Consider the following 113998-nt stretch of genomic DNA (forward strand, 5'->3'; position numbering starts at 1 on the left):
GATCGCCGACGCTTCGCATCGGGGCGCGCGCTTTGCCTACCAAAAGGACAGCGGCATTGCGGACGCGGACCGCGATCGCGATCTGGAGGCGCGCTTGCGCTCCGGGCTCGGCGATGTTGGGTTGGTAGCGAAGGACGTTCGAGCGACCGTCGCGAAGCCGCAGGGGCGGGGCGGCCGCCAGCGCGATGTTCAGGTCATTCGCCTGGCATTCGTCGGCAAGACATCCCAATGGCTTACGGCGAGCCTCTATGTGCCCAAACGCGATCCCTGGCTGGCGGTCCGGCTTGGGGCGGCTACTTTGCTGCTCTATTTGCTCGTGCTCGGGGCGACGATCTGGATCGCGATGCGGATCGCCCGCCCGCTGCGCAGCCTCACGCTGGCGGCGAGCGCCTTCGGCGGCCGGACGGTCTCGGTAGCAGTTACGCCGAGCGGACCCGCCGATCTGCGCCAGGCAATCGAGGCGTTCAATGCGATGAATCGGCGGGTCGAGGCCTTGCTTGACGAGAAGGATCGCATGCTCGGCGCGATCGGGCACGATCTGCGCACGCCGCTGGCCTCGCTGCGCATCCGCGTGGAGAGCATGGAGCCCGATGAGGAACGCGAGGCCGCGATCGCGAAGATCGCCGAGATGACGGCGATGCTGGAGGATATCCTGGTCCTCGCCCGCACCGGCCGTGCGCGCGAGGATTTGCGCCCCGTCGATGTCGCGGCTTTGGCCGATAGCGTGGTCGAGGAGTTGCGCGATCTTGGACAGCAAGTGTCGTTTATCGATAGCTCCCGCGCCATCGTCCGCGCCCAGCCCGATCTGCTGCGCCGGGCGCTACGCAACCTGATCGAGAATGCGATCGTCTATGGCGGCGGTGCCGAGGTGTCGGTCGGGCAGGGGGCAGGGGGGACGTATATCCGGGTGGTCGATCACGGCCCGGGCATTCCGCCGGATCAGTTCGATCAGGTACTCCAGCCCTTCTACCGTCTCGAAAAATCGCGCAACCGCGCTACTGGCGGGAGCGGGCTGGGCCTCGCCATTGCCGGTAGCATCGCTGCGAACCATGGCGGCCGGCTGGTATTGAGCACCACCGATCCACATGGGCTGACGGCCGAGCTACTATTGCCTTAAAAGTTCTTCTCCGCTGGAACAAACCGCGTCCATGCCCCATATGTCAGGCATGGCGATTCAGATCCGTACTTCGCTCGACGAGCCCGAGACGGGGCAGAGCTTCATCCCGCATCGGCCCGAGCGGCCGGCCAAGAGTCAACCGGGCAAGCCGTTCCGCATCGTGGCGGATTATCAACCCGCGGGCGATCAGCCGACCGCGATTGCCGAACTGGTGGATCAGGCGCGTCAAGGCGAGCGCGATCAGGTGCTGCTGGGCGTGACCGGATCGGGCAAGACCTTCACCATGGCCAAGGTGATCGAGGAGTTGCAGCGCCCGGCGCTCATCCTTGCCCCCAACAAGATCCTCGCGGCCCAGCTCTACGGCGAGTTCAAGAGCTTCTTCCCCGACAATGCGGTCGAGTTCTTCGTCAGCTATTACGATTATTACCAGCCCGAAGCCTATGTCGCCCGCTCGGATACCTACATCGAGAAGGAAAGCTCGGTGAACGAGGCGATCGACCGGATGCGCCACTCGGCCACCCGCTCGCTGCTGGAGCGCGACGATGTGCTGATCGTGGCGTCGGTCTCGTGCCTCTACGGTATCGGTTCGGTCGAAACCTATTCGGCGATGATCTTCGATCTGAAGAAAGGCGCAACCGTCGACCAGCGCGAGATCGTCCGCAAGCTGGTCGCGCTCCAGTACAAGCGCAACGATGCCGCCTTCGCGCGCGGCACCTTCCGCGTGCGCGGCGACAATCTCGAGATTTTCCCGTCGCATTATGAGGACAGCGCCTGGCGCGTCTCGTTCTTTGGCGACGAGATCGAGCAGATCACCGAATTCGATCCGCTGACCGGCAAGACATCGGCCAATCTCAACGAGATACGCGTCTATGCTAACAGCCACTATGTGACGCCGGGGCCGACTCTCAAGCAGGCGACCGAGGCGATCAAGTTCGAACTGTCCGAACGGCTCAAGGAATTGCAGGTCGAGGGAAAGTTGCTCGAGGCGCAGCGGCTGGAGCAGCGCACCCATTTCGATCTGGAGATGATCGCCGCGACCGGTAGCTGCGCGGGCATCGAGAATTACAGCCGCTTTCTCACCGGCCGCCTGCCGGGCGAGCCGCCGCCGACCTTGTTCGAATATCTGCCCGAAAACGCGTTGCTGTTCGTCGACGAGAGCCACCAGACGGTGCCGCAGATCGGCGGGATGGCGCGCGGCGACCATCGGCGGAAGATCACGCTCGCCGAATATGGCTTCCGCCTGCCGTCGTGCATCGACAATCGCCCGTTGCGCTTCAACGAGTGGGACGCGATGCGCCCGCAGACCGTCTACGTCTCGGCGACGCCCGGATCGTGGGAGATGGAGCGCACCGGTGGCGTCTTCTCCGAGCAGGTCATCCGCCCGACCGGGCTGATCGATCCGCCCGTCGAGGTGCGGCCGATCGAAAGCCAGGTCGACGATCTCGTCTACGAGGCCAAGCAGACCGCCGCCAAGGGCTATCGCTCGCTCGTCACGACTTTGACCAAGCGCATGGCCGAGGATCTGACCGAATATCTGCACGAGGCAGGCATGAAGGTCCGCTATATGCACTCCGACGTCGAGACGCTGGAGCGCATCGAACTGATCCGCGATCTGCGGCTGGGCGTCTATGACGTGCTGGTCGGCATTAACCTGTTGCGCGAGGGCCTCGACATTCCCGAATGCGGGCTGGTCGCGATCCTCGATGCCGACAAGGAAGGCTTCCTGCGCTCCGAGACCAGCCTGATCCAGACGATCGGACGCGCCGCACGTAACGTGGATGGCAAGGTCATCCTCTACGCCGATCGCGTCACCGGATCGATGGAGCGGGCAATGCTCGAAACATCGCGCCGGCGCGAGAAGCAGGCGGCATTCAACCTCGCCAATGGCATCACGCCGGAGACGATCCGCCGGTCGATCAGCGATATCGTCGGCCATCTGTCGTCTCGCGATCAGGTCACCGTCGATACAGGCCTCGACGATGCACCGCACATGGTCGGCCATAACCTCCGCGCCTACATCGAGGATCTCGAAAAGAAGATGCGCGCTGCCGCCGCCGATCTCGAATTCGAGGAAGCCGGCCGCCTTCGCGACGAGATCCGCAAGCTGGAGGCCGACGAACTCGGTCTGCCGCCGCCGGAGCATAAGGTTCCGATCCGCGGCAATTCCACGCTCGGCAAACCCGGCACGCGCCAGACGCGCTACGGCAAGTCGCAACAGGCGCGGATGGGCAAGCGTGGTGGAGGGCGGTAAAGACAGGCGAGGCTAATTTCGCAGGGGGCCGAATGACGACGATCGCTATCGGTCAGACGTCTTCAGTCAATCTCGAAATCGGCATCGTCCGCGCCCGGCCATGATAGCGGCAGCCTACCCCTGAAAGCGAAGGGAAGCGTCAGCGATTTTCCAACGTCACCGTCGCAGGGAAGTGGCGGTCGAGATGACGCTTTATGATCTTCAGGTTCATCGTGTTCGAACGGAAGAAGAAATCCGGGATAGCACCGATGAAAGGGATGGCGCCGAGCAGGGCATCGATACCCACATTGCCGAACATGCGCGCCATCTGCCATTTGGACATGCCGAGATTGCGGGCTTCCCACACCAGCCAGCAACCGAGAGCGGCGCCGACCAGATCGCCGGCGACCGGCAGCAGATCGAGTAACACATCGAGCCCGATCGGTTGCTTGATCCCCGGGATGACGAACATGCGTTCGAGCAACGCCTCCATCGTCTCGATCCGCTTGCGCACGGCCGTAGGATCGGTCCCGAGGCCGGGGAGGCGATCGGTGAGGGCGTTGAAGGGGGTGGGCTTGACGCTCATGCCTGCTTGATCGCGTGAGCGCGGCGTTGGTTCCGGTTTGGGCAAGGCGATGTCTTTCCTGTTGTCAGCGCGTGAGCAGCCGATCGAGCGGATGCGCGGCGAGATCGTTCTCGACGAACCGATCGAGCCGCCGCGCCACGAGCGACCAGCGCACCGGGGCGGCGATCGGGATATAAGGCGGGTCGATCAGCGCCAGCCGGTCGCGGGGATCGCAGCCGGCGCTCAGCGCGCAGGCCAGCGCGTGACGCGTGCCGGGCGAGGTCACGGCGTCGACGAGCGCGAGGTCGGCCGGGGCATCGGGCGCGACCCGGGTCGCAACGACGCCGATGCTGGTCCAATCCTCGGCAATCAGCCTGAACAGGATATCCGCGCCCGGCCCTGCAGGAAGCGCGATCCTGAGCGCCGGGTGCCCACCGGCGACCAGCTTGGCAGCCTCGGTGCGCCGATCGACCAGCGCCGGTTCGATCTGCGATCCGGCAAGCGTCGTCGCCTTGGCAAGCCCGGTCGCGCCGATCGCGGTGACGATGCGATCGCGATCGAGCGCGAGCGACAGAGCGCGACGCAGCGCCGGCGCGGCGGCCGCGCTGGCCGAATTGCGCAGGACGAGCCCGAACAGGCCGGCTGCGGGATCGAAGCGGAGCATGCGTTTTTTGGGCTCTGCCGCGCGCGCCACCGGCAGATCGTCGAACGTGCCCCCGAGCACGATATCGGACTGGCCCTTCATGAAGCGCGCGACCGCGCCCGGTGCCGGCTCGGCGTGGATCAGCACGGTTTGGGGGCGCGGCTCGATCCCCGGTGCGGGCCGCAACGATATCGTGCCGGCCGGGCCGGGTTGCGCCTGCATCGCGCCATGGGCGCCGACGCTATAGTCGGGCCGGGCGAGCAGCATCAGCAGATCGGGCTGCGGGACCGACAGGCGGATTTCGACGACGGTGCCCGTCACCGCCTGGATCAATTCGATCGCATCCACTAATGCGCGCTCGGGCGCGTCCTTGCGCATCCGCACCGCTGCCCGCAGCCGTCGAGCAATCTCGCGCGCAGGCACGCCGGCACCATCGTCGATGCGAAAGATATAATCGAGCCCGTCATCCAGGATCGCCCAGCGCGCGGCGGCCCCTGCGATCACCTGCCCATCGCGATCGAGCCGTACCAGCCCCATGCTGGTCGCATCGGTGAGCAAGGTCGCAAGGGGCGATTTCACGCCTGTTGTCGGCGCTGGCGCGATCACGCTCGCTTCGATCGCGCCGTTATCGCCGTCGCGATGGCAGCCACCTAGTAGGGCCATGGCCACCATCAGGCCGGTGAAAGCGGGCAAGCGCATCAAGGCTTCTTATTCAGGGATATCGCGCAAAAAGAAAGCGGGCGGCCGATTTCCCGGCCGCCCGCCATTTGGTCCCGATCGGGCGAGGAAGGGGGAAACCTCGCTTCGGATCGGGGCCGGCCGCTGCGTCCCAAGGGGGGATAAGGACGCTGCGGCAACTCGTCGGATTCAGATAGTAAGCCTTGGCTCAATCGCAATAGCGGACCCGCACATAACGGTGTGCCCATCCATCCCAGCGCCAGTCGGTCCGGCAATAAGCGGGGCCGCCATAATAATAGCCCGGGGGCGGGGCGTAATAGCCGGGACCATAGTCGTAATAACCGGCGGGGTAGCCGCGGTAATAGCCGTGGTTCGATGCGATCGCGGCACCGGCGGCAAGGCCCAGTATGCCCGCTCCGACGGCCCAGCCGGCGCCGCCGCCACCATGATAATGACCGCGATAACCGCCATAGCCGCCATGCCAGCGCTGTGCATCCGCAGGGGCGACAGCCGCGACGGTCGATGCAGCCAGCGCCAGAGCGGCGGCCGAAGCAGTGAAGATCTTACGCATAACACTCTCCATCTTGCCGCCGGGGCGGCTCTAGAAGCTGCAACGCTTTAAGCACGATTCGGATGAATGAAGCGGGAATTGGCTATTTATTCGGCGTTCAGCCGAGGCTGCGCTGCGGCAGGATGCTGTTTGGGCAAGCCGGGTGGCGGCGGACCGGCTTCTTGGGTAGAAGCGCGCACCCATGGCGACGCCGCAGCTCCGTTCCCGCCCCTTTTTCGAGGACAAGAACCGCGCGTTCTGGACTCTCCAGTCGGCGGGATGGACAGGGTATTTCGTGCTGCGCGCGCTCGGCGGTATCGCCAACGCGATGGGTTGGCTGTTTATCGTGCCGACCGCACTCACGACCGCGACCGGCTATTCGCTGACCCTGCTGATGGCGGCCGCCTATCGGCGCCTGTTCCGCATGCCGCCCGCCGTGACCTGGACGGTTTCGATCCTGATCCTGGGGCTGGCCGCTGCCGCCTTCTCCTCGATCGAGACCTGGGCGCATGCCACCTTCTACCGGACGGGGCCGATGCCAGAAGGCATCCAGTTCCTCTCCGCCATCCTGCTCGATTTCTCGCTGCTCGCGGCCTGGTCGGCACTCTATTACGGCATCAATTTCTATATCCTCGCCGAAGAACAGCGTGTGCAACTCGTGCGGCTGGAAAGTCAGGCGTCGTCGGCGCAACTGGCGATGCTGCGCTACCAGCTCAATCCGCACTTCCTGTTCAACACGTTGAACTCGATCTCGACGCTGGTGCTCCTCAAGCAGACCGAGCGTGCCAATGCGATGCTCTCGCGTCTGGCCTCGTTTCTGCGTTATACGCTGGTGAGCGAGCCCGAAGGCGAGATGACCGTCGCGCAGGAGGTGGAGACGTTGAAACTCTATCTCGATATCGAGAAAATGCGCTTCGAAGATCGTTTGCGCGTGCGTTTCGATGTCGATCCATCGGTCGCGGAAGCATGCCTGCCGGCCCTTTTGCTGCAGCCGCTGGTGGAAAATGCCGTGAAATACGCGGTCACGCCTAAGGAAGAGGGAGCGGATATAGCAGTAATCGCGCAGCGGATCGGCAACCGTGTTCACATCACGGTCAGCGACACCGGGCCAGGATCGACATCAGGCACGAACGACGGGGGGCGAGACCCAGTTCCACCGGCGTCGGCTTGGCAAACATAAGGGACAGGCTGGCGCAGGCCTATGGCTTGGATCATCGCTTTGAGACTAGCGCCAGTCCCGACGGTTTCGCCGTAACGATCGACATCCCCTATCAGGCGCGATGAATTCAAGGACACGCACATATGACGATCCGCACCATCCTCGTCGACGATGAGCCGCTCGCCATCCAGGGCCTGCAGCTTCGCCTGCAGCCGCACGAGGACGTCGAGATTATCGAAACCTGCACCAATGGCCGTGAGGCGATCCGCGCGATCAAGACCCACAAGCCCGATCTCGTCTTTCTCGATATCCAGATGCCGGGCTTCGACGGTTTCTCGGTCGTATCGGGCCTGATGGAAGTCGAGCCGCCGCTCTTCGTGTTCGTGACGGCCTATTCCGACCACGCGCTGCGCGGGTTCGAGGCGGGGGCGGTCGATTATCTGATGAAGCCGGTCGATACCGATCGTCTTGCCGACACGCTCGAGCGCGTGCGCCAGCGCTTGTCCGAAAAGCGCGCCGCCGATGAAGTGGTGCAGCTCAAGGAAGTGCTCGCCGAGCATGCGCCCGAAGCGGCGGACGCTATCCCCGAGAGCGCCGAAGCGCCGGCATCGAACCGCTACGAAAAGCTCATCAACATCAAGGATCGCGGTCAGATATTCCGCGTCGATGTCGATACGATCGAGCGCATCGACGCGGCCGGCGATTACATGTGCATCTATACCGGCGACAACACCCTCATCCTGCGCGAGACGATGAAGGACCTCGAAAAGCGCCTCGATCCGCGCCGCTTCCAGCGCATCCACCGCTCGACCATCGTCAATCTTGACCTGGTCAAGCAGGTGAAGCCGCACACCAATGGCGAGTGCTTCCTGGTGCTGGGCTCGGGCGCGCAGGTGAAGGTAAGCCGGTCGTATCGCGATGTGGTGGCCCGGTTCGTTCACTGATCGCGTCGCCCCTGCGGAGGCAGGGGCCCATCTCTATCGCGTCAAACGGCGTCTTTCGTGGCGAGACATAGGCCCCTGCCTCCGCAGGGGCGACGGCTGTTTCATTCTGTCGCCTCGACCGGAATAAGCTTGGTCAGCGGCCGGACCGTGATGTCCACCACCGGCATCGCTTCGATCGACTTGCCGCCCGTATCCACCTTGAAGGCTTCGAAGCGTTTGGCCTGGGTCAGCACTTGGCTCTCGAGCGAACCGACGAAATCATTATAGGCCCCCGTCGCCTGGCTGAGATTGCGGCCAAGCTTCTGGACGTGCCCGGCCATTGTCGACAGGCGCTTGTAGAGTTCCTTGCCGGCCTCGCCGATCTCCTTGGCCTGCTGGGTCAGGGCTTCCTCGCGCCACATGCCCGCCATCACCTTGGCGAGTGCCAGCATATTGATCGTCGAGGCGATCACCACGCCGCCGCGGAACGCCTGTTCGATCAGTTCAGGGGCCCGTTCGGCCGCCGCCGACAGGAAATGCTCGCCGGGGATGAACATGATCACGAATTCGGGCGAGGGATCGAACTGGCGCCAATAGCTCTTGCGCCCCAGATCCGCCGCGTAGCTGCGCATCGCATTGGCATGGGCGAGCAGCAACTCGGCGCGGCGCGTCTCATCCTCCTCGTCGAACGCCTGCTCGAACGCGACGAGCGGGCATTTTACATCGATGACGATGCTGCGATTGCCGGGTAGCTTGATGACGCAATCGGGGCGTAGCTGGCGCTCGCCGTCATTGACCGAGACCTCCATCTCGAAATCGACATTCTCTGCCAGGCCGGCCGAGTGGAGGATATTGCGCAACTGCTCTTCGCCCCAGCGCCCGCGATGCTTCGGGCTCGATCGCAATACGTTGGTCAGCCGCGCGGTTTCGCGCCGGACGACCTCATTACCTTGTGCGAGCTGGGTCACCGCCTCCTTGAGCGCGCCATAGCTGTCGGCGCGATCCTTCTCGACCCGGACCAGCCCTTCCTCGTAGCGCTTGAGAGTGGTCTCGACCGGGGTCAGCAACGCCTTGAGCTGCGCCTCGCCTTTCTCGTTCGCTTGGGCGAAGCGCTGGTCGGCGCGATCGAGGAACTGGCGCTGGGCATCGGCGAGCAATTTTGCGCCGACCTCGTTGAACTGGGCGGATAGAGCCTCCTTGGCCTCGCGCAATTCCTTCATGCTTCGCTCGAAGCCGGCGCCACGCTCGCTCGCGGTGGCGCGCTCGGCCGCCAGCTCGCGCTGGGCAAGATCGCGCTCGCGCGAGACCTGATCAAGCGTCTTGCGCAGCCCATCCGCCTGCGCGGCGCGCTCGTCGAGCCGGTCGCGTTCGCTTCTGATCGCGGCGGTGTTGCGCGCGGCCAGCAGCCAGCCGATCGCGAGGCCTGCGGCCAGCGCGACCAGCGCCAGCAGAATGGAAATGCCTGCGTCCATCTTGTCCTCTAACCGGAACGAAATGCGAACCTAGCCCCGCCAGCCGCACCGCTCAAGCGATTTGCGGGAACCGCGTATCGGGCCTACCGTTCGGTTCAATCACACCGGGAGAGGAACCCCATGTCGATACGCAAGATGATGGCAGCCCACCCCGCTGCCGGCGGCCATATCAACGAGCCGTTGGCCGAGGCGGCGCGCAAGGCGCTCGACTGCGCGATCACCTGCACCGTCTGTGCCGATGCCTGTTCGGGCGAGGCGATGGACATGGGCCAATGCATCCGGGTCTGCCTCGATTGCGCCGACGTCTGTACCCTGACGGCGCGTCTGGCGGTGCGTCAGACGGGCGAGAATGCGGTGGCGATGCGGGCAATCCTGCGTGCCTGCATCGAAACCTGCGAGGCCTGCGCCGCCGAATGCGAGAAGCACGACAATGCACATTGCCGCATGTGCGTCGCGGCATGCCGCGAGTGCGCGGACGATTGCCGGGAGGCGTTGGAAATGGTGGGCTGAACAACGGATCCTCCCGGGACGGGGAGGATCTTGAAACCTAAGCGGCCTTCCGGCTGCGCCGTGCTTTTTCGAGCTTCTTCAGCACCATCTCGCGTTTCAGCCGCGACAGATGGTCGATGAACAAAATGCCCTCGAGATGGTCCATCTCGTGTTGGAGGCAGGTGGCGAGCATCCCCTCGATATGCTCGTCATGGGCGACGCCGTTTTCATCGAGCCATCGGCAATACACCTCGGCCGGGCGCTCGACCTCGGCATATTGATCGGGCACCGACAGGCAGCCCTCGTTGTAGACCGACGTGTCGGCCGACGGATCGTAGAATTCGGGATTGATGAAGACGCGCGGATTGCGGACCGGCTTGCCATCCTCGCCTTCTTCCTCCTGCAGGTCGATCACCAGCACACGCTTCGGCACGCCGATCTGGATCGCGGCAAGCCCGATGCCCGGGGCGTCGTACATCGTCTCGAACATGTCGGCGATCAACGTGCGCAGATCGTCGTCGACCGTCTCGACGGGGCTGGATTTCACGCGCAGGCGGGGATCGGGCGCTTCGATGATGGGGCGGATCGACATCAGCCAAAATTAGGCGAGGCGCATCGAATCTTCAAGGTTGGGTAGCGAGCCGGGTTGCGGTCTCGCGGATCAGCGCGATCATGTTGGGAATGCCCTGCGTCCGGTTGGACGACAGCTGCCGCGTGAGATCGAACGGCGCAAGCGCGCCCTCGATGTCGGTGGCGACGATGTCCCGTGGACTCTTGTCCTGCACCGTCAGCAGCACCAATGCGATGATGCCCTTGGTGATGGCCGCGTTGGAATCGGCGAGAAAATGCAGATGCCCGCCCTCCGGCCGGGTCGGATAGACCCATACCGAGGCCGAGCATCCGCGCACCAGGGTCGCGTCGGTCTTGAGCGCATCGGGCATGGCCTCCAGCTCGCGGCCGAGATCGATCAGCAGGCGGTAGCGGTCGTCGGCATCGAGAAACTCATATTCCTCGCGGACATCGTCGATCGTGGTGGGTGCGGCCATGGCGCGGGCGGGTAGCAAAGGCTAAGCGGCGGCGGAAGGGCGGCGATCGCCCACGGACAGCGGAAAGGTGAGGGCATGGATTATCGCTATCTCGGCCGGAGCGCGCTCAAGGTCTCCCCGATCTGTCTCGGCGCGATGATGTTCGGCGGCGAGACCGACGAGGCGGTGGCCGCGCGCATCATCGCCAAGGCGGCCGATCAGGGCATCAATTTCCTCGATACCGCCGATGTCTACAATGGTGGCAGATCCGAAGAAGTGACCGGGCGCTGCATCGCCGCGCGGCGCGACCATTGGGTTGTAGCGACCAAATTCGGGTTCGGAGGCCCCGGACCGAATCATCAGGGCCAATCGCGGAAATGGATCGTCCAGTCGGCCGAAGCGAGCCTGCGCCGGCTTGGCAGCGACTATATCGACATTCTCTATTTTCACCGTGCCATCCCCAGTGCGCCGTTGGAGGAAGGGCTGCGCGCGATTGGCGACCTGATCCGGCAGGGCAAGATCCGCTATTATGGCGTCTCCAACTTCATGGGCTGGCGGATCGCGGAGATTTGCCGGCTGGCGGACCAACTCGGGATCGAGCGGCCGATCGTGAGCCAGCCGCTCTACAACATCGTCGATCGCAAGTCCGAGGTCGAGCAATTGCCGGCCGCGGCGCATTACGGGCTCGGTGTCGCCTCCTACAGCCCGCTCGCGCGCGGCGTGCTGAGTGGCAAATATGTGCCCGACACGCCACCGCCGGCGGATACGCGGGCAGGGCGGGGCGACGTGCGCATCCAGCAGACCGAATGGCAACCGGAGTCGCTCCATATCGCGCAGGCGATCGCGGCGCGGGCGGCGGCGCTTGGCACCAGTTCGATCGCGTTCGCGATTGCGTGGGTCCTGCGCAACCGGCTGATCAGCGCCTGCATCGCCGGGCCGCGGACCGAGCAGCAGTGGGATACGTACCTGGAGGCCTTGAGCGCGCAGCTTGGGCCGGAGGATGATGCGCTGGTCGATAGCCTCGTCGCGCCGGGGCATGCTTCGACGCCGGGTTACACCGATCCGCAATATCCGGTGGAGGGGCGCCGGATAGAGTGAAGGTCGCCACGCTGCTATGCGACGCGGTCCGCATTTCCCTGCCGCGGAGGATCTCCGGGTAGCCGCTCCAATATCGCCCGGCCCGCGGCCTCGAACCGCTCCGGGCCGAAGCGTTCGAACAATCGCGCCCGTGCCGCCGCGCCCATCCCCGCCAGCCGTTCGGGCGCCCGCGCTGCTTCAGCCAGCGCTTCCGCCAAAGCGCCCGCATCGCCAGGCGGCACCAGCCAGCCCGTCTGGCGGGGAAGGATCGAATGTCTGAGTTCGCCCACCGCGCTCGCGATCACCGGTAAGCCGGCTTGCATCGCCTCATGCGCCGCAACGCATAGCCCCTCCGATCGCGACGGCTGGATATAGAGATGCAGCCCGGCCAGGAAGTCGCGCGGCCGTTCAATATAGCCGGCGAGATCGAGCCGGCCTGCCAACGCCTCGCGCTCCGCCCCATCTCCGCCGATCGTCACCCGGATATCGATCCCGCGCTCGCGCAGCAGCGCAACCGCATCGGCCAGGACGTCGTAGCCCTTCACCGGGTGCAGCCGCCCGAGCGAGCCGATCCGCAACGGCTCGCCCGCCACCCATGGCCTTGCCCTGGGCGCGGCCGGATCGGCCCGGAAGATCGGCCAGAGCATCAGCCGCTCCTCCGGCACGCCCAGCCGCTCGTGCGTCATCTGCCGCACTGCTTCCGAATCCGCGACCCATATCGCCGAATGACGCTGCCGCCAGCGGAGCAGAGCCCGATTGGCGGGCTTGAGGAAGGCGGCATGTTGCCAGCTCACCACCGGTAGCTTGCGCCTTTGCCCGACGATCTGGCCGAGCAGGGTCGCACGCGTGAGCGAGGTCCACAAACAGGTCGGCTGCCAGCGGGCCATCTCGGCGTCGAGCCAGCGATAGGCCGCGAGGTGATCCTTCTCGCCGCCGGGGCGGACATGGATGTCGAGCCCTGCGGCCTCCATCGCGGGGATCGCGCGTCCGTCGCGGCGGGTGAGCGCGAAGATCGCCACCTCGGCGCCCGCGGCGCGGAACACATCAGTGATGGCGGGCACGGGCAAAGCAGCGCCGCCGCCCTCGACCGAGTTGATGATGTAGGCGATCCGCATGGTCATGGCCGGGTTGCGACGCTCAGCCCCTGGAACAGCGCGAGATAGGCGCGTGCGACCGGCCCGATACGGTGGCGTTCGACCCGGGCAGCGAGCTTGGCCGGATCGGAAACAGGAGCGTCCAACATTGCCTGCAAGGCAGCGGTCATACCCGCGCGATCGTCGACCTCGACGACCCGGCCGGCCGCGGGTGTATCGATCAGTTCGGCGGTTGCGGGCGTACATGCGGTCGCCACCGCCGGGCGTCCGGCGGCAAAGGCCTCGACCAATACGGCGGGATAGCCTTCGAACCGCGAGGGCATCGCCGCTAGTCGCGCCTTGTCCAGCCAACCGCGCGTATCGCTGACGAAACCGGGCAGGGTGACCCGTCCGGCGAGTTGATGACGGGCAATCAGTCCTTCGAGCCTTGGGCGGTCTGGCCCTTCGCCGACGATTACCAGTTCCGCGGCCGGATCGGGCAAAGCCGCAAAGGCTTCGATCAGCGTGTCGAAGCCCTTTTCCGGAACCAGCCGTCCGACCGCAAGGATGATCCGGCTGTCGTCGGGCACCGGCTTGGGGGGCACGCGCGCGTCGCCGAGCGCGGGGAGCGGGATGGTGCAGACGACCGGTCGTCCCAGGATCCGCTCGGCCTCCTCGGTCGCGGCGGCCGACAGGGTGATCACCGCTTGGGCGTCACGCAGCAGATGGCGCATGCGCCATTCGAATAATTTTTGTTGAAGTGTGCGGCGTTGCGGCTTCGACAGCGTCGCGCTCACCTGCACCGCGATTGCCGGCCGGCGATCGCGCGGCAGAGCTGCCAGTGCAGGCGCGATCGGCCAGTGGAAATTGCCCGGCAGGAAGACGACATCGACCGGCCGCTCGCTGAAATGGCGCGCCGCGGCCCGGCCCAGCGAAGTGCGGGACCCAAAGCCACGCGCGATCGGAGGCGAGGCCTCGACCACCTCGACCCGACCGCCGAGCAAGCCACGCATGTCGCCCTCGCCGGATCCGCAAAAGATGCGCACCTGGGCACCTTCCTCGGCCCAGCGCGCGGCCAGGCGGGTCGCGATACGTTCGGTCCCGCCCAGCGCGAAATCGTGCATGACGATGCCGATGGAGGGCAAGGCAGGGTCGTCTCGGCTCACCGCCCGTGCGTAGCCGGGCAGGGGGCCTGAGTCAGCCCGGCACGGAGAGGGATTTGCATTGACAGCGATCCGCGCAGGTGGAGAGGGGGCGAACCCTCCACGGAGTTGCCGCTGCATGCGTTTCGCGCCTTTTTCGTTCAGCCTGCTTCTCGCTGCCGTCGCGGTCAGCCCGCTCGCGGCGGCGCCCAAAAGACCGGCGGCCAATGCTCCGGTCGCGCCGGCCTTGCCGGTCGGCCAGATCAAGCTTCCGCCGCTCAGCTATACGATCCTGAAGTCGGGGCCGGCGACCGGTGCGCACCCCAGCCGCGGCGACATCGTCACCGTCAATTACACGCTGACCTTGCGCGATGGAAAGGTGCTCGACACCACCGAAGGCAAGGCACCCGCGACCTTTCCGCTCGGCCAGCTGATCCCGGCGTGGCAGGTCATGATCCAGCTGATGCGGCCGGGCGACGTCTGGATGCTCTATGTTCCCTCCGAATATGCCTATGGCGCGGAGGAGCAGAATGGTTTGCCCGCCAACAGCTTTCTGACCTTCAAGGTCGAGCTGATTTCGGTCGGCGATCCGCAGCAGGGGCCGATCCGGCAGGAGCAATAGATGTGTCCGGGCCGGCCTGAGGAAGGCCGGCCCGCAACCTGTTAAGCCGCCTCGGCGATGCTCGTATCCTCGGCGGGCAGCCGGATCATGTAATCGAACGCGGACAACGCTGCCTTCGATCCTTCGCCCATCGCGATCACGATCTGCTTGTACGGCACGGTCGTGCAGTCCCCCGCTGCGAAGATGCCGGGGCGCGAGGTCTCGCCGCGATGGTCGACCTCGATCTCGCCGCGTGGCGAAAGCGCGATCGTGTCCTTCAACCATTCGGTGTTCGGCACCAGCCCGATCTGGACGAAAATGCCCTCCAGTTCGACCTCGTGGACCGTATCGTGGTTGCGGTCCTTGTAGATCAGCCCGGTCAGTTTCTCGCCGTCGCCCACCACTTCGGTGGTCAGCGCCGAGGTGATGACCTTGACGTTGGGCAGGGTTGCCAGCTTGCGCTGGAGCACTGCATCGGCGCGCAGATCGCTGTCGAACTCGATCAGGGTGACGTGCGCGACGACACCGGCGAGATCGATCGCCGCCTCGACGCCCGAATTGCCGCCGCCGATCACCGCCACGCGCTTGCCCTTGAAGAGCGGGCCGTCGCAGTGCGGACAATAGGTGACGCCCTTGTTGCGATATTCATTCTCGCCGGGGACGTTCATCTGCCGCCAGCGCGCGCCGGTCGAGAGAATGATGGTGCGGCCCTTCAAGGTTGCGCCATTTTCCAGCTGGACCTCGTGCAGCCCTCCTACGTCGCGCGCCGGGATCAGCTTGGCTGCTCGCTGGTGGTTCATGATGTCCACCTCATAATCCTTGACGTGCTGCTCCAGCTGCGCGGCGAGCTTCGGCCCTTCGGTGTGTGAGACCGAGATGAAATTCTCGATCGCCATCGTGTCGAGCACCTGCCCGCCGAAGCGCTCGGCGGCGATGCCGGTGCGGATGCCCTTGCGCGCGGCATAGATCGCGGCTGCGGCACCGGCCGGGCCGCCGCCGATCACGAGCACGTCGAACGGATCCTTGGCCTTGATCTTCTCGGCCGCGCGCGCGGTGGCGCCGCTGTCGATCTTCGCGACGATCTGCTCGAGTTCCATCCGGCCCGAGGCGAAGGGCTCGCCGTTCAGGAATACGGTCGGCACCGCCATCACCTTGCGCTCGTCGACTTCGCCCTGGAACAGGCCGCCGTCGATCGCGACATGGCTGATGCGCGGGTTCAGCACTGCCATCAGGTTCAGCGCCTGCACCACATCGGGGCAATTCTGGCACGAGAGCGAAAAATAGGTCTCGAAGGCGAAATCGCCGTCGAGATTCCTGACCTGCTCGATCAGCTCCTGCGCTGCCTTGGACGGGTGGCCACCGACCTGGAGCAGGGCCAGCACGAGCGAGGTGAATTCGTGCCCCATCGGGATACCGGCGAAGCGCACGCCGATATCGGTGCCCTTGCGGCGGATCATGAAGCTGGGAACGCGCTTGTCGTCATTGGCATGGACGACATCGATCTTGTCGGACAGCGCCGCGATTTCGTTGAGCAACTCACCCAGCTCGCGCGACTTCGGCGCATCGTCCAGGCTGGCGACGAGCTCGATGGGCTCGCGGATATTGGCGAGATAGGTTTTGAGCTGCTGCGTCAGATTGGCGTCGAGCATGGGGGTTACTCCTGAGTGTCTCGTAAAAAACAAACGGCCCGGGGCGGATAGTCCACCCCGGGCCGCGATTACCCATGGGGGGCTGGGTAAGTTAGATCTTGCCGACCAGATCGAGCGAAGGGGCGAGCGTCGCGTCGCCTTCCTCCCACTTGGCCGGGCAGACTTCGCCGGGGTGGCTCGCCCAATATTGCGCGGCCTTGATTTTGCGCAAAAGCTCGGTGGCGTTGCGGCCCACGCCCTCGGGCGTGATCTCGACGAGCTGGATGATGCCCTCGGGATCGACCACGAAAGTAGCGCGGTCGGCCAGGCCGACGCCGATGCGCAGGACATCGAAATTGTTGGCCAGCGTGTGGTTCTGATCGCCCAGCATGTAGTAGTTGATCTTGCCGATCGCCGGCGAGGTATCGTGCCATGCCTTGTGGCTGAAATGGGTGTCGGTGGAGACCGAATAGACCTCGACGCCCAGCGATTGCAGGGTCGGATAGATGTCGGCCAGATCCTCGAGCTCGGTCGGGCAGACGAAGGTGAAGTCGGCGGGATAGAAGAAGAAGACGGCCCACTTGCCCTTCACGTCGGAATCGCTGACGTCGACGAACTTGCCTTCCTTGTAGGCGGTCGCGGTAAACGGCTTGAGAGCGCTGCCGATGATACCCATGCTTTCAGTCTCCATCCTGGGGTGTGGAAGTGATTTAGGCCCGATGAGGCCCGGTGAGAAATTGCTATTCCGATAAGCTCTGATCGACTGAGGCGATTAATAAATCGCAACAGACATAATCCTTTAATAAGAGAGTGCGGCTGTGTCGAGGCCGAACGATGCGGTTTTGAGCCGGATCGGTGACAATCCTCCTATCGGCGAGAGGAACTTAACTCGGACCCGGGCGGTTGTGGCATAAGGAACAAACCGTGAACTATGGCCGAGTCATCTATCGCCTCTGCGCTCAAGGAGCGTTTCGCCGGCTTCGACAAAGCCGCGCCACCATCGCGTTTCGCGTTGGGGGCCGCGCGTCTGGATGCGGTGTTGGGGGGAGGGCTGGCGCGCGCGCGGCTGCACGAGGCATGGCCGGCGAGTGGGGCCGATCAGGCGAGTGCGGCCGGGTTCGCGCTGATGCTGGCGGTGCGGGCCGCGGACGAGGGGCGGATGATCGCCTGGCTCGCGCAGGACGAGGGGCAGGGAGGGATCGGCCCGCTCTATCCGCCGGGTCTGGCCGAAATGGGAGCGGACCCCGCCCGCTTCCTGTTCGTGACCGCGCCCGACGAGAAGGCGTTGCTGCGCGCGGCGGGCGACGTGGTGCGCTCGCCTGCGATCGGTTGCGCGGTGATCGCGCCGGGACGGAAATCGCGGGGGTTTACGCTCACCGCGACGCGCCGGCTGACTTTGTTTGCCGAGCAATCAGGGGTGACGGCGATCCTGCTCCGCGGCGCCGATCCGGAAGCGCCCTCGGCAGCCGCGACCCGCTGGCGGATCGCGGCGGCGTCGTCGCAACTGCTGGAGGTCGAGGCACCGGGGCATCCCGCTTTCACGGTCGATCTGGTGCGCCAGCGCGGGGGCGCGCCGGCGGCGGGTTGGCGGCTGGAGTGGCACCGTGACGCCGCCCGCTTCGCGCCGCTACCTCGCAGTCTACCTGCCGATGCTGGCGGAGGATTGCTGGCGGTTGGATGACCTAAAAATCCTCCCGGTACGGGGAGGGGGACCGCGCCACGCAGTGGCGTGGTGGAGGGGGCCCACCTCACGTCAGGCGCTGGTGGTGAGGCGGGCCCCCTCCACCATGCTTCGCATGGTCCCCCTCCCCGTACCGGGGAGGATTTAATTGTCGTCTTCGTCGAAAAACAGAACAACGCTATGCGCCTCACCGCGCTCTCCCGCGCTGCAATCGAGCTCGGCCTCACCCCCGGCCTTACGCTGGCCGATGCCCGCGCGCGCATCCCCGATCTCTTCATCCTCGATCGCGATCACGAGGCCGAGGCGCGTCTGCTCGCGCGGATCGTCGCCGGCTGCGTCCGCTACACGCCGATGACCATGCCCGAGCCGCCCGACGCCCTCGTGCTCGATATCACCGGATGCGACCACGCTTTCGATGGCGAGGAGGGCCTGAAAACCGATCTGGCCCAACGCCTCGTCGCGGGCGGCGTCACCGCCCGCCTCGCACGCGGCGACACGCCCGAAATGGCGCGCGCGCTTGCGCGGTTCGGGCGTGACGGCGGCGGCCTCCACGCCCTCCCGGTCGAGGCGCTGGAGGCCGATCCGGCGGTGACGCGCGCGCTGCGCCTCGCCGGGCTCAAGACGATCGGCGCGCTCGCGATCCGCCCGCGCAAGATGCTCGCCGCGCGCTTCGGCGATCTGGCGCTCCGCCTCGGGCGGCTGCTGGGCGATCAGGATCGCCACATCACCCCGCAGCGCCTGCCCCCGCCGATCTTCGCGTTGCGCCGCTTCGCTGAGCCGATCGGGCGGGTCGAGGATGCCCTGGCCTGCCTCGGCGATCTGGTGGTCGAGGCGGGCGAGACGCTGCGCGAGCGTCATGAAGGCGGGCGTCGCTTCGTCGCACGTTTCTTCCGCAGCGATGGCGCAACGCCCTCGCTCACGGTCGGGACCGGCCAGCCGACGCGCGATTCCGCTCTGGTGATGCGGCTGTTCCATGAGCGGCTCGATACGCTCGCCGATCCGATCGATCCCGGCTTCGGCTTCGATCTCATCCGGCTCGATATCCCCCGCACCGAACCGCTTGCCGCCACCCAGGCCGATCATATCGCGCCGCCTTGCGCACAGGAACAATTGGCCGATCTGGTCGATCGCCTCGTCGTCCGCCTCGGCCCAGCACGCGTCCATCGCGCCGCGCCCGAGAACAGCCATATCCCCGAATGCGCGGTGCGGCCGTGCCTGCCCGCCACTGAGCCCGAATGGTCGCCCGCACTGCCCGACGAACCGCCGCTCCGCCCGCTCACCTTGCTCGATCCGCCCCAACCGGTGAGCGCGGTGATGCACGAGGTGCCTGACGGCCCGCCCAAACGCTTCCACTGGCGCGGTCAACTCTACACGGTCGCCAGCGCCGAGGGCCCCGAACGGATCGCCGCCGAATGGTGGCGCCGGCGCGATCGCGGTGGACGCACGCGCGATTATTTCCGGATCGAGGATGAGGCCGGCCACCGCTTCTGGCTGTTTCGCCACGGCCTCAACGAGCGCGGTGAGGGCGAATCCGCCTGGTTCATCCACGGGCTGTTCGCATGAGCGAACCGGACGACGATCCGGCGTATGTAGAGCTGGCCGCGGCGAGCAATTTCTCGTTCCTCCACGGGGCGAGCCACGGCACCGATCTGCTCGCCCGCGCGGTCGAGCTTGGCCACAAGGGGATCGGCATCGCCGATCGCAACACCGTCGCCGGCGTGGTGCGGGTGTGGAAGGCGCTCAAGGACGCACGCGAGGGCTGCCGCGACGTCATGGATTGCGAGCCCCCGTTCGACTTCAAGCTCGTCACCGGTGCGCGTCTGGTCTTCGCCGACGGCACGCCGGATATCATCGCCTATCCGGAGACCCGGTACGGCTGGGGGCGGTTATGTCGTTTGCTCACCAAGGGCAACCTGCGCGCCGACAAGGGCGATTGCGTTCTCTATTTCAATGACTTGCTGGAGCATATTGAGGAATTGCTGCTGATCGTGCTGCCCGAAAGCACGCGCCGGGAAGGGGAGGGCGAAGAGCGGAAGGTGGAGAAGCAGACGAAGCTGCCGGTCGACGATCGGTCTTTCTCGCAGGTCGGCCCTCACGCGCGTCTGGGCATCCATGTCCTCAATCCTCACGAAAGAGGCCCGACGCCTGAGAATATGGACCTCTTACGCGAGGATGACGTGGTGGGAGGCGACAATGTCATCGCCTTTCCCATTCGGGAAAAACCGCCGCAGAGCCCCGTTGGCAAGCCGCAAACCTTACACGACACGCTTGCCGCGCTTCGGTTCAAAAATCCCGATCGCGTATGGCTCGGCGTGACGATGCACCGTTCAGGCCCGGACCAGCGCCGTCTAAAGCGCCTTGCCCTGACCGCGCGCGAAGCCAGGGTGCCGCTGCTAGCAATCAACGACGTTCTCTATGCCGCCCCGGAAGACCGGCCCCTGCAGGATGTGGTCACCTGCATCAGGCTGGGGCTGACGGTGAAGGATGGCGGCAAGGCACTTGAAGCCAATGCCGAACGCCATCTGAAAGAACCGGTCGAGATGGTCCGCCTGTTCTGTCGCCATCCGGAGGCGGTTGCCGAGACCTTGCGCTTTCACCGCCGCATCTTCTTCGACCTCGCACAACTCGGCTACGAATATCCCCACGAACCGGTGCCCAGAGGCTGGACGCCGTTCAAGTGGCTCAAGCAACTCGTCGGCAGGGCCGCCGCGAAGAAATGGCCCAAGGGAGTCCCGGCCAATGTCGTCGCGATGCTCAAGGAGGAGTTCACGCTGATCGGTGGGCGCAAGGACCTGTCACCTTACTTCCTGACCGTCCACGATATCGTCCAGTTCGCCCGCACGCGGAATCCCCCCATCCTCTGCCAGGGGCGCGGTTCGGCCGCCAATTCGATGGTCTGCTACCTGCTCGAGATCACCAAGGTCGATCCGGCCAAGCATGATCTCCTTTTCTCGCGCTTCATGTCCGAGGATCGTGACGAGCCGCCCGATATCGATGTCGATTTCGAGCATGAGCGGCGCGAGGAGGTGATGCAGTATATCTATCAGCGCTACGGCCGGCATCGCGCCGGCATCGTCGCGACGATCATTCACTACCGTTCGCGCTCGGCGGTGCGCGAGGTCGGCAAGGTGCTCGGGTTGACCGAGGACGTCACCAACCGGCTCGTGAGTACGGTGTGGGGCAGCTATTCGAGCCAGATGGAGGAAAGCCGGTTCAAGGAGACCGGCTTCGATCTCGCCAATCCCGAGATCGAGCGGCTCAACCATTTCGTCGCCAAATTGCTGGCGTTCAAGGGATCCTACAGCGCCGGTTTCCCGCGCCATCTCTCGCAGCATGTCGGCGGCTTCGTCCTGACAGAGCATCGGCTCGACGAGACCGTACCGCTCCATCACGCGGCGATGGAGGACCGGACCTTCATTGAATGGGACAAGGATGACATCGACGCGCTCAAGCTAATGAAGGTCGATATATTGTCGCTCGGCATGCTCACCTGCATCCGCAAGGCGTTCGATCTGATCCGCGATTATGACGGGACCGATTACAAGTTGAACGACTTGCCGGCGGAGCAGCCGGACGTTTACGACATGCTGTGCGAGGGCGACAGCATCGGTGTCTTCCAGGTCGAAAGTCGGGCGCAGATGAACATGCTGCCCAGGCTCAAGCCACGCGAGTTTTACGATCTGGTCGTCGAGGTGGCGATCGTCCGGCCCGGGCCGATCCAGGGTAACATGGTGCATCCCTATCTGCGTCGGCGGCAGGGCCTGGAGAAGATCGACTACCCAACGCCCGCGCCGCCGCACGATCCCGATGAACTGATCGGCATTCTCGGCAAGACGATGGGCGTGCCCCTGTTTCAGGAGCAGGCGATGAAGCTCGCGATCACCGCTGCGGCTTTTTCCCCGGTGAGGCCAACCAGTTCCGCCGCGCGATGGCGACCTTCCGCAATGTCGGCACCATGCCCCGGTTCGAAGGCAAGATGGTCGGGGGCATGACCGAACGCGGCTATACCGAGGAATTCGCCCGGCGTTGCTTCGATCAGATCAAGGGCTTCGGCAGCTACGGTTTTCCGGAGAGCCATGCGCTCAGTTTCGCCTTGCTGGTCTACGCCTCGGCTTTCCTCAAGAAGCGCCATCCGGCGGCCTTCTGCGCGGCCTTGCTCAATTCGCAACCGATGGGGTTCTACGCGCCGGCCCAGATCGTCGGCTGCGCGCGCGATCATGGGGTCGAGGTGCGGCCGATCGATGCGGCGTTCAGCGATTGGGACAACACGCTGGAGGTGGGGGGAAGGGGCCGGCGGTGCGGCTGGGGTTCCGGCAGATCGATGGGTTCAAGGAGGAGTGGGCTAAAGACATTCTAAAGGCCCGTCATTCCCGCGAAGGCGGGAATCCATATTCTCAAGGGCTGGAGGTTATGGATCCCCGCCTTCGCGGGGATGACGAAATTGGGAGTGGGGGAAAAATCGAAGCCTTCGCCCGCGCCGCAAACCTCCCCTCCCGCGCGCTCCGCCTCCTCGCCGACGCCGATGCCTTTCGCTCCTTCGGCCAGGATCGCCGGCAAGCCCTGTGGGAAGTCCGTCGTACGCCGTCCGACGCGCTCCCGCTTTTCGCCGCCGCCGATGCACGCGAATTGGGCGAGGAGGAAGATGCCCAGCTCCCCGCCATGCCGGATTCGGAACATGTCGCCGCCGACTACCAGACCACGCGCCTGTCGCTGAAGGCGCACCCGATGCACTTCCTGCGCTCTCTCTTCCGGGCCGAGGGTGTGCTCACCAGCAAGGAGATGCGCGACGCCAGGGACGGTACGCGCGCGAAGGTGGCGGGCGTCGTGCTGGTCCGCCAGCGGCCGGGGGAGGGCAAGGCGATCTTCGTCACGCTGGAAGACGAAGCCGGGGTCGCCAACGTCCTGCTATGGGCGCGCGATTTCGAGAAATATCGCCGCGCGGTGATGGCCTCCCGCCTGATGGAGGTGTGGGGCGTGATCCAGAAGAGCGACGAGGAGGATGGAACGGTGGTCCATCTGATGGGCGCGCATGTCGTCGATCGCACCGCCGAACTCGAACGCCTGTCCGAGGATCATCCCACCCGCACCACGCTCAGCCGCGCCGACGTGTTCGAACATCCGCAAATGCCGCGCCATCATGTCCCGCGGGGCAGCCATCCGCGCAACGTTCGCATCCTGCCGCCGTCGCGCGATTTCCACTGAAGCGGCGGCATTGGAAAGGGAAGGTGAGCGGGATGGGGGGATCCGGGGGGACCAACCACCCCGCTCATGCCCAAGACGTCGAGGACCGAAGGAAACCACATCCCGCTTTTCGATCCGATCCGGATTTTTACGGTATTTGCGCGTCGGGATCGAATGCGTCGCCCATCACGGTTCGGCCTTGCGCAGTCCCGGCAGTGAACCTAGAGGCATGGCCACCAGGCGGGGAGTGGCGCAGTCTGGTAGCGCATCTGGTTTGGGACCAGAGGGCCGCAGGTTCGAATCCTGTCTCCCCGACCATCTTCCACCAGCGAAAATGGCAGTTGCGGCGCCCGAGCGCGCATCAGTCGCCGAGCAGCGGGGTGCGCACCGTCGTGTTGAAGGTGGTGACGAACTTCGTCAGCAGCCGGACGAATTCCTGTGCCTCGCGTTGCGAGAATATGGCGAGTTCGCGCTCAGACACGCGTGCGGCCGCGGTTGCGATATCCTCCAACAGTTTCTTTCCCGCCGGCGCCAGCGTGAGGACACGTCGCCGTTTGTCTTCGGGATCGCTCGTCCGCTCGATCGTGCCGCGACGCTCCAGGTTCGCGATGACGAGCCCGGCGGTCGAGCGATCGAGCCCCAGCATGCGGGCGAGACCGATCTGATCGATCAGACCGCGGGCGCCGATCACCACCAGTGCGCCATATTGGGTCGTCGTGATATCGTAACCCGCTACCGCTTCGAGGAAAAGCGCCGCCGCGATCTGGTTGGCCCGACGTAGCAGGAAGCCCGGCCGGCCGTAGAGCGCGGCGATCGGATCGTCATCCACCTTCTCCATGGCCTTATCCCTTCGCGAAGGATGCGTATAGCGCGGCTCTAACGCGACTTGGGGCTGTTGTCGCAAGCGCTAATTCGGCCGGGCTCGCATCGCCCCGCGCCGATCTGGGAGGGGGCATACCGTCTTCAAGGGCGGGATCAGCCCGCGTCACTTCTACTATAAGCCGGTGATCAGCCGCGGCGCCGAAAAGCTCCATTCGTGGGAGGGCGGCCCGAAGACGCAACTGTTCGATACTATGGCGGATCAACCTCGCCGCTATCCTCAGCCATCATGAGGATATCCAGTTCACCGTCTGTCCTGCACAGATATCCGCCTTAAATTCCCGGCGCCGTGCCCGATCACGCGCAATGTCGGCAACGCGCATCTTGATCTGATCCCGCGGATTGGATGCCGGTCGGAAGGGCCGCCCCTTTTTGTGCGCCCAGGGCAACGCATCATCCGGTATCGGATGCGACAGTCCTATCGAACGATTTTCCGTCCTTGCCGATTGACGGGCATATCATCATTTGTAAGACGTCTGATGATATTGGAGAGGGACGTCATGATCCACACTGCCCAAGTCGCCATCGTCGGAGCCGGGCCGGTCGGCCTCTGCCTTGCGCTTGATCTTGCCTGGCGCGGGATCGATGTCGTCGTGGTCGAGCAACACCCGGAGGGTCAGCCGCCGAGCGTCAAGTGCAATCATATCGCGTCGCGCACGATGGAGGCATTCCGCCGGCTGGGCTTCGTCGACAAGGTCCGCGCCGTCGGCCTGCCAGACGATTATCCCAACGATGTCGTGCTACGCACTGCCGGCGCGGGTTACGAACTCATGCGTATCCACATCCCGTGCCGTCGCGACCGCTATACCGATAAAAGCGGGCCCGACGGCTGGTGGCCGACGCCCGAGCCGGCGCATCGGGTCAACCAGATCTATTTCGAGCCGGTGCTGTTCGCGGAGGCAAAGGCCAATCCGCGTATCACGATCCTGAACCATGCCGAGGTGATCGAAGTCGGGCAGGACGCGGGCGGCGTAAGGCTGATCGCGCGCGATCTGGGGCAGGGTGGCAGGATCGAGGTGACCGCCGATTATCTGGTCGGGTGCGATGGCGGCCGATCGATGACGCGCAAGGCGATCGGCGCGAAACTGCATGGCGACGAGGTGATCCAGCGCGTCCAATCGAGCTTCATCCGCGCGCCCGGGTTGATCGATCGCGTGACCAAGCCCGATGCGTGGATGAGCTACATCTACAATCCGGAACGCGCGGGTAACCTGGTCGCCATCGACGGGCGCGAGATGTGGCTGGTCCACAATTATCTGCTCGATCACGAAGAGGGGTTCGATACGGTCGATCGCGATGCATGCATCCGGCGGCTACTCGGGGTCGATGCCGCGTTCGAATATGAATTGCTGGCGAAGGAGGATTGGATCGGGCGCCGGCTGGTCGTCGACAAACTGCGTGAGGGGCGGATCTTCATCAGCGGCGATGCCGCGCACCTGTGGGTGCCCTATGCCGGCTTCGGGATGAATGCGGGGATCGCCGACGCGCTCAACCTGTCATGGATGCTCGCCGCGCACCTGAACGGTTGGGCGCCGGCCGCGATCCTCGACGGTTATGAGAATGAGCGCCTTCCGATCACCGATCAGGTGTCCCGTTTCGCCATGAGCCACGCGCGGGGCGCGATCGCCGAGCGCACCAGCGTGCCCGCCGCGCTGGAGGACGATACGTTCGAAGGCGAGGCTTCGCGCCAGGCGGTGGGCGAAGCGGCCTATCGCCTCCACATCCAGCAATTCGCCTGTGCCGGACTCAATTACGGTTACTATTATCCGGATTCGATGCTGATCGCCTACGATGGCGAACCGCAGCCGGCCTACACGATGCACGATTACACGCCCTCGACCGTACCCGGGTGCCGGCTGCCGCACCTGTGGCTTGGCGATGGCGGGTCGCTCTACGATCGGCTGGGCCCCGATTATACCTTGCTGCGTTTCGATCGCGCGGTGCCGGTCGATCGATTGCTCGACGCGGCAGCGGAACGGGGGGTGCCGGTCGCTTTGCTCGATCTCGCCTTCGAAACGCTGCCGGCGCCCTATCGCCATGCCTTGTGCCTGTGCCGGCCGGATGGTCATGTCGCGTGGCGAGGGGATGCCGTGCCGGACAGGTGCGACGATCTTATCGGGATTATCGCGGGATATGGTCAGGCCGTCCACGAGGCCCGCATGCTTGAAGCCTGACCGGCCAAGCCTAAATCATAATCGCCGCCCCGGCGCTGGCCGGGACGGCGAAATGCTACCCGATAGCCACCCGCTCACACGGGTGGCGTCGGCATTGTCTTAGAACGTCCGGATCGCGATCTCGGCCGGGGCCGCAAGCAGGCCTTCGAGTTCGCTGTCCAACTTCAGCAAGGTCAGCGATGCGCCCGCCATCTCGAGCGAGGTGCAATATTCGCCGACATAATTGCGCGCGACGGTCATGCCGGCGTCGGTCGCCAGCTTGTGGGCGCGGGCGTAGAGCACGTAAAGCTCGCTGATCGGCGTACCACCGAGGCCATTGACCATAAGCGCGACGCGATCGCCCGACGCGAAGGGCAGGTCGGTCGACACCGCTTCGAACAGCTCGTCGACGATCGCGTCGGCGGCCTTGATCTTGTCGCGGCGGCGGCCCGGCTCGCCATGGATGCCGACACCGACTTCGATCTCGTCATCGGCGAGTTCGAAGATGGTCGTGCCCTTGGCCGGCGGGATGCAGCTGGTGAGCGCCACGCCCATCGTGCGGACGTTGTTGTTCACCTTCTCGGCGACGGCGATCACTTCCTCGAGGCTCTTGCCCTCGGCCGCAGCCGCGCCGCACGCCTTGATGACGAAGAAATTGCCGGCCACGCCGCGGCGACCGACCGTGTAGAGGCTGTCCTGCACCGCGACGTCGTCGTTGATGAAGAACGCCTTGACCTTGATGTCTTCGGCCTCGGCCAGCTCGATGGCGGTTTCCCACGCCATCTTATCGCCCTGATAATTGTTGATCAGCACGAGCACGCCGGCATCGGTGGCAAGCGCCTTGATCGTCTCGTAGCAGGCGTCGACCGGCGGCGCGGCGAAGACCGCGCCCTGGCAGGCGCCGTCGAGCATGCCCGGGCCGACCGCCATCACGTGGGCCGGCTCATGGCCCGAACCCGAACCCTGGATCACCGAAACCTTGTCGGCGACCGGGCGGTCCTTGCGCTTGATCAGCTGGAATTCGGGAACGTAGTCGAGCAGCTCCGGATTGGCGAGCGCGACGCCCTCCATGAATTCGGGCACGAACTTCGCGGGATCGTTGACGAACTTCTTCATTGGGTTTCCTCCCCGTCGGGTTTTCAGGCGTGTGGGATTCAGGCGGCCTTGACGACCTCGGCGACGGTCGCGGTCCGCTCGACCCCGAACGCGCCGCACCAGGCCTGCAGGATCGTGGCGATCGCGACGATGCCCGGATCGGGCGTGTTCGCACTACGCTCGCCGACCTGGCTGGCGCGGCCGCGGTGCGCGACGAGCGAGCGGGTCGCATCGATCGCGGCTTCGGCGGCATCGGCCGCATCCTTGAGCGCCGCTTTGTTGTCCGGCTCGGCCGCCGCCGCATGCGCCTTGAGCGCCTCGTGGACCGGGATCAAAGCGTCCAGCAACGTCTTGTCGCCGAGCTTCGCGCCGCCGCGCGCCATGATGCCGTCGATCGCCGCGCCGAGCATGTCGGCCACCTCGGCGAGCGTGACGCTCTGCTTGCCCTTGCTGATCGCAGCCGCCTTCATGAAGCCGGTGCCCCAGATCGGGCCCGAGCTGCCGCCGACATGCTTGCTGACCAGCATGCTGATCTTGAGCAGCATTGCGCCGATCGCGCTCTTGTCGATCGTCGGCAGATCGGCGTCGATGACGCGGAAGCCGGTGGCGAGCGAGGTGCCGAAGTCGCCGTCGCCGGCGAGGCCATCGAGATCCGAGAAATAATGTTCGTTGTTGAGCACCGTCGTCGCGGTGGTCTTCACCGCCAGCTCGACGTCTGCGAGCGTGATGTCAGCCATGTCGAAACCCTCCCAATAAACTTGCGCTGCGCTCAGCCGGCATAACCGGAGGCGAGCTCCGACATGTCGGCGAGGCGCACATTCACGTTCGGCTCGTCACCCAGTTCGGGGACGACCTTCACCGCTTCGCTGAAATCTTCCTCGACCGTGTAGGTGCTGGTCGTGATCAGGGTCGGCAGCCCGGCGCCGGTCGCCGCGAGAAGGCCGTTGCGGCTGTCTTCGACGACGATGCACTCGTTCACGGGCAGGCCGAGCGATTGCTTGGCGAGCTCGTAAATCTCCGGGTTGGGCTTCTTCTTCTTCACGACGTCGCCGGCATGGACGAAGGCAAACTTGGCCTTGCGCTCGGGGCCCATCAGATCGAGCACTGCATCGATGAACTTGGCGTTCGATGTGGTGCAAACGCCCAGCTTCACATCGTTGGCGATCGCCTCGTCGATGATGCGCAGGATACCGGGCCGGATCGGCATGCCGCCTTCGGACACGAGGTCCGAGGTTATCTGCGTCTTGGTCTTGTGCAGCGCCAGGATCAGATCGTCCTTGGCTTCATCGGTATCGGTGCCCGCGGGCCAGCCATACTCGTCGAAGTAAGCGCGCATGCGCTCCTTGCCGCCGGCGACGAGCAGCAGCTTGGCATAGAGCTCGACGCTCCATTCGGCATCGATGCCCATCGCCTTGAATGCGCGGTTGAAGCCCACGCGATGGCCGTCGCGCTCGGTATCCACGAGCACGCCGTCACAGTCGAAAATGATTGCCTTGATCATGGATGTCAGGCGGCAATCTTGAGGACCTGGGCTGCGCGCCCGGTGCCGCCGAATTCGGCGATCTTCGATTTGAAGAGCTCCTTGCAGGCCTGATACTGCGCATCGATGTAGCGCAGCGGCTCGAAGTCGGTCGGCTTGGCCTTGTTGTAGTCGAGGAAGCTCTCGATGAAGACGTGCTTCAGGTTGGTCGATATGTTGATCTTGGCGCAACCAGCGGCGATGCACTGGGCGATCGTGTCCTCGGGCAGACCGGTGCCGCCATGGAGCGCCATCGGCACGTGTGTGCGGCTGTTGATCTGCTTGATCAGGTCGAACGCGATCTTGGGCTCGCCTTTATAGTAACCGTGCGCCGAACCGATCGCGCAGGCGAAAGCGGCGAGGTCGAGATCCTTGCAGAAGCGCTCGGCATCGGCCGGATCGGTGAGGTGATCATGCTCCTCGACATCCATGTCGTCCTCGACGCCCATGATCTGGCCGAGTTCGGCTTCGATATGGATGCCCTTCTTGGCGGCCATCTGGACGACCTGGAGCGAGAGCGCATGGTTCTCTTCGAACGGCAGCTCGGATGCGTCGATCATCACCGAGGTCCAGCCCGTATCGATGCACTTCTGGATCACGTTGAGATCTTTGCAGTGATCGAGGTGGAGTACGACCGGCACGGGAGAATCCTCCGCCACGGTCGCGACCCAGTTATACACTTCCTTGTGGCTGAAATACTTGATCGTCTTGGCCGAGACCTGGACGATCACCGGGGCTTCGAGCTCCTCGGCGGCCTTGATCATTGCCTTGGTGGTGCTGAAGTCGAGAAGGTTGAATGCGGCAACCGCATAACCCTGCTCCATCGCCTCCAGAAGCACCGGCTTCATCTTTACCAACGGCATGGCCGCTACTCCCTGTCAGATTTCGGACTCAGTCAACGCGCGCTATCGAATCGCGATCGGTCTCGCAATAGACGCGGGCATCGACGGTGTCTGCCGTGAATGCGTGACGGCGCGGGGGCGCCGAGCCTGCCAAATCCTCCCCTGCGTTTTGCAGGGGAGGGGGCCATCCGAAGGATTGTGGAGGGGCCGCCCTCGCAGACGCGGTTGCACCGCCGCCCCTCGACGGCCAACCGGGAGGATATCTAAACAGCCGCTTGTCGTGCCAGCAGGGAATGGATCTGCGCGATCACGGCGGCGCCTTCGCCCACGGCAGCCGCCACCCGCTTGGTCGATCCGGCCCTGGCGTCGCCGGCCGCAAAAATCCCGGCCCGGCTCGTCTCCAGCGGCAGGCGCTGGTTGCCGTCCACCTCGTCACCGGTGAGCACGAAACCCTTGTCGTCCAGCGCGACACAGTCATCGAGCCAGGTGGTATTGGGATCGGCGCCGATGAACAGGAACAGGTGGCGCAGCGCGCAGGTCTTGGTCGCGCCGGTCTTGCGGTCGCGGAAGGTCGCGCCGGTCAGGCCGGTGGTGCGATCGCCCTCGATCCCGACGATTTCGCTTGGCACGTGCATTTCGACATTGGGCAAAGCGGCGATGCGGTCGATCAGATAGCGCGACATCGTCTCGGCGAGCGGACGGCGCACGATCAGGTGGAGCTTCTTCACGTGCGGCGCGAGATAGACCACCGCCTGGCCGGCCGAATTTCCACCCCCGACCAAGGCGACTTCCTCGCCTGCGCACAGCTTCGCCTCGATCGGCGAAGCCCAATAGGAGATGCCGGCCCCCTCCAGCACATCGAGATTGGGCACGTCGGGCCGGCGGTAGCGCGCGCCGGATGCGATAACGATCGTGCGGGCGCGGCTCGTGCCACCATTGCTCATCTTGAGGGTGAAGCCCTCGCCGCCAGCGTCCTCCTCGCATTGAAGCTTGTCGGCGGTGAGGGGGATGGCAAGTTCGGCGCCGAACTTGGTCGCCTGGTTGAAGGCGCGGCCGGCGAGCGCCTGACCGGAAATGCCGGTCGGGAAGCCCAGATAATTCTCGATCCGCGCCGATGCGCCGGCCTGACCGCCGAAGGCGCGCGTATCGAGCACGAGCATCGACAGCCCCTCCGACGCACCATAAACCGCGGTCGCGAGACCCGCCGGGCCGGCGCCGATGACTGCCACATCGTAGAGTTTGTCGGGATCGAGTTCGGGCGTGATGCCCAGACAGGCGGCGGCGTCGGCATCGCTCGGGCGGTGGAGGATCGTCCCGTTCGGGCAGATCATGATAGGCAGGTCTTCCTCCAGCACGCCCAGCCGCTCCACCAGTTCGCGCCCTTCGGTTTCGCATGCGGCGATAACGGTGTGGGGATAGCCGTTGCGCGTCAGGAAGCCCGACAGGCGCACCAGATCGGGGGCATCGCGGCGACCGAGCAGCACCGATCCGACGCCGCCGCCGATACCGGCCTCGATCAGCCCGACCCGGCGAAGGATAAAGGCGCGCATGATCGTCTCGCCGACGTCGGCCGATCCGATCACGAGCGCGCGCAGGTGTGCAGCATCGAATGGTACCGCCAGGACGCCATCCTCGCCCGCCTTGCCTGCGGCGAGCGTGGCATGGCCCGACAATTGGCTGGTCTCCCCGGTGAACTGCCCGGCTTCGTGGGTGACGATCGGCTCCTCATGCCCGATTCCGTCGCGACGCACCGCGGTGATCGATCCTTCGAGGATCAGCCAGGCGGGCACATCGCGCTCGCCGATTTCGTAGACGGTTTCGTGTGCCTCGAAACGGCGCGGCTCGCCGCTGGCGAAGCGGCGCGCGGTTTCGATCTGGGGTATGGTCAGCGTCGGGAACATCTGGTCCCGGCGGGTATCGATCACAGCCATCAGCGTTTTTCCCGAATCATCGTCACGTCGAGCGGTCTTTATGGCGCAGCCCAGCGCCGGACGCGACCGGCTGTCCGGCCTTGTTTGGCAAGGATCGTAAGCTTGGGGGCAATGCGGGATATCGGATCCTCGCTAAATCCCCCAAGAAATAACGTGTAGTTAACTAAATCGATATCGCGATCCTATAAATCGATTGACATTATATCGCGCCCAATTTCAGCATCCGGAACGTTGACGATCATCGATAGTTCTATGATTGTCCGTCGAATTAAGACCTGCGCGGATCACGGAATTGGTAATGCTTTCCCCTGTGCAACGGGAGGAGCGGGCGATCGTGATTTATCTGCGCCTGCTTGCCGAACGTGCTGATGCGGCGCTGGAGCGGGAAATATTTCACCGTTTATTGCCGCCCGAGCCGATCGAGAGACGGCGACGGGCGCTGGTAGCGGCAAGCAAATCAGGCGGCCCGCCGTTTCCCGAGGCCGTCGGGCCTTTCTCGAAGGCGTAGATCTCCCTCAGGACCTGAAACGTGCCTCCGGCATCAGTCCCGCGAACAGCCCTATCACGGCCTGTGTGTCATAAGGCTTGCCGACGAATTTGGCGCCGGGCGGCAGATCGTGGCCCTGGGGCGCGGCGCGGCCCGAGACCACCATGATAGCGACGCTCGGGTGCGATACATGCGCGATCCGGGCCAGCTCGAACCCGTCGACCTCGCCCGGCATTTCCACATCGGTGAAGAGTCCGCCGATCGAATCGTTATCGGCGAGGATCTGCGCGCCCTCCGCGCCGCTCTTCGCTTCGAACACCGTAAAACCGGCATCCTCGAACATATCGACCGCCATCATGCGGAGCAGTGTTTCATCCTCGACCACAAGGATCGTTCCGGCGCGCGCGGCAGGGCTGACGGACATATTGGGTGCTCCAGGGGGCGCTCTGCGTCGACCGATGTCGGTGACGCGATCAAAATGGCGCGGTCAGGGTGAGAACGATGCCGGCCGGTTTATGTTGCATGTCGACCGCGCCGCCGAATTCCGCGGCGAGATTGCGCGTGACGATCCGCGTTCCGAAGCCGGGCGCCCCCGGTTTTTCCACCTTGGGCCCGTTGCTTTCGGTCCAGCACAGCGAGAGCGTGCCGTCGGTCACCGACCACTCGATCCGAACCTGACCGACATCGTTGGACAGTGCGCCATATTTGACGGCATTGGTTGCCATCTCGTGGAGCGCCAGCGCGAGTGCCAAGGCGCGCTTGCCGTCGATATCGTGGTCGGCGCCGGCGAATGTGCAACGCCCGTCTGGAGCATGCGGTGCCAGCGCTTTCTCCACCACGGTGCGGATCGAGGCCGACTGCCAGACGGTCTGGATAAGGAGATCCTGAGCCGTACCCAGTGCCGCCAGCCGCGACGTGAAGGCGCCAAGCTGTTTCGGATCGCAACCACGAAACGATTGCAGCGCAATCGCCTGGACCACCGCGAGCACGTTCTTCACGCGATGGCTCAGTTCGTTGGCAAGCAATTCGCGTTCGAGTTCGAGCAACCGGGCCGCAGAAATATCGCGCGATATGGAAAGGAGGCTGGCCGGTTTGCCGTCCTTGCCGAAGATCGGCGTTATAGTGACGTCCCACCATTTCTGGGTCTGCTTGGTGGTTTCGCCATGCCCGGTGAAATGGCCGGTCTGGCCCGCGCGGGCCGTCTCCAGCGCCGCGCGCGCCGCATCTTCATGGTCGATGCCCCATAACGATAGCCAGGGTCGTCCGTGCAACAGCATGACGTCGTCAACCTCCAGCACGAGCTGGCCGCCCGCATTGATGAAGAGGACGTCGCCCTCCAGTGAGAGGACCATGATGCAGTCGCGACTGCCGTTGAGCACGCCCTCCAGAAAGGTGGTAGCCTCCAGGCTGCGCGCCAGTGCGAGATTGGATGTGACGAGTTCGAGCTCGCTCCGCGTCAACGAAGCTGGCGTGGTGCGGGTCAGGTTCAGCCCCTCTGCCATCATGCTTCTCAGATCCCGTTGGTCAGGGCTGGTCGCGCGCCGACTTCAGAATCGGTCGGCGAAACCGCGGTCCGGATTTTCGCTGAAGAAACGATCGTCGGTGAGCGTGCAGGCGGTGCCGATCTCGATCTGGCGTTTGACCTGCCGCGCCTCGCGGCTTTCGGCGGAAAGGGCCTCGAGCCCCCACGCCGCCGCCGCGCTCGTGGCGATCTGGCGGACGTTGATCAACATGCTCTCCGTGGCACGGCGTTGGTGATGCGCTTGCTGCGTGCGGCAAAAGGCCGATGAATTCTGCATGAGACGGCGCTCCAATCGCTGGTGCACTCGGAACGAGTGCATTCACAAGCGGGGAGCCAGCGCTGCCGATTTGCGATCGGAGCCCTCTGAGGGAGCCGACACGCCATAGATGGCCCGTCGATGATACAATACAAGGCGCGTCGACGTGGAATAGGTGCCAGGTTAGGCCTAATACGGCCGATCGTTTCGCTCATCGAGCGAGCGATAATGCTGCGATCGCGTGATCTTCAGCCCGGGCATGCCCCAATGATCGACGGCCCGTTTCCAGACGCCAAATTCTTCTATCGTCAGCCGGTAGCGCTCGCACGCCTCGTCGAGTGTCAAAAGACCACCGTCGACGGCGGCGACGACTTCGGCCTTGCGGCGTGGGACCCAGCGCTGCGTCCGCGACGACGGCAGGCTGGCGATTGTCAAGGCCTCGCCGAGCGGGCCGATCACATGCAATGGGCGTAGATCAAGGGAGCCTGTCATCGTGAGTCCAATAGCATAATATGATCATTGTGTTGATATGCGCCAAATGTCACCATTTGATTATCGGTCTATTTTAGCGATTGCCGGATAAGGTCATGATCTTCGATCAACGCATGCGATTTGGGAAATATCTTCGGCAGGTTGACCAATCTTCTCGTATCTGCCGCTGAGCGTCTCGCGATGTTTGCCGGCAAACATCGCCAGCCACCGATCGTGCTCGCTGTCCATGCGGCAGAGCGAAGATTGTTCGCTCCCGGCACAATGACGTCAGCGCTCTGCCAAGTCACGGGTCTCGGTCCGTTCTAGAGAGGCGGAAAAATAGGAGAGCCACATGACGCCTGTGCAATTGGGCCGTCTGACCGTCCGCAAATTGTTCGAGATGGAAAGCGGGCCGCCGATGTCGATGATCCTGCCCGGCGTGACGCCGCAGGACCTGGCACGGCTCGCCCCATGGTATCAGGATGACACGCTTGGCGCGACGGTCGATCAGTCGCTCTGCATGATGAGCATGCATTCCTATGTCATTCAGATCGACGGACTGACCATTCTCGTCGACGCTTGCAATGGCGATCACAAGCATCGTTCGATCCCCGATGTCGATCGGGTCGAAACACCGTTTCTCGGCAACCTCGCCGCGCTCGGGCTGGCGACCGACGATATCGATGTCGTGCTCTGCACCCATCTCCACTTCGATCATGTCGGCTGGAATACGCGGTTGGAGAATGGCAAGTGGGTGCCGACCTTCGCCAACGCTCGCTACCTCTTTTCGAAGCGCGAGTTCGAGCTGTTCAGCCGCGAGGAACAGGAGAGCGATCATCTTCGCGCGTTCCGGGATTCGGTCGTTCCGGTCTACGAAGCGGGGCGGGCCGAGCTGATCGCGGAGGATGTCGCGGTCCATCGCGAGATCGGCGACGGGGTCTGGCTGGAGCCAAGCTTTGGCCACTCGGCCGGCCATTATTCGGTGCTGGCGCAGGCGGATGGCGAGCCGGCCTTGTTCTGGGGCGATATCGTCCACCATCCGGTGCAGATGGTGAATCCCGATATGCTGATGGGGTTCGACGAGGATAGCGTACTGGCGCGCGAGGTTCGGCTCCGCACGCTCGCGCGCGCCGCGGACGAGAGAATGATCTGCTTCCCGGCCCATTTCCGCGACCCTTCGGCCGGGCGGGTAATGCGGGACGGCGAGGTGTATCGGTACGAATTCCTACCGTGAGATAGCAGGATCCGTTCGCCCCCCAGCAGAGTTGCGATGCGTTTTGGTTGGCGGCGGTGTTCGAATGGGTTGCGCCTCGACAGCGCTCGGGACGAACGGTTTTACGAGCGTATCTGAATTTGGCCGGTTCACGCAGCCTCGGCGATCTTCTCGTCGGGGCCGCGCAGCATGTAGCCGCGGCCCCAGACGGTCTCGATATAATGCTCCCCTCCGCAGGCGGCACTGAGCTTCTTGCGCAGCTTGCAGACGAACACGTCGATGATCTTGATCTCGGGTTCATCCATGCCGCCATACAGGTGGCTCAGGAACATTTCCTTGGTCAACGTGGAGCCCCGGCGGAGCGCGAGGAGTTGTAGTATCGCATATTCCTTGCCTGTCAGATGGATCCGCGTGCCATTGGCGTTGGCCGTCTTGGTATCGAGATTGACCGAGAGCTTGCCGACATGGACCACCGATTGTGAATGGCCCTTCGAGCGACGAATGATGGCATGGATGCGGGCGACCAGTTCATCGCGGTCGAACGGCTTGGTGACATAATCGTCGGCGCCGAAGCCCAGCGCACGGATCTTGGCGTCGATGTCGCTGATACCCGACAGGATCAGGACCGGCGTCTCGATCTGGCTGTTGCGCAGTTTCTTCAGCACGTCATAGCCGGTCATGTCGGGAAGATTGAGATCGAGCAGGATCAGATCGTAGTCATAGAGCTTGCCCAGATCGAGCCCTTCTTCGCCGAGATCGGTCGTGTAGACGTTGAACCCCTCAACCGACAGCATAAGCTCGATACTGCGGGCGGTGATGGGATCATCCTCGATAAGAAGAACGCGCATTATTCCGCTCCGATCTCATTTTTTCGATGCTTGTTCTGCTCTCGCAGACCGGATCATTGCTCCGATCGGGCTATTCGATGGTAGCGGTTCCCCCTCGACAGGATGCAGTGCCACTGCTGGTGACCCAAACGTCCTTTAGATGATCATAACCATCGCTCCAATCGATCGGTTCCGAATAACGACACGGAAATGGATCGATTTCGACAATTATCCGTCATCTGCCGATGTATCGGGATTAATATCGATCAATATTCGCTGTGATTTCAAGTAAATGTTGGGGTTGTGCAGGGCTTACGCCGTGAATGCGCCGGATACGAAGGTGCGATATCCGCACTGGATCGGCCCGGCTCGATCCGGCACAGGGGCCCGATAAAAAGTTGGTGTGGAGGATGACATGAAGAGCTTGGCAGCACTGCCGCTGATGGCGGCCGCCCTGATCGCAACGACCGCCAAGGCGCAGATTCAGCAAGCCCGTGTGACCGGCGGGATGATCGCGGGCACCACGGTGGACGGTCTCTCTGTCTTCAAGGGTATCCCGTTTGCGGCGCCTCCGGTCGGCAAGCTGCGATGGGCAGCACCGCAGCCGGTCAGATCGTGGCCCGGCGTCCGCCAGACGGTCGCGTTCGGGCCAGGCTGCATGCAGAATTCCGCGATGGCGAAGCAGATGGGTGCCGATGTGCCGCTCAGCGAAGATTGCCTGTTCATCGATGTCTGGACGGCGGCGAAGAAGGCGAACGAGAAACTGCCGGTCGTCGCCTGGATCTACGGCGGTGGCTTCAACGGCGGGATGACGAGCGTGCCGCTGTATGACGGCGCCAATCTCGCGCGGAAAGGCGTGGTCTTCGTCAGCATATCCTATCGCGTCGGCCCGTTCGGTTTCCTCGCGACCAGGGATCTCAGCAAGGAAAGCGGCCACGGATCGGGCAATTACGGTTTGCTGGATCAGATCGCCGGTCTCAAATGGGTGCAGGACAATATTGCGGCGTTCGGCGGCAATCCCGCCAAGGTGACGATCCTCGGCCATTCGGCGGGCGCTTATGCTGTCAGCATGCTCGCCGCGTCGCCGCTCGCGAGCGGGCTGTTCCGCAGCGTGATTGCGGAGAGCGGGGCCAATTTCACGCCGCCGCAGGATGCGCCTTGGGCAGGCACCAATTTCCAGACCTTGGGAATGGCCGAAACCGCTGGTCAAGCATGGCTGGCAAGCCTCGGCGCTCCGACCCTAGAGCAGGCCCGTGCGTTGCCGGCCCAGAGATTGGAGGAGGCGCAGCGGGCCCCGGGCGCGCCGCGCTTCTGGCCGCCGCTCGATGGCTATGTGCTTGCGGGCGACCAATATCGGCTGTGGCGCCAGCATCGTTTCAACGATGTCCCGGTGCTCGTCGGCAGCAATTCGGACGAGGCGGCGAGCTTTGGCGCGAAACCGATCCTGCCGGCTGCGTTCGAGACCGAAGTGCGCGAAGGCTATGGCCAGAAGTCGGACCTGATCCTCGCAGCCTATCCGCATGCGAGCGAGGCCGAGGCGACGCGCGCCTCCAAGCAATTGCGCCGCGACACCGCGTTCGGCTGGCCGGCCTATAGCTGGGCCGGGCTCCAGTCGACCAACGGCCGGGCCAAGGCGTACGTCTATTATTTCGACCGTCCGAGCGAGCGTAACCCGGACGGATCGGGCCATGGGCAGGAGTTAGGGCTGGTGTTCGGCAATATCGGGCTGCCCGGTCGCGCGCCGGCGGCGCCGGGGGATCGCGAGATCTCGCAGGTAATGCAGGGCTATTGGATCAACTTCGTGACCAGGGGCGATCCGAACGGCGCCGGTCTCGCACCATGGCCGGCTTTCACCGCGGCCGACCCGCGCGTGATGCGGATCGGGGTTGATCCGGGCGCGGCACCGATCCCGAACCTCGACAAGCTCAAGGCGCTCGACACCTATTATGCGTGGCGACGGGACGGTAGCCGCTAGCGACGGCCACTCTTGACGCGTCCGGCCGGGCGTCCGACAGCCAACTCATGAGCATCGATGATCGCCTGGCCGAACTCGGCCTGACCCTCCCGCAGCCCGCCGCCCCGGTGGCGGCTTATGTTCCGACCGTCGAAATCGGCGGTCTGCTCCATGTCTCGGGCCAACTGCCGTTCCGCGACGGTCAGGTGATGACTGGCCGTTGCGGCGAGGATGCGGACGAGGCGTTCGGGCAGGAAGCGGCCGAGCGCTGCGGCGTGATGCTGCTCGCGCAGATCAAGAATGCGCTGGGCTCGCTCGATCGGGTCGAGCGGATCGTCAAGCTCGGCGTGTTCGTCTCGTCCGCGCCGGGCTTTACCGCGCAACCCAAGGTAGCCAACGGGGCGTCCGAGCTGATGCAGAAGGTGTTCGGCGATGCCGGCAAGCATGCCCGCAGCGCGGTCGGCGTCGCGGTCCTGCCGCTGGGCGCGGTGGTCGAGGTCGACGCGGTCGTCGCGATCAAGGGCTGAGGCGCATGGCCGACGTCGTCGCGCGGATGGCGGACGGCATCGGGGCCTTTACGGCTGCCGAGTGGGACGCGTGCGCCGGGCACGATAATCCCTTCGTCATGCACGGCTTCCTCTCGGCGCTCGAGGATTCGGGCAGCGCGGTTTCGCGCACCGGCTGGCAGCCGATTCCGATCGCGATCGACGGGCCGGATGGCGCGCCGGCCGCCCTGCTACCGGCTTATGCCAAGAGCCATAGCCAGGGCGAATATGTGTTCGATCATGGCTGGGCGGATGCGTGGGAGCGAGCGGGGGGCAGCTATTATCCCAAGCTCCAGATCGCTTCGCCTTTCTCGCCCGCCAACGGCCCGCGGCTGTTGTTGCGCGATCCCGCGCTGGCGCCCGCGCTGATCGCGGCGGCCGAAGCAGTCGTGCAGCAGCACGAATTGTCGTCGGCGCACGCCACCTTCATCGCACCCGAACAGGTGCCTCTGTTCGAGGCGGCCGGCTGGCTGATCCGCACCGATCGCCAGTTCCATTGGCTCAATCAGGGCTACGCGACCTTCGATGACTTCCTCGGCGCGCTCGCCAGCCGCAAGCGCAAGGCGATTCGCAAGGAAAGGGCAGGGGCGCAGGAGGGGCTCGAGATCGTCCATATCGGCGGGGATGCGCTGACCGAGGCGCATTGGGACGCATTCTGGGTTTTCTATCAGGATACGGGCTCGCGGAAGTGGGGGCGGCCCTACCTCACCCGCAAATTCTTCTCGCTGCTGGGCGAACGGATGGGCGACAGGGTCATCCTGATGTTCGCGCTGCGCGACGGCCACCCGATCGCCGGTGCGCTCAACCTGGTCGGCAGCGATACGCTCTACGGCCGCTATTGGGGCTGCACCGAGGAGGTTCCGTTCCTCCATTTCGAGCTGTGCTACTATCAGGCGATCGACGTCGCGATCGCGCGCGGGCTGAAACGGGTCGAGGCGGGCGCGCAGGGCGAGCATAAGCTGGCACGGGGCTATCAGCCGGTGCCGACTTACTCGGCGCATTATATCCCCAACCCTGGATTCCGCCGCGCGGTCGAGGGTTATCTCGAGAATGAAAGGCGCATGGTGGCGCAGAACATCGACGCGCTCGATGAGATGGGGCCCTACCGGAAGGGCGAATAGGCCGCCTCAGGCGGAGCGCTTGATCCGGTTGGCGAGCGTCGCGCGTGCCAGCTTCTGCGCCTCGCCGATATCGGCCCGGCTCATCTCGGTCGCGATCTCGGCCCGCAGCGCCGCTGCCGGCATATACCCCAGCGCGGCCGACACGTTGAACCAGCGATGCGCCTGGATCAGATCCATCTCCAGCCCGCCGCTGCCACTCGCGAAGCACATCGCCAGTTCGAACGCCGCGACCTCGTCGCCCGCGATCGCGCTGTCCTGAAGCTCTTCCCAACCTGCCATCCGTGCCATTGGTCACTTCCCTTTTTTATGCCAACTCCCCTGTTAACGACGTTTCCGTCGAAAGCTTGAGGGGGTGGGCCGGTCCGTTTACAAGCCGATCCGGTTTCAACGTCCGGGAATGAGAATGGCCGCACATCGAATTGTCTTCGCCAACGAAAAGGGCGGATCGGGCAAGTCGACCACCGCGGTGCATGTCGCGGTGGCGCTGGCCGCGATGGGCCGGAAGGTGGCGGGGCTCGACATGGATACGCGCCAGCGCACCTTCGGGCGTTATCTCGACAATCGCGCCGCGATCATGAAGCGGGAAGGGCGCGCGCTTGCGCAGCCGGTCTACGACACGTTCGATCCGGCCAAGAGCGGGCCGATCGAGGCGCGGCTCGAAGCGATGGCCGACGGCGCGGATTTCCTTGTCGTCGATACGCCCGGGCGCGACGACGAGAATACCCGCACCGCGATCTCGACCGCCGACACGCTGGTCACGCCGATCAACGACAGCTTCATCGATCTCGATCTGATCGGTCAGGTCGATCCCGACACCTACAAGGTCAGGCGCCTCAATTTCTACGCCGAGCTGGTATGGGACGCCCGCAAGGCGCGCGGCAAGCGCGACGGGGCGACGGTCGACTGGGTCGTGATGCGCAACCGTCTCCAGCATCTCGACGCCCGCAACATGCGGCGCGTGGCGGCGGCACTGGAGGAATTGTCCAAGCGGGTCGGCTTCCGCGTCATTCCGGGCCTGTCCGAACGCGTCATCTATCGCGAGCTGTTCCCCAAGGGGCTGACCCTGCTCGATCTCGCCGCGATCGGCCAGGATGTCGGGCTCGCGCATCTGGCGGCGCGCGGTGAGTTGCGTGAATTGGTCGCGGGGCTCCAGCTGCCGATGTCGATGGTGCTGACGCCGCAGACCGAAATGGCCTGACGGCCGCGTGTCGGAAAGGGGGATAGCGGCATGATGCTGCTGGTGCTGATGGCCGCCGCGGCCATCGGCTATTGGGCCTGGAAGACGCGCGATGCGCAGACGATGCGCATCGGCGATGTCGCCGCCGTGGTCGCGGCCCTGATCGGGCTCCGACTGATGTCGCGTGGATCGGATCTGCAGGGGCTGGTGGCGCTGGCGGGCGCGGGCTGGTGGCTGTGGTTCCGCCGTCGCGGCGCCAATGCCGACTGGGGTGCCGATGCCGCCATGACCCCGACGGAGGCGCGGCGTGTGCTCAACGTTCCTGCCGACGCCACGCGCGAGGAGATCAGCACCGCGCATCGCCGACTGATCGCGCGGGTCCATCCCGATGTGGGGGGATCGGCCGACCTGACCCGTCAGGTGAACGCCGCGCGCGATACCTTGCTGCGCAATAGTGCTTGAATTGGTGCAAAACATTCGCGCGGAATGTCTCGACAAATACACACTTCCTGTCGAGTAGAGCGCAAGCCTGTCTGAGGAGAGTTTATGACCCATCGTTTCGATCCGACCTCGCTGCGCGAATATGACATCCGCGGAATTGTCGGGAAGACCCTGGGTGCGGAAGATGCCTATGCGATCGGCCGTGGCTTCGCGACGCATGTGCGCCGCGCCGGCGGCACCCGCGTCGTCGTCGGGCGCGATGGCCGCGTCTCCTCGCCGATGCTGCAAGAGGCCCTCGTGCGTGGGCTGACCGAGAGCGGCGTCGATGTCGTCCGCGTCGGCATCGGCCCCACCCCGATGGTCTATTATGCCGAGGCGGTGCTCGAAGTGGATGGCGGCATCCAGATCACCGGCAGCCATAATCCGGCCGATTATAACGGCTTCAAGATGGTGCTGCAGCATGCGCCCTTCTTCGGCCAGGATATCCAGTCGATCGGCAAGATGGCCGAGGAAGGCGATTGGGACGAAGGCACCGGCGAGGTCACCGATTACGATATCGAGGACATGTACGTCGATCGCCTGTTCGCGGGCTATTCGGGCGGTTCGTTCCGGATCGGCTGGGACAATGGCAATGGCGCCGGCGGGCGTGTGCTCGAGAAGCTGGTCGCCAAGCTGCCGGGCGAGCATCATCTGCTCTACACCGAGATCGACGGCACCTTCCCCAACCACCATCCCGATCCCACGGAAGAAAAGAACCTCGCCGATCTGAAGAAGCTGGTCGCCGAAAAGGGCCTCGATTTCGGGATCGCGTTCGACGGCGACGCCGACCGCATCGGCGCGATCGACGGCGAAGGCCGCGTCGTGTGGGGCGATCAATTGCTCTCGATCCTGGCGGAGCCGGTGCTGCGCGCGGTGCCGGGCGGCACGATCATCGCCGACGTCAAGGCGAGCCAGGCGCTCTACGATCGCATCGCCGAACTGGGCGGCGTGCCCGTGATGTGGAAGACCGGGCACAGCCTGATCAAGGTCAAGATGAAGGAGACCAACAGCCCGCTCGCCGGCGAGATGTCGGGCCACATCTTCTTCGCGCACGACTGGTACGGCTTCGACGACGCGATCTATGCCGCTGTCCGCCTGATCGGATCGGTGCAGGTGCTCGGCGGATCGCTGACCGATCTCAAGAGCGCGATGCCGGCTTTGGTGAACACGCCGGAGATGCGCTTCCAGGTCGACGAGAGCCGCAAGTTTGCGGTGGTCGACGAGATCCTCGACCGGCTCGAGGAAGCCGGCGCCGACGTCAACCGCACCGATGGCGCACGCGTCAACACGCCCGACGGCTGGTGGCTGCTGCGCGCCTCCAACACGCAGGACGTGCTGGTCGCGCGGGCGGAGGCCAAGGACCAGGCCGGCCTCGATCGCCTGCTTGCGCAGATAGACTCGCAATTGGCGCAATCTGGTCTGGAGCGCGGGCCGCAAGCAGGGCATTAAGCCCCCAAAGGGGAGGGGCGATGGAAGGCGTGCTGCGGGCCGAGGCGCTCGTCGGGTCGATCGACGGCCTTTCCATCCCTGCCTGCTAGATGCCGGGCGACTTCCTTGCGTGGCGCGTCGAGGCGGCGTGCCTCGATGCCTGGCCGTGCGCGTGGGAAACGACCGTGGACGGCTGGCTGATCCGCTTTTCGGGCGGGCCGACGCGGCGCACCAACTCGATCAACCCGCTGCCCGGGCCCCGCGCCGCGGTCGCCGCGACCCTCGATCGCGCGCGCGGTCTCTATGCGACCTTGGGCCAGCCCGTGCTGTTCCGCGTGCCCGATATCGCGCCGGGCGTCGATGCGGCACTCGACACGCTCGGCTTCGGGGCGCCCGAGGCGGCCACGGTCACATTGCATGCGAAGCTCGCGGATTGCCCGAGGGGCCTTGCGGGCGTGGCCCGGGTCGGTCCGCTCGACGAGGAATGGCTCGAAGCCCGCGCGCGGCTGATCGGTTGGGATGCGGCTGCGATGCAGGTTTATACCGGCATGCTCCAGCTGATCGCGGGACCGGTCGCCTTCGCATCGGTGCGGAGCGAAGGACGGATCGTCGCGGTCGCCTACGGCGCGCTGTCGCACGGGTTGCTCGTGATCGAATTGGTCGTCACCGACGATGCGCTGCGCCGCCGTGGCTTCGGGCGCCAGGTCGTGGCGGCCCTGCTCGATTGGGCGCGCGGCGAGGGGGTCGACGAGGCCTGCCTCCAGGTGTTGGCCGACAACGATCCCGCGCGCGCGCTGTATCGCGGGCTCGGCTTCGCCCACGAGCTGTATCGCTATCACTACCGGTGGGAAGAACGCTGAATCCTCCCCGTGCCGGGGCGGATCCATTTCACCGCATCGGCCTCGCGATTGCCGCAAAGGCAGGTCTATAAGCCCACCCATGAAGCCGCTCCTCCCGTTCCTTCTGCTCCTCGCGCTCGGCGGCTGCCTCGTCCGCACCGCCGCCAATGTCGCGACCATGCCGGTGCGCGCGACCGCGAAGGTGGTCGACTGGACCACCACCAGCCAGTCCGAGGCCGATCGCAATCGCGGCCGCCGCGACCGCAAGGCCGAAGAGAAGCAGCGCAAGGAGCAGCGCAGGGCCGAGCGCGAGGCGCGCCGGCAGGCGGAGCAGCAGCCGCCCCAATAGGGCGCTGGCTTTCGGCCGCCCGGCACGATAGCCTTTCCCGCACGAACGGCCTGCATCAGACGGGCGTGAAGGGAGCAGCGATGACGAGCGGCAGCGAACCCGGCGGACGGGACGAAGCGGGGTTCACCAAAGGCTATCGCGTCTGGCTGCTGTTCCTGCTCGCGGTCATCAACATGCTCAACCTCGCCGATCGCCAAGGCATGGCGGCGAGCGCGCCCGCGCTGAAGGCCGACCTCCACCTCTCCGATACCCAACTCGGCATCATCCAGGGCTTCGGCTTCGCGGTCTTCTACACCTTGCTCGGCCTGCCGATCGCGCGATTGTGCGAACGGCGCAGCCGGACGCGGATCGTGGCACTCGGCGTCGGGGCCTTCGCGATCTGCGTCGCCTTGTGCAGCCAGGCGCGCAATTTCGGCCATATCCTGCTCGCCCGCATCGGCGTCGGCGTCGGCGACGCCGCCTTCGCGACCCCGGTCGGATCGCTTACCGGCGATCACTACCCGCCCGAGCGGCGCACCGTGGCGACCACGCTCGTGTGGCTCGGCGGCCCGGTCGGCGCGCTGGTCGGATCGGCCGGGGGCGGCATGATCGTGCAGGGCTTCGGCTGGCGCACCTGGTTCATCGTGCTCGCCATCCCGAGTTTCGCCGTCGCGGTGCTCGGCCTGCTCACCTTCCGCGAACCGCCGCGCGGCCGCTTCGATCGCGCGGGCATGAGCGAGCGCATCCCGTCGATGATGGAGACGCTGCGCTTCATGCTCCGCAAGCGATCGATGCGGCATATCCTGATCGGCTGCGCGCTGGCGGCGATGGGGATGAACGGGCTCGGCCAGTTCCTCGTCCGCTTCATGGTCGCGGGCTATGGCATCGGCATATCCGAGGCGGGACGCACGCTCGGCACGCTCGCCGTGCTGGCGATGGGATCGGGCATCGCGCTCGGTGGGTTCGGTGTGACCTGGGCGAGCAAATATGATCGCCGCTGGGCGGTATGGGGCCCGGCGCTCGGGCTGGTCGTGTCGTCGCCCTTCTTCGCCGCCGCGGCCTTCCAGCCGACCCTGCTGCGCGCGCTGCCTTTGCTGGCGATCGCGCATGTCTCGATGTTCGTCTATTATACGCCCACCCTCGCGCTGGCGCAGAACATGGTTGGCGCCACCATGCGCGCCTCCTCTTCGTTCGTGGTCGCGTTCGTGCTCGGCATGGTCGGCGTCGGCTTCGGGCCGACGATCGTCGGCGTGCTGAGCGATCTCTATGCCAACCACACCTTCGCCGGCAGCTTCGCCACCACCTGCCCGGGCGGCATGGCCCCGGCCGGCGCTTTGCCGGCAGTAGTCGCCCGCTGCGCCGAGGCTTCGCGCGCCGGCATCGTCTATGCAATCGCCACCATGTCGATCGCCTTCGCGTGGGCCGCGATCCACTATCTGCTCGCCGCGCGGACCTTGCGGCAGGATCTGGATACGCATTTCGAGGGCTGAGCCCGCTCCAGCCGTTGTCATGCATTTGCATGACAACGGCTGGACTTGAGCCGGCCCGGTTTCCCTGTTTTTCCCTGTTATCGACCCAATAACAGGGAAAATCCGCATTTTCGCCGCGCGTGCCGGCCCGCCGCGCCGACGATCGCCTTGATTGGGCGACAGTTTCGGCGCGAACGCTTTATGAGCGGAACAGGGAAGCAAATTCGGCATAACAGGGCGATAAATCCTCCGGAACAGGGGTGAAATGTGCAGGTGGCGAATGCGGAAATCATGCGGGCTCTGATACCCGCCACCGATGCGGACGTGCCGCAGATCGTTGCGCTGATGAACCGCGCTTATCGTGGTAGCGCCACATCTTTGGCGTGGACGACCGAGCATGGTTATATCACCGGCGACCGCACGACCGAAGCGTTTCTGCGCGAGGACATGGCGGCCTCCCCCAAAGCCTCACTGATGCTGTGGCGCGACACGGAGGATGGCGGCCTCAAGGGTTGCGTCTGGCTCCAGCCGCTGGGGGAGGGCCTGTGGTATCTCGGCTCGCTCGCGGTCGATCCCGATCGGCAGAATGGCGGGCTCGGCCGGGCGTTGCTGGGCGCCGCCGAGCTAGGGATCGCGGCACAGGGCGGGCGGCGGGTGCGGATGACGGTGGTCAATGTCCGCACAGGCCTGATCGCCTGGTACGAACGGCGAGGCTATCGCGCGACGGGAGAGACCAATCCTTTTCCGTACGGCGACAATCGCTTCGGCGTGCCGCAGCGCGACGATCTGTGCTTCGTGGTGCTGGAGAAGGAATTGCCAGCCTGACCGGCCGATCTGGACAAAGGCTGCCGAAAGCCTGAAGCTTGCCTCGGCATCCGAGGGGCTCATGCGCAAGATTGCGATCATCGGTTTGATAGCGGCCGGGCTTTGTTCGCCCGCTCATGCCCAAGCGGTTCTTCCAACGAAGGCCGATATCAAGGACGTGATCGAAAATGGTCAGTCGCGATCCTATCCTGAGGGCGATATCGATGCCTGGGAACGCGATCTGACTGGTCGGCTTAAGCAGGGCGGGCCAAATCAGGCCGCCAACGCGATTGCAGCCAGATACGGCTTTGCGCCGGCGGACATGCGCAGGCTTGTATCCGCCTGGATCGTCGCGCAGGCGCGGCAATATCGGCAAGAAGCGGGTTGGAAACCGTCTGTTCGGGCCGAACTTCTCGCGCTTGCGCCGTCGGCACGGCGTTCGCCGATCGGCCTGACGATCATCGCGGAGGCGCTTGGAGCGATCAACGAATGCGCTTCGGCCGACTTCGAGGCTCTGATGGCGGGTTCGGGAGATCCCGCCGGCGACGCTTACAAGATCGCAAGCGCAGCGCCTTGCGATGGCAATTTCGCGCGCGCGGCCATGGTGGATCCCGCACGTGCAATGCCGGCATTGATCCGCCTCGCCAATTGGGGGACGCTGCCGCTCGGCGACACACTGCCGCTTTATGCGTGGCTGACCAGCCCGCCCGCGCTGGCGCATGTTCGTGCGGAGGACCGGCGTGCGGTGGCGGTGTTGCTATGGCAGCGCTACGTTGCAGCGCTGCTCAAGGCTGGCCTCGACAAACGTGCGCTAGCACTGATGGACGCATGGCCCGCCGACTTGCGCCGGGACGTGCTTGCGCCGACGCGCACGGGGCCGGTGGAGGTGCGGATCGACGATATTCCGCTGGCGCTGTTTCGGCCGCAACCTGGCCGCGGATCATGGAAGTCCGAGGCGCCGATCCTCCAACTTGCGGAAGTCCTGGCTGCGGCCGGCCGTGAGACGGAAGCCCGTTCGCTTCTGACAAGTCTGCCCGGGCTCGATGCCGCACGGGCGACGCTCGCCTGTGGCTACGTCTCCACCGGACCGATGTACGCGAAATGCCCGAATATAAACGAATTGCCGATAAAGGCGCTCACACTCGATCATCTTTTGAACAAAGGCAACGCCGATCCTTATCCGATCGCGGAGGTGATGATATCGTCGAATGCCACTATCGATGCCCATGCTGACGCGGTAATTCGCTGCCGCGTTTTCCACCCCGATCAATTCCCCGGTTTGTGTGCCGCGGCCGAAGCGATTGCGGCCAATGCGGCCGATCTCGATCGGGAGGATGGTGGCCGCCTGGGCTTTGGCGGTAAGGGTGAAACGTCGACCGGACGGGTGGCGATCGCCCGGATCGTCCCCGATTTCGCCAATCTGCGCCAGGCGATCCGGGCGGAGGTTCTCGCTCACCCGGCGCCGGCAAGCGCGCCTTATACGCGCGAAACCGTTGCCGCCGTTCCGCCCCCTTTCGAGGAGAAAGCGATCCCTGCACAATGGCTCGGTACCGGCAAGGCGGCGCTACCGGCCGGTCTGGCACCGCTGCCGGCAGGGTTCATGCTGGTCCGCGCCGAGCGTGATGGCCAGCGCGCGGTCGCGATCAGTCTGTCGCAGACCTACGATCCCACCGGAGAGGTATCCGGCGGCGGCTATTGGGTGCATCTATCGGATGATGGCGGGCGCCACTGGCAGGCTCCGCTCTACACCGGGCTCGCCGATCGTTTTCCCTATGTCGTGCCGGAAACGGCGCGGCTCCCGATGCTGGCCGGCGATCATTTGCAGTTCGCGGTCGACATTGCCGAGATCGACACAGCGACGATCACCTACCCCCCGGTCGCGCTGCGAACCCGCAGGCGCGCGCAGGGACGGTACCTCGTCATTCCGCTGGCCGACCTGAAACGCGACAGCAATGGTGACGGCTTGACCGATATCGCCGCTCATCACCTGCTGCTCGATCTCCCGAAAGGCGACAAGGGCACGCCCTTCGTGGTGGGGACCGATACAGGCGCCCGCTGCCCCACGTCGTCACGCGAGCGACAGGCGCTGATCGATGTCCTCGGCAAATTGATCGATCCGTCCAAACAGGCGCTGATCGAACCGGTCGATCGGCCAGAAGGCCTGTCTCTGCCCGGCTGGAAGCGCGCCGATGCCGCCACCGGCAGGCCGCTTTTCGTTGTCGGCAAGGCGGAGGACTTTGCATGCTTTCGGCCCCGCCGCGCGATCGTGGTTTACGACGAGGGCGATATAGCCGCGCTGGGCCGCTTCACGCCCGACTTTCACGCCTTCACCCTGCCGCCGATCATCTTTAATCGCGCGCATGATCGCGGATATGTCAACTGGTCGACGGGCTGGGCCGGCGGCACGTACCGGTTGCGCTGGATCGGCGAGAAATGGGTATTCGAGGCGATCAGCAGCTGGATCTCGTAAGCGGCGGCTAGGCCGCGCTCAGGGAAGGGCGGGCGCGTTACCGCCCGAACCGTTTCCGCACCAACTCCCAAGCAGCCCGTAGTCCCAGCGCATCCCCGCCCTTGGGCCGTCCGGGCTTGGCCGCGGGCCGCCACGCGAACGTATCGAGATGCGCCCACGGCACGCCCTTCGCCACGAACCGTTCGAGGAACAATGCCGCCGTGACCGCGCCGGCAAAGCCGCCCGATCCGGCATTGTTGATATCGGCCACGTCCGATTTGAGCATCTCATGATAGGGTTGCCACAAGGGCAGCCGCCACACCGGATCCGACACCGCCGTGCCCGCGCCCATGAAATCCGCCGCCAGCGCCTCGTCATTGGCGAACAAAGCGGGCAGATCGGGCCCCAGCGCCACCCGCGCCGCGCCGGTCAGCGTCGCGAAATCGATCAGCAGGGCCGGATCGCTCTCGCACGCGCGGGTCAGCGCATCGCCCAGGATCAGCCGCCCTTCGGCATCGGTATTGCCGATCTCGACATGCAGGCCCTTGCGGCTCCGCAGGATATCGCCCGGTCGGAAGGCGTCGGCCGAGATCGCATTCTCCACCGCCGGGATCAGCAATTGCAGCCGCACCGGCAGGCGCGCGGTCATCACCAGTTGCGCCAGCGCCAGCGCGTGCGCCGCCCCGCCCATATCCTTCTTCATCAGCAGCATGCCCGACGACGGCTTGATATCGAGCCCGCCCGAATCGAAGCACACCCCCTTGCCGACGATCGCGAGGCGCGGATGATCGGGATGGCCCCAGTCGAGCTCGATCAGCCGCGGCGCGCGCTCGCGCGTGGCGGCGCGGCCGACCGCGTGGATCATCGGATAATGTTCGGCCAGCGCATCGCCCGAGACGATCCCGGTCTGGGCCCCGTGCGTCCGCGCCACCGCTTCGATCGCCTCGGCGAGCTGCTCCGGCCCCATGTCGCTGGTCGGCGTATCGACCAGATCGCGCACCAGAGCGGTGGCACGCGCGAGCATGACCATCTCGTCGATCCGCGCCGGATCGGGGGTGAGCAAGATGCGTGGCCGCGCCGGCTCGGGCGTCTCGCGATAGCGATCGAAGCGGTGCTGCGCGAGCAGCCAGCCGAGCGCCGTCTCCCCCGGGCTCCCCTCGGCCAGCCGATAGGTGCCCTCGGGCAGCCGCCCGGCGATGCCGGCGAGCTGCCACGGATCATGCTCGCCCTCGTCGATCCCGATCACGACGCTCCAGCCATCACCCAGATCGCTGGGGAGGAAGGCATGGCTATCGGGCTTCCCCTCGAACCGCGCAGCGGTGACCGCCGTGCGTGCCCGCGCCGGCTGCGTCTTGAGCCAATCGTCGAAGCCCTTTTTGGTGACGCGGATGATCGCGCAAGCGGGCTGGCCGCGATCGGGGGCCAGCAGGATGGGGAAATCGGTCATGGCGGGGAGGTGCCAGAGATTGCGGGGAGAGGGCAAGATGCGGAGTTGCCCCTCATGCAAGACATGCCCGCAGAACCTTATCGGCGTTTCGCCGCCGCGCCATTTCCTTCAAGCCCGATGACCCCGATCAAATTCTGATCGTGGGCAATCGGAAATACATCTGGGCTCGTCCCCTGAGGCTGTTGGTGGGTAGCTGGTCGACTTCGGGGACCGAACGAAGACTCCCTCGCCGTGAACCATTCGCGGGGAGCGGATCGTGCTCACACCGATGCTCCTGATTCATACCAGGGCCGCGTCCGCTTTACGATCGAGACGACCGAGAGCATGACCGGCACCTCGACCAGCACTCCCACGACGGTAGCCAGCGCGGCACCTGAGTTGAGTCCGAACAGGCTGATCGCGGTGGCCACTGCCAGTTCGAAAAAGTTGGAGGCACCGATCAGTGCCGCAGGGGCTGCGACGCACCACGCGACACCGAGACTGCGGCTAAGCCAATACGCAAGCCCAGCGTTAAAATAGACCTGGATCAGGATCGGCACGGCGATCACGGCAATGACGAGCGGGTGAGCGATGATCGCTTGGCCCTGAAATCCGAAAAGCAGCACCAAGGTCGTCAGTAGCGCCAGCAACGAAACCGGTCCGATCTGTCCGAGCAACCGGTCTAGCGCCGGCTGCTCGCCGGAGCCGATTACGGCGCGCCTCACGATTTGCGCGACGATCACCGGAACAACGATGTAGAGCATTACCGATATCAGCAGCGTGTCCCAGGGCACGGTGATCGAAGCGACCCCAAGGAGCAGACCGACCAGCGGCGCGAACGCAAACACCATGATGATATCGTTCAGCGCCACCTGGCTCAGCGTGTAGGTTGGCTCGCCATCGCAGAGGTTGGACCAGACGAAGACCATCGCCGTGCAGGGTGCAGCGGCAAGGAGGATCAAACCGGCTATGTAAGAGCTGATGTCGTTCGCCGGTAGCAGTGGCCGGAACAGCCAGCCCAGGAATATCGTGCCGAGCAGCGCCATCGAAAACGGCTTGACCGCCCAGTTGATAAACAGTGTCACCCCGACGCCCCGCCAGTGCTGGCGTACCGATCCGAGGGCGTTCAGATCGATCTTGAGGAGCATTGGTATGATCATCAGCCAGATGAGCACTGCGACCACGAGATTGACCCTCGCCACCTCAGCCGTCGCGATCAGCCCGAACAGTCCAGGCAGTGCATAGCCCAGCGCGATGCCAGCGACGATGCAGAGCGCGACCCACAAGGTCAGCCAGCGCTCGAACAAACTCATCTTGGGTCTCAGACCGGCGTCCTGTGCAACTGTTGCCATCTCAGAGCACCCGCCGACCGGAAGGATCGATCACCTTCTCGCCATCTTCTTTGGTGAAGGCGCCTCGCTGCGCATCCGGCAAAATATCAAGCACGGCTTCTGACGGGCGGCAGAGTTTCACGCCGAGCGGGGTAACCACCAAGGGCCGATTGATGAGGATGGGATGTTCCATCATCGCGTCGATCAGGGCCCGATCCGATAGCAATTCATCGCCGAGCCCCAACTCGGCGTAGGGCGTCCCCTTCTCCCGAAGAAGCTGGCGCGGAGTTAGTCCCGCACACCCCATCATTTCGATGAGCAGCGCGCGCGCCGGAGGCGTCTTTAGATATTCGACAACATGCGGTTCGACGCCTGAGTTGCGTATCAGCGCCAGTGTGTTGCGCGATGTGCCGCATTCGGGATTATGATAGATGACGATCGTCGTCATCACGCGACCTCTGGCCGAGGGGTGGAAGCACCTTCGCTCTGCCCAATCTCACGCAGCTTCGCATTCAGCGCGGTCTTCTCGAGCTTGTCGAGCGGAAGCGAGATGAACAACGAGATGCGGTTTTCGAGATAGCGCAGTGCCTGAACGAAGGCACGCTCGCGTTCGATCTCGCTGCCAACGACGTGGCTCGGATCTTCAACCCCCCAATGCGCCGTCATGGGATGGCCCGGCCAAACCGGGCATACCTCTCCGGCAGCATCGTCGCAGACCGTGAACACGAAATCCATTTGAGGCGCATCCGGTCCGGAAAACTCATCCCAGCTCTTCGACCGAAGTCCTTCGATCGGATAACCGATCCGCTCCAGGAGCCGAAGGGCGTCGGGATTGACCGCGCCCTTGGGAAAGCTTCCTGCCGAATAAGCCCGGAACTGATCGCCCCCCATGCGCCGTAGCGCGCTTTCGGCGAGGATCGAGCGGGCGGAGTTGCCCGTGCAGAGGAAGAGCACGTTAAAGACGCGGTCAGACATCTTGATCTCCATCAGCAGCAGATTAGCTCGGCGAGCAGCGGCTCGCAGAGTTCGGCACGGCCTTGGCAGCAATCCTTGACGAGGAAGGACATCAGGCCGCGAAGCGTATCGATATTGGCGCGTTGGATCTGCCGGCGTCCCTGGCGTTCAGCGGTCACCAGTCCAGCTTTCGCAAGCACAGCGAGGTGGGTGGAGAATGAGCTTTGCCTGAGGCCGCTGGCATCGACGAGTGCTCCGGTCGGGAGGCCATTTGGTTCATGCCGCACCAAGAGGCGAAATGCGCTCAACCGGGCGGGGTGAGCTAAGGCCGCCAAGACTGCGATGGCGTTGTCTTGATTCATAGATCGGAATTATCCGATTGATTGAGCGGCGTCAAATCTTATCGGGATTTACCGATGGATTATGCAATGGCGAGTGTTTGCGGGTTAGGTCCACCTCCGACCATATCGCGTTAACGACCCAACGATTTCTATGCGAGACGACGGGAACGACGACGCCCGTGTGGCTGTTTGTGGCGGCCCTATCCCACGGCGGGATGATCGCCTATCCCGACGCGGGCATCTCGGAATCCCCGCAGACGATCCGGTCGCGCCGATACCATGCACCGGATGGCGGGGCATGTGGTATAAGGGCGCGACGAATGACTGAAGGCTCGCAATGGGCCCAGGGAACCTCGCCCGTCGCTCGGCATGGCTTCCGTCCCGGACGCCTTCGGCGACCCAGGATCCCGCCATCACGATGCCCGATATCATCCTGCCGGAAATGATCAGTGGCCTGCCGCTGGCTTTGGTCACGTCCTCGAACGCGCCGCTGCTTCTGCTCGACGGCGAATTGACGGTCATCGCGGCCAGCGCCTCGTTCGGCAAAGCGTTTCTGGTCGATCCGGCGCGTGCCGCTGGTACGCCGCTTGCGATCCTTGGAACCGGCGAGTGGAACGTGCCCCAGCTCATCGCGCTGCTGAAAGCATCGGGCTCCGGCCATGCCAAGATTGATGGCTATGAAATGGACCTGAAGCGGGCAGGCGCAGGCTTGCGCCACCTGATCCTGAACGCGCAGCGTCTCGATTATCCCGGTGCCGGTTCGGTCCGGCTCATCCTGGCGGTGACCGATGTGACTGAAGCGCTCCTTGCCGCCAAACAGAAGGACGACCTGCTCACCAAGAATGCGATGATGCTGCGCGAGTTGCAGCATCGCGTCGCCAACAGCCTGCAGATCATCGCCAGCGTGCTGATGCAGAGCGCGCGCCGGGTGCAATCGGACGAGGCGCGCGTGCATCTGCACGACGCCCATCAGCGGGTCATGTCGGTGGCGGAGGTGCAGAAGCAGCTTTCGTCGACCGGGATGAGCGACGTCGATCTCAAAATCTATCTCACCGATCTGTGCCGCAGCATCGGCGCATCGATGATCCGCGACGCCAAGCATATCGCGCTGGAGGTGCGCGCCGACCATCACATGGCCGGCGCCGATCTGTCGATCAGCCTGGGGTTGATCACCACCGAGCTCGTCATCAACGCACTCAAGCATGCCTTTTGCGATGACCGGGGCGGCACGATCACGGTGGAGTATCGTGCGGACGGCGCGTCGTGGGTGCTCTCGATCAGCGACAATGGGGTGGGAATGCCGGCCGGGCGTGCCGGCGTGAAGGACGGTCTCGGCACCACGATCGTTGCCGCCCTCGCCAAACGCCTCGACGCCAATGTCACGATGGCCGAAGCGAATCCCGGAACGACGGTGTCGATCACGCACGCCGCGATCATTGCCGAGCCGGCGAATACCCCTGAAGCGAGGAGTGCATGATGGCCGATCCCAAACCGGAACCCACCGAGGACACCCAGACCAAGCCTTTGCCCGATCCCGACGCGGACAAGCGCGAACTGGAAGCCGAGGATGAGGCGACCAAACTGGGCGATTTTGCCTGAAGCTCCGACGGAACGGTGGACGATGTCCCCGCGGGCACGCTCGGACGGTCGACCGTTCCGACGCGGGCTGTAGATTACGGACTGGACGCGTTGGCCGCTTGTCGCCGGATCACGATGATCGATGGCTGCTTCGAGTGGGGGACGGCCGTAGCCGTCCCCCGGTAGGTTCCTACTTCCCCGAAGGAACCGGCGGCCGTGGTACCACCGGCGTGTCCGGCTTCGGCGGCGCGGTATCGGCCGGGTTCGAGCCCTTGTGCTTGGCGGTTGCGGGCAGGGGGGCGCCATTGGCGACGCCGAAGCCGACGGGCTCGCCCGCAAACTCCAGATAGGCGACGTTCACGTTCATGTTCGCGCGCGCGAACGGGGTGTTGCCGTAGGGCAGGCCGTCCTTGATCCGCGTGTCGAGCAGCGGGGCGTAATCGGGGTTCTTCTTGAGCTGGTCGACTGCCACGCTCGGCGCGTCGCCGCGATCGTAGGCGGCCTTGGCGAAGGTGACGAGATCGCGGTTGAAGTGGGTGATCCGCACCAGATCCTTCCACGTATCGACATAGCCATGGCCCTCGACGACGAACTTGACCCCCTTCACCGTGGCGATCAATTTCTCCTCGGCGGTGGGCAGCAGGCTCGCGCCGCCGCTCGGCAGGAACGGCGCCATGTTCCACGCCATCACGTCGCCCATGAACAACACGTGCGAGGCGGGGAAATAGACGAAGGTGTCGCCGCCGGTATGCGCCTGGCCGAAGCTGTACAACTCGATCCGGTCCTCGCCCTGGCCGAGCGTCATATGGTCGTGGAAGGTGACGTTGGGGATGACGCCCGGCTTGTACATCGGGTTCTTGGCGACCTCGTCCTTGGTCGCCTCCGACGCGATCACCTTCACGTTGGGATATTTCTCGCGGATGAAATCGGTGCTGCCGACATGATCGGGGTGGCTGTGCGTGTTGATGATCGTCACGATCGGCTTGTCGGTGACCGACTTGACCCCGTCGAGGATCGCCTGGCCGTTGCCCGGCATCTTGGTGTCGACCAGGACGACGCCGTCCTTCTGCACGACCACCAGCGTGTTCCCGCCGCCGCCGAAGATCTTGTAGACATTGCCCGTGATGTGCTGGATCGGCTCGGGCGGCGGCAGGCCGGGGCCGCGCTGCGCCGAAGCCGGCATCGCGCCGACCATTCCCAGTGCCAGAGCTGTGATCGCGATGGCGGTTTTCATCCGTGACTCTCCCTGCTTTTGATCTCGCCGCAGGAGGTAGTTGACTTTGTCCGCCCGGACAATCGCCGAGGGCCGGCAATTTTTTCGGTTCGGCGATGGGCGCTCACAAGGCCGCGATGTAGCCGCCGTCCAGCGGGATCGTGGCGCCGTTGACATAGGCACCCGCGCGCGAGGCGAGGAAGACCACCAGCCCCTCGACATCCTCGGGCTCCCCCGGCCGGCCGAGCGGGATATAGGTCTGGACGCTCTTCCTGACCGCGTCGGTCGCGGTATCGGTCAGCCGCGAAGGGAAGGGGCCCGGCGCGATCGCGTTGACGGTGATCCCGTCGCGGCCCAGCCGCTTGCAGAGCGAGCGGGTGAGATGGTGGAGCGCGGCTTTCGACGCGCCATAGCTGTGCGCCTCCCAATTGGGCACGTGGAGTCCGCCGATCGAGCCGAGATTGATGATCCGCGCCGGGCTTTCGGGCGAGGTGGCGGCCTTCAGCAGCGGCAACACCTCCTTCGTCAGGAAGAAGGCCGCGCGCAGGTTGACGTCCATCACCATGTCCCACTCGTCGACGGTCGCGCTCTCGATCGGGCCGCCGGCGGCAGCGCCGGCATTGTTGACGAGGATGTCGAGCCGCTGCTCGCGCTCGGCGATCTGGGCCGCCAGCATGGCGGGTCCATCCGCGCTGCCGAGATCGGCGGCGAGGCCGATGCAGGTGCCGTGCTCGGCCAGTTCGGCGGCGGCGGCTTCGCTGCGCGCGAGATTGCGCGAGGCGATGTAGGTCCTGGCCCCGCGCCGCACGAGCCCGCGTGCGATCATCGCGCCGATGCCGCTGGTGCCGCCGGTGACGAGCGCCACCTTGCCCGCGACGCTGAACAACGTGTCGGTCATGCTCTCTCCCTCGTCCGCCGCTTCGGCTATGGCTCCCCTGAACCGTCCGGGCGGGGGATCGCAAGCGCGGCGGGGCGCCATCGCGGCTTGCACAACTCACTGTTCCGGTCGGGACAAGTCTCCGTTCGGGGCGAGGGTCTAACGCGGCATCAGGGTCATCTGCGGAGCGTGGGAATGGAGTCGGGCGAACAAAGGTTGGTGACCTTCTACAATGTCGGTTCGCTCAACTTCGGTCCGGGTGCGGTGCTGAAATGCGCCGATGATTTGCAGGAGCGCGGCGCCAAATCGGTCTTCCTGGTCACGACCAAGCCGACGCTCGGCCTGTGCGCGCCGCTGATCGAGGCGCTCGAGGCGCAAGGGTGCGCGGTCACCGTCTGGCACGATCTGGTCGGCGAGCCGACCATCCGCGAATTCGAAGCGGCGCTGGCGCAGGTGCGCGGCTGCAAGGCCGATGCCGTGATCGGGCTCGGCGGCGGCAGCGCGATGGACGTCGCCAAATTGCTCGCCGCGCTCGCCGACGGCGCGCAATCGATCGACGACGTGATCGGGGTCGACAAATTGAAGGCGCGCGCGATCTGGCTTGCCTGCGTGCCGACCACCGCGGGCACGGGCAGCGAGGTGACCCCGATCGCGATCCTGGCGGACGAGGATGCCGATCTCAAGAAGGGCGTGGTCAGCCGCTGGCTGGTGCCCGATGCGGCCTATCTCGATCCGGTCCTGACCGTGTCGATGCCCCCGGCGGTGACGGCGGCGACCGGCATCGACGCGCTGACCCATTGCATCGAGGCGTATGCCAACCGCTTCGCCCACCCGATGGTCGACCAATATGCGCTCGAGGGCATCCGGCTGATCGCCGCAAATCTGGAGCGCGCGGTGCAGGACGGCGCCGATCTCGCGGCGCGCGCGGCGATGCTGCGCGGCAGCCTCTATGGCGGGATCTGCCTGGGGCCGGTCAACACCGCGGCGGTGCATGCGCTGGCCTATCCGCTCGGCGGCGAATTCCACATCGCACATGGCGTCGCCAATTCGCTGCTGCTGCCGCATGTTTTGCTCGCCAATCTCGATCATGCGCCCGAACGCTATGCCGCCGTCGCGCGCGCGCTCGGGGTCGATTGCACCGGCGATCATCGCGCCGATGCGCTCAAGGGGATCGACCGGATCGTCGATCTCTCGATCAAGTGCGGCATCAAGCGTCGTTTGTCCGATTTCGGGATTGCGCGCGACGCGATCCCGCGCATGGCGAGCGCGGCGATGACGGTGACGCGCCTGCTCGAGCGCAACCCGCGCATCCTGACCGAAGAGGATGTCGTCTCGATCTACGAGGCGGCCTGGTAAGAGAGATAGACTGGTATTCGATCTGGCTAGCACGCCCGCAAATTTGCCCGTCACCCCGGGCTTGACCCGGGGTCCCGCTACCTTGCGGCGGACCAGAAGAAGCGGGACCCCGGCTCAAGGCCGGGGTGACGATTTAACTTGATAGGAAGCGCCCCAAGATGACCAGCTGGTATCGCGCAATGGACGGGAAGACCCGCCGGGTCTTCTGGACGTGCAGCTTCGGTTGGGCGATGGACACGGCCGACGGGCTGGTCTTCCAATATATGATCCCGGTGCTGATCGCGGGGCTCGGCATCACGCTCGCGCAGGCGAGCATGATCACCAGCGCGAACTATATCGCGGCGGCCGTCGGCGGCTGGCTCGGCGGCTGGCTGTGCGATCGTTACGGCCGCGCGCGCATCCTGCAATTCACGATCGCCTGGTTCTCCTTCTTCTCGTTCGTGTCGGGTTTCGCGCACAATTTCCATGAGTTGCTGGCCGCGCGCCTGCTGCAGGGCATCGGCTTCGGCGCCGAATGGGCGGTGGGCGCGGTGCTGCTGGGCGAGATGCTCAACCCCAAGGATCGCGGCAAGGTGCTGGGCGTGGTCCATAGCGGCGCGGCGATCGGATCGGGCATCGCCGCCTTGATGGCGGGGCCGGTCGCGTCGGCCTTTCCGCCCGAATATGGCTGGCGGATCGTCTTCTGGGCGGGGTCGCTGCCCGCGATTTTGATCTTCTTCATCCGCCGCGGCAGCGACGACAGCGAAGTGTTCAAGGCCGCGCGCAAGGCGAGCCAGGCGGCCGGCCGCAAGGTCCATCTCGGCACCATCTTCACGCCGAAATTGCTGCCGATCACGGTGTTCGCGGCCCTGCTGGCGGTCGGCGGGCAGGGGGCGGGGTTCGCGGTCAGCAACTACCTCACCACCTTCCTCCACAACGAGCGTGGGCTTTCGACCAGCGTCGCGGGCTATTGCGTGCTGTTCAACAGCGCGGGCGGCTTCTTCGGCTTCGTCACCAACGCCTATCTGAGCGATCGGCTGGGGCGGCGGACGATCTTCCGGCTGTTCGGGCTCGGCTTCATCCTCACCTCGTCACTCTATCTGTTCGGCCCGTGGGGCGCCAACCTCGCGCTGCTGATCCCGCTCGGGCTGATCTACGGCTTCTTCCAGTTCGGCATCTACGCCTCGTTCGGCCCGTACTTCACCGAATTGTTCCCGACCGAGGTGCGCGGCACCGGCCAGGCCTTCTGCTACAATTTCGGGCGGGCGACGAGCGGGCTGTTCTTCATCGGCGTCGGCACGCTTTCGGCGCACATGGTGCTGAGCGCGGCGATGGCGACGATGGCGATCGGGGCGATCGTGCTGGCGGTGATCGCGACCTTGTTTTTGCCCGAGACCGCCGGCCGCGCGCTCAGGGGCATGGACGATCCGGCCGAGCGCGAGGTGCTGGAGGAAGTGCCCGCGGGGGCATGAGCGCCGTCATGCGCCGAATAGGTCAACCAGCGCTGCCTCATCGTGCAAGCTGGCGGACGGGATATTCGTGCTAAACCATATCGGCAGCGGGCCGCGTCCCGTGCCGTCGACGAGTAGGGCCAAATAATGTCAACCGATACGATGTACGCCGCGAGCGATCCGCGCTCGAAGCTCAGCACCGCGCAGGCAGGCAGCGGCCTGAGCGGCAAGGATGCCGCTTTCTCCGCCGCCGAATATGCCCTGTTCGGCCAGAGCGAACCGCAGATCGACGATGCGAACGGCAGGAGCTGGTTCGCGCGCGGCCAGAATTTCATCGTCGCCTATACCGAGGCCAAGCCGGGCGGCACCTTTGCGCGCAGCGGGCAGGTCGACGAATATGTCCTGCTGATCGAATTCCCCGAGCCCCATGCCGTGGTCAGCGCCAACGGCGAGACAGCCCAGGTGCCGGGCGCGCATATCGTGATGATCCCGCCAGGCGACAGCAGCATCACCTTTCCCGATGGCGGCGCGTTCGTGCGCCTGTTCACCACCGCGTCGGACGATCTGGTCGCGCTCTGCTCGAACAAGGATGCCTACGCCCAGCCGCATCCGCACATCCCGCCGCTGCAGCGCTGGCCCGATCCGCCCGCCGGCTTCAGGATCCGCAGCTACAGCCTCGACGTGCCGGCGCAGGAGGGGCGGTTCGGCCGAATCTGGCGCTGCACCACCTTCATGGTCAACGTGTTCGAGCCGGTCGGCCCGCGCGACACCACCAAATTGTCGCCGCACCATCATGACGATTTCGAGCAATGCTCGCTCGCCATGGGCGGCTCCTACATCCACCATCTGCGCTGGCCGTGGACCGCCAACGAGGCGCATTGGCGCGAGGACGATCACATGGTCTGCCCGGCGCCGTCGATCGCGGTGATCCCGCCGCTCTCGATCCACACTTCGGCATCGATCGCGCCGGAGAATAACCTTCTGGTCGATATCTTCTCGCCCCCGCGCCGCGATTTCTCGGAGATGCCCGGCTGGGTGCTGAACGCGGACGACTATCCCATGCCCCAATTCTGACGGCGATCGAGATGAGCGGCGATGCGCCCATCGTGGATTGTCACGCGCATATCTTCCAGGCCGATCTGCCGCTGAGCGATCGCGCCTGGAACCGGCCCTCCTATGGCTTTTCGGCGCGCCAGTATCTCGATCTGCTCGATGCGCACGGCGTCCATTTCGGGATCGTCGCCGGGATCAGCATCTCGGGCTATTATAACGATTACATGATCGATGAGCTGCGGGTGAATCCGCGGCTGCGCGGCACCGCGATCCTGCCGCCGACGACCGATCGCTACACGCTCGATCGGATGAAGGCGGACGGCGTCGTCGGCGTACGCCTCCAGCTCGCGCGCTCGAAGGAGTTGCCCGATCTTTCGACCGAGGATTATCGCCTCTTCCTGCGTCGCATCGCCGATCTCGACTGGCACGTCCATGTCGCGGTCGAGGGCGATCGGCTGGAGCCGGTCGTCGCGCAACTGGCGGCGAGCGGGGTCAAGATCGTGATCGACCATTTCGGCCATCCCGATCCGGCGCTGGCCGAGAAGTGCCCCGGCCTGGCCGTAACCCTGCGCTCGGTCGAGAAAGGGCGCACCTGGGTCAAGATGTCGGGCGATTATCGCCTGCACGACCTGATGGGCGAGGGGGCGCCGCTCGAGCCGAGCGGAGAGGCGCTGGCCGATCGGGTCGCGCCGATCCTGCTGGCCGAAGTCGGGCCCGAACGCCTGCTGTGGGGCAGCGACGCGCCGTTCGTCGGGCATGAGGATCGCACGAGTTTCGCCGCCGCGCTCGCGGCGTTCGAACGCTGGGTGCCCGATGCCGGTCAGCGCCGGCAAATCTCGCGGACCGCACTCAAGCTCTATTTCTCGTGATCGGGCGGATGGGCAGCGCCGGGCTTGCCAAGCGCCTGGATTTCGCGACACATTGATGCACGGACACCCGTCCGGACTGGAGAGCCGGCAGACCAATTGCCGGCCCGGCGTCGAGAGAGGAGGGGACGATGGAAACCTATAGCACCGCGGGGCTGCCGCACCGGGCACGGGCGGCCGCCTGGAACGAGCTTTACTCGCGGCGTCTCGCGCATGTCGATTTCACGCCGGCCAATCAGGACAGCTTCAACGCCGAATTGCGGCTGAGCAGCCTCGGCCCGATCGGGTTCGCGCGCATGACCGCCGATCGCACCAGCATCGCCCGCACCACGCGCCATATCGGCCGTACCTCGGGCCGGCTCTATTCGTTCATGCTCCAGTCGCGCGGCAGCGGCGTGTTCGCGCATTGCGGGCATGAGGCGGTGCTGCACCAAGGCGACTTCACCTTGTGCGACAGCACCGCGCCGCATTCCTACCTGATCGACGATGCGTCCGAAGTCGTGATGCTGCGCGTCCCGGCCGACGTGTTGCGCGCCTACCTCCCGTCGCCCGAGCAATTCTGCGGCCGCCGCCTGTCCGCCGCCGAAGGGATAGCCGGCACCGCCGCGACGATGGTTGCGAGCCTGTGCCGCCAGGTCGAGACCGGCTTCGATCCCGAATATGAAAATCGCGTCGCGCGCCACCTGCTCGACGTGATGGCGACGACCTACACCATGGCGTTCGATCGTCTCGCGACCGGATCGGCGGTGGTGTCGGGCCGCCATGCGCGGGTGAAGCGCTATATCGAGGAGAATCTGCGCGATCCCGCGCTCAGCCCCTGCTCGATCGCCGAAGGGCTCAAGATGTCCTCGCGCTACCTGCGGATGATCTTCGCGATCAGCAACGAGACGATCTCGGCCTACATCCTGCGCCGCCGGCTGGAGGAATGCGCCAAGCAGATCCGCGACGCCGATTGGCGCGGCCACACGATCACCGAGATCGCCTTCGGCTGGGGCTTCAACAGCGCCGCGCACTTCGCGCGCAGCTTCCGCGAGCGTTATGGGATCGCGCCGCGGGATTATCGCAGGATGGCGCCGGACTAAAAATTCCTCCCCTGCTTTTGCAGGGGAGGGGGACCGCTCGTAGAGCGGTGGAGGGGCGGCGGTCGCAGACCGCCGTCTTCGACGGCGGCCCCTCCACCATCCTTCGTATGGTCCCCCTCCCCGAGAAATCTCGGGGAGGAATTTCAATTTCCCTTTCCGTTGGACACAACGCTCCCTGCCCTTGCGGACAAGTCACACACCCACCCCATGGGCATGGTCGCCCCCGACGGCCGGGATGGTCGCCCCACATCAAGGGAAATCAGATGGACGACGCCGACCTCCTGGCGCTCAACGCGACGCTGGCGCTTCAGCTCGCCAATTACTGGCACGAGATCGATACGAACGGCGGCCGCAACGCATCGGACTATTATACCGACGATGCGGTGTTCCATGGCCAGTTCGCCTCCTACGAGGGCAAGGCCAAGATCCAGCAATTCTACGACTGGCGGGTCGCGCAGGGGCCACGGCTGGCGGTACATGCCTTCACCAATTTTCGCGCCTGGTTCACCGGCCCGGACAGCGCGGAATCGACCAATTACCTGTTCCTCTACGCCGCCAATGGCGTGAAGCCGCTGCCGACCCATCCGCCGATCACGATCAGCATGGCGACCGACAAATTCGTGCGGGTGGACGGCAAATGGCTGTGCACCTATCGCCGGTTCGAGCATCTGTTCGAGGGTGATACGCCGATCACCAATCCGAACCTCGACGACGACAAGTAAGGCTTGAGAGGACGTATCGATGGCTTCGGTTGCGACCATGCGCGGACATCTGACCAACAGCAGCCTGTTGCGATCGGACGTCCTGATCGACGGCAAGTGGAAGGGCGCCGCGTCGGGCGCGAAGATCGACGTTGAGGATCCCTTCACCGGGCAGATCGTCGGCAGCATTCCCTCGCTGGCGGCGGACGAGGTCCATGGCGCGATCGCCGCGGCCGAGACCGCGTTCATCCCCTGGTCGCGCGAGATGAACCGGCATCGCGGCGCCTTGCTGCGGCGCTGGTACGAACTGGTGATGGCCAATCAGGAGGACCTCGCCCGCCTGATCACGCTCGAGAACGGCAAGCCGCTCAAGGAAGCGCGCGCCGAGATCGCTTATGGCGCCGCCTTCATCGAATATTATGCCGACGAGGCCGGCCGCATCTTCGGCGAGACGATCCCGCCGCTCGTGCCGGGGCGGCAATTGCTGGTCGAGCGCGAGCCGGTCGGCGTGTGTGCCGCGATCACGCCGTGGAACTTCCCGATGGCGATGCTGACCCGCAAGATTGCGCCCGCGCTGGCGGCCGGCTGCACGATGCTTATCAAGCCCGCCAGCCAGACGCCTTTGTCGGCGCTGGCCTTGCTGGTGCTGGCCGAGGAAGCGGGCATTCCGGCGGGCGTGCTCAACATCGTCACCGGCAAGGCGAGCATGATCGGCGATATCCTCACCGCCTCGCCGGTGATCCGCAAGATCAGCTTCACCGGATCGACCGAGATCGGCGCGCAGTTGATGGCCAAATCGGCGCCGACGATCAAACGCCTGTCGCTCGAACTCGGCGGCAATGCGCCTTTGCTGATCTTCGACGATGCCGATATCGATCTCGCGATCGAGACCGCGATGGTCGCCAAGTTCCGCAATTCGGGGCAGAGTTGCGTCGCGGCCAACCGCATCTACGTGCAGCGCGGCATCCACGACACGTTCGTCAAGGCGTTCGGCGACAGGGTCCGCGCGATGTCGCTCGGCGACGGCTTCGATCCGGCAACCGACATCGGCCCGCTGATCGACGAGGCCGGGGTCGCCAAGGTCGACGAGCATCTGGAGGATGCGCTGAGCCATGGCGCCGAGATCGTCGCCGGCGGCAAGAGCCAGGGCGGGCATATGTCGCCGCCGACCCTGGTTTCGGGCGTCTCGTCCAAAGCGGCGCTGACGCGCGAGGAAACGTTCGGGCCGCTCGCCGGCGTGATCCAGTTCGAGACGATCGACGAGGGCATCAGGCTCGCCAACGACACGCCGTTCGGCCTTGCGGCCTACTTCTGCTCGTCGAGCCCGGCGACGATCGCCAAGGCGAGCCGCGGGATCGAGAGCGGGATGGTCGGCATCAATACCGGCCTGATCTCGACCGCGGTAGTGCCGTTCGGCGGGGTCAAGATGTCGGGACTCGGGCGCGAGGGTTCGCGCTACGGGCTCGATGAGTATCTCAACATGAAATATATCTGCCACGCGGGGCTCTGACGATCATGCGCACCGCGAACAAGGTCATCATCACCTGCGCGCCGACGGGATCGATCCACACCCCGTCGATGTCGCCCCATTTGCCGATCACGCCCAACGAGATCGCCGAAGCCGCGATCGGAGCGGCGGAGGCGGGGGCGTCGATCCTGCACCTCCACGCGCGCAACCCGGTCGACGGCTCCCCCAGCCCGGCGGTCGAGCATTTCATGGAATTCCTGCCGCGCATCAAGCAATCGACCGACGCGGTGATCAACATCTCGACCGGCGGCAGCGCCACGATGACGCTCGACGAGCGGATCGCGGCGGCCAAGGCGGTCAAGCCCGAAGTCTGCTCGCTCAACATGGGCCCGCTGATCTTCGACTTCAGCGGTGCCGGCGCGCGCGTCGAGACATGGCAGCATCCGTGGGAAAAGACCTACGTCGAAACCTCGCGCGATCGCATCATGTACAATTCGAACAGCTATATCGAACGGATCATGGTCGAGGTCGGGCAGGAGCTTGGCACCCGCTTTGAATTCGAATGCTACGATATCGGGCATCTCTACACGCTGGCGCATTTCGTCGATCGCGGGCTGGTGAAGCCGCCCTTCCTGATCCAGGGGGTGTTCGGCATTCTGGGCGGCATCGGCGCCGATCCGCGCAACCTCGCGCATATGGTGACGATCGCCGACGGTCTGTTCGGCAGCGATTACTACCTCTCGGCCTTCGCCGCCGGACGGAACCAGATCCCGTTCTGCACCCAGAGCGCCCTGCTCGGCGGCAATGTGCGCGTCGGGCTGGAGGACAGCCTGTTCATCGGGCGCGGGCAATTGGCCCAGAGCAATGCCGACCAGGTGCGCAAGATCCGGACGATCCTGGAAGAGCTTGGGCGGGAGATCGCCACGCCGGATGAGGCGCGGGCGATGCTGGAACTGAAGGGCGCCGACGCGGTCGGGTTCTAGCCTCTACTTCTCGTCATCCCGGGCTTGACCCGGGATCCCGCTTCTTATTCTCTCTACAGATGGAGGATGATCGACACGGCGGATGGGTCTACATCATGGCCGATCGTTATCGCGGAGCGATGTACGTGGGCGTAACCTCCAATCTGCCGTCACGCGTTGATCAGCATCGAAGAGGCGCCGGGTCCGATTTTTGCCGCCGCTACGGTCTCGATCGGCTGGTTTGGGCCGAACATGCGCCGTCGATCACCGAGTGTATCGCCCACGAGAAACGTCTGAAGCGCTGGCGACGCGAATGGAAATTTGAGTTGGTCGAACGCGGCAATCCAGACTGGCGCGATCTTTACGATCAACTCGTTTGACCAGAAAGAAGCGGGATCCCGGGTCAAGCCCGGGATGACGGCGGAGGGGCGCACCGCTCAATCCACCCGCTTGAGCCCGTCCGCAAACGCCTTGCTCCGTTCGACATAATGATCCGCTGAATGCGTGATCCCGGCAATCTGCTCGGGCGTCAGCTCGCGCACCGCGCGCGCCGGCGCGCCGACGATGAGGCTGCCGGGCGGGAAGGTCTTGTTTTCGGTCACGAGCGCGCCCGCGCCGACGAGGCAATTTTCGGGGATCACCGCATTGTTGAGGATGGTCGCGCCCATGCCGATCAGGACATTGTCGCCGATCGTGCAACCGTGGAGGATCGCATGGTGGCCGACGGTTACCGACGTGCCGATCGTCAGCGGACTGCCCGGATCGGAATGGAGCATCGATCCCTCCTGCACGTTCGAGCGCGCCCCGATCGCGATCGGCGTATTGTCGGCACGGATGACGACCCCGAACCAGACGCTCGTATCCGCCGCCAGCCGGGCATCCCCGATCACGTCGGCCGACGGCGCGATCCAGGCGGATCCGTCGGCGGGCAGGGTCGGGCGCTGCCCGGAAATTTCGTAGACCGGCATCGGCTAAATCCCTTTCATGGCCCTCGGCGATACGCCCTTATGCTCTGGAGTCGAGGTGGAACCCAATGGTCCTGACCGATCGCCGCTCCAGACCTTTCAGGCATGGGGAACGGCTTGTCACAAAACTTGTCGAATCCAACTGATAGACATTGCCCCGTTCAACCGCACGGGACAGCAGCCAAACACCCGGCAGCATCCACTGGCGCCGGTGCCCAATCGCGTGCCGAAGATACCGGGATATGTGCGGCAGTCCCGCTGATGCGGCGGGCGGCCGATCAGCGGTCATCGGGGCCGACGCGGCCGAGATTGGGTGAAGCAGATGAAGTCGGCGATTCTGGAAGCGATTGGTGAAAGCGAACTGCAATCCACGGCCTCGCTCAACGCCGCACTGGCAGCGAACGATCGGGTCAAATATGCTTTCTCGTTGCTGCAGTTGGCGCTCGCCCACGCCGAACATCCGGAGCAGCCCGCGCCGACGCTCAAGCAGGAGCGCATCGCCTGCGGAATAGACGATCCCGAGCTCGACACGGTGGCGGCCGGAGCGCGCATGGTCGCCGACCGCTGCCACATCGCGGGCGCTGCGCGGATCATCGCGCGGATCAGGGACGACATGGGCACGATGGCGGCCCCCGTGCGCGCTGCCGATCCCGAGGGGCTGTCCGCGCGGCTGGATAAATTGCTTGATGCCCTTCCCGCGGCCGCCGACGACCAACTCGATCCCAGGGCGATCCTCGAGATGACCCAGGCACGGCCCGATCGAGGCGACAGCCTGCATGGCCTCGTGATGGACCTGCACAAGCGCCTCAATGCCCTGCAGGCCACGCTCGCCGAAGAGGTGATCGACGGCGCCGCCGCCTATGGCCTGGCGGAGGCAGACCGGCCTTCGGTGATGGCTTTCATGAACGGGCTCAACCGGACGGCAAAGCTCAAATTCGCGCATCCGGGCCTCGGCACCACGGCCACCCGCGTGGGCGACCGGCTCGTGATCCAGAACGACATCGGGACCACCGACGCACATGTCATCGTGATCCATGTGCAGGGAAACGCGGTCAGCGTCACCTATACCGACGTGCATCCCGAACGGCTCGCTTTCTTCCGGGACATGCTCAAGCCCCACAACGTGTCCTGGGAGGAGGGGCGCACCGCCGTCCTGGCCGGCGGGACGCCTTTCTATCTGGCGACCGGGCGTCTCGACGCGCCGGATGCGGAGAATTGCCGAACCTATCTCGAATTCCTCGGCTCGCGCCTCGTGTTCCTGATCGACTGGAACCGCGCGCGCAAACAGCTGCGGGGATTCCTGCGCGGGCCGGATCGACTGAGCCTGCTCGGCTGGGCGGCCGAAGCAGAGGTCGGCCACCGCGGCTTCCTCGAGCTTGGCGGCGCGCAACTGGTCAATCGGGCGATAGAGGCCGCCGCGGGATCGTCGATGCACTTCGGCGACCGGCTATGCGTCGTGCTCGGGGATGGCGAGGCGCTGGATTTCCTCCGGTTCACCTTCCAAGCGGCGACCGAGGGGCTTTTGTCGGGCCAGTCGCAGCGCTTGATTCACGACCGGGTCCGGGCGAATCTCGCAGCGCATTTCAGCAATGAGGAACGGCGGCTGCTCGGCCTCGCCGCCGATCATGCCGGGCTGATCTTCGAAATAGCCAGCCTGGTGGGCGAAGGGTTGCAGGCGGAAAGCGATGGATCGGAAAAGCGCGCCAAACGGGCGCGGCGGTTCGAGCATGACGCGGATCAGATCGTCGTCGAAATGCGCGAGGCGGTGCGCCGCCGGCCCGATTATGCGGTGTTCCTGCCGTTGCTCCAGGTCGCCGACGATTCGGCGGATGCACTGGAGGAGGCGGCCTTCCTGCTCGATCTGGACGGGCTGCAGGGTGAACCGCGCGAAGCCTTGCGGATCCTCGCCGATCTGCTGACCGAGGCGTCGCAGGAATGGATCAAGGCATTGGGCCACGCTTCCCAGATCGGGCGCGCAGCGAGCGCCGCCGAGACCGAGGACTTTCTTGCTGCGATCGATCGGATCGCGGCGCTGGAGCATCAAGCCGACGACGCGCAGCGCGGCCTGGCGTCGAGTGCCTTCAGACAGGCGAAGGATTTCCGGCAGTTGCACCTGCTCACCGCGATCGGCGGAAAGATCGAGGCGGCCGCCGACGCGTTGAAGCATGCCAGCCTCATCCTGCGCGAACATGTGCTCGAAGACGTCATCGATGGCTGAGATCTATCCGATCCTCGCCGGCGCGGCGGCGCCCGAAGGCGGTGCCGGGGAAGTCGGCGCCAAGGCCTGGAACCTCATACGCATGGTGCAGCGAGGTCTGCCCGTGCCCCCCGCGTTCGTGCTGCCGACCCACTGGTGCGGGCGGATCAAGTCGGCCGGGGAGCCCGCGTTGCGCCGCATGCTGGACGACGGCGTGGCCGAACTGGAGCGGGCAACCGGCCTGGGCTTCGGCGCGGCGCGACGCCCCTTGCTCGTCTCGGTACGGTCGGGCGCCGCAGTGTCGATGCCGGGGATGATGGAGACCGTGCTCGACGTGGGCCTGAACGCGGAGTCGGTCGAGGGCCTGATCCGGTCGACGGGCAATCCCCGGCTCGCCTGGGATAGTTACCGGCGGTTGGTGCAGGGCTATGCCGAGGTGGTCGCAAACCTCCCGGTCGCGCCGTTCGACGCCCTGATGATGGAGGCGCTGAAACGATCGGAAGCCGATAGCGAGCGGGAACTCGATCATCGCAGCCTGCGGACGCTCACCTTCGCGATGCTGGAGTGCTTCCGCTCGCAGGCCGGCGCGGATTTTCCGTCCGATCCGCGCGAACAGCTCGCGGGCGCCGCCGCGGCGGTGTTCCGCTCCTGGTATTCGCCCAAGGCAGAGAGCTATCGCCGACTGAACGGGATTGACGATGAAGCCGGCACCGCCGTCACCGTGCAGACGATGGTCTACGGCAATGCGGGGGGCGCGTCGGGGGCGGGTGTCGCCTTCACCCGCAATCCGGCCACCGGCGCGCGGGAATTGTATTTCGATTTCCAGTTCAACGGACAGGGGGAGGATGTGGTCGCCGGACGACACCGCCTGACCGACAATGACCGTTTGCGCCTGGCGCTGCCTGCCGTCTGGACGCGACTGGCCGGCGTCGGCCAGGAACTGGAGTCGCTGTTTGGCGATGCACAGGATTTCGAGTTCACCGTTCAATCCGGAACGCTGTTTCTCCTCCAGGCGCGGCGCGCCAAACGCACCGATTGGGCGGCACTGACGATCGCTGCGGATATGGTCGAGGAGGGCCTGCTCGAACCGGCCGAAGCGCTCGCGCGGCTCGACGGGATCGATGTCGATGCCGTGGTACGGACCCGCTTCGAGCCTCCGCTCCCCCACCTTTGGCCGTGGCCCTGGTGGCGGGGATGGGGGTCGCGAGTGGCGTGGTGGCGTTGGACGTCGACGCCACGAAGCGATTTTCCGAGGCCGGAACCCCTGCGATCCTCGTGCGAAAGGATACGGTGACGACCGATATCGAGGGTATGGCGCTGGCGGCGGGCATCCTGACCGGCTCGGGCGGGCGTACCTCCCATGCCGCGGTGGTCGCCCGCCAGTTGGGCAAGGTTTGCCTTGTCGCCTGCCCGGGGTTGGAAATCGATATGGCCCTGCGGCAGTGTCGGATTGGCGAGGCGGTGCTGAAGGAGGGCGTTCCGATATCGCTGAACGGCGATACGGGGGAGGTCTATCCGGGCCATTTGGCGCAACTCACCGAGCGCCCGGAAAAGGCACTCGCGGCGATTGCCGGCTGGCGCCGCGCTGCCGCAGTTTAAAGCCGCACGGTTGGCCCAGGGCCGTCAAGGATATGTTCGAACGGTGGCAGACAAAGTTTAGCCATATACTTAGCACCCTATCGTTCGCCGGTTGCGCGAGCCGACCGCCATCGGCTAGGCCGGCTGCATGAGCGATTTCTCTCCCCTGATCCTCGGCATCGGCGGCACCGCGCGGCCGAATTCCTCCAGCGAACGGTCGGTGCGGGTCGCACTGGCCGCGGCCGAGAAAATGGGCGCGCGGACGATCCTGATCGATGGTCCGCATCTCGCACGCCTGCCGCTCTACGCGCCCGATCGCGTCGAGCGGACCGATGACGAGGCTGCGTTGGTGGAGGCGGCGCGGTCGTGCCACGGCATCATCGTCGCGACGCCGGGTTATCATGGCAGCCTGTCGGGCCCGATCAAGAATGCGCTCGATCTGCTCGAGGATACGTCGCGCGACGCGCGCACCTATCTCGATGGGTGCGCCTTCGGTGCGATCGTGACCGCATTCGGCTGGATGGCGTGCGGCACGACGATGGTGACCCTGCGCTCGATCGCGCATGCGCTGCGGGCGTGGCCGACGCCTTATGGCGCGGCGCTCAACGCCTCGACGCCGTTGTTCGAGAGCGACGGGAGCTGCATCGACAGCAAGGTCGAGGGCCAGCTCGCGATCGTCGCGCAGCAGGTGGTGGACTTCGCCCGCTGGCGCCATGCGGGTTTGAGTTCCTAAATCCTCCCGGAACGGGGAGGGGGACCATGCGCAGCATGGTGGAGGGGGCCCACCTCACCACCAGCTTTTGCTCGGAGGTGGGCCCCCTCCACCACGCCGCTGCGCGTCGCGGTCCCCCTCCCCGTGCCGGGGAGGATTTTTTAGCTACCGATCCAGCAGATATTCCACGATCAGCTCGGCCGCCTGATCGGGGGTCATCCGCGCCGTATCGATATGGATCTCGGGCTTCTCCGGCGCCTCATAAGGGGAATCGATCCCCGTGAAGTTCTTGAGCTTGCCGCTGCGCGCCTTGGCATAGAGCCCCTTCACGTCGCGCTTCTCGGCCTCGGCCAGCGACGTATCGACGAACACCTCGATGAACTCGCCCGCCGGCAGCATCTGTCGCACCATCTCGCGCTCCGCCCGGAATGGCGAGATGAACGCGGTGACGACGATAAGGCCGGCGTCGGTCATCAGCTTCGCCACCTCGCCGACACGGCGGATATTCTCGACGCGGTCGGCATCGGTGAAGCCCAGATCCTTGTTGAGCCCGTGGCGGACATTGTCGCCGTCGAGCAGGAAGGTATGGCGGTTCATCCGCGCCAGCTTGCGCTCAACCATATTCGCGATGGTCGATTTGCCTGCGCCCGACAGGCCGGTGAACCACAGCACAGCCGGTTTCTGCCGCATCAGTTCGGCATGGCGCTCGCGCGTCACGTCGCTCGCCTGCCAGTGGACGTTCTGGGCGCGGCGCAGCGAGAAATGGATCATCCCCGCCGCCACGGTGGCGTTGGTGAACTTATCGATCAGGATGAAGCCGCCGAGATCGCGATTGTCGGCATAGGATTCGAACACCAATTGCCGGTCGACCGACAGGTTGGCGACGCCGATTGCGTTCAGTTCCAGTGTCTTCGCCGCCAGATGCTCCATCGTGTTGACGTTGACCTGATATTTGGGCGCCTGGATGTTGGCGGTGACGGTCTGCGTGCCGAGCTTGAGCCAGTAGGGCCGGCCGGGCAGCATCTCCTCGTCCGCCATCCACACGATCGTCGCCTCGAACTGGTCGGCGGCCTGCGGCGGGTTGCCGGCGATCGCGATGACGTCGCCGCGCGAGCAATCGACTTCGTCGGCAAGGCAGATCGTGACCGACTGGCCCGCGACGCCCTCGTCGAGATCGCCGTCGGCGGTGACGATGCGGGTGACGGTCGATTGCTTCGCGCTCGGCAGCACCCGGATCGCGTCGCCCGGCTTGATCGTGCCGCTCGCGATCAGGCCGGAGAAGCCGCGGAAGTCGAGGTTCGGGCGGTTGACCCACTGCACCGGCATGCGGAACGGTTTCGCGCGATCGGCATCGGCGTCGATCTCGACCGTCTCCAGATGCTCCATCAGGGTCGGCCCCTGATACCAGGGCGTCTTGTCCGAACGCAGCGAGATATTGTCGCCCATGAAGCCCGAGATCGGCATGGCGGTGAAGCCGGTGATGCCGATCGAGGTGGCGAACGCCTGATAATCGGCGACGATCGCGTCATACTTCGCCTGATCATAATCGATCAGGTCCATCTTGTTCACCGCCAGCACCAAATTCTTGATGCCGATCAGGTGCGCCAGATAGCTATGCCGCCGCGTCTGGACGAGAACGCCCTTGCGCGCGTCGATCAGGATCACCGCCAGATCGGCGGTCGAGGCGCCGGTCACCATGTTGCGGGTATATTGTTCGTGGCCGGGCGTATCGGCGACGATGAACTTGCGCTTGTCGGTCGCGAAGAAGCGATAGGCGACGTCGATCGTGATGCCCTGCTCGCGCTCGGCGGCGAGACCGTCGACCAGAAGCGCGAAGTCGATATTCTGCCCCTGCGTGCCGACCCGCTTCGAATCCGCCTCGAGCGCGGCGAGCTGATCCTCGAAGATCATCTTCGAATCGTAGAGCAGCCGCCCGATCAAGGTGGACTTGCCGTCGTCGACCGAGCCGCAGGTGATGAAGCGCAGCAGGCTCTTATGCTGATGCCGGTCGAGATAGGCGTCGATATCCTCGGCGATGAGGCTGTCGGCTTGGTAGGAGCTTTCCTGAAGCACGTCCGACATCAGAAATAGCCCTCCTGCTTCTTCTTCTCCATGCTGGCGTCGCCGGCATCCTTGTCGATCGCGCGGCCCTGCCGTTCGGAGGTGGTGGTGAGCAGCATCTCCTGGATCACCTCGGGCAAAGTCTTCGCCTCGCTCTCGACCGCGCCGGTGAGCGGGTAGCAGCCGAGCGTGCGGAAGCGGATCGAGCGCGTCACCGGCTCTTCGCCGGGCTTGAGACGGAAGCGGTCGTCGTCGACCATCAGCATCAGCCCGTCGCGCATCACGGTCGGCCGCGGGGCCGAGAAATAGAGCGGCACGATCTCGATGTCCTCGAGATGGATGTACTGCCAGATGTCGAGTTCGGTCCAGTTCGAGATCGGGAAGACCCGGATCGATTCGCCCTTCGCCTTCTTCGCATTGTAGAGGTGCCACAATTCGGGCCGCTGGTTCTTGGGATCCCAGCGATGGTTGGCCGAGCGGAACGAGAAGATGCGCTCCTTGGCGCGGCTCTTCTCCTCGTCGCGGCGGGCGCCGCCGAAGGCGGCATCGAACCCATGGAGGTCGAGCGCCTGCTTCAGCCCCTCGGTCTTCCACATGTCGGTGTGGAGCGGGCCATGATCGAACGGATTGATCCCGCGCTCCTTGGCTTCGGGATTCTGGTAGACCAGCAATTCCATGCCCGCGTCGCGCGCCGCCTTGTCGCGCAGATCGTACATCGCCTTGAATTTCCACGTCGTGTCGACGTGGAGCAAAGGGAAGGGCGGGGGCGAGGGGTAGAAGGCCTTCTTCGCCAGATGGAGCATCACGGCCGAATCCTTGCCGACCGAATAGAGCATCACCGGCTTTTCGGTCTCGGCGACGACTTCGCGCAGGATGTGGATGCTTTCGGCTTCGAGCCGCTGAAGGTGCGTGAGCGATGCAGTCATATGAGCGCTTCCAATACGATCGGCCGCCGTATGTCGCACCAGAAACTCTTTCATTCGGCAAAGCCTCATATGGGGTGCTGTCCCAAAGGATAGGTTTTGTGGGTTCCGGCGCGCGTCGATCCTGGGCTACACGGCTGGGCCATGACCGATAAGAAAAGCGTAGGCGATCGCGCCGGGCTGCTGCTGGCGCTGGCCGAAACCTGCGTGCGCGCCGGTGCGGCGATCATGGAGATTTACGAGACCGACTTCTCGGTCGCGCAGAAGGATGATGCCTCACCTGTAACCGAGGCCGATGCCGCGGGCGAGGCGATCATCCTCGCGGCGCTGCAGCGGCTAGCGCCCGACATCCCGGTCATCGCCGAGGAGGAGGTCTCGGCCGGCCGCATCCCCGCGACCGATGGGCAATTCTTCCTCGTCGATCCGCTCGACGGGACCAAGGAGTTCGTCCAGCGACGCGGCGATTTCACCGTCAACGTCGCGCTGATCGAGGATTTGTCCCCCAGTCTGGGCGTGGTCTATGCGCCGGTCGATCGGCGGCTCTTCGTCGGCGACGTGCTCGCCGGAAGCGCATGGAGCGCGATCGTCGATGCCGATGGCACGATCGGCCCTCGGCAGCCGATCGCGATCCGCAAGGCGCCGGCAGGAGGCATCGCCGCGGTCGCTTCGCGCTCGCATGGCAGCCCCGAGACCGAGGCCTATCTCGACCAGTTCGATGTCGCGAGCCGGGTGTCCCGCGGATCGAGCCTCAAGATCTGCATGGTCGCGGCAGGCGAGGCCGATCTCTATCCACGCCTCGCGCCGACCTGCGAATGGGATATCGCCGCGGGCGATGCGGTGCTGCGCGCGGCGGGTGGTACGCTCGAGGCGCCCGACGGCGCCCCGATGCGGTACGGCAAACCCAAATTCTTCAACGTCGGCTTCGTCGCGGCGGGTGACGTCGTAGCACCGCCGATCGCGCCTTTCCTGAAGGCACAGGGATGAGCGACGAACCCCTGATTGCGGCTATCGAAGCCGGCGGCACCAAGATGGTGCTGGGGCTCGGCACCGCCGAGGGGGGCAGTATCGTCACGGCGAGCGTGCCGACGCACGATCCGGCCACGACGATGCCCGCGATCGCGGCCTTCTTCGAGAGGGAGACGAAGGGGCGCCCAGTGTCCGCAGTGGGCATCGCCAGCTTCGGTCCGCTCGATCTCGATCCGAATTCGCCGACCCACGGCTATATCCTGCCCGCGTCGAAGGTCGCGTGGAGCAATTTCGACATGCTCGGCAGCGTGCGCAAGATGCTCGGCGGCATACCCGGCATGATCGATACCGACGTCAATGCTGCAGCGCTCGCGGAGGCGAAGATGGGCGCGGGCGAGGGAACCGGCGACCTCGCTTATGTCACGGTCGGCACCGGCATCGGCATCGGCTTGGTCGTCAACGGTGCGATGGTCCATGGTGCCAGCCATCCCGAGGGCGGGCATGTCAAACCGCGGCGTCATCCTGCGCATGGTCAGTTCGCGGGTGTCTGCCCGTTCCATCACGACTGTTTCGAGGGGCTGGCGAGCGGGCCGGCGATCATCGCCGCCTGGGGCGGCAGCCTCGCCACCCTGCCGCACGATCATGTCGCGTGGGAGGTGCAGGCGGATTATTGCGCGCAGATCGCGGCGATGCTGATCCTCACCGTTTCGCCGGTCAAGCTCGTCTTCGGCGGCGGCGTGATGAAGCAGGAGGCGCTGTTCGGCCCGCTGCGCGATCGTACCGCCGCGTTGCTGGGCGGTTATGGACGCGATACCGATCGGGCTTCGCTCGAAAGCCGGATCGTGCCGCCGGGATGCAAGGAAGCGCCCGGTCTGGTCGGGGCCTATCTGCTCGCGGAAAACGCCAAAAACTGACATTTTCATCGGTTGCCATTTCGATCGTTGCGCTATCGATTGCTACCGTTATGGATGTGACTGCGGGTATTCTCCGCATCGCGCGCGAAGGAACCGGGTGGCCGTCGAACCGGAATTTGCCGAATACCCGCTGCATCGCGGGGCGGCGGGTATTCACCTCGCGGTCTGCGATCGTGAGCCCATTCATATTCCTGGAGCGATCCAGCCGCATGGCCTGCTGTTGATCGCCGATCTCGCGACGCAGACGGTGATCGGCGGGGCGGGTGCGATCGAGGAACGGTTGACGCCCTCGTGGCTCGGGCGCCCGCTGGGGGCGCTGCTGGCGCAGCCGATCGAGAGTGCGGTCAAGCGCGCGCAGGCGACCACGATGGATGTCGTGCCGCTCGCCGCCGTGCCCGGACGGCGCGAAGCGTTCGATGCGACCCTGCATATAGCGGACAATTATATTGTCGCGGAGCTCGAGCCGCGGCCGGACGAGCCGCTGACGGCGGGGGCGATCCTGGGGAGCCTCGACCATATCGGGGCCGGTTTCGAACTGGCAGGTGATCTGCGCACCTTGTGCGACCGCGCGGCGACCGCCTTTCGCGAACTGACCGGCTTCGATCGCGTCATGATCTACCGTTTCCTCGACGACGGCACCGGCATGGTCGTGGCGGAGGATCGAGACCCTTCGCTGTCGTCGTTCCTGAACCACCGCTTCCCCGCGAGCGATATTCCGCAACAGGCGCGCCAACTCTATATCCGCAACCGGGTGCGCGTGATCCCGGACGCGCGCTACACACCGATACCGATCCGATCCGCCAAGACCGAACTCGCCGGCATCGATCTCAGCGACGCTGCGCTGCGCAGCGTGTCGCCGATCCACCTCCAATATCTTCACAATATGCGGGTGATCGCCTCGGCGTCGGTCTCGATCGTCAAGGATGGCCTGCTGTGGGGTTTGGTCGCGTGCCATCATCAGGCGCCGCGCGGGATCGCGTATGAGATACGCGCCGCCTGCCGCCTGCTCGCCGGCGGGCTGGCGCGGCAGATCCGGGCGAAGGAGGAAGCCGAACTCTATCGCGATCGCATCCGGTTGCGGCAGACCGAAGACGCTATCGTCGCGCGCTTCGACGTCGCGTCGCCGTTCGATCTCTTCTTCGAGGCCAAGGCCGAGGAATTGCGCCTGATGCTCGATGCCGATGGCTTCGCCGCCGTGCAGGGCGAGCATGTCCGATCCGCCGGAACGGTGCCCGATCCGGCCGACCTCAAGGCACTGGCACGCTGGCTCGGGCCCCGCACCGCGCTCGAGCCCTTCGCCACCGCGACGCTCGGCGAACGCTATCCCCCGGCTGCGGCCTATGCCGAAATCGCGAGCGGGTTGATGGCGGTCAGCCTCACGACCGAGGTTTCGATCCTGATGATCTGGTTCCGCGCCGAGCAGACCGAGATCGTCGAATGGGCCGGCAACCCGCACAAGGAGCGGCCGCTCGGCGCCGATGAGATATTGTCGCCGCGCTCCTCGTTCGAGGCGTGGCGCGAGGAGGTGCGCGGGCATGCGCGGCGGTGGACGATCAGCGAGCTGGAGGCAGCCAACCGGCTGCGCCATGCCTTGTTCGAGCTGCGCCAGCGCCGGCGGCTGCGTGAGCTCAATCGCGAATTGAACGCGATCATCACCGAGAAGGGGGCGCTGCTGGCGCAAAAGGATTATCTGCTCGGCGAGGCCAATCATCGCGTCCAGAACAGTCTGCAACTCGTCCAGGCCTTCCTGGCGCTGCAATCGCGTGAGGATTTGCCCGAGGTGGCGGAGCATCTGGCGGAGGCGCAGCGGCGTATCGCTGCGGTCGCCCTGGTGCATCGTCGGCTGTACCAGGCCGATCGGGTCGATGCGGTCGATCTCGCGCGCTATCTCGACGATCTGGTGGGCGACATGCGCCAGGCGATGGGTGGCGAATGGCAGGGAGCGATCACCACCGATCTGTCGCCGATCCTGGTGAGCCCCGATCGCGCGGTGAATGTCGGGCTGGTGCTGACCGAGCTCGTGATCAACGCGCAGAAGCATGCCTATCGGGGGCGGCCCGGCCCGATCGCGATCACGCTGGAGCTCTATCGCAACAAACTCCGCCTGATCGTCGCCGATCAGGGGGTGGGGGCGCGGCGCCCCGGGCAGGGTTTCGGCACGCGCATGATCGGTGCGATCGTCGACCGGCTGGATGGGGCGATCGAGCGGCTCGACAACCGGCCGGGCCTGCGCGTGATCGTGACAGCGCCCTCGGAGAACGACTAGCGCGCGGCTTGGGCGTAGAGATCGAACACCCGTTTGGCGCCGGTAATGGCGCGCGCGGTCCAGGCCGCGTCTTCGGCCGCGGCGTCCAGCGCCTGGCCGAAGGCGCGCCACTCGCCTGCGAGGTGGGTGGCGGAGAGATAGGCCCGGGGCAGATCCGCCGGCACTTGCCGCGCGAGCATTCCGCCGCCCAATCGCGAACCGTCGATCACATAGGCCATGCCGAACGCGGTGGCATGATCGGCCGGTGCGGGCAGGGGGAGGGGTTCCGGCAGCGGGATACCCAGCGCAGCCAGATCGGCGTGGATCAACGGCGTGCGCGGACGGAGCGGGGGGAGGCCGGCGATGTCGGCCAGCGCCGCCTCGACCGCCGGCAGCGCGCGCGCGTGGGCGGTCAGGAAAGCGCCGTAAGCGGCGGCGTCGGTGAGCTGGAAGCGACCGAAGGCGGCATCGACGGCCTCATGATCGGCTTTGGTGGCGGCACGGAGCCGGGCAAGTGCGGACATGATGTCGGCATGGCGGCTGCAAGCGGGGCCGTCCAGCCCCGGTGCTGCCCCATGCCGGGAGGATCCCCTACCTTTTGATGATCAGCGATTCCGGCCGCTTCCTCGGCACCCACTCGCCGAAGCCGGGGAATTTCTGCAGCACTTCGCCGTCCCACAGCCGCACGGTGCGCGTCTTGAAGCGCCATTCGCCGTCGGCACACTTGACCGCATGGTCGCTATAATAGCCGCAGAAGCGCAGCGTATAAGGCGGTTCGCCGTGGCATTCGGTGACGAAGGCGAAGCCGCGCATCGTGACCGAACCGTCGTCCTGCGGCGTGTACTGGACCTGCGTCACATGGTGCTGGCGCCCGGGAAAGCCCGGCGCGTTGGAATAATGCTTCACCAGCCCGCGGATGCCGTCATGGCCTTCCCAGATGTCGGGATCCTCGAACACCTCTTCCATCATCCGGCAATCGTCGGTGAAGCAGGCGACCAGCGCTTCGGCGTCACCCTGGTCGAGTGCCCAGCTATAGGCGGCGATCAGATCCTGCAGCGCGATGCGGTCTTCGATGGCGAGTTTGGCCATAATCCCTCTCCTGTTGGTATCCGTTGCGCAAACTGTAACGGACGTTATGATCTGCCGCAACCGATCGGGCGCGGCGAATGCGCCCGGCATGACGGAATTTTGCCGATAGGGGCGGGGCGTGGAAGAGTTCGACTATATCGTCGTCGGGGCAGGATCGGCCGGGTGCGTCGTCGCGGCGCGGCTGAGCGAGGATCCCAACGTCAAGGTGCTGTTGCTCGAGGCGGGCGGGCCGAACAAGCATCCCTACCTCAAGATGCCGCTGGGATTCCTTAAGGCGGTGGTCGATCCACGCTTCAACTGGGGCTTCCTGACCGAACCCGAGCCCGGCCTGGGCGGGCGTCAATTGCCGTTGCCGCGCGGGCGCGTGCTGGGCGGTTCCTCCTCGATCAACGGCATGTTCTACATGCGCGGCCACCCCGGCGACTATGATCAGTGGCGCCAGATGGGGGCAAGCGGCTGGGGCTTCGCCGACGTGCTGCCTTACTTCAAGCGGATGGAGAAAAGCTGGCGCGGCGAAGGCAAGTATCACGGCGCCTCCGGCCCGGTGGAGGTCAATTCGATCTCGTCGCCTTTCCTGCTTCATGAGCCACTGATGGAGGCGGCGCCCAAAGCCGGCTTCCCCACCAGCGAGGATCTGGCGGGCGACAATCCCGAAGGCTTCGCGCGCGGCGAGCAGACGATCGATGGGCGCGGCCGCCGGGTCAGCGCCGCGACCGCTTACCTCAAGCCCGCGCTCGGGCGGCCGAACCTCGAGGTCCGCACCGGCGCTCTGACGCACAAGGTGGTTTTCAACGGCAATCGCGCGGTTGGCGTCGATTACGAGATGGGCGGCGAGCGCAAGGTCGCGCGCTGCCGGCGCGAGGTGATCATCTCGGGCGGCGCGTTCAATTCGCCGCACCTGCTGATGCTGTCGGGCATCGGTCCGGCGAACGAGTTGACCGAGATGGGCATCAAGGTCGTGGCCCACAGCCCGGGCGTCGGCCGCAACCTTTCCGAACATGCCAATGTCAGCCTCGAATGGGATGCGAAACAGCCGGTCACTTTCCTGCGCCACCTGCGCTTCGACAAACTGGTGCTGTCGACCTTGCGCTGGGCGTTGCTCGGCAGCGGACCGATGGCGACCCAGCTCAACAGCTGCAACATCGTCGTGCGCACGCGGCCGGATTACGATCGGCCCGATCTGCAGGTGATGGCCAACCCGATCCGCTTCGATGCGAAGATCTGGTTTCCGGGCTTCACCGAGCGACAGAGCCACGTCTTCTGGGCGGGGCTGGTCGCGCTGCATCCGCACAGCCGCGGCTGGGTGAAGCTCAAGAGCGCCGATCCGCGCGATCTTCCAGCGGTGCAGCTCAACCTGATGACCGATCCCGCCGATCTCGCCCAGATGCGCGATGCGATCCGCGCGGTGCGGCGCATCTACCGCACCGAGCCGCAGGGCTCTCTCTTGGGTGCGGAACGGCTGCCGGGCGAGGCGGTGGAGAGCGACGATGCCCTCGACGCGTTCATCCGCGCGACCTGCTATGTCGCGATGCATCCGGTCGGCACCTGCGCGATGGGCATGGGCGCGGAATCGGTGGTGGATAGCGAACTCAAGGTGATCGGGGTGAAGGGGCTGCGCGTCGTCGATGCGTCGGTGATGCCGACCGTGCCCGGCGGCAACACCAATGCGCCGGTGATGATGGTGGGCGAGAAAGCGGCGGATCTGATCCGCGGGCGTTCGCTGCCGCGGGCTGAAATCTAGAGAGAAGCCCGTTCGTCCCGAGCGAAGTCGAGGGACGTTACGCAGCGTGTCTCGACTTCGCTCGACACGAACGGGGTCACGAAGAGAGTGGGAGTGGGATAAATGATCATCGTATCGGGCGCCTCGGGCGCGTTCGGGCGGCAGGCGGCGGAATTACTGATCGAGGCGGTCGATCCCGACCAGCTCATCCTCACCAGTCGCACGCCGCAGAAATTGATCGATCTGGCCGAACGCGGTGCGCAGGTGCGTTATGCCGATTTCGACGATCCTTCCTCGCTGGAGACCGCCTTTGCGGGCGGCACGCGCATGCTCCTGATCTCGACGGCGCGGGTGGGCTCGCGCGTCGGCCAGCATATCAATGCGATGACGGCCGCGGTGAAGGTGGGGGTCAGGCATATCGCCTACACCTCGCTGCTCGGCGTCGCGAAGGACGGCAATCCCGCGATCGTGAAGCGCGATCATCTCGCGACCGAGCAGGCGCTCGAGCTATGCGGCGCCGCCTGGACCTTCCTGCGCGACAGCCAATATGCCGAGGCGATCGCGGGTGCGATGGCGCCGGGCGCGGTCGCGACCGGGCGACTGCCCGACAACAGCACGGGTGGCCGCATCGCCTTCGTGTCGCGCGACGATTGCGTCGCGGTGGCCGCCGCCGTGCTCCGGCAGGAGGGGCATGAGAACAAGGCCTACGACCTGACCGGCCCGGAGATCTGGACGGTCGAGCGCGCGATGGCGCTGGTGAGCGAGCTTTCGGGCAAGCCGATCATCGTCGAGCCGGTCGACGACGAGGGCATGTTCCGCCATTTCGATTCGCTCGGCATCCCGCGCCACGCCTCGGACGAGGTCATTCCCGGCGCGATTCCCTGGTGCAGCGAGGATATGGTGACCTTCGGCCAGTCGATCCGCGAGGGCTATTTCGACAGCCAGACCGATCATGTGGAGCGGATCACGGGGCGGCCGGCGAAGGGGCTGCGCGAAGTGATGATGGCGTTCAAGGATAGTTGGCCGGCGTAAGGCAAATTCCTCCCCGAGTTTCTCGGGGAGGGGGACCATCCGAAGGATGGTGGAGGGGCGGCGGTGCAACCGCCGTCTTCGCCGGCGGCCCCTCCACCACCAGCCTGCGGCTGGCGGTCCCCCTCCCCTGCAAAAGCAGGGGAGGATCTCAGGTGTTCGGCGCATCCTCATGCCTCGGCAGGGGCAGTACCAACCCGAGCAACGGCAGCACCACCATCGCCCCGCCCGACACCGCCAGCGCCGGCGCGAGCCCGATCGCGTCGGCCGCATGGCCCCACAACCAGCTCCCGATCGCAAGTCCGCCATAGATCACCATATTGATCGTCGCCGCCACCCGCCCGACCACCGGGCGCGGGGACCAGAGCTGGCCGGTGACGCTGAAGCCCGACAAGGCCTGCACCCAGCCGGCACCGCCGATCACGAGAGCGAGGAAGCTCGCCCACAGTCCCGGCTGCGCGGCGACGATCAGGCAGGCCGCGCCATAGATCAGCCCCGCGCCGCGCGTGATCGCCTCGGCGGAGAAGCGCGCGCGGACGGTGTGGCTGGCGGCGGCGCCGATCACCGCGCCCAGCCCCAGGGCGCCCAGCAGCAGGCCGAATTGCGATGGGCCGCCGCCGATCAGATCGCGTGCGACCAGCGGCATCAGCGCCCAGGCGGCGCTCCCGGTGAGCGTGAAGAGCGCGCCCCGGATCAGCACGGTGCGCACCTGCGGCGAGCGCCGGGCATAGCTGATGCCGTCGCCGATCGCCTTGGTGATCGATCCGCCGGGATGCGCGGCGGGGGCGTCGCCCAAAGGCCGGCGCAGCAAGAGGATCGCCGCCGCCGTGAAGTAGCCGAGCGCGGTCACCACGAACGCGGCGGTCGGATTGGTCGCCGCGACGATCGCACCGCCGATCGCGGGCCCGAGACTGCGCGCGACGTTGAAGCCGAGGATCTGCAGGCCGACGGCGCCGGCGATCTCGCCGCGCGGCACCAACTGGCTGATGCTCGCCTGTCCGCACGGATTGTAGAAAGCGAGGCCGACCCCGAGCGCGAAGGTGAGGCCCAGCAGGCTCCATGGCGTGGCAAGACCGCGCGATGCCAGCACGGCAAGCAGCAGCGAGATCAATCCCATCAGGATCTGGCAGGCCAGCATCACGCGCGGCCGGCTGTAGATATCCGCCACCGCGCCCCCGATCAGCGCGAACAGCATCACCGGCAGCGACATGGCGGTCTGGATCAGCGCGACCATGTCGGCCTGGCTGGTCAGCCCCGTCATCGTCCACGAGGCGCCGACCGACTGGATCGCGGTCGCGAGGTTCGATCCCAGGCTCGCCAGCCACAGCCACAGGAAGGCACGGTGCGCGAAAGGCGAGAGGGTCGAGGGGCGTTTTTGGTGATTGCTCATCGAATGTCAGTGGCGCTTTTTCGGACGGAAATGAAGCGGCCATGGTTCGGGGAACAATAGCTTCCGTTCGTGTCGAGCGAAGTCGAGACACGTTAGAGCGGAACATCCCTCGACTACGCTCGGGACGAACGGCCTATGTCTATGCCTGATGCCGTTGCGACATTCCGTTCCCGCGCACGATCGCTTATGGGCGCGCATCACCTCCGAAGCCGGGACCGATCCGTTGACCACCATCATCCGCGAAGCCGATCTGATCGAGAGCGTCGCCGACGCGCTCCAGTACATCTCCTACTACCACCCGATGGATTATATCCGCGCGCTGGGCGACGCCTACGAAGCCGAGCAGTCGCCTGCGGCCAAGGATGCGATCGCGCAGATCCTCACCAACAGCCGCATGTGCGCCGAGGGGCATCGGCCGATCTGCCAGGATACGGGCATCGTCACGATCTTCGTGAAGTGGGGCCAGGATTGCCGGCTGGAGTCGAGCCGATCGCTGCAGGAGGTCGTCGATGAGGGCGTCCGCCGCGCTTATCTCAATCCCGAGAACAAGTTGCGCGCGTCGATCCTGTCCGATCCCGCCTTCGGCCGGGTCAACACCAAGGACAACACGCCGTCGGTGCTGCATGTCGAGATGGTGCCGGGCCATCATGTCAACGTCACCGTCGCCGCCAAGGGTGGCGGCAGCGAGAACAAGTCCAAGTTCAAGATGATGAACCCGAGCAATTCGATCGTCGATTGGGTGCTGGAGACCGTGCCGCAAATGGGTGCCGGCTGGTGTCCGCCGGGCATGCTCGGCATCGGCATCGGCGGGACGGCCGAGAAAGCGATGCTGCTCGCCAAGGAATCGCTGATGGGCGATATCGACATGGCGCAACTGAAAGCCCGTGGCCCGGCCAGCAAGATCGAGGAACTGCGGATCGAGCTGTACGACAAGGTCAACGCGCTCGGCATCGGCGCGCAGGGGCTGGGCGGGCTATCGACCGTGCTCGACGTCAAGATCCTCGACTGGCCGACCCATGCCGCGTCGAAGCCGATCGCGATGATCCCCAATTGCGCAGCGACCCGCCACGCGCATTTCCATCTCGACGGTTCGGGCCCGGCTTATCTGGAGACGCCGAAGCTCGAGGATTGGCCCAAGGTCGAATGGACGCCGTCGAAGGAGGCGATCCGCGTCGACCTGAATACGCTGACCGCAGAGCAGGTGGCGAGCTGGAAGCCGGGCGACCGCATCCTGCTCAACGGCAAGATGCTCACCGGCCGCGACGCCGCGCACAAGCGCATCCAAGAGATGCTGGCCAAGGGCGAGGAACTGCCGGTCGAGTTCAGGGGACGGGTGATCTATTATGTCGGCCCGGTCGATCCGGTGCGCGACGAGGTGGTCGGCCCGGCCGGCCCGACGACGGCCACCCGCATGGACAAGTTCACGAAGATGATGCTCGATCAGGGGCTGCTCGCGATGGTCGGCAAGGCCGAGCGCGGGCCGGCGGCGATCGAGGCGATCAAGGATGCCAAGTCCGCTTACCTGATGGCGGTGGGCGGTGCTGCCTATCTCGTCGCGCGCGCGATCAAGGGTGCCAAGGTCGTCGGCTTCGCCGATCTCGGCATGGAGGCCATCTACGAATTCGACGTGCGCGACATGCCGGTGACGGTCGCGGTCGACAGCAACGGCGAGAGTGTCCACCACACCGGGCCTTTGGTGTGGCGTGAGAAGATTGCGCGGGAGCGTTTGCTGGAGAAGGCTTGATCGTTCCGTCATCCCGGCCTTGAGCCGGGATCCCGCTACCTTTCTGCGGAACAGAAGAAGCGGGACCCCGGCTCAAGGCCGGGGTGACGAGCGAGGGGCTCGCTCGTCAAAACCTGATGAACGGCTTGCTCTTCTGCTCTTTCACGTCGGCGCTCTTGCCACGGCCGATATCCTTGCGCGGATCGCCTTTCACGGTGCGTTGGGCGGCGGCGTTCGCGCCCGCAAGGATTGGACCGCAGGCGGCGGCCTTGGCGTCGCCTGGATCGACGAAAGCCAACAGGCTGGCAAACGGGGTTGCGACCACGCCGAGTGCCACTGCCGCGCCCACCCGCGTCAGCAATTGCGGGGTGACGATCTGGATCGCCGGCTGGGCGAAGTGGCCGCGTATGCCGATCGGCGACTGACCGGAGAACAGGCTGATCTTCTTGGCGTCCGCACGGAAGGCGAGGCTCATCAATTCGTCCTTGAAGCTGAAGCCGCCCTTGGCGGTCATCACGTTCTTGTCCGTATCGATCAGGATCGGGTCGGCCGCGGCGATGCCGTCGCGCACGGTGAAGCCGATCAACCCGCAATTGACCTCGACCGGCTTCTTGAGCTTATTCTCGAACAGCTTCTGCACGAACACCCCGACATCGAATTCGGAGAGCTGGACGTATTTGGTCCAGAAGGTGCCCTTGGGCAGGACGATGGCGATGCGGCCGTTCGACGTCGCGAGCGAATCGCGCAACGTATTGCCCGTGCCGTGCATCTTGATGCGCGCCTTGATCGTGCCGGTGGTGCCCAATTCGGCAACCCCGAAACGGGCGAGCAATTTGCCCATCGGCGTCGGCGACATCCGGATATCGTAATCGGTGACCACCGCCGGCGTGCGCGCGTTGATCGCGATGTCGCTCTCGACATGGCCGCCCGCCATGTCGAAATTGAGCGGGCTCAGCTTCAGCAGCGCATGATCGAGGTCGAGCCCGAGCAGGATGTTCGAGACCGGAACGAACTTCTGCCGCACATCGGCCACGCGATAGGTGACCTTGGCATCGAACGCCTTCAACGCATCCACCCGCAACGGTGCATCGGGCAGGATGCGCGGATAGCCGGCATCCTGCTTGACCGCGGCGGTGGCACCCTTGGTTGCGAGCGCATTGGGCTCGAAGCCGATGAATGGCCCGATATCGACCATGTCGACGAGGCGCGATTTCAGATCGGCGACCACTTTCATGCGGCCGTCATCGCCCTCGCGCGCCGGCGGGATCGTGACGGTCAGCGCGCCCGAGAGGTCGCTGTTGCCGTAATTGCCGACGATGCGCGTGAAGCGATAATCGTAGCCGAGCTTGGTCATGTGCGCGCGCAGCCGATACGCACGCGTATCGGGTACGGCGATGCCGGCCAGATCGAACAGGTTGCGCAGATTCTGGCCGCGCACGCCGACAGTCAGGTCCGCACCCTCGATCACCGTAGCGCCGGGCAGCGTGCCCGAGACGTCGATATGGCTGCGCGCACCATCGACATGCAGCGCGAACTGGTTGCGGCCGCCTGCGATCAGGTCGTTGGGCGAGGTCTGGCTGCCCGACAAGGTAAAGGGGATGCCGCGCATCGATCCGTCGCCGCTGAAGCGGATCGCCGTGTCAATTCGGTTCCCGACCGCCTTGACCTGCTGGAAGGCGATATCGGCCTTCACCTGCATCTGCGGATCGCGGTAGCGCAATGTCGTGCCGTCGATCGCGGCGCGCTCGATCAGCGGCATCGTCAGCGGCGCCCCCGGCCCGAAGGTCCAGGTGTTGTTCCGGTGCCTGGCATCCCATTCCAGATCGACGTCGCCGTCGATCAGGTTGATCCAGTTGACCCGTTTCTTGTCACCGAAGATCAGCGACATGGTCGCGATGCGGGTGTCGATCAGCTTCGACTGGAACATGTTGGGCTTGCTCGCCCAGGCCGGGTTGGAGACGGTCAGCCCTTCGGCCAGGAATTTGGTCGCGAAGGGATCGAAATAGAGGTTGAAGTCGCCCGCGACCTTCACCGTGCGACCCGAATAGCTGCTCGCATACCGCTCGAACGTATGCTTCAGGAAGCGGCCTTTGGTGACGAACAATACCAGCCAGGCGAGAAAGATCAGGCCGACGACCGTCGCCAGTATCGATATAAATATTGCAAGGGCATGCCGCGCCGGGTCATGGCGCCGGGGGAGCGGCGAGGGCTCCGGCCGGGGCGGGGCGATGAAGCCCGGCTCTACTGCGGATGCATCTGCCATGGCGGCTATAACCCGCCGCATTCGAGCCGGTTCCGCAACGTTTGTCCGCGGTGTTGCGTTGCCCCCGACCTTACACTATAGGCGCCCCCTTCCAGCGATTTGCACGAATTGCCCGGCCGATATGGGCTGCCGCGGCGGTTCTTGATCGCTCTCGATAAGGAGACGAAAATGCCCAAGCTCAAGACGAAGAGCGGCGTCAAGAAGCGCTTCAAGCTCACCGCCACTGGCAAGGTGAAGCATGGAGTCGCCGGCAAGCGCCACCGGCTGATCAGCCACAATGCGAAATATATCCGCCAGAACCGCGGCACCGATGTGCTTGCCGACGCCGATACGGCGCGCGTCAAGCTCTGGGCGCCCTACGGCCTCAATTAAGGAGTAGCGGGACATGGCAAGAGTCAAACGCGGCGTAACGACGCACGCAAAGCATAAGCGCATCCTCGCGGATGCGAAGGGCTTTTACGGCCGCCGCAAGAACACGATCCGCATCGCCCGCCAGGCGGTGGAAAAAGCGGGTCAGTACGCCTATCGCGATCGCAAGGTCAGGAAGCGGACGTTCCGGGGCCTGTGGATTCAGCGCATCAACGCCGCCGTCCGCGCCGAGGGTCTTACCTACGGCGTGTTCATGCACGGCCTGAAGCTGGCGGGCGTCGATCTGGATCGGAAGATCCTGGCCGATCTCGCGATGAACGAGGGTGCCACCTTTAGCGCCATCATCGCCCAGGCGAAGGCGGCGCTTCCGGAAGGAGCGCGGGTCGCGGCGTAAAGCCACACCCTTCAGCCTTTTCGAGGGGCGCGATTGCTGCAAGGCGATCGCGCCCTTTTGATTCGCCCGTGGCTCGCTTAAGGCACGCACGAACGGGGTAAGCGGCAATTTCATGAACGACCTAAATACTCAAAAAGCCGAGCTTCTCGGCGCGATCGCCGCCGCCGACGCGGATGCCCTCGAAGCGATTCGGGTGAGCGCGCTGGGCAAGAGCGGGACGATCACCGCCTTGCTCAAGACGCTCGGCGGCATGTCGCCCGACGAGCGGCAGGAAAAGGCGCCTGCCATTCAGGGGCTGCGCTCGGCGGTGGCCGACGCGATCGCCGAACGGAAGGCCGCGCTGGAAGCGGCCGCGCTCGACGTGAAGCTGGCGAGCGAGACGCTCGACATGACCTTGCCTGTCGGCACGAGCCTGCAGGGCAGCATCCATCCGGTCAGCCAGGTGATGGACGAGCTCGCCGAGATCTTCGCCGATCTGGGCTTCGCCGTCGCGACCGGGCCCGAGATCGAGGATGACTGGCACAATTTCACCGCGCTCAACATTCCGGAGACGCATCCGGCGCGCGCGATGCACGACACTTTCTATTTCCCCGATCAGATGGCGCGCGACGGCAAGAAGATGCTGCTGCGCACCCACACCTCGCCCGTCCAGATCCGGACGATGACCAGCCAGGAGCCGCCGATCCGGATCATCGCGCCCGGCCGCGTCTATCGGTCTGACAGCGACGCCACGCACACGCCGATGTTCCACCAGATCGAAGGTCTGGTGATCGATCGCGGCATCCATCTCGGCCATCTGCGCTGGACGCTCGAGACCTTCCTCAAGGCCTTCTTCGAGCGCGACGATATCGTGCTCCGCCTGCGCCCGTCCTACTTCCCCTTCACCGAGCCCTCGGTCGAGGTCGATGTCGGCTATTCGATCGAGAAGGGCCGCCGCGTCATCGGCGGATCGGACGGCTGGATGGAGGTGCTGGGCTCGGGCATGGTTCACCCGAAAGTGATCGCCGCCTGCGGGCTCGATCCCGAGGTGTGGCAGGGTTTCGCCTTCGGCACCGGGGTCGATCGGCTTGCGATGCTCAAATATGGAATGGATGATTTGCGCGCCTTCTTCGACGGCGATCTGCGCTGGCTGCGCCATTACGGCTTCCGCGCTCTGGATGTGCCGACTTTGAGCGGGGGAGTGGGGGCATGAAGTTCACCCTCTCCTGGCTGAAGGACCATCTCGAGACTGAAGCGACGCTCGACCAGATCGTCGATGCGCTGACCAAACTGGGCCTCGAAGTGGAGGGCGTCGAGGATCCCGCGGCGAAGCTCGGCGGATTCACCGTCGCGAAGGTGCTGACCGCGGCGCCGCACCCGCAGGCCGACAAGTTGCAGGTGCTCACGGTCGACGTGGGTGACGGCAAGGGCCTTCAGGTCGTCTGCGGCGCGCCCAATGCACGCGCCGGGCTGGTCGGCGTGTTCGGGGCGCCGGGCACGACGGTTCCGGCGAACGGCATGGTGCTCAAGGTCGCCGCGATTCGTGGTGTCGAATCGAACGGCATGATGTGTTCGGTGCGCGAGCTCGAGCTCGGCGACGAGCATGACGGCATTATCGAACTGCCCGAGGATGCGCCGATCGGGACGGCATTCGCCGAGTATGCCGGCCTGTCCGATCCGGTGATCGACATTTCGGTTACGCCCAACCGACAGGATTGCATGGGCGTGCGCGGGATCGCGCGCGATCTGGCCGCGGCGGGCATCGGCACCCTGAAGCCGCTCGACGTGCCGTCGATCCGGAACGAGGGCCCTTGCCCGGTGCCGATCGCGACGCACGATCCCGAGGGCTGCCCGGCCTTCCACGGCCGCGTCGTCAAGGGCGTCGCCAATGGCGCCTCGCCCGAATGGATGCAGCGCCGGCTCAAGGCGGTCGGGCAGCGCCCGATCTCGGCGCTGGTCGACATCACCAATTATGTGATGATCGATCATGGGCGGCCGCTCCACGTCTACGATACCGCCAAGCTCACCGGCGGACTGACCGCGCGCAAGGCAAATCCGGGTGAGACGCTGACCGCGCTCAACGGCAAGACCTATACGCTCGATCCCGACATGACCGTCATCGCCGATGATGCGCATGTGCACGATATCGGCGGCATCATGGGCGGCTTGGAATCGGGTGTGTCGGAGACGACCGCCGATGTGCTGATCGAATGCGCTTATTTCACGCCCGAGCGCATCGCGCGCACCGGCCAGAAACTCGGGCTCACCAGCGACGCGCGCCAGCGCTTCGAGCGCGGAGTCGATCCGGCCTTCCTCCATGACGGGCTCGCCATCGCGACCCGGCTGGTGATGGAGATTTGCGGCGGACACCCGACCGAGGTGATCGAAGCCGGTCAGGCGCCGGCGGGGCACCCGACCTTCCGCTACGATCCGCACATGACCGCCAAATTGGCGGGGATCGAGGTTCCGGCCGATCGCCAGCGCGCGATCCTGAGCCGGCTCGGCTTCGGCATCGATGGGGTGTGGACGGTGCGCGTGCCGAGCTGGCGCCGTGACGTCGACGGGCCGGCCGATCTGGTCGAGGAGGTCGTGCGGATCGAGGGGCTCGATACCGTGCCCGGCGTGGCCTTGCCGCGTTCGGAGGGCGTGGCCCGGCCGACGGCGACGCCCGAGCAGAAGATCGAGCGCGTCGTGCGCCGCACGGCGGCCGCGCGCGGCCTCGACGAGGCGGTGACGTGGAGCTTCCTGCCGGTGGCCGAGGCGGATCGCTTCGGCGGCGCGGCGTGGGTGCTCGACAATCCGATCAGCGAGGACATGAAGGCGATGCGCCCGTCGATGCTGCCGGGGCTGCTCAGCGCGGCCCGGCGCAATGTCGATCGTGGCGCCGGCGCGGTGCGCCTGTTCGAGATCGGGCGGCGCTATCTCGCCGATGCCGAGCGGCCCACTCTGGGTCTGGTGATGGCGGGCGAGGCGCCGCGTGACTGGCGCGGCGGCAAGGGCAGGTTCGATGCGTTCGACGCCAAGGCCGAAGCGATCGCCTTGCTTGCGGCGGCGGGCGCGCCGATCGATCGGCTGCAGGTGATGGAAGCGTCGTCGGGTGGCTGGCATCCTGGCCGCTCGGGCTCGCTCCGGCTCGGCCCCAAGACCGTGCTGGCCGATTTCGGCGAACTCCACCCGAGCCTGCTCGGCGCGTTCGATCTCGCTGGGCCGGTGGTCGCGGCGGAAATCTATCTCGATGCGGTGCCGGTGAAGCGCGAGACCGGGCGGATGCGCACCGCTTATGCTCCACCTGCGCTGCAGCCGGTGACGCGCGATTTCGCCTTCGTGACGAAGCGCGATGCGCCGGCCGACGCGCTGCTGCGTGCGGTCCGCGGGGCGGACAAGGCGGCGATCGTCGATGCGGCCCTGTTCGATGTCTTCACCGGCCCGGGGCTCGGCGAAGACGAGAAGAGCCTCGCTGTGGCGGTGAAGCTGCAACCGGCGGAGAAGAGCTTCACCGACGCGGAACTGCAGGCGATCTCGGACAAGATCGTGGCGGCGGCGGCGAAGGTGGGGGCAAGGCTACGGGGCTAAGGATCTGTCCCGCGGGATCTGCTAGGCACATGACCCTCAAAGCGTTCCTTCGTTTTACGTCGGGGCAGTTGCGATGGTCTTTGTCGCATAGCTTTGCACGATAACCGCGGCGCGATAGACGATATCCGTGGGGAAGATCGGGGGGATCATTGGGCCTATATCGTGCGGCGCGATCGTTGCGGCGGTAAGCCCGTGTGCGAGCACACCGGTCGATCAGAACGTGCAGCAGTTGACTGGCGAAGCGCCCGGACGCACCGTCGAGACCCTGACGCCCGTGGAATTGTTTGCCCTCGCGGACGCCGCGCGCGACGCCGGAGACCTAGTCAGCGCCGAACGAGCGTATCGCGCGCTTAGCCAGAATCCCGATATCGAACTGCGGACCGAGGCGCGGTTCAGGCTCGGCCTCATGTTGGCCGATCTACTCCACGACTATCGCCGGGCGGCGATCGCGTTCCGGCAGATACTGGCAGAAAAACCAAAGGCAACTCGGGTCCGGCTCGAACTAGCTCGGATGTATGGATTGCTGGGCGATCAAGCTGCGGCGCGTCGTGAATTGCGAGCGACCGAAGCCGCCGGGCTGCCCCCCGAAGTCGAGCGGACGGTGCGGCTCTTCGCCAACGCATTGCGGGCGGGCAAGCCTCTGGGAGGGTCGTTCGAACTCTCGTTCGCGCCCGACAGCAACATCAACCGCGCAACCCGCGCTGGCGCGCTCGATACGGTGCTGGGCACGTTCACGCTCGATCGATCGGCGCGCGCGAAACCGGGAATTGGCATCGCTGGCAAAGCCCAGGTCTATTGGCGAATTCCAGTGAAGAATGGGCTGGATATGCTCACCCGCGTGTCCGCCAGCGCCGCAGCCTATCGCGCGAGCCGCTATGACGACATGTCGCTCGCCGTCAGCGTCGGACCTGAAATGCGCTTTGGCCGGGACCAGGTCAGTCTCGCGGCGACCGGGGGATGGCGCTGGTACGGATTGAAGGCGTACAGCGTTGCGGTGGGAACCAGTGCCGATTGGTCTCATCCGATCGGCAAGCGCGCTGAAACGCGAATTACTGCGTCCGTTTCCGGCGTCGAGAACCATTTCAATCCGGTGCAAGATGCCACCTCTTATGCCCTGACCGCTGGCGCGGATCGGGCTTTCGGCGCGCGGACCGGAGTGGGTGCCACGCTTACAGTGCAGCGCGATGTGGCCGCCGATCCCGCTTTCTCCTTCGCAAGCGGTAGTGCGCGGGTCTATGGATATCGCGAACTTGGACGCACAACGCTCGTCGCGAGCCTCGGCTATGCGAAACTCGCAGCGGACCGGCGATTGCAGCTGTTCGTGATGCGACGGGAAGACACGTTCTGCAGCGCCAGCCTCACCGCAACCTTTCGTGGGCTGCGGCTTGGGACGGTCGCGCCGTTGCTCCGGATTGGATACGATCGCAATCTTTCTTCGGTCGCGATTTATGCCTACAAACGCAGATATTTCAACGTCGGGGTCGGAGCGGCGTTCTAAACCGGGGGTGGTATGAACACGATGGCTCAGGGAAAAAATCGCGAGCGTTCGGCGCGGCGTCTTTGCATCGTGGTGCGATGGAGTGCCTGCGCAGCACTGCCGCTGCTGCTGTCTGGTTGTGGTGGGGGTGGCGGCGTCGCCAGCACTCCGACGCCCATTGTCACGCCGAGCGACCCGGGCATCGCCGCGCCGCAAACGGCATCGGCCAACACGACGCTTGGCGGCCCACTGGCAAGCCAGGCCTTCGCAACGCTCGCGGTCCGTGCAACGGTCACGCAGTCGGCAAGCGCCCTGTCGAGCGCCAATGCGATTAATCCCGGGACGGGCGCGTCGATCAGTTACGATGCCGCCTCGAATACCTATACCGTTTCGAGCCCGGGGACAGCAGCGAGCGGAAATGCCCCGGACCGGGCGACCCTGATTCCCAATGATACAGCGATCACTTCGGCAGCCAACGTTTGTATTGGAACGTCGTGCCAGAGTGATCGGGTCATTGCCTTCTTGTCTCGTGAGGGGACCAATCGTCCGGCCACACAGCCGTATTTCATCTATAGTTATGTCGGGTACGCTAATTGGTGGAGTGTGGCCAATAGTGGCGCCAACAAGGTCTATGCCTATAATGAGGCGATCTTCGGGATTCCGACGCCGGTCAATGCCGTGCCGACGAGCGGCACGGCGACTTTCACGCTTGATCTCCAAGGTTACGAAGGGACGACGCCATCGCTTGGCAGTTCCGGATCACACGCCCTTGGTCCGACCTTTGCTGGCGGCGGAACCGCAACGCTCGATTTCGGTGCTGGCAGCTATACCATGACGGGGTCGATGGGTGCGGTAACCGCACCGTCACGCGGCGGCAGCGAAGAAACCACCTTCGCTTCCTCGGGGAAACTCTTGTCCGGCGCGAACGGGTTTGGCGGGACATTTACGTTCAATGACGCCGGCACGTTCAACGGCAAGCTCAATGGCTGGCTGTTTGGTCCCGCCGCGCAAGAAATCGGCGCGGTCTTCTCGGCGAGCGCGGCAGATGGCCGCGTTGCGGTCGGAACGATCGTTGGGCACAAATAGAGATGGAAAATTCCTCCCCTGCTTTTGCCAGGAAGGGGGCGCGCCATGTAGCGGCGTGGCGGGAGGGGCGGCGGCTTCGACGGCCGTACCTCCACCATCGCCACTCGATGGCCCCCCGTCCAAGAAATTTCTAGGAGGATTTTTCCTTATTTCTTCGACAGATCGGTTAGCAGCGACAGATAATAGGTGATCGCCGGCGCGACATTGTCGACCGGCGTGCGCTCGTTCAGGCCGTGGCTGAAATCGTCCGAATCCTTGATGAAGACCGGGCTCGCGCCGTAACTCGGCACATGGTGGTAGCGGAACCACATGCTGTCGCTCGCGCCTGATGCCATGCTCGGGAAGACCGGCAGGCCGGGGTGGATCGTCCCCATCGCCTTGGTCACCGCGGCGACGAAATCGGCGCGCATCGGTGAGGGATCGTTGGCGACCGACCCTTCGGTGACGTCCTTGAGGCCGATCGCCGGATCGGCCGCGACTTGCTCCAGTTCCTTCATGATGTCGGCCGGCTTGTGGCCGGGGAAGATGCGGCAGTTGATGTTCGCGGTCGCGCGCTGCGGCAGCGCGTTGATCGCATGGCCGCCGCTGATCATGGTCGTGACGCAGGTCGTGCCGATCTTGCCGATCGTCGCCGGATTGCCCGTCAGCGTCGCGATCGCGGCCTTGTCGGTCGGATCGGCGGCGAAGGCGCGCATGGCGGCAGCGATGTCGGGCGTCTGGTACGCAGCCGCCTGCTGGAAATAGGCTCGGGTGAGATCGCTCACCTCGGGCTTGAACTGATATTGCCCGATCCGCACCAGGGCGGCGGCTAGTTGGTTGATCGCATTAAGCTTGCGCGGGGCCGATGAATGGCCGCCCGGATTGGTGACGGTCAGCTCGAAATCGGCATAGGTTTTCTCGGCGCCCTGCCAGGTGAAATAGAGCGGCTTGCCGGTCTTCTCGTCGAGCGATCCGCCGCCACCGTCGATGTTGAGCACCAGTTCGGCGTTCGAGAGCTTCTCGGCAATGATCGCGCTGGTCTTCATCCGCGTTTCCTCATCGCCCGAAAATTCGACGATGATGGTCCGCTCGGGCTGGTAGCCCTGGCGCTTGAGTTCGAGCACGGCGGCGATCGCGATCGTGCCGTCGAACTTCATGTCGGTGGCACCACGCCCGTAGAGATAGCCATTCTCGACCACCGGTGTGAACGGATCGCGCTGCCAGTCGGACGGCTTCGCCTCGACCACGTCCATATGGCCCGAAATCACGAGCGGCTTCAGCTTGGGGTTCTTCCCCGGCCAGGTGGCGATCAGGTAAGCGGTGGTACCGAACGGGGTGATCGTCACGTCGCCGGGCGCGAACCCGCCGGCGACGAGCGCATCCCTGTACAGGGCCGCCACCTGCGGCGTCTGATCGCCCGGCCCGTCGACCGAGCGCAGCGAGATCGCCTTCTTGGCGAGATCGAGCGCCTGCGCGTCGGCCTGCGGGTGCGAAGGTGTCGCCGCGAGGAGCGGGGCAGCTGCGGAGGCCAGAAGGGCGGTGATGAAAATCCGGGTCACGTAGGCACTCCAACTTTTTATATTCGTCATTCCCGCGAAGGCGGGGATCCATAAACTCCGAACTTCAGAGACTATGGATCCCCGCCTTCGCGGGAGTGACGGGCTATTTTAAAACCGCTGGCCGACCTTCAGCCCGAACAGTTGCGGCTTGACCGGATAAAGCCGGGCATATTGGCCGCACAGGTTCGGGGCGCACACGATGTTCTTACTGAGGATGCCGCGCTTGTCGAAGGCATTCTGGATGAAGGCTTCGAACGAAAGCCCGTGCCACTTGATCCCGGCGGAGAAATCGAAGGTGGTGAAGCCGTTCGTCGGCCCGATCGCATCCTCGCCCGAGGTCGAGAGATAGGAGGTCGTTCCGCTCTGGTGGTTGACCCCGCCCTGCAGGAATGCCTTGTTCTCGCCGAGCATGAAATCATAGCGCGCAGTCGCGTTGATCTTGAAGTGCGGCGTCACCGGCAGGCGCGTCCCCTTGGGCGCGAACACCTGCCCGCCATTGGCCGGATCGCAGCCATTCACCTGATCGCAGAAGGCCTGCGTCAGCCGCGGATCGACATAGGTGCCCGAGCCCGACAGGGTCAAAGCGTGCGCGATCGTCCAGCTGATATCGGCCTCGGCACCGCGCGAGCGCGCCGCGCCGGCATTGACGGTGTAGAAGATGCCGAGAATGCCGGGCAGGCTATACTGGACGTTGTTCCAGTCCTCCCAGAACAAGGCGCCGTTCAAGCGCAGCGTGTGATCGAACCACGACGTCTTCCAGCCGACCTCGTAATTGGTGAGCGTGTCGGCCTTGAACGGCGGGATGACCTGCAATTTGTTGAGCGCGAACGCGTCGCGGTTGTTGCCGCCGGGGCGGAAGCCGGTCGAGTAGGTGAAATAGACCATCTTCGATGGCATCACCTTCCAAGACAGGTTCACGCGATGGGTCTCGCCGCTCTCCTTGTAGGATTTGTCGATGTTCGGGCAGGCCTGTGCGGTCGTGCCGGTACAACCGAACACGCTGATCTGCCGATCGACCGCGCCGGCGCCGCCCGAGAAGCCGTTCAGCGTATTATGCGCCTTGAAGCCGCGGATACCCCCGGTCAGCGTCAGGTTCGGCAGAATGTCGAACGACGCTTCGCCGAACGCGGCATAGTCGCGGTCGACGCGGTGGATGTTGGTATAATAGACGTCGTCCGCACCTGCCCCCGGCACCGGCGGGCTGAACGGGTTCACCGCGGTGCTGACGCCCGGGATGATATATTCGGCGATGCGATCGTCGACCTGGCGCTGGTAGAACAGGCCGGCCGTCACCCGCAGGCGGTTTTGCGCGTTCGAGCTGATGCGCAGTTCGTGCGCCATCTTGCTATATTTGTCGTAGCCGCGGATCGTCTGGGTCGGATCGATATTCTTGCCGTTCTTGTCGACCAGATAATTGTAATCCGGATATGTATCGTAAGCGACGGTGAAGTAAGAATAATCCGCGACGTTCTCGACCGTGCGGTGGAAGTAGGACCCCGAATAGGTCAGATCCCAGTCGCTGATCTTGCCCTGCGCCGTCAGCGACGCGATGTACCATTTGTCGACGTCCTTGCTGGGCGTGAAATCGTGGTTCTGCAGATCGCCGGCGCGCGGATCGTAGAGGAACTCCCCCTTCGCCTTCATATGCTGGTAGATGATACCCGGCGTGATCGTCCAATGATCATCGAGGTCGATCAGAAGAGCGGCGCGGCCGCCATAATCGTCAACGGTATTGTAGTCCTTCTTCACCAGCGACGCATTGTTCACCGTCATCGGTGCATCGGCGATGATCGGATTGCCGTCGGTGTCGGTGCCGACCGTGTGCGGCCGCTCATAGGTGCGGCTTCCCGGCGTATTGTCGATATAGCCGCCATCATGGTTGTAATAGCCGACGAGGCGGATCGCCATCGTCTCGTTGAGGGGCAGGTTGACGAACCCCTCGGCCTGTCCGCCATAGCCGCCCTTGCCGAACTTGTTGCCCTGCAGGTCGTAACCCGCCGAGAACTTGCTCGGATCGGGCTTGTTGGTGATGATGCGCAGCGTGCCCGACAGCGAGCTTGCGCCATAGAGCGTTCCTTGCGGGCCAGACAAAGCCTCGACCCGCGCCAGATCGTAAGCGTGCAGATCGACCGAACTGAAGATCGTCGTGACCGGTGTCTCGTCGATATAGAGGCCGCTGCCCGGCAGTGGGCCGGCAGCGAGGCCGTCGCCGCCGGTCGCGATGCCGCGGAAATAGAGCTGTGCCTGGCCGGGGCCGAACGACTGGTAGCTCACGCTCGGCAGCAATTTGGCGATGTCGTCGAACGAGGCGACCTGATGCTGGTCGAGCGTGGCGGAGGTGAGCGCCTGCACGCTGATCGGCACGTTCTGCAGGCTTTCGGACCGCTTGGTGGCGGTGACGATGATCTCGTTATTATAAGCCGGTGCGTCGCCGGCGGCAGGCGGGGCGGCCTGCTGCGCTGCAACGCCGCTCATCGGCACGGTCAGCATCGTCGAGGAAAAAAGCAGCAGCGAAAAGGGCTTGGATCCGCGCATGAATGACCCCTTTATGACTTATGCGCGAAGGCTGTTCCTGCGGCGAAACTATGTCAAGCGGGCGGCGCAGGGGCGCGCGCCTTTCTCCGTTGTGCCCTGCAAAAATGTCACGCCCCGCGCGGCACGTCCGGATAACGGGTCAGCACCGGGCCCAGCGCATCGATGAGCGGCCCGAGCCACGGTTCGAAATTGCGCCAATGATCAAGGCCTTCGCGGAAGATCGGGCGGCGTACCTGTTCGGACGAGGCGGTGCGCACCGCGCGCTCGGTCTCGTGGAAACGCAGGCACGCGGCCTCGAAGGGCAGGCCGACCGCATCGAGCAAGGCCCGTACCTGCGTTTCGGTATCCTCGACCATCGCCTCGTAGAAGACGCGGTGGACGCGGCCCGGCAGCACATGATCGACATGATCGAGCGCGCGGACGTAATCGCGATAATAACGCCCGATCTCGGCCAGATCGTAGGAGAAGGACTGGCCGCGCGCGAAATGCTGCTTGAACAGGGACCATCCGCAGCCGAGCGGATGGCGCCGCGCATCGACGATCCGCGCATTGGGCAGGATCAGGTGGATCAGCGCCAGATAGGTCCAGTTGTTCGGCATCTTGTCGACGAAGCGCGGCTTGCCATGCTTGCGCTGGACCGCGGTGCGCGCGAGATAATCCTCGCCCCAGGCGCGCGCGTCGCTCTCGGTCAGCTGCATGATCCCGCCGGGGCCGAGGCGTCCGGCGATCATGCCGATGTCGGGCAATTCCATCGTGCCCTCGACCTGCGAATGGCTGGCAAGGATCTGCTCGATCAGCGTTGATCCCGACCGCGGCAACGAGACGACGAAGATCGGATCCTCAGCCGGGCAACCCCAGCCTTTGCGGGCGGCAAAGAAATCGGCGTCGAGCGTCGCGCGCTGGCGATCGACGATCGCGGTGACGTGCGCAGGATCATAATCGAGCAAGGCGCGGCGGCGGCGGCGATTGGCCTCGGCATAATGGCCGAAGCTCGCCTGCCATTCGCCCGCATCCTCGCGCGCCTTGCCGAGCGCGAATTCGAGCTGATAGCGATCCTCCTCGCTCGTCCCCGGCACCGTGAGCGCCCGCTCCATCGCCGTCACATCGTCGGGCGTGAAGCGGAAGGTCTTGAGGTTGGCGAGGCTCCACCAGCTGCTGCCCAGCGTCGGCTCCAGCGTCAGGCTGCGGCGATAGGCGGCGATGCTCTCGTCCTGCTGGCCGACTGTCTTGAGCGCATGGCCCATGCTCATCCACACCTTGGCCTGGCGCGGATAATGATCGAGGATCGCGCGGTAGGCCGTGATCGCGGCATGGTAATCGCCTAGTCGGCCGAGGATCGCGGCGCGCAGGATCGTGTAGGTGATATTGTCGGGCTCGCCTGCGATCAGGCGATCGATCTGCGTCAGGGCCTCGGCCGGGTTGCCGTGGCGGTGGAGCAGCAAGGCGAGGTTGTGGCGCGCGGCGGCAAAACCCGGCGCCAGTTCGATCGCGCGGCGCAGCAGGTTTTCGGCATCGCGATGGCGCCCGATCCGCCCGGCCAGTTCGGCCAGCATGCGGATCGCACCGACATCGGTGGGCGCCTGCTTGAGCCGTTCACGCAACAGGCGCTCGGCGACCGGCAGATCGTTGCGCGCCAACGCATCCGCCGCATGCAGCAAAGCGGGATCGGCGATCGATGCGTTGAGCGCTTGCATATGCGCGGCATCGGCGCCGGCCTCGTCGCCCGCCATGTGAAGCTGATTGCCGCGCGCGCGCCATGCGTCCGCCAGCAGGATCATGGTTGCGGGATGGCGCGGGACGACGCGCAAAATCTCCTGCGCCTGCTCGATCGCCAGATCAGGGCGTGTCGCGAGCATCCGCCGCGCATGCGCCAGCGCGGTCTCGATCGATCCGGTGGGCTCTGCGGTTCGGCTGGCCATGGTGGCCGAGAAGGGCGCGGCGCGGCGCCCGTGTCAATGACGATATTGATCGGGGATCGTCGCGGGTGCAGGGTCCAGGCCCAAGAGGAGACCGATCATCGCCACCGCATTCGACCTGCCCGATCACGATCCGGAAGCGGGCATGAGCCTGCCGGCATGGCTCTATTCGGACCCCGAATATTTCCAGGTCGAGCTGGCGCGCGTGATCCGTCCGTCATGGCAGGTGGTGTGCCACGAGAGTGACGTGTCGGGCGCGGGCGACTGGCATGGCCTCGATTATGCCGGCGAGAGCGCGATCGTCATGCGCGGGCAGGACGGCATCGTGCGCGCGTTCCACAATGTCTGCCGCCATCGCGGCGCGCGCATCTTCGACGGCGCAGGCGGCTGCGCTGCGCGGATCGTCTGTCCCTATCATGCGTGGAGCTATGGCCAGGACGGGCGGCTGACCGGGGTGCCGATGCGATCGACCTACGATCCGCAAGCGCTGGCGGGGCTGACCCTGACACCGATCGAGCTGGAAATCTGGCAGGGCTTCATCTTCATCCGTCTCGAAGGCGGTGGGCCCAGTGTCGCCGAGATGATGTCGCCCTATACGCATGAGGTCGAGCCATATCGTTTCCCCGAACTGAAGGCGCTCGGCCGCGTCACGCTGCGCCCGCGTGACGTGAACTGGAAGAATATCGCCGACAATTATTCGGACGGGCTCCACATCCAGGTCGCGCATCCCGGCCTCAAGCGGCTGATGGGCGACGGCTATGGCGTCGAATCCGAGGAATGGGTCGACAAGATGTGGGGCGATCTGCTCGACCGGCGATCGGCCAATATCTCCGAGCGGGCCTATCTCCATTTCCTGCCCGAAGTGCCGCATCTGCCGCCCGAACGGCAGCGGCTGTGGACCTATTTCAAGCTCTGGCCCAACGTCGCGTTCGATATCTATCCCGATCAGGTCGATTTCATGCAGTTCCTGCCGGTCTCGCCGACCGAGACGCTGATCCGCGAGATCAGCTATGTCCTGCCCGACGATCGACGCGAGATGCGCGCGGCGCGCTATCTCAATTGGCGCATCAACCGACAGGTCAATGCCGAGGACACCGATCTCGTCGCACGGGTGCAGGCGGGCATGGGCTCGTCGAGCTTCTCGGTCGGGCCGCTGAGCCGCGAGGAAGTGGCGCTGCGGCGTTTTGCCGGCCGGGTGCGGGAACTTATCCCGGAGACACGGTTGCATCAGCCGCCCGCGCCGGGGTGGAGTGCGCGGTATCGCGGTTAGAATAGCGCCGGCGCCCCTGCCTTGCCGGTCATCCAAAGGCCTCCGCAAATGGGCTCGTGTGTCGTGATCAGCGCAGCTTGGTATCCAGCTCCACCTAGCCTTGTCGGACTCAGCCCCTTCACATGGCTTCGGCTCGGACCGACGCCTCTAAACTGGATCTTAACGTAATCGTCTCAGGCCTGTCGCTTGCGACGTGGATCCTGGATGCGCCATTTTATTGCCTACGGCCTGCTCATCGCGACGCTTGCTGATCCGGCGAGCGGGGTTGCTGCGGTTGCGTCGGCCAGTTTCACCGTGGGAGCGACCGTCGAAGCGAGCTGCTCAATCGCGGCGAAGAGGTTGTTGGAACAGCCGCAGGATGTAATCCGGTCTCCATTCCAGGCCTGTGGGTCTGTGTCCCCAAACCAAACGAATAGGATCCCGGCGCGTCAACCGCAGATTTCCCTGGTTCGCGATCCGGCCGCAGGCGTCACCAGGCTCACAATCGAATTCTGATCTGCGAAGAGTGGTCTCGCTTGCTCAGAAGGTTATCGTCATCACCGGCATGTCGAAAAAGGAGCCCGGTACCACGGCTTGCCGCGCCGGAATGCGGCCATAGATCGGATAGGTCTGGCGCCTGCTGCCCGCCCCCGAAATCACCGAGGACCCGCCATTCCCATCGCCCCAGGATTGGCTGTGGCCCGCATCGAGGAACAGCTGATAGTGCAGGACACCGTTTCCGCCGATCATCGTGCGCTGGGAATCGCCGCTGCTGCCCGCCCCCAACGCGATGACATAGCCGGCGTCGCCGTCGGGATAGGTGCACTCTACGGAAATCGCGCCGGCCGAATCGGCGGGGGTCGGTGAGGTTGGATTGTAGATGCCGAACGTGATGCCCGCGGTCGAGACCGTGCAGGCGGCAGGCGTTGCCGCGGGAGCGAACAGGCCTGCCGCACACAGAAAAAGCGCCACCTTCACTGTGCCGCTTCGAGGCACATGAGCGGCCCGATCGTCGGAATGTCGCCTGGGACGGGACGATAATCGAAAACGACAGAGCAGCGCCGTCCGTCGGGCTTGTTGACAGTCAGGCGATTGCGCGCCGCCAGGTCCTGAATATAGGTCGCGCCGTCGTACCCGACGGGAGCAGCGGCCCCGGAACTCTCCAGCACCGCCGTGCTTCCCAGCGCCAACGGCACGCCGGCATCGTCGACCAGTTTCAACAATGCGGCGTGACTGGCCTTGATGGGGAACCGCACGACGACCCCCGACCGATCCTGCGGTCGCACGTCGCGGGTGACGTATCCGATCGTGGCGTCGGCCGGCACGTCGGTCGGCTCGATCGCGAGGTGGTTGATGTCGAATGACCGCAGATCGGGCACCAGCAGGCGCCCGGCCCCGTTGGTGACACCGATCACGCGGTTCTCGTACAGGACGTGGACGTGGCCCGTGCCATTGGTGTCCACGATCGCGAAGCTGTCGTCGATCGGCCCGGCTGCGATGAGGCGGCCATCCATCGCCGACACGGAGCCCTGAAGTTCGGCGCGAGCCGAAGTCTGGCCCCTGAACTGATCGACGCCCGCGGTGATCAGGCCGACGGGCGAGCGGTATTGCGCCTGGGCGAAGCGATGCGCGCTCTCGCCTTCCAGCGCGTAGAATTGGTACCCCCATTCGCCGGTTGATATCGCCGATCGCTGGACCTGAGCCTGGGCATAGCCTTTGCCAGAGGACCGTCCGACGCTCACTCCGCCTGAGCTGCGAGCACCGAGCGGCATCGACAACCCCACGATAAATCCCTTTGCATTTGCGCTCGCGAAATCGCGGTATCCGGTGACGGTGAAAGAAAGCCGGCCCAGCGGCAGGGCGTAGGTGCCAGTCAGGATGTGGGCGCGCTCGACCGCCTGGGCATAGGTGACACCATTGAAAGAGGATGCCGCGGCGGCGGCATAAGGCTGGATTGCGAGATCCTGCGCGTCCCGATCAATTGCAGCATAGGCCACGCTCGCCGTTCCATAGCGGCCGAGCACCAGCCCACCGCTGATGCGCAACTCCAGCCGTGGAACCGGGTCGCCACTCATCGCGGCCACGTCGCGGAACATGCAACTCGCGACGCTTGCCGATGCCGCAAAGCTGAACCTCCGGTCGACCCGCTGGATTCCCGCGGTGGCCAGGGCGCCGTGCTGCCCCGAGCCGGAACTCATCGCGAAGGCGCCGTGCAGGACGGCGATGTTTCCCACCATCGTCACCAGACCGCCGCCGAGCATGACGACGCCCGCCGTCGCTTCACCGGTGGCTTCCAGCGTCAGCCGGTCAGTCAACCCGCGCCGGTAACTGGCGATCGCGGCCACCGGGCCATAATCGTTGCTCAGAAGCGACCAGTTGCGCCGCACCGCGCCGATCTGCGCCGAGAAGGATTGCAGATGCGGCGCTAGCAGCGAGGAACTCGCGTAGAACGGCAGCGAGGCGACCACCTGCCGCCCCAGCGCATTGGTCAGCGTGACCGTGATGTCGCCGGCCCCGGTAACCACGGGGAGTTGCGGGATCTGGAACGGGCCCGGATCGATCGCGCGACTGAGCACCCTGACGCCCCCTGCCAGAACATCAAGCGTCGATGGCGCCGAAGCGGAGCCCGTTATCGTCGGAAGGGGAAATGTCACCAAATCGGGCCGGATGCTGAAGTCGGTGGCGACCTGCAGACCGCCCATGCGGACAGCCCGCGACCAGCTGAGCCCGCCGCTGATGAAATCGCCGGCGCGATACCGGCGAAGCGCGTTGGTGTCGTAAATTGTGTAGGCGGAATCCAGCCGCACCACGGAAGCCCGGCCCGACGTGGAGCCGCTACGGGCGGCCACCATGAAGGTCGAGGTTGCCAAACCGCGAGGCGAGAACAGCCGCACGTCCAGCAGGCCGCTACCTGCCGCGTTGCCACCAGCGACCGTGGCGTTGACGTCATAGTTCACCGTAACGCCGGAGGCGCTGTCGACCGGCACGTCCGGTGCCGTTCCGTCAGGCTTCAGGACGTGAGGTTCGAGGCTGACATCCGACGCAGTGGCGTAGAGCGCCTGGTTCGGTTGATCGATGCGCCACGAGACGCCGGGCAGGTCGGACAAGGCGATGAGCCCGTCCGACCCGACCCGCACACTATCGGGAACATGAAAACCAAGCGCCCGCAATTCGGTGGCAGATGCCAGCAAAGCCCCATCGCGCAGCGTGAACTCGCCGAGCTTGTCGATCGCGCGCCCGTTGACGTGTATGTCGAGCAGGAGGGCTTCCTCGGAGGCCCGGGCGGCGCCCGCTGCGCCAAACATCAGCATGAGGCAGATCGCCAGGCCGACCAGACGGGCGCCAATCGATCGATGGCCGTCAGGAGCCTGCGGCACCGGCCAGATTCTGATCGACGGTGCCGCCGTCGATGCGCGCAGTCAGGTGAAGATCTCCAGCCGGGATCGCTCCGGGTGCCGCTCCGGTGACATGCCACCGGCGCGTGGCGCCGGCCAGGATATAGGGCGAGGCGTTGACGTCTGTCTTCAGGGCCACACCGGTCGCGGTGGTCAAGGTGATGTCGCGGTAGGCTTCGTGGCGGGAGCCATCATTGACCGCGACCAGATAATTCTCCCCAGCCGAGCGCTCCATGTGGAAGCGCACGTGCGAAGCAACCCGCTCCGCGGGCTCGGCGAAGATCGGGATCGACAGGCGCAGCGCAATCTTGACCGTTCCCGGAGCCGCCGCCGCCGTGGGAATCTGATCGACCAGAATTCGATAGGTCAGCTCCTGCCCCTGCGGCTGGCGCTTAAGGACGAGGCGGAGCACCTGCGCCGCCGATGGCGCCACCGTCGCCAGCGGCGGGCTTACGATGACATCGCTGGTGGGGACCAGGACCTGGGATCCATCGCTCTGGTTCCAGGCGTAGACGCGGACCTGAACCGCCGTTTCGGTCTCACCCTGGTTGATGATGGTCAGGCTGGCGGACTTCTGTCCCGCAGCCATCTGGACCGTCACCGGAAGCACGGTCAGCGACTGCGCCGTCGCGCGGCCGGCGCCCAAAGCCAAAAGGGAGGCAGCGATCATGCTGGAGGCGGCGCACATGCTCCGGCGGACCGGCGCGCGGGATTTGTTGATGATCATGGTTTTCCTCGTTCAGTAGGTGAGAGTAGCGGTGATCGTGTCGCTATAGGCACCGGGCGTGCTGCCCTGGCCGGCCGGCACCCTTCCGTAGATCGTCAGGATCTGCCCGGAGCCGGTACCGACCCCGGGGTAGGTGTCGGTACCGATGGTGTTGCCCCAATTGGCCGAATAGCCTGCGTCGCGGAACATCTGGTAGCTCAGCGTGGCTGCGCCGGGGCCCATCATGTTGCGGGTCGTCGTCGTCGCACCGTTGCCGGTGCCTGCACTCAGGCCGACCGTGAACGAGGTCGAGTTGGTGCAGGTGACTGAAAGGCTGCCCGTCGCAGTGAGCGTCGCTCCGGTGTAGGTCCCGAAAGCGATGTTGCTGGCGCTCATCGAGCAGGCGGCCTGGACCGTGGCCGAAACCGGGAAGGTTGTGGTCGTGGTGGCCGCGTCAGCCGGGCTGGCCACCGACATGGCTCCAGTGAAGGAAACTCCAATCAGCGCGATCATCATGGCGCGCGGGTGCGCCTGGCGGCGAGTGTGCTTCGTCATGATTAGTAGCTCACTGTTACGGTGATGGTGTCAGAATAGGAGCCTGCCGGCGGCGTCTGGCCGGCGGGAACCAAGCCGTAGACCGTCAGCGACTGCGCCGTGCCGGACCCGGTTCCCGCCACGGTGTCGGTCCCGGCCGTCTGGCCCCAGTTGCTGGTGTGGCCGCCGTCCCGGTACAGCCCGTAGCCGAGGGTCGCCGCAGCCGGACCGGTCATCTTGCGGCTGGTTACGGTGGCACCGGTGGCGGTGCCGGCATCGAGGCCAACCGCATAGCCCGTGGTGTTGGTGCAGGTTATCGAGAGGCTCGAGGTGCTCACCAGCTGCACGCCGGTATAGGCGCCGAAGGCCATATTGGTGGCCGATACCGAGCACGTCGCCTGGACATTCGCTGTCACGTTGAACGAGCTGGTGACGGTTGTGGCGACTGCCGGCACCGCAACGAGGGCGCCGGCCATCGTGGCCGCCACTAAAGGCGCAAACTTTGTCATAATTTCCCCTTCTTGTAGGAATTAATTGGTGGGATCGGGGGGCGTTGGTATTCGCCGCGCCGGGTTCCCTGAATGCGAATGCGATTGCAGAAACGGCCTTTTTGGAGCCGGCAGCAAAGACGGCCTCACAACCGCAAACCGCACGGCGGGGAGCTGTCTAAACTTGCGTAATTCTTGATTCTTGGCAAATTGGCGTAATTTCATTTCACGGCCGGTCGCTGTGATCCTTGAGGTCATCGGATATGCCAAGTCAAAAATCGGCGATGTCCGTAGATTCCCGTACATCGTATGAATCAGGTTATTATCCATGTCATATCAACAGGATATAAAGGTGACTTTTGTTATATATTACCTTGAGACAGAAATGATCCATGTCATTGCGTGTTCGATGCCGCCGGTACCCATCTTCAACTATGTCATACGCGATCGATAAAATTTTCCGCGGTGATGTGTTCATCGAAACGGCCGCGTGATCGCAGGCGGGGACGGGCTCGTCGGGCTTCTCCGTCGGCCGCCAGGCCACGATGATGTCTCGCGGCGTCGTTTCGCAGGGCGGTTGTGCGAGCTCGCTCGGGAGACGCGGCTGCGTCAGCCGCCTGCAGCGGGGTGGAGTGGGCGATATCGGGGGGTAATTAGTCATTCCTGCCCATCCCTGAGCAGCCATTTCGACAACCTCAGTCCTTCCTCAGGATGAGCGGGTGTGATTTAACGCGTGATCTCCCACGCGCCGACGCATCAGGCTTGCATCGTCCGGCCGCCATGGCCACCAACGGGCCAGATCAAAACGGAGAGGCTGACCCATGCAGGACTTCAACGGCCAGATCGCGTTCATCACCGGCGGCGCCTCGGGGGCCGGCCTGGGCCAGGCGCAGGTGTTCGGTCGCGCGGGCGCCAGGATCGTCATCGCCGATGTTCGCGCGGAGGCGATCGAAACGGCGCTGGCCGCGCTGGCGGGGGAGGGGATCACCGCGCACGGTATCGTCCTCGATATCATGGATCGCGAAGCCTATGCCCGCGCCGCCGACGAGGTCGAACAGGTGTTCGGCGCGCCACCGACCTTGCTGTTCAACACCGCCGGCGTGAACAGCTTCGGGCCGGTCGAGAAGACCACCTACGCGGATTTCGACTGGATCGTCGGCGTCAATCTGGGCGGCGTGATCAACGGCATGGTCACCTTCGTGCCGCGCATGATCGCGGCGGGGAAGCCGGGGCATATCGTCACCGTTTCGTCGATGGGCGGGCTGCAGGGCAGCGCGATCGCGGCACCCTATTCGGCGGCCAAGGCGGCGGTGGTCAATTTGATGGAGAGCTACCGCGCCGGCCTCGCCCAATACGGGATCGGCGTGTCGGTGGTGTGCCCGGCCAATATCAAAACCAACATCGCCGAGGCGAGCAGGCTACGACCCGCCCAGTTCGCCGGCAGTGGCTATGTCGAGAACGAGGCCTCGATTGCCTCGCTCCATTCGATCCATGCCCACGGCATGGAGCCGATCGAGCTGGCCGAGCATGTGAAGGCCGCGATCGAGCAGAACCAGCTTTACGTCATCCCTTACCCCGAGGCGAAGGAGCAGCTGCGCCGGCATTATGACGAAATCGTCGATGCTGTGCTGCCGATGGAAGCCGATCCCGAAGGGGCGAGGAAGCGGACCGAGGCGCTACGCAACTGGGCGGCTGATCGCGCGCGGGTGTTTCAGAAGAGCGAGGGCTAGCGCGGGGGTTTTAAGTTAATCGTCATTCCCGCGAAGGCGGGAATCCATATCCTCTGAAGCAACCCAACAATTCGAAACGTTAGAGAATTTGGATTCCCGCCTTCGCGGGAATGACGGTAATGAATTTTACCGAACACATCTGTTGTATGCGCTCAGAACGAACCGGACAAACCCATAGATTTCCTACAAAAAGTTGTTCGGCCAGATCATCGTGCGCCACATGTGCGCGACCGGGCTGCCGTCGAAGCCGAGGCCTTCCTCGGGCTCCTTGAAGTGGCGGCCGATGATGTCGGTGAATATCTCGGGATCGAACGCCGCCACGTCGTCGAAGAAATACAGGTCGTACAGCGTCACCAGCCGTGAACTCATGTACCAGCGATGGTTGCGGGCATATTCGGCGTCGCGGCGGATATATTCGGGCGGCACGTAATCGGGGCCGAAGAACTGGCGATAGCTGTCGGGATACTGGTAGCCCACGCTCTCGTCGGCGAAATACCGCAAGGGCTGGTGATATTTGACCGCCCAGGCGATCTCCTCGCTGACATAAGGCGCGATCATCTGTGCGCCCCAATAGCCATGGTCGGCGCGCACGAAGCAGCCGTTCGAGATATCGTGGAGCAGGCAGGCCAGTACGATCTTCTCATCCATGCCCTCGTCCAGCGCGCGCTTGGCGCTGGTGGTGAGGTGGCGGATCGTGATGTCGCCGAAGCGGTAGCGGAAGAAATCGACCAGCTTGGGCCGTTCGGGCATGCGCCGCAGCGCCGGATTGTCGCCCATCATGAAGACATGATCGGCGTCCATCCGCGCGAGCATCTCCATCTCGATCTCGGGCGCGCCGGTGCCGATCCGCCCGACAGGCGCGGGGATGATCATCCGTTCGCGCCCCTGCTGCGGCCAGGGCCGTTCGTCGTCCATGCGTTGCTCCATCTCCGTTACCGCGCACGAACATCATCGATGGCGGGCGGGTCAAGCGGCGATTGGACAAATCAGGCTGCGGAGCGGGAACCTCCCGACGCGCACGCCGTTATCGGACCGCTGGCGAAACAATATGGCCGGGCTCGCCGGGCAAGGAGCGTTTGAGGGATATGGCGATCGTGCGCCGTCTGATGCGGACCGCGCTGGCGATCGGCGCGGCCAGTTCGGTTTCGGTCGCGGCGGCCGCGCAATCGCCCGAAACTATCGTCAAGGCGAACTACCTCACCAAATTCGCGCTGTTCATCGATTGGCCCGCGCGCAGCTTCGCCGCACCCGATAGCCCGTTCAGGATCTGCGTGAGCGGTACCGATCCGTTCGGCGCCGCGCTGGCCGACGCGGTAAAGGGGCAGCAGGTGCAGGGTCACCCCGTTACGATCGAGCATCCCGACGCGGCGACGATGGGGCAATGCCATATCCTGTTCGTCGGTCCGGGTTCAGAAAGCCCCCCGGCAGAGATAATCCACACGATGCACGGCCATCCGGTATTGACCGTCACCGACAACGATCAGGATTTCCCCGGCAGCATCATCGCCTTCATGACGCTCGACGGGCGGGTGCGTTTCGCCGTCGATGCCGCGGCCGCCGAGCAAAGCGGGTTGCAGATCAGCTCCAAGCTGCTCGAGCTTGCCGTGAAGGTGGCGCGATGACGGTGCGGCGCAGGGTCTGGGATCGGCTCGGCTGGTTTCTCGCCGGCAGTCCGCTGATCGCGCTCGGCATCGCCGCGGCGCTGCTCGCGGCAGGCGTGTTGGCGGCGCTCCATGGCGAGAATCAGGCGCGCTCCAGCCATATTCATGCGCAGACGGTGCAGGCGCGAATTCTCGCCGGCAGCGTCGCGGGGGCGTTGGCGTTCGACGATGCCGAAGCGATGCGCGATTATCTGGAGGCGTTGCGCGCCAATCCCGAGATCGATGCGGCCGGCGTCTACGCGCTCGACGGTCACCGCATCGCGAGCTTCGGCCGCAACGGCGCCGCTGCGCCCGATCGCGCGGTGCCGGCAGCGCCGCATTTCGTCGGCGGCGATCTCATCGTGAACGAGCCGGTCGTGCAGAACGGGGTCGCGCTCGGCGCGGTCTATCTGCGTGCGTCGGTCGAGCCGTGGACGCGACGGATGATGCGCTACAGCGGGGTGGCCGCGATCATCGTCATGGCCTGCCTGCTCCTGGCCGTACTGGGCGCCTCCTATGCGCAGTTGAGCGAGGCCAATCAGCGGCTCCAGGAAGAGGCCGAAAGCCGGCGGCAGGCGGAAGAAGCCTTGCGCCAGTCGCAGAAGATGGAGGCGATGGGCCAGCTCACCGGTGGGGTCGCGCATGATTTCAACAACCTGCTGATGGTCGCGTCGAGCGGGCTCGAACTGATGGACCGTACGGACGATCCCACGCGCCGGGAACGGCTGCGGCAGGGGATAAGGCAGGCGATCGATCGCGGCACCAAGCTCACCCAGCAATTGCTGACCTTCGCGCGGCGATCGCCTTTGAAACCCGAGGTGATCGATCTGCGCGAGCGGATCGAAAGCCTTCACGATCTGATCGCGCGCTCGCTGCGGGAGGATATCGCGGTCGAATATAGCATGCCGGCGGGGTTGTGGCCGATCGAGGTCGACGGGTCGCAACTCGATGTCGCGATCCTCAACATCGCGGTCAACGCGCGTGACGCGATGCCCGATGGCGGAATGCTGATCGTGTCCGCCCGCAACGTGCCGGCGACGAACGCGGGCGAGGTGGACCGGGTGCGCCTGTCGTTGCGCGACAGTGGCAGCGGCATGCCGCCCGAACTGATCGAAAAGGTCTTCGAACCCTTCTTCACCACCAAGCCGGCCGGGCATGGCACCGGGCTGGGTCTGAGTCAGGTCTATGGCTTCGTCCACGGTTCGGGCGGATCGATCGCGATCGAGAGCAAGCTGGGGGAGGGGACGACCGTCAACCTGCTCCTGCCGCGCTGCGCGCGCGCACCGGTCGAACCGCGGGCGGATGCGGCGGCCATGCCGGAGATCGGGCAGGCGCGGGTGTTGATCGCCGAAGATGACGATGCCCTCGCCGATCTCGTGACCGGGCTGGTGCGCGAGCTGAATTGCGAACCGCACCGCGTCGGAACCGCGATGGCGGCGCTGGCTCTGCTGGAGGAAGGCGAGCATTTCGATATCGTGCTGTCGGATATGGTGATGCCGGGCTTCATGGGCGGGCTCGATCTGGCGCGCCGGATCGCCGAACATTGGCCCGATCTGCCGGTCGTGCTGATGACCGGCTATTCCGCCGCTGCGGCTGCTGCCGGGGAGGAGGGCTTCCAGCTCCTGCTCAAGCCCTACACGATCGAGCAGCTCGGCCGGGCGCTCGCCGCCGCGCGGGGGCGTCGCGCGACCTGATTTGCTGCACGGCTCTTCCAACGCCGCGTCACATAGATTGCTACCTAATCGCTGCGCCCCTATCGCTGGCATCAGCCAGTGCCGGAGAGAGGGAATTCATGGCCATTGCGCCGCGTACGATCGATGTCGCGAAGCTGATCGAGGAGCGCAAGCTCGGCGGCTTCAATTACAAATTGATCATCATCTCATGGCTGATCACGGCGTTCGACGGCTTCGATCAGATGATGATCAGCTATACCGCGCCCTATATCCGCGATCAGTTCCATCTCTCTCCGACGCAGCTGAGCTGGGTCTTTTCGGCCGGTACGGCGGGCATGATGGCGGGCGGCTTCTTCTTCGCCTGGCTCGCCGACGTGATCGGCCGGCGGCCGACGATCGTTGCGGCGGCGTTCACGTTCGGCGTGCTGACGATCGCGACCGCGCTGGCGCAGACCCTGCCGCAGTTCATCGTCCTGCGCTTCCTCAACGGGCTCGCCATCGGCGGGATGCTGCCCTTGTCCTGGGCGCTCAACATCGAGTTCGTGCCGGGCCGGTTCCGCTCGACCGTCGTGACGGTGATCATGATGGGGTACAGCATCGGCACGGCCAGCGCCGGCCCGCTCACCAACTGGATCGCGCCCCATCATGGCTGGGAAGGGGTCTATGTCGTCGGCGGCGTCGGTACGCTCGTCTGCGCCGTGCTGCTGCTCGCCTATCTCCCCGAATCGGCGCGCTTCCTCGTCACGCGCGGGCTCCGGCCCGACAAGGTGGCGGTGATCCTCAACCGGATCGATCCCGCGATCGGCGCGACCCCGGCCGACACCTTCACCCTGGGCGACGAGGCGCATGGCGGGGCCGGTTTCCATGTCCGCCAATTGTTCAAGGGCGATCTGGCCAAGATCACGCCATTGCTGTGGCTCGGCTACATCGCCAGCAGCCTGGCGGTCTATTTCTGGTCCTCGTGGGGGCCGCTCGTGCTCGAATCGCTCGAGTTTCCGCGCAAGACGGCGGCGCTCGTTTCCTCGCTGAGCGGCGTGCTCGGTGCGGTCGGCGGCCTGTTGCTGATGCGCTTCACCGATCGGCGCGGGCCGCGCATGGTGGCCTTCTATCCGACGCTCGCCGTGCCGGTGCTGCTCGTCATGGGCATGGGGCTCGTCTCGCACGACTGGTTCCTGCCCGTGCAGGTCGTGGCCGCGTTGCTGGTGAGCGGCGCGCATTTCGGCATCCATTCGATCGCGGGCATCTTCTATCCGAGCGCGATCCGCGCGAGCGGTGCCGGCTGGGCGACCTCGGTAGCCAAGGTCGGTGCGGTGCTGGGGCCGCTGCTCGGAGGCTATATCCTCGCCAGCGGGATGCCGGTGATCCGCAGCTACACTTTGCTGGCGGCGTGCCCCGTGATCCTGGCGCTCTCGGCGCTCGCGATTGGTGCCGTCGTGAGCAAGCGGCCGCGGTCTGCCACCACCATCAGCTCCTGATCGGGTGAAGCGCTTGTCCCAGATCCGACCTTGTTTCGGGCGGCCAAAGGGGGGTATTCCTTGTCCTATGATACGGACCATCGCCAGGTGACAGGCGGACCGCGCTCGGAAAAGAGACGAGGCCCGCGCGGAACCGATTCAGCGGGCAGGGCGCCGCCGCCCGATGGCGGCTACGACACCGACGTCTCGAACCGTCACCTGATCAGCTATCACGAGCAATTCGGCGACGGCAGCGAGAATGACGGTTTCTACAATGCGACGCGCGCTATGGTCGTCGCCGCGCGGCGCTGGCGCAAGCTTGCCAACGAACGGGTCAAGGCGGTCGGCCAGACGATGGCGCGCTGGGAGACCTTGTTCCTCGTCGCCTTCGCCGATGTCGATCTCACGCAGAGCGAACTCGCCCGCCTGATCTCGGTCGAAGGGCCGACGATGGTGCGCATGCTCGATGTGCTGGCGCGCGATGGGTTGATCGAGCGCAGCCAGAGCGAGAGCGACCGCCGCGTCACGATCAACCGCATCACCCCGGCCGGGCTGCAGGTGATCGCCCAGATCATGGGCGTCACCAACAATCTGCGGCGCGAATTGTTGAGCGATATCGATCCGGAGCGGCTGGCGATCTGCGTCGATGTGCTCAACCAGATATTGGGCCGGCTCGACGAAATGCGGTGATCTTCCAGGCCGCCACCCTGGACTTGTTTCAGGGTCCACCAAGCGTGCTGCACTGTCCGAGCAAGTTGTTTGGTGGATGCTGAAACGAGTTCAGCATGACGGCGGAATGAGCCGGTCGCGACTTACTTCATGAACA

General features: G+C 65.0%; 105 protein-coding genes, 1 tRNA gene and 1 pseudogene (2 of these 107 cut by a window edge). 60 read left to right on the forward strand and 47 right to left on the reverse strand.

Annotated elements, in window-relative coordinates; translation table 11 throughout:
- Positions 1–1117: the 3' portion of an ATP-binding protein gene (locus tag AB4Z44_RS04330; RefSeq protein ID WP_404712839.1), read on the forward strand. It extends 206 nt beyond the left edge of the window; only the last 1117 of its 1323 coding nucleotides appear in the window; its start codon lies off the left edge, out of view; it ends in the stop codon at positions 1115–1117.
- 49 nt (positions 1118–1166) lie between these two features.
- On the forward strand, positions 1167–3368 hold the full coding sequence (uvrB, locus tag AB4Z44_RS04335) for an excinuclease ABC subunit UvrB (protein WP_404712840.1): 2202 nt from the start codon (positions 1167–1169) through the stop codon (positions 3366–3368).
- A gap of 139 nt (positions 3369–3507) precedes the next feature.
- Here uvrB and AB4Z44_RS04340 read toward each other — a convergent pair whose 3' ends face one another.
- The 3 genes from AB4Z44_RS04340 to AB4Z44_RS04350 all read right to left on the reverse strand — a co-directional run bounded on the left by AB4Z44_RS04340 (position 3508) and on the right by AB4Z44_RS04350 (position 5804).
- On the reverse strand, positions 3508–3933 hold the full coding sequence (locus AB4Z44_RS04340) for a DUF4112 domain-containing protein (protein ID WP_404712841.1): 426 nt from the start codon (positions 3931–3933) through the stop codon (positions 3508–3510).
- Between the two features lie 64 nt (positions 3934–3997).
- Positions 3998–5254 (reverse strand): ABC transporter substrate-binding protein, encoded by a 1257-nt coding sequence (locus AB4Z44_RS04345; RefSeq protein ID WP_404712842.1) that lies wholly within the window; start codon positions 5252–5254, stop codon positions 3998–4000.
- A 187-nt stretch (positions 5255–5441) separates the two neighbouring features.
- A complete protein-coding gene (locus AB4Z44_RS04350) occupies positions 5442–5804 on the reverse strand; it encodes a hypothetical protein (RefSeq protein ID WP_404712843.1) in 363 nt (120 codons plus the stop codon).
- A gap of 181 nt (positions 5805–5985) precedes the next feature.
- On the opposite strand from AB4Z44_RS04350, the pseudogene AB4Z44_RS04355 reads away from it, so the two are divergent.
- Both AB4Z44_RS04355 and AB4Z44_RS04360 read left to right on the forward strand, forming a co-directional pair.
- Positions 5986–7067: pseudogene (locus AB4Z44_RS04355) on the forward strand (sensor histidine kinase).
- Between the two features lie 18 nt (positions 7068–7085).
- Positions 7086–7886 carry a LytR/AlgR family response regulator transcription factor gene (locus tag AB4Z44_RS04360; protein ID WP_404712844.1) on the forward strand — a complete coding sequence of 267 codons (801 nt, stop codon included), beginning with the start codon at positions 7086–7088 and terminating at the stop codon, positions 7884–7886.
- A 101-nt stretch (positions 7887–7987) separates the two neighbouring features.
- Here the strand turns inward: AB4Z44_RS04360 and rmuC are convergent, their stop codons facing one another.
- A complete protein-coding gene (gene rmuC, locus AB4Z44_RS04365; protein ID WP_404712845.1) occupies positions 7988–9337 on the reverse strand; it encodes a DNA recombination protein RmuC in 1350 nt (449 codons plus the stop codon).
- 120 nt (positions 9338–9457) lie between these two features.
- Here rmuC and AB4Z44_RS04370 point away from each other — a divergent pair, with 120 nt between their 5' ends.
- Positions 9458–9847 carry a four-helix bundle copper-binding protein gene (locus tag AB4Z44_RS04370; RefSeq protein WP_404712846.1) on the forward strand — a complete coding sequence of 130 codons (390 nt, stop codon included), beginning with the start codon at positions 9458–9460 and terminating at the stop codon, positions 9845–9847.
- 37 nt (positions 9848–9884) lie between these two features.
- Here AB4Z44_RS04370 and def read toward each other — a convergent pair whose 3' ends face one another.
- Both def and AB4Z44_RS04380 read right to left on the reverse strand, forming a co-directional pair.
- A complete protein-coding gene (gene def / locus AB4Z44_RS04375; protein WP_404712847.1) occupies positions 9885–10418 on the reverse strand; it encodes a peptide deformylase in 534 nt (177 codons plus the stop codon).
- A gap of 31 nt (positions 10419–10449) precedes the next feature.
- Entirely contained in the window at positions 10450–10872 is a 423-nt protein-coding gene (locus AB4Z44_RS04380) for a SufE family protein (RefSeq protein WP_404712848.1), read from the reverse strand.
- Between the two features lie 75 nt (positions 10873–10947).
- Here AB4Z44_RS04380 and AB4Z44_RS04385 point away from each other — a divergent pair, with 75 nt between their 5' ends.
- A complete protein-coding gene (locus tag AB4Z44_RS04385) occupies positions 10948–11949 on the forward strand; it encodes an aldo/keto reductase (RefSeq protein ID WP_404712849.1) in 1002 nt (333 codons plus the stop codon).
- A 14-nt stretch (positions 11950–11963) separates the two neighbouring features.
- On the opposite strand, the gene AB4Z44_RS04390 is transcribed toward AB4Z44_RS04385, so the two are convergent.
- Both AB4Z44_RS04390 and AB4Z44_RS04395 read right to left on the reverse strand, forming a co-directional pair.
- Positions 11964–13043, reverse strand: a complete 1080-nt coding sequence (locus tag AB4Z44_RS04390) for a glycosyltransferase (RefSeq protein ID WP_404714353.1) — start codon at positions 13041–13043, stop codon at positions 11964–11966.
- Between the two features lie 2 nt (positions 13044–13045).
- Positions 13046–14167 carry a glycosyltransferase gene (locus AB4Z44_RS04395; RefSeq protein WP_404712850.1) on the reverse strand — a complete coding sequence of 374 codons (1122 nt, stop codon included), beginning with the start codon at positions 14165–14167 and terminating at the stop codon, positions 13046–13048.
- 115 nt (positions 14168–14282) lie between these two features.
- On the opposite strand from AB4Z44_RS04395, the gene AB4Z44_RS04400 reads away from it, so the two are divergent.
- On the forward strand, positions 14283–14765 hold the full coding sequence (locus AB4Z44_RS04400; RefSeq protein WP_404712851.1) for an FKBP-type peptidyl-prolyl cis-trans isomerase: 483 nt from the start codon (positions 14283–14285) through the stop codon (positions 14763–14765).
- A 41-nt stretch (positions 14766–14806) separates the two neighbouring features.
- Here AB4Z44_RS04400 and ahpF read toward each other — a convergent pair whose 3' ends face one another.
- Positions 14807–16393 carry an alkyl hydroperoxide reductase subunit F gene (gene ahpF, locus AB4Z44_RS04405; RefSeq protein WP_404712852.1) on the reverse strand — a complete coding sequence of 529 codons (1587 nt, stop codon included), beginning with the start codon at positions 16391–16393 and terminating at the stop codon, positions 14807–14809.
- A 91-nt stretch (positions 16394–16484) separates the two neighbouring features.
- Positions 16485–17048, reverse strand: coding sequence for an alkyl hydroperoxide reductase subunit C (gene ahpC / locus AB4Z44_RS04410; RefSeq protein WP_404712853.1), 564 nt, complete (start codon positions 17046–17048; stop codon positions 16485–16487).
- A gap of 255 nt (positions 17049–17303) precedes the next feature.
- Between ahpC and AB4Z44_RS04415 the strand changes: the two genes are divergently transcribed.
- The 4 genes from AB4Z44_RS04415 (at position 17304) to AB4Z44_RS04430 (ending at position 22410) form a co-directional block, all read left to right on the forward strand.
- Positions 17304–18053, forward strand: a complete 750-nt coding sequence (locus AB4Z44_RS04415) for an ImuA family protein (protein ID WP_404712854.1) — start codon at positions 17304–17306, stop codon at positions 18051–18053.
- Between the two features lie 180 nt (positions 18054–18233).
- Entirely contained in the window at positions 18234–19616 is a 1383-nt protein-coding gene (locus AB4Z44_RS04420) for a Y-family DNA polymerase (protein ID WP_404712855.1), read from the forward strand.
- Positions 19613–22045 (forward strand): PHP domain-containing protein, encoded by a 2433-nt coding sequence (locus AB4Z44_RS04425; protein ID WP_404712856.1) that lies wholly within the window; start codon positions 19613–19615, stop codon positions 22043–22045. Before AB4Z44_RS04420 ends, AB4Z44_RS04425 begins: the two co-directional genes overlap by 4 nt.
- A complete protein-coding gene (locus tag AB4Z44_RS04430) occupies positions 22042–22410 on the forward strand; it encodes a hypothetical protein (protein ID WP_404712857.1) in 369 nt (122 codons plus the stop codon). Before AB4Z44_RS04425 ends, AB4Z44_RS04430 begins: the two co-directional genes overlap by 4 nt.
- Here AB4Z44_RS04430 and AB4Z44_RS04435 read toward each other — a convergent pair.
- Entirely contained in the window at positions 22407–22730 is a 324-nt protein-coding gene (locus AB4Z44_RS04435; protein ID WP_404712858.1) for a hypothetical protein, read from the reverse strand. The genes AB4Z44_RS04430 and AB4Z44_RS04435 overlap by 4 nt on opposite strands.
- Between AB4Z44_RS04435 and AB4Z44_RS04440 the strand changes: the two genes are divergently transcribed.
- A complete protein-coding gene (locus AB4Z44_RS04440; protein ID WP_404712859.1) occupies positions 22713–23255 on the forward strand; it encodes an OB-fold nucleic acid binding domain-containing protein in 543 nt (180 codons plus the stop codon). The two genes, AB4Z44_RS04435 and AB4Z44_RS04440, sit on opposite strands and share 18 nt — an antisense overlap.
- 220 nt (positions 23256–23475) lie before the next feature.
- Positions 23476–23552 (forward strand) — tRNA-Pro (locus AB4Z44_RS04445).
- Positions 23553–23595: 43 nt separating this feature from the next.
- On the opposite strand, the gene AB4Z44_RS04450 is transcribed toward AB4Z44_RS04445, so the two are convergent.
- Complete coding sequence (locus tag AB4Z44_RS04450) at positions 23596–24072, reverse strand: MarR family winged helix-turn-helix transcriptional regulator (protein ID WP_404712860.1); 477 nt, start codon at positions 24070–24072, stop codon at positions 23596–23598.
- A gap of 541 nt (positions 24073–24613) precedes the next feature.
- Between AB4Z44_RS04450 and AB4Z44_RS04455 the strand changes: the two genes are divergently transcribed.
- On the forward strand, positions 24614–26287 hold the full coding sequence (locus AB4Z44_RS04455) for an FAD-dependent oxidoreductase (RefSeq protein WP_404712861.1): 1674 nt from the start codon (positions 24614–24616) through the stop codon (positions 26285–26287).
- A gap of 99 nt (positions 26288–26386) precedes the next feature.
- Here AB4Z44_RS04455 and AB4Z44_RS04460 read toward each other — a convergent pair whose 3' ends face one another.
- From AB4Z44_RS04460 to AB4Z44_RS04480, 5 genes are all read right to left on the reverse strand, one after another.
- Positions 26387–27382 carry a dihydroxyacetone kinase subunit DhaK gene (locus tag AB4Z44_RS04460; RefSeq protein WP_404712862.1) on the reverse strand — a complete coding sequence of 332 codons (996 nt, stop codon included), beginning with the start codon at positions 27380–27382 and terminating at the stop codon, positions 26387–26389.
- Between the two features lie 38 nt (positions 27383–27420).
- A complete protein-coding gene (gene dhaL / locus AB4Z44_RS04465; RefSeq protein WP_404712863.1) occupies positions 27421–28098 on the reverse strand; it encodes a dihydroxyacetone kinase subunit DhaL in 678 nt (225 codons plus the stop codon).
- Between the two features lie 32 nt (positions 28099–28130).
- The gene (locus AB4Z44_RS04470) at positions 28131–28862 is read right to left on the reverse strand and encodes an HAD-IA family hydrolase (RefSeq protein ID WP_404712864.1); all 732 of its coding nucleotides are present in this window, start codon (positions 28860–28862) and stop codon (positions 28131–28133) included.
- A 5-nt stretch (positions 28863–28867) separates the two neighbouring features.
- The gene (locus tag AB4Z44_RS04475; RefSeq protein WP_404712865.1) at positions 28868–29743 is read right to left on the reverse strand and encodes a ketose-bisphosphate aldolase; all 876 of its coding nucleotides are present in this window, start codon (positions 29741–29743) and stop codon (positions 28868–28870) included.
- 242 nt (positions 29744–29985) lie between these two features.
- Positions 29986–31653, reverse strand: coding sequence for an FAD-dependent oxidoreductase (locus tag AB4Z44_RS04480; protein WP_404712866.1), 1668 nt, complete (start codon positions 31651–31653; stop codon positions 29986–29988).
- Positions 31654–31987: 334 nt separating this feature from the next.
- Between AB4Z44_RS04480 and AB4Z44_RS04485 the strand changes: the two genes are divergently transcribed.
- Positions 31988–32161, forward strand: a complete 174-nt coding sequence (locus tag AB4Z44_RS04485) for a hypothetical protein (RefSeq protein ID WP_404712867.1) — start codon at positions 31988–31990, stop codon at positions 32159–32161.
- Between the two features lie 7 nt (positions 32162–32168).
- On the opposite strand, the gene AB4Z44_RS04490 is transcribed toward AB4Z44_RS04485, so the two are convergent.
- From AB4Z44_RS04490 to AB4Z44_RS04505, 4 genes are all read right to left on the reverse strand, one after another.
- A complete protein-coding gene (locus AB4Z44_RS04490; protein WP_404712868.1) occupies positions 32169–32564 on the reverse strand; it encodes a response regulator in 396 nt (131 codons plus the stop codon).
- A 49-nt stretch (positions 32565–32613) separates the two neighbouring features.
- Positions 32614–33645: a sensor histidine kinase gene (locus tag AB4Z44_RS04495; RefSeq protein ID WP_404712869.1), complete on the reverse strand. Its 1032-nt coding sequence runs from the start codon at positions 33643–33645 to the stop codon at positions 32614–32616.
- A gap of 42 nt (positions 33646–33687) precedes the next feature.
- Positions 33688–33873 carry a hypothetical protein gene (locus tag AB4Z44_RS04500; RefSeq protein WP_404712870.1) on the reverse strand — a complete coding sequence of 62 codons (186 nt, stop codon included), beginning with the start codon at positions 33871–33873 and terminating at the stop codon, positions 33688–33690.
- A gap of 234 nt (positions 33874–34107) precedes the next feature.
- The gene (locus tag AB4Z44_RS04505) at positions 34108–34410 is read right to left on the reverse strand and encodes a DUF1153 domain-containing protein (protein ID WP_404712871.1); all 303 of its coding nucleotides are present in this window, start codon (positions 34408–34410) and stop codon (positions 34108–34110) included.
- Between the two features lie 331 nt (positions 34411–34741).
- Here AB4Z44_RS04505 and AB4Z44_RS04510 point away from each other — a divergent pair, with 331 nt between their 5' ends.
- Positions 34742–35623, forward strand: a complete 882-nt coding sequence (locus tag AB4Z44_RS04510; RefSeq protein WP_404712872.1) for an MBL fold metallo-hydrolase — start codon at positions 34742–34744, stop codon at positions 35621–35623.
- Positions 35624–35751: 128 nt separating this feature from the next.
- On the opposite strand, the gene ctrA is transcribed toward AB4Z44_RS04510, so the two are convergent.
- Positions 35752–36450: a response regulator transcription factor CtrA gene (gene ctrA / locus AB4Z44_RS04515; RefSeq protein ID WP_404712873.1), complete on the reverse strand. Its 699-nt coding sequence runs from the start codon at positions 36448–36450 to the stop codon at positions 35752–35754.
- Between the two features lie 394 nt (positions 36451–36844).
- Between ctrA and AB4Z44_RS04520 the strand changes: the two genes are divergently transcribed.
- From AB4Z44_RS04520 to AB4Z44_RS04530, 3 genes are read left to right on the forward strand one after another with little or no spacing between them, the layout of a single operon-like run.
- The gene (locus AB4Z44_RS04520) at positions 36845–38404 is read left to right on the forward strand and encodes a carboxylesterase/lipase family protein (protein ID WP_404712874.1); all 1560 of its coding nucleotides are present in this window, start codon (positions 36845–36847) and stop codon (positions 38402–38404) included.
- A 47-nt stretch (positions 38405–38451) separates the two neighbouring features.
- Positions 38452–38910, forward strand: a complete 459-nt coding sequence (locus tag AB4Z44_RS04525; RefSeq protein ID WP_404712875.1) for a RidA family protein — start codon at positions 38452–38454, stop codon at positions 38908–38910.
- A gap of 5 nt (positions 38911–38915) precedes the next feature.
- Positions 38916–40049: a GNAT family N-acetyltransferase gene (locus tag AB4Z44_RS04530; RefSeq protein ID WP_404712876.1), complete on the forward strand. Its 1134-nt coding sequence runs from the start codon at positions 38916–38918 to the stop codon at positions 40047–40049.
- 6 nt (positions 40050–40055) lie between these two features.
- Here the strand turns inward: AB4Z44_RS04530 and AB4Z44_RS04535 are convergent, their stop codons facing one another.
- Entirely contained in the window at positions 40056–40337 is a 282-nt protein-coding gene (locus tag AB4Z44_RS04535) for a hypothetical protein (protein ID WP_404712877.1), read from the reverse strand.
- Positions 40338–40446: 109 nt separating this feature from the next.
- Between AB4Z44_RS04535 and AB4Z44_RS04540 the strand changes: the two genes are divergently transcribed.
- The 8 genes from AB4Z44_RS04540 to AB4Z44_RS04575 all read left to right on the forward strand — a co-directional run bounded on the left by AB4Z44_RS04540 (position 40447) and on the right by AB4Z44_RS04575 (position 49044).
- Entirely contained in the window at positions 40447–41247 is an 801-nt protein-coding gene (locus AB4Z44_RS04540; protein ID WP_404712878.1) for a division plane positioning ATPase MipZ, read from the forward strand.
- Between the two features lie 30 nt (positions 41248–41277).
- The gene (locus tag AB4Z44_RS04545; protein WP_404712879.1) at positions 41278–41688 is read left to right on the forward strand and encodes a molecular chaperone DnaJ; all 411 of its coding nucleotides are present in this window, start codon (positions 41278–41280) and stop codon (positions 41686–41688) included.
- Positions 41689–41772: 84 nt separating this feature from the next.
- Positions 41773–43155 (forward strand): phosphoglucomutase/phosphomannomutase PgmG, encoded by a 1383-nt coding sequence (gene pgmG, locus AB4Z44_RS04550; RefSeq protein WP_404712880.1) that lies wholly within the window; start codon positions 41773–41775, stop codon positions 43153–43155.
- An 89-nt stretch (positions 43156–43244) separates the two neighbouring features.
- Positions 43245–43994 (forward strand): GNAT family N-acetyltransferase, encoded by a 750-nt coding sequence (locus AB4Z44_RS04555; protein WP_404712881.1) that lies wholly within the window; start codon positions 43245–43247, stop codon positions 43992–43994.
- A gap of 79 nt (positions 43995–44073) precedes the next feature.
- Positions 44074–44322 carry a hypothetical protein gene (locus tag AB4Z44_RS04560; protein WP_404712882.1) on the forward strand — a complete coding sequence of 83 codons (249 nt, stop codon included), beginning with the start codon at positions 44074–44076 and terminating at the stop codon, positions 44320–44322.
- An 80-nt stretch (positions 44323–44402) separates the two neighbouring features.
- Entirely contained in the window at positions 44403–45791 is a 1389-nt protein-coding gene (locus tag AB4Z44_RS04565; protein WP_404712883.1) for a spinster family MFS transporter, read from the forward strand.
- A gap of 270 nt (positions 45792–46061) precedes the next feature.
- The gene (locus AB4Z44_RS04570; protein WP_404712884.1) at positions 46062–46595 is read left to right on the forward strand and encodes a GNAT family N-acetyltransferase; all 534 of its coding nucleotides are present in this window, start codon (positions 46062–46064) and stop codon (positions 46593–46595) included.
- A 61-nt stretch (positions 46596–46656) separates the two neighbouring features.
- The gene (locus AB4Z44_RS04575) at positions 46657–49044 is read left to right on the forward strand and encodes a hypothetical protein (RefSeq protein ID WP_404712885.1); all 2388 of its coding nucleotides are present in this window, start codon (positions 46657–46659) and stop codon (positions 49042–49044) included.
- Positions 49045–49081: 37 nt separating this feature from the next.
- On the opposite strand, the gene AB4Z44_RS04580 is transcribed toward AB4Z44_RS04575, so the two are convergent.
- The 5 genes from AB4Z44_RS04580 to AB4Z44_RS04600 form a co-directional block, all read right to left on the reverse strand.
- Positions 49082–50470, reverse strand: coding sequence for a leucyl aminopeptidase family protein (locus AB4Z44_RS04580; RefSeq protein ID WP_404712886.1), 1389 nt, complete (start codon positions 50468–50470; stop codon positions 49082–49084).
- Positions 50471–50730: 260 nt separating this feature from the next.
- Entirely contained in the window at positions 50731–51762 is a 1032-nt protein-coding gene (gene arsB / locus AB4Z44_RS04585; RefSeq protein WP_404712887.1) for an ACR3 family arsenite efflux transporter, read from the reverse strand.
- A gap of 40 nt (positions 51763–51802) precedes the next feature.
- Positions 51803–52228: an arsenate reductase (glutaredoxin) gene (arsC, locus tag AB4Z44_RS04590; protein WP_404712888.1), complete on the reverse strand. Its 426-nt coding sequence runs from the start codon at positions 52226–52228 to the stop codon at positions 51803–51805.
- Entirely contained in the window at positions 52228–52755 is a 528-nt protein-coding gene (locus tag AB4Z44_RS04595) for an arsenate reductase ArsC (protein WP_404712889.1), read from the reverse strand. The genes arsC and AB4Z44_RS04595 overlap by 1 nt, the downstream gene beginning before the upstream one ends.
- Positions 52756–52766: 11 nt before the next feature.
- On the reverse strand, positions 52767–53096 hold the full coding sequence (locus tag AB4Z44_RS04600) for an ArsR/SmtB family transcription factor (protein ID WP_404712890.1): 330 nt from the start codon (positions 53094–53096) through the stop codon (positions 52767–52769).
- A 397-nt stretch (positions 53097–53493) separates the two neighbouring features.
- Here AB4Z44_RS04600 and AB4Z44_RS04605 point away from each other — a divergent pair, with 397 nt between their 5' ends.
- Positions 53494–54552 carry a sensor histidine kinase gene (locus AB4Z44_RS04605; RefSeq protein WP_404712891.1) on the forward strand — a complete coding sequence of 353 codons (1059 nt, stop codon included), beginning with the start codon at positions 53494–53496 and terminating at the stop codon, positions 54550–54552.
- Entirely contained in the window at positions 54552–54674 is a 123-nt protein-coding gene (locus AB4Z44_RS04610) for a hypothetical protein (protein ID WP_404712892.1), read from the forward strand. Before AB4Z44_RS04605 ends, AB4Z44_RS04610 begins: the two co-directional genes overlap by 1 nt.
- 169 nt (positions 54675–54843) lie before the next feature.
- On the opposite strand, the gene AB4Z44_RS04615 is transcribed toward AB4Z44_RS04610, so the two are convergent.
- Positions 54844–55887: an MBL fold metallo-hydrolase gene (locus AB4Z44_RS04615; RefSeq protein WP_404712893.1), complete on the reverse strand. Its 1044-nt coding sequence runs from the start codon at positions 55885–55887 to the stop codon at positions 54844–54846.
- Between the two features lie 103 nt (positions 55888–55990).
- Entirely contained in the window at positions 55991–56764 is a 774-nt protein-coding gene (locus AB4Z44_RS04620; RefSeq protein ID WP_404712894.1) for an SDR family oxidoreductase, read from the reverse strand.
- Between the two features lie 174 nt (positions 56765–56938).
- On the opposite strand from AB4Z44_RS04620, the gene AB4Z44_RS04625 reads away from it, so the two are divergent.
- From AB4Z44_RS04625 to AB4Z44_RS04665, 9 genes are all read left to right on the forward strand, one after another.
- Positions 56939–58099, forward strand: a complete 1161-nt coding sequence (locus AB4Z44_RS04625) for an iron-containing alcohol dehydrogenase (protein ID WP_404712895.1) — start codon at positions 56939–56941, stop codon at positions 58097–58099.
- Between the two features lie 158 nt (positions 58100–58257).
- Positions 58258–59550: an MFS transporter gene (locus AB4Z44_RS04630; protein ID WP_404712896.1), complete on the forward strand. Its 1293-nt coding sequence runs from the start codon at positions 58258–58260 to the stop codon at positions 59548–59550.
- Between the two features lie 126 nt (positions 59551–59676).
- Positions 59677–60603, forward strand: a complete 927-nt coding sequence (locus tag AB4Z44_RS04635; RefSeq protein ID WP_404712897.1) for a hypothetical protein — start codon at positions 59677–59679, stop codon at positions 60601–60603.
- 11 nt (positions 60604–60614) lie between these two features.
- Positions 60615–61451, forward strand: coding sequence for an amidohydrolase family protein (locus AB4Z44_RS04640; RefSeq protein WP_404712898.1), 837 nt, complete (start codon positions 60615–60617; stop codon positions 61449–61451).
- Positions 61452–61579: 128 nt separating this feature from the next.
- A complete protein-coding gene (locus AB4Z44_RS04645) occupies positions 61580–62530 on the forward strand; it encodes a helix-turn-helix domain-containing protein (RefSeq protein WP_404712899.1) in 951 nt (316 codons plus the stop codon).
- Positions 62531–62793: 263 nt separating this feature from the next.
- The gene (locus tag AB4Z44_RS04650) at positions 62794–63252 is read left to right on the forward strand and encodes a nuclear transport factor 2 family protein (RefSeq protein ID WP_404712900.1); all 459 of its coding nucleotides are present in this window, start codon (positions 62794–62796) and stop codon (positions 63250–63252) included.
- 19 nt (positions 63253–63271) lie between these two features.
- Positions 63272–64741: an NAD-dependent succinate-semialdehyde dehydrogenase gene (locus tag AB4Z44_RS04655; RefSeq protein ID WP_404712901.1), complete on the forward strand. Its 1470-nt coding sequence runs from the start codon at positions 63272–63274 to the stop codon at positions 64739–64741.
- Positions 64742–64746: 5 nt separating this feature from the next.
- Positions 64747–65682: a 3-keto-5-aminohexanoate cleavage protein gene (locus tag AB4Z44_RS04660; protein ID WP_404712902.1), complete on the forward strand. Its 936-nt coding sequence runs from the start codon at positions 64747–64749 to the stop codon at positions 65680–65682.
- A 59-nt stretch (positions 65683–65741) separates the two neighbouring features.
- Positions 65742–66041, forward strand: a complete 300-nt coding sequence (locus AB4Z44_RS04665) for a GIY-YIG nuclease family protein (RefSeq protein ID WP_404712903.1) — start codon at positions 65742–65744, stop codon at positions 66039–66041.
- 57 nt (positions 66042–66098) lie between these two features.
- On the opposite strand, the gene AB4Z44_RS04670 is transcribed toward AB4Z44_RS04665, so the two are convergent.
- Complete coding sequence (locus AB4Z44_RS04670; RefSeq protein ID WP_404712904.1) at positions 66099–66629, reverse strand: gamma carbonic anhydrase family protein; 531 nt, start codon at positions 66627–66629, stop codon at positions 66099–66101.
- Positions 66630–66948: 319 nt separating this feature from the next.
- Between AB4Z44_RS04670 and AB4Z44_RS04675 the strand changes: the two genes are divergently transcribed.
- From AB4Z44_RS04675 to AB4Z44_RS04690, 4 genes are all read left to right on the forward strand, one after another.
- Positions 66949–68844 carry a DUF47 domain-containing protein gene (locus AB4Z44_RS04675; RefSeq protein WP_404712905.1) on the forward strand — a complete coding sequence of 632 codons (1896 nt, stop codon included), beginning with the start codon at positions 66949–66951 and terminating at the stop codon, positions 68842–68844.
- Positions 68837–70117, forward strand: coding sequence for a PEP/pyruvate-binding domain-containing protein (locus tag AB4Z44_RS04680; protein ID WP_404712906.1), 1281 nt, complete (start codon positions 68837–68839; stop codon positions 70115–70117). The genes AB4Z44_RS04675 and AB4Z44_RS04680 overlap by 8 nt, the downstream gene beginning before the upstream one ends.
- The gene (locus tag AB4Z44_RS04685; protein ID WP_404712907.1) at positions 70114–70422 is read left to right on the forward strand and encodes a PEP-utilizing enzyme; all 309 of its coding nucleotides are present in this window, start codon (positions 70114–70116) and stop codon (positions 70420–70422) included. The genes AB4Z44_RS04680 and AB4Z44_RS04685 overlap by 4 nt, the downstream gene beginning before the upstream one ends.
- 127 nt (positions 70423–70549) lie before the next feature.
- Positions 70550–71134, forward strand: a complete 585-nt coding sequence (locus AB4Z44_RS04690; protein ID WP_404712908.1) for an NADPH-dependent FMN reductase — start codon at positions 70550–70552, stop codon at positions 71132–71134.
- 144 nt (positions 71135–71278) lie between these two features.
- Here the strand turns inward: AB4Z44_RS04690 and cysN are convergent, their stop codons facing one another.
- Both cysN and cysD read right to left on the reverse strand, forming a co-directional pair.
- Positions 71279–73195, reverse strand: coding sequence for a sulfate adenylyltransferase subunit CysN (gene cysN, locus AB4Z44_RS04695; RefSeq protein ID WP_404712909.1), 1917 nt, complete (start codon positions 73193–73195; stop codon positions 71279–71281).
- On the reverse strand, positions 73195–74100 hold the full coding sequence (gene cysD, locus AB4Z44_RS04700; RefSeq protein ID WP_404712910.1) for a sulfate adenylyltransferase subunit CysD: 906 nt from the start codon (positions 74098–74100) through the stop codon (positions 73195–73197). Before cysD ends, cysN begins: the two co-directional genes overlap by 1 nt.
- A 141-nt stretch (positions 74101–74241) precedes the next feature.
- Between cysD and cysQ the strand changes: the two genes are divergently transcribed.
- The 3 genes from cysQ (at position 74242) to AB4Z44_RS04715 (ending at position 78243) form a co-directional block, all read left to right on the forward strand.
- A complete protein-coding gene (gene cysQ / locus AB4Z44_RS04705) occupies positions 74242–75081 on the forward strand; it encodes a 3'(2'),5'-bisphosphate nucleotidase CysQ (RefSeq protein ID WP_404712911.1) in 840 nt (279 codons plus the stop codon).
- Positions 75078–75977, forward strand: coding sequence for an ROK family protein (locus AB4Z44_RS04710; RefSeq protein WP_404712912.1), 900 nt, complete (start codon positions 75078–75080; stop codon positions 75975–75977). Before cysQ ends, AB4Z44_RS04710 begins: the two co-directional genes overlap by 4 nt.
- A gap of 97 nt (positions 75978–76074) precedes the next feature.
- Entirely contained in the window at positions 76075–78243 is a 2169-nt protein-coding gene (locus tag AB4Z44_RS04715; protein WP_404712913.1) for a histidine kinase dimerization/phosphoacceptor domain -containing protein, read from the forward strand.
- On the opposite strand, the gene AB4Z44_RS04720 is transcribed toward AB4Z44_RS04715, so the two are convergent.
- Both AB4Z44_RS04720 and AB4Z44_RS04725 read right to left on the reverse strand, forming a co-directional pair.
- Positions 78240–78746 carry a biliverdin-producing heme oxygenase gene (locus tag AB4Z44_RS04720; protein ID WP_404712914.1) on the reverse strand — a complete coding sequence of 169 codons (507 nt, stop codon included), beginning with the start codon at positions 78744–78746 and terminating at the stop codon, positions 78240–78242. The two genes, AB4Z44_RS04715 and AB4Z44_RS04720, sit on opposite strands and share 4 nt — an antisense overlap.
- Positions 78747–78813: 67 nt before the next feature.
- On the reverse strand, positions 78814–79311 hold the full coding sequence (locus tag AB4Z44_RS04725) for a nuclear transport factor 2 family protein (RefSeq protein WP_404712915.1): 498 nt from the start codon (positions 79309–79311) through the stop codon (positions 78814–78816).
- A gap of 118 nt (positions 79312–79429) precedes the next feature.
- Between AB4Z44_RS04725 and AB4Z44_RS04730 the strand changes: the two genes are divergently transcribed.
- Positions 79430–81052 (forward strand): GMC family oxidoreductase, encoded by a 1623-nt coding sequence (locus AB4Z44_RS04730; protein ID WP_404712916.1) that lies wholly within the window; start codon positions 79430–79432, stop codon positions 81050–81052.
- A 102-nt stretch (positions 81053–81154) separates the two neighbouring features.
- A complete protein-coding gene (locus AB4Z44_RS04735; RefSeq protein WP_404712917.1) occupies positions 81155–82063 on the forward strand; it encodes an NAD(P)H-binding protein in 909 nt (302 codons plus the stop codon).
- 148 nt (positions 82064–82211) lie between these two features.
- On the opposite strand, the gene AB4Z44_RS04740 is transcribed toward AB4Z44_RS04735, so the two are convergent.
- Positions 82212–83450, reverse strand: a complete 1239-nt coding sequence (locus AB4Z44_RS04740) for an MFS transporter (RefSeq protein WP_404712918.1) — start codon at positions 83448–83450, stop codon at positions 82212–82214.
- 223 nt (positions 83451–83673) lie between these two features.
- Between AB4Z44_RS04740 and AB4Z44_RS04745 the strand changes: the two genes are divergently transcribed.
- The gene (locus AB4Z44_RS04745) at positions 83674–85194 is read left to right on the forward strand and encodes a fumarate hydratase (RefSeq protein WP_404712919.1); all 1521 of its coding nucleotides are present in this window, start codon (positions 83674–83676) and stop codon (positions 85192–85194) included.
- A 106-nt stretch (positions 85195–85300) separates the two neighbouring features.
- Here AB4Z44_RS04745 and AB4Z44_RS04750 read toward each other — a convergent pair whose 3' ends face one another.
- Entirely contained in the window at positions 85301–87436 is a 2136-nt protein-coding gene (locus AB4Z44_RS04750) for an AsmA family protein (protein WP_404712920.1), read from the reverse strand.
- A gap of 168 nt (positions 87437–87604) precedes the next feature.
- Between AB4Z44_RS04750 and rpmI the strand changes: the two genes are divergently transcribed.
- The 6 genes from rpmI to AB4Z44_RS04780 all read left to right on the forward strand — a co-directional run bounded on the left by rpmI (position 87605) and on the right by AB4Z44_RS04780 (position 94314).
- On the forward strand, positions 87605–87808 hold the full coding sequence (rpmI, locus tag AB4Z44_RS04755; RefSeq protein WP_404712921.1) for a 50S ribosomal protein L35: 204 nt from the start codon (positions 87605–87607) through the stop codon (positions 87806–87808).
- A gap of 13 nt (positions 87809–87821) precedes the next feature.
- Entirely contained in the window at positions 87822–88199 is a 378-nt protein-coding gene (gene rplT / locus AB4Z44_RS04760) for a 50S ribosomal protein L20 (RefSeq protein ID WP_404712922.1), read from the forward strand.
- Positions 88200–88311: 112 nt separating this feature from the next.
- The gene (gene pheS, locus AB4Z44_RS04765; RefSeq protein ID WP_404712923.1) at positions 88312–89391 is read left to right on the forward strand and encodes a phenylalanine--tRNA ligase subunit alpha; all 1080 of its coding nucleotides are present in this window, start codon (positions 88312–88314) and stop codon (positions 89389–89391) included.
- Complete coding sequence (pheT, locus tag AB4Z44_RS04770) at positions 89388–91751, forward strand: phenylalanine--tRNA ligase subunit beta (RefSeq protein ID WP_404712924.1); 2364 nt, start codon at positions 89388–89390, stop codon at positions 91749–91751. The genes pheS and pheT overlap by 4 nt, the downstream gene beginning before the upstream one ends.
- Before the next feature lie 220 nt (positions 91752–91971).
- On the forward strand, positions 91972–93249 hold the full coding sequence (locus AB4Z44_RS04775) for a surface lipoprotein assembly modifier (protein WP_404712925.1): 1278 nt from the start codon (positions 91972–91974) through the stop codon (positions 93247–93249).
- A gap of 12 nt (positions 93250–93261) precedes the next feature.
- Positions 93262–94314, forward strand: coding sequence for a hypothetical protein (locus tag AB4Z44_RS04780; protein ID WP_404712926.1), 1053 nt, complete (start codon positions 93262–93264; stop codon positions 94312–94314).
- Positions 94315–94460: 146 nt separating this feature from the next.
- On the opposite strand, the gene AB4Z44_RS04785 is transcribed toward AB4Z44_RS04780, so the two are convergent.
- The 3 genes from AB4Z44_RS04785 to AB4Z44_RS04795 form a co-directional block, all read right to left on the reverse strand.
- Positions 94461–95843, reverse strand: coding sequence for a M20/M25/M40 family metallo-hydrolase (locus AB4Z44_RS04785; protein WP_404714354.1), 1383 nt, complete (start codon positions 95841–95843; stop codon positions 94461–94463).
- Positions 95844–95960: 117 nt separating this feature from the next.
- Positions 95961–98387: a TonB-dependent receptor gene (locus AB4Z44_RS04790; protein ID WP_404712927.1), complete on the reverse strand. Its 2427-nt coding sequence runs from the start codon at positions 98385–98387 to the stop codon at positions 95961–95963.
- 107 nt (positions 98388–98494) lie between these two features.
- A complete protein-coding gene (locus AB4Z44_RS04795) occupies positions 98495–100306 on the reverse strand; it encodes a tetratricopeptide repeat-containing sulfotransferase family protein (RefSeq protein WP_404712928.1) in 1812 nt (603 codons plus the stop codon).
- Between the two features lie 142 nt (positions 100307–100448).
- Here AB4Z44_RS04795 and AB4Z44_RS04800 point away from each other — a divergent pair, with 142 nt between their 5' ends.
- Entirely contained in the window at positions 100449–101573 is a 1125-nt protein-coding gene (locus AB4Z44_RS04800) for an aromatic ring-hydroxylating dioxygenase subunit alpha (protein ID WP_404712929.1), read from the forward strand.
- Positions 101574–102092: 519 nt separating this feature from the next.
- Here the strand turns inward: AB4Z44_RS04800 and AB4Z44_RS04805 are convergent.
- From AB4Z44_RS04805 to AB4Z44_RS04825, 5 genes are read right to left on the reverse strand one after another with little or no spacing between them, the layout of a single operon-like run.
- On the reverse strand, positions 102093–102524 hold the full coding sequence (locus AB4Z44_RS04805) for a spore coat U domain-containing protein (RefSeq protein WP_404712930.1): 432 nt from the start codon (positions 102522–102524) through the stop codon (positions 102093–102095).
- Positions 102525–102526: 2 nt separating this feature from the next.
- The gene (locus AB4Z44_RS04810) at positions 102527–104929 is read right to left on the reverse strand and encodes a fimbria/pilus outer membrane usher protein (RefSeq protein ID WP_404712931.1); all 2403 of its coding nucleotides are present in this window, start codon (positions 104927–104929) and stop codon (positions 102527–102529) included.
- Positions 104913–105674: a molecular chaperone gene (locus tag AB4Z44_RS04815; RefSeq protein WP_404712932.1), complete on the reverse strand. Its 762-nt coding sequence runs from the start codon at positions 105672–105674 to the stop codon at positions 104913–104915. Before AB4Z44_RS04815 ends, AB4Z44_RS04810 begins: the two co-directional genes overlap by 17 nt.
- A 12-nt stretch (positions 105675–105686) precedes the next feature.
- Positions 105687–106208 (reverse strand): spore coat U domain-containing protein, encoded by a 522-nt coding sequence (locus AB4Z44_RS04820; RefSeq protein ID WP_404712933.1) that lies wholly within the window; start codon positions 106206–106208, stop codon positions 105687–105689.
- Positions 106209–106210: 2 nt separating this feature from the next.
- Complete coding sequence (locus AB4Z44_RS04825; RefSeq protein WP_404712934.1) at positions 106211–106696, reverse strand: spore coat U domain-containing protein; 486 nt, start codon at positions 106694–106696, stop codon at positions 106211–106213.
- An 800-nt stretch (positions 106697–107496) separates the two neighbouring features.
- Between AB4Z44_RS04825 and AB4Z44_RS04830 the strand changes: the two genes are divergently transcribed.
- Positions 107497–108405 (forward strand): SDR family NAD(P)-dependent oxidoreductase, encoded by a 909-nt coding sequence (locus AB4Z44_RS04830; protein WP_404712935.1) that lies wholly within the window; start codon positions 107497–107499, stop codon positions 108403–108405.
- Between the two features lie 183 nt (positions 108406–108588).
- Here AB4Z44_RS04830 and AB4Z44_RS04835 read toward each other — a convergent pair whose 3' ends face one another.
- Positions 108589–109320: an HD domain-containing protein gene (locus AB4Z44_RS04835; RefSeq protein WP_404712936.1), complete on the reverse strand. Its 732-nt coding sequence runs from the start codon at positions 109318–109320 to the stop codon at positions 108589–108591.
- Between the two features lie 170 nt (positions 109321–109490).
- Here AB4Z44_RS04835 and AB4Z44_RS04840 point away from each other — a divergent pair, with 170 nt between their 5' ends.
- The 4 genes from AB4Z44_RS04840 to AB4Z44_RS04855 all read left to right on the forward strand — a co-directional run bounded on the left by AB4Z44_RS04840 (position 109491) and on the right by AB4Z44_RS04855 (position 113862).
- On the forward strand, positions 109491–110027 hold the full coding sequence (locus tag AB4Z44_RS04840) for a YfiR family protein (protein WP_404712937.1): 537 nt from the start codon (positions 109491–109493) through the stop codon (positions 110025–110027).
- Positions 110024–111739, forward strand: coding sequence for an ATP-binding protein (locus AB4Z44_RS04845; protein ID WP_404712938.1), 1716 nt, complete (start codon positions 110024–110026; stop codon positions 111737–111739). The genes AB4Z44_RS04840 and AB4Z44_RS04845 overlap by 4 nt, the downstream gene beginning before the upstream one ends.
- 98 nt (positions 111740–111837) lie before the next feature.
- The gene (locus AB4Z44_RS04850) at positions 111838–113193 is read left to right on the forward strand and encodes an MFS transporter (protein ID WP_404712939.1); all 1356 of its coding nucleotides are present in this window, start codon (positions 111838–111840) and stop codon (positions 113191–113193) included.
- A gap of 60 nt (positions 113194–113253) precedes the next feature.
- On the forward strand, positions 113254–113862 hold the full coding sequence (locus AB4Z44_RS04855; protein WP_404712940.1) for a MarR family winged helix-turn-helix transcriptional regulator: 609 nt from the start codon (positions 113254–113256) through the stop codon (positions 113860–113862).
- 122 nt (positions 113863–113984) lie between these two features.
- Here AB4Z44_RS04855 and AB4Z44_RS04860 read toward each other — a convergent pair whose 3' ends face one another.
- Positions 113985–113998, reverse strand: the end of a protein-coding gene (locus tag AB4Z44_RS04860; protein ID WP_404712941.1) for a 2,4'-dihydroxyacetophenone dioxygenase family protein. It continues 502 nt past the right edge of the window; only the last 14 of its 516 coding nucleotides appear in the window; its start codon lies off the right edge, out of view; it ends in the stop codon at positions 113985–113987.

The organism is Sphingomonas sp. MMS24-J13 (genome assembly GCF_044905095.1).
Taxonomy (GTDB): domain Bacteria; phylum Pseudomonadota; class Alphaproteobacteria; order Sphingomonadales; family Sphingomonadaceae; genus Sphingomonas_I.

Coding starts and splice junctions, on each gene's coding strand:
- uvrB (WP_404712840.1), top strand. CDS start 1,167: ATGGCGATTCAGATCCGTACTTCGCTCGACGAGCCCGAGACGGGGCAG.
- pgmG (WP_404712880.1), top strand. CDS start 41,773: ATGACCCATCGTTTCGATCCGACCTCGCTGCGCGAATATGACATCCGC.
- arsB (WP_404712887.1), bottom strand. CDS start 51,762: ATGAGTTTGTTCGAGCGCTGGCTGACCTTGTGGGTCGCGCTCTGCATC.
- AB4Z44_RS04450 (WP_404712860.1), bottom strand. CDS start 24,072: ATGGAGAAGGTGGATGACGATCCGATCGCCGCGCTCTACGGCCGGCCG.
- AB4Z44_RS04850 (WP_404712939.1), top strand. CDS start 111,838: ATGGCCATTGCGCCGCGTACGATCGATGTCGCGAAGCTGATCGAGGAG.
- dhaL (WP_404712863.1), bottom strand. CDS start 28,098: ATGGCTGACATCACGCTCGCAGACGTCGAGCTGGCGGTGAAGACCACC.
- AB4Z44_RS04510 (WP_404712872.1), top strand. CDS start 34,742: ATGACGCCTGTGCAATTGGGCCGTCTGACCGTCCGCAAATTGTTCGAG.
- pheS (WP_404712923.1), top strand. CDS start 88,312: ATGAACGACCTAAATACTCAAAAAGCCGAGCTTCTCGGCGCGATCGCC.
- ahpF (WP_404712852.1), bottom strand. CDS start 16,393: ATGCTCGACGCCAATCTGACGCAGCAGCTCAAAACCTATCTCGCCAAT.
- AB4Z44_RS04630 (WP_404712896.1), top strand. CDS start 58,258: ATGACCAGCTGGTATCGCGCAATGGACGGGAAGACCCGCCGGGTCTTC.
- AB4Z44_RS04430 (WP_404712857.1), top strand. CDS start 22,042: ATGACCGAACGCGGCTATACCGAGGAATTCGCCCGGCGTTGCTTCGAT.
- pheT (WP_404712924.1), top strand. CDS start 89,388: ATGAAGTTCACCCTCTCCTGGCTGAAGGACCATCTCGAGACTGAAGCG.
- AB4Z44_RS04440 (WP_404712859.1), top strand. CDS start 22,713: ATGCCGGATTCGGAACATGTCGCCGCCGACTACCAGACCACGCGCCTG.
- AB4Z44_RS04605 (WP_404712891.1), top strand. CDS start 53,494: ATGCCCGATATCATCCTGCCGGAAATGATCAGTGGCCTGCCGCTGGCT.
- AB4Z44_RS04460 (WP_404712862.1), bottom strand. CDS start 27,382: ATGAAGAAGTTCGTCAACGATCCCGCGAAGTTCGTGCCCGAATTCATG.
- AB4Z44_RS04820 (WP_404712933.1), bottom strand. CDS start 106,208: ATGACGAAGCACACTCGCCGCCAGGCGCACCCGCGCGCCATGATGATC.
- AB4Z44_RS04780 (WP_404712926.1), top strand. CDS start 93,262: ATGAACACGATGGCTCAGGGAAAAAATCGCGAGCGTTCGGCGCGGCGT.
- AB4Z44_RS04530 (WP_404712876.1), top strand. CDS start 38,916: ATGGCCGACGTCGTCGCGCGGATGGCGGACGGCATCGGGGCCTTTACG.
- AB4Z44_RS04800 (WP_404712929.1), top strand. CDS start 100,449: ATGAGCCTGCCGGCATGGCTCTATTCGGACCCCGAATATTTCCAGGTC.
- AB4Z44_RS04720 (WP_404712914.1), bottom strand. CDS start 78,746: ATGTCCGCACTTGCCCGGCTCCGTGCCGCCACCAAAGCCGATCATGAG.
- AB4Z44_RS04830 (WP_404712935.1), top strand. CDS start 107,497: ATGCAGGACTTCAACGGCCAGATCGCGTTCATCACCGGCGGCGCCTCG.
- AB4Z44_RS04525 (WP_404712875.1), top strand. CDS start 38,452: ATGAGCATCGATGATCGCCTGGCCGAACTCGGCCTGACCCTCCCGCAG.
- rpmI (WP_404712921.1), top strand. CDS start 87,605: ATGCCCAAGCTCAAGACGAAGAGCGGCGTCAAGAAGCGCTTCAAGCTC.
- AB4Z44_RS04645 (WP_404712899.1), top strand. CDS start 61,580: ATGGAAACCTATAGCACCGCGGGGCTGCCGCACCGGGCACGGGCGGCC.
- AB4Z44_RS04650 (WP_404712900.1), top strand. CDS start 62,794: ATGGACGACGCCGACCTCCTGGCGCTCAACGCGACGCTGGCGCTTCAG.
- AB4Z44_RS04595 (WP_404712889.1), bottom strand. CDS start 52,755: ATGTCTGACCGCGTCTTTAACGTGCTCTTCCTCTGCACGGGCAACTCC.
- AB4Z44_RS04655 (WP_404712901.1), top strand. CDS start 63,272: ATGGCTTCGGTTGCGACCATGCGCGGACATCTGACCAACAGCAGCCTG.
- AB4Z44_RS04480 (WP_404712866.1), bottom strand. CDS start 31,653: ATGGCTGTGATCGATACCCGCCGGGACCAGATGTTCCCGACGCTGACC.
- AB4Z44_RS04735 (WP_404712917.1), top strand. CDS start 81,155: ATGATCATCGTATCGGGCGCCTCGGGCGCGTTCGGGCGGCAGGCGGCG.
- arsC (WP_404712888.1), bottom strand. CDS start 52,228: ATGACGACGATCGTCATCTATCATAATCCCGAATGCGGCACATCGCGC.
- AB4Z44_RS04825 (WP_404712934.1), bottom strand. CDS start 106,696: ATGACAAAGTTTGCGCCTTTAGTGGCGGCCACGATGGCCGGCGCCCTC.
- AB4Z44_RS04725 (WP_404712915.1), bottom strand. CDS start 79,311: ATGGCCAAACTCGCCATCGAAGACCGCATCGCGCTGCAGGATCTGATC.
- AB4Z44_RS04555 (WP_404712881.1), top strand. CDS start 43,245: ATGCCGGGCGACTTCCTTGCGTGGCGCGTCGAGGCGGCGTGCCTCGAT.
- rplT (WP_404712922.1), top strand. CDS start 87,822: ATGGCAAGAGTCAAACGCGGCGTAACGACGCACGCAAAGCATAAGCGC.
- AB4Z44_RS04840 (WP_404712937.1), top strand. CDS start 109,491: ATGGCGATCGTGCGCCGTCTGATGCGGACCGCGCTGGCGATCGGCGCG.
- AB4Z44_RS04815 (WP_404712932.1), bottom strand. CDS start 105,674: ATGATCATCAACAAATCCCGCGCGCCGGTCCGCCGGAGCATGTGCGCC.
- AB4Z44_RS04495 (WP_404712869.1), bottom strand. CDS start 33,645: ATGATGGCAGAGGGGCTGAACCTGACCCGCACCACGCCAGCTTCGTTG.
- cysQ (WP_404712911.1), top strand. CDS start 74,242: ATGACCGATAAGAAAAGCGTAGGCGATCGCGCCGGGCTGCTGCTGGCG.
- cysN (WP_404712909.1), bottom strand. CDS start 73,195: ATGTCGGACGTGCTTCAGGAAAGCTCCTACCAAGCCGACAGCCTCATC.
- AB4Z44_RS04600 (WP_404712890.1), bottom strand. CDS start 53,096: ATGAATCAAGACAACGCCATCGCAGTCTTGGCGGCCTTAGCTCACCCC.
- AB4Z44_RS04580 (WP_404712886.1), bottom strand. CDS start 50,470: ATGACCGATTTCCCCATCCTGCTGGCCCCCGATCGCGGCCAGCCCGCT.
- def (WP_404712847.1), bottom strand. CDS start 10,418: ATGTCGATCCGCCCCATCATCGAAGCGCCCGATCCCCGCCTGCGCGTG.
- AB4Z44_RS04455 (WP_404712861.1), top strand. CDS start 24,614: ATGATCCACACTGCCCAAGTCGCCATCGTCGGAGCCGGGCCGGTCGGC.
- AB4Z44_RS04710 (WP_404712912.1), top strand. CDS start 75,078: ATGAGCGACGAACCCCTGATTGCGGCTATCGAAGCCGGCGGCACCAAG.
- AB4Z44_RS04660 (WP_404712902.1), top strand. CDS start 64,747: ATGCGCACCGCGAACAAGGTCATCATCACCTGCGCGCCGACGGGATCG.
- rmuC (WP_404712845.1), bottom strand. CDS start 9,337: ATGGACGCAGGCATTTCCATTCTGCTGGCGCTGGTCGCGCTGGCCGCA.
- AB4Z44_RS04610 (WP_404712892.1), top strand. CDS start 54,552: ATGGCCGATCCCAAACCGGAACCCACCGAGGACACCCAGACCAAGCCT.
- AB4Z44_RS04370 (WP_404712846.1), top strand. CDS start 9,458: ATGTCGATACGCAAGATGATGGCAGCCCACCCCGCTGCCGGCGGCCAT.
- ahpC (WP_404712853.1), bottom strand. CDS start 17,048: ATGGGTATCATCGGCAGCGCTCTCAAGCCGTTTACCGCGACCGCCTAC.
- AB4Z44_RS04670 (WP_404712904.1), bottom strand. CDS start 66,629: ATGCCGGTCTACGAAATTTCCGGGCAGCGCCCGACCCTGCCCGCCGAC.
- AB4Z44_RS04675 (WP_404712905.1), top strand. CDS start 66,949: ATGAAGTCGGCGATTCTGGAAGCGATTGGTGAAAGCGAACTGCAATCC.
- AB4Z44_RS04505 (WP_404712871.1), bottom strand. CDS start 34,410: ATGACAGGCTCCCTTGATCTACGCCCATTGCATGTGATCGGCCCGCTC.
- AB4Z44_RS04475 (WP_404712865.1), bottom strand. CDS start 29,743: ATGCCGTTGGTAAAGATGAAGCCGGTGCTTCTGGAGGCGATGGAGCAG.
- AB4Z44_RS04615 (WP_404712893.1), bottom strand. CDS start 55,887: ATGAAAACCGCCATCGCGATCACAGCTCTGGCACTGGGAATGGTCGGC.
- AB4Z44_RS04540 (WP_404712878.1), top strand. CDS start 40,447: ATGAGAATGGCCGCACATCGAATTGTCTTCGCCAACGAAAAGGGCGGA.
- AB4Z44_RS04425 (WP_404712856.1), top strand. CDS start 19,613: ATGAGCGAACCGGACGACGATCCGGCGTATGTAGAGCTGGCCGCGGCG.
- AB4Z44_RS04575 (WP_404712885.1), top strand. CDS start 46,657: ATGCGCAAGATTGCGATCATCGGTTTGATAGCGGCCGGGCTTTGTTCG.
- AB4Z44_RS04665 (WP_404712903.1), top strand. CDS start 65,742: ATGGAGGATGATCGACACGGCGGATGGGTCTACATCATGGCCGATCGT.
- AB4Z44_RS04345 (WP_404712842.1), bottom strand. CDS start 5,254: ATGCGCTTGCCCGCTTTCACCGGCCTGATGGTGGCCATGGCCCTACTA.
- AB4Z44_RS04740 (WP_404712918.1), bottom strand. CDS start 83,450: ATGAGCAATCACCAAAAACGCCCCTCGACCCTCTCGCCTTTCGCGCAC.
- AB4Z44_RS04490 (WP_404712868.1), bottom strand. CDS start 32,564: ATGTCCGTCAGCCCTGCCGCGCGCGCCGGAACGATCCTTGTGGTCGAG.
- AB4Z44_RS04390 (WP_404714353.1), bottom strand. CDS start 13,043: ATGCGGATCGCCTACATCATCAACTCGGTCGAGGGCGGCGGCGCTGCT.
- AB4Z44_RS04350 (WP_404712843.1), bottom strand. CDS start 5,804: ATGCGTAAGATCTTCACTGCTTCGGCCGCCGCTCTGGCGCTGGCTGCA.
- ctrA (WP_404712873.1), bottom strand. CDS start 36,450: ATGCGCGTTCTTCTTATCGAGGATGATCCCATCACCGCCCGCAGTATC.
- AB4Z44_RS04340 (WP_404712841.1), bottom strand. CDS start 3,933: ATGAGCGTCAAGCCCACCCCCTTCAACGCCCTCACCGATCGCCTCCCC.
- AB4Z44_RS04380 (WP_404712848.1), bottom strand. CDS start 10,872: ATGGCCGCACCCACCACGATCGACGATGTCCGCGAGGAATATGAGTTT.
- AB4Z44_RS04520 (WP_404712874.1), top strand. CDS start 36,845: ATGAAGAGCTTGGCAGCACTGCCGCTGATGGCGGCCGCCCTGATCGCA.
- AB4Z44_RS04620 (WP_404712894.1), bottom strand. CDS start 56,764: ATGACCGACACGTTGTTCAGCGTCGCGGGCAAGGTGGCGCTCGTCACC.
- AB4Z44_RS04680 (WP_404712906.1), top strand. CDS start 68,837: ATGGCTGAGATCTATCCGATCCTCGCCGGCGCGGCGGCGCCCGAAGGC.
- AB4Z44_RS04635 (WP_404712897.1), top strand. CDS start 59,677: ATGTCAACCGATACGATGTACGCCGCGAGCGATCCGCGCTCGAAGCTC.
- AB4Z44_RS04420 (WP_404712855.1), top strand. CDS start 18,234: ATGCGCCTCACCGCGCTCTCCCGCGCTGCAATCGAGCTCGGCCTCACC.
- AB4Z44_RS04790 (WP_404712927.1), bottom strand. CDS start 98,387: ATGCGCGGATCCAAGCCCTTTTCGCTGCTGCTTTTTTCCTCGACGATG.
- AB4Z44_RS04535 (WP_404712877.1), bottom strand. CDS start 40,337: ATGGCACGGATGGCAGGTTGGGAAGAGCTTCAGGACAGCGCGATCGCG.
- AB4Z44_RS04625 (WP_404712895.1), top strand. CDS start 56,939: ATGGAGTCGGGCGAACAAAGGTTGGTGACCTTCTACAATGTCGGTTCG.
- AB4Z44_RS04500 (WP_404712870.1), bottom strand. CDS start 33,873: ATGTTGATCAACGTCCGCCAGATCGCCACGAGCGCGGCGGCGGCGTGG.
- AB4Z44_RS04385 (WP_404712849.1), top strand. CDS start 10,948: ATGGATTATCGCTATCTCGGCCGGAGCGCGCTCAAGGTCTCCCCGATC.
- AB4Z44_RS04795 (WP_404712928.1), bottom strand. CDS start 100,306: ATGGCCAGCCGAACCGCAGAGCCCACCGGATCGATCGAGACCGCGCTG.
- AB4Z44_RS04750 (WP_404712920.1), bottom strand. CDS start 87,436: ATGGCAGATGCATCCGCAGTAGAGCCGGGCTTCATCGCCCCGCCCCGG.
- AB4Z44_RS04360 (WP_404712844.1), top strand. CDS start 7,086: ATGACGATCCGCACCATCCTCGTCGACGATGAGCCGCTCGCCATCCAG.
- AB4Z44_RS04835 (WP_404712936.1), bottom strand. CDS start 109,320: ATGGACGACGAACGGCCCTGGCCGCAGCAGGGGCGCGAACGGATGATC.
- AB4Z44_RS04565 (WP_404712883.1), top strand. CDS start 44,403: ATGACGAGCGGCAGCGAACCCGGCGGACGGGACGAAGCGGGGTTCACC.
- AB4Z44_RS04545 (WP_404712879.1), top strand. CDS start 41,278: ATGATGCTGCTGGTGCTGATGGCCGCCGCGGCCATCGGCTATTGGGCC.
- AB4Z44_RS04415 (WP_404712854.1), top strand. CDS start 17,304: ATGGCCGAGTCATCTATCGCCTCTGCGCTCAAGGAGCGTTTCGCCGGC.
- AB4Z44_RS04640 (WP_404712898.1), top strand. CDS start 60,615: ATGAGCGGCGATGCGCCCATCGTGGATTGTCACGCGCATATCTTCCAG.
- AB4Z44_RS04400 (WP_404712851.1), top strand. CDS start 14,283: ATGCGTTTCGCGCCTTTTTCGTTCAGCCTGCTTCTCGCTGCCGTCGCG.
- AB4Z44_RS04470 (WP_404712864.1), bottom strand. CDS start 28,862: ATGATCAAGGCAATCATTTTCGACTGTGACGGCGTGCTCGTGGATACC.
- AB4Z44_RS04845 (WP_404712938.1), top strand. CDS start 110,024: ATGACGGTGCGGCGCAGGGTCTGGGATCGGCTCGGCTGGTTTCTCGCC.
- AB4Z44_RS04570 (WP_404712884.1), top strand. CDS start 46,062: ATGCGGGCTCTGATACCCGCCACCGATGCGGACGTGCCGCAGATCGTT.
- AB4Z44_RS04560 (WP_404712882.1), top strand. CDS start 44,074: ATGAAGCCGCTCCTCCCGTTCCTTCTGCTCCTCGCGCTCGGCGGCTGC.
- AB4Z44_RS04690 (WP_404712908.1), top strand. CDS start 70,550: ATGAGCGATTTCTCTCCCCTGATCCTCGGCATCGGCGGCACCGCGCGG.
- cysD (WP_404712910.1), bottom strand. CDS start 74,100: ATGACTGCATCGCTCACGCACCTTCAGCGGCTCGAAGCCGAAAGCATC.
- AB4Z44_RS04435 (WP_404712858.1), bottom strand. CDS start 22,730: ATGTTCCGAATCCGGCATGGCGGGGAGCTGGGCATCTTCCTCCTCGCC.